This window comes from Pseudonocardia petroleophila (assembly GCF_014235185.1).
Lineage (GTDB): Bacteria > Actinomycetota > Actinomycetes > Mycobacteriales > Pseudonocardiaceae > Pseudonocardia > Pseudonocardia petroleophila.
Map to the genome: position 1 here is coordinate 232956 of NZ_CP060131.1, position 113864 is coordinate 346819.

At 74.6% G+C, this 113864-nt stretch carries 104 protein-coding genes, 5 pseudogenes and 2 other annotated features (2 of these 111 cut by a window edge); of the genes and pseudogenes, 70 read left to right on the forward strand and 39 right to left on the reverse strand.

Annotation, left to right across the window (positions count from 1 at the left end; genetic code table 11):
- On the reverse strand, positions 1–1346 hold the start of the coding sequence (locus tag H6H00_RS01125) for an ATP-binding protein (RefSeq protein ID WP_185719537.1). The gene continues 1405 nt to the left of window position 1, outside the view; only the first 1346 of its 2751 coding nucleotides appear in the window; its start codon is at positions 1344–1346; its stop codon lies off the left edge, out of view.
- A 209-nt stretch (positions 1347–1555) separates the two neighbouring features.
- Here H6H00_RS01125 and H6H00_RS01130 point away from each other — a divergent pair, with 209 nt between their 5' ends.
- The 11 genes from H6H00_RS01130 to H6H00_RS01180 all read left to right on the forward strand — a co-directional run bounded on the left by H6H00_RS01130 (position 1556) and on the right by H6H00_RS01180 (position 8167).
- Complete coding sequence (locus H6H00_RS01130; protein WP_185719538.1) at positions 1556–1876, forward strand: WhiB family transcriptional regulator; 321 nt, start codon at positions 1556–1558, stop codon at positions 1874–1876.
- Positions 1877–1909: 33 nt separating this feature from the next.
- Complete coding sequence (locus tag H6H00_RS01135) at positions 1910–2779, forward strand: helix-turn-helix domain-containing protein (protein ID WP_185719539.1); 870 nt, start codon at positions 1910–1912, stop codon at positions 2777–2779.
- Between the two features lie 26 nt (positions 2780–2805).
- Positions 2806–3705 carry a class A beta-lactamase gene (bla, locus tag H6H00_RS01140; RefSeq protein ID WP_221775752.1) on the forward strand — a complete coding sequence of 300 codons (900 nt, stop codon included), beginning with the start codon at positions 2806–2808 and terminating at the stop codon, positions 3703–3705.
- 30 nt (positions 3706–3735) lie between these two features.
- Positions 3736–4575 carry an alpha/beta fold hydrolase gene (locus H6H00_RS01145; protein WP_185719541.1) on the forward strand — a complete coding sequence of 280 codons (840 nt, stop codon included), beginning with the start codon at positions 3736–3738 and terminating at the stop codon, positions 4573–4575.
- 37 nt (positions 4576–4612) lie between these two features.
- Positions 4613–5065, forward strand: coding sequence for a RidA family protein (locus H6H00_RS01150; protein ID WP_185719542.1), 453 nt, complete (start codon positions 4613–4615; stop codon positions 5063–5065).
- The gene (locus tag H6H00_RS01155; protein WP_185719543.1) at positions 5062–5220 is read left to right on the forward strand and encodes a hypothetical protein; all 159 of its coding nucleotides are present in this window, start codon (positions 5062–5064) and stop codon (positions 5218–5220) included. Before H6H00_RS01150 ends, H6H00_RS01155 begins: the two co-directional genes overlap by 4 nt.
- A 48-nt stretch (positions 5221–5268) precedes the next feature.
- Positions 5269–5493 carry a hypothetical protein gene (locus tag H6H00_RS01160; RefSeq protein WP_185719544.1) on the forward strand — a complete coding sequence of 75 codons (225 nt, stop codon included), beginning with the start codon at positions 5269–5271 and terminating at the stop codon, positions 5491–5493.
- A 39-nt stretch (positions 5494–5532) separates the two neighbouring features.
- Positions 5533–5784: a hypothetical protein gene (locus H6H00_RS01165; RefSeq protein WP_185719545.1), complete on the forward strand. Its 252-nt coding sequence runs from the start codon at positions 5533–5535 to the stop codon at positions 5782–5784.
- A gap of 67 nt (positions 5785–5851) precedes the next feature.
- Positions 5852–6517 (forward strand): RraA family protein, encoded by a 666-nt coding sequence (locus H6H00_RS01170; protein ID WP_185722076.1) that lies wholly within the window; start codon positions 5852–5854, stop codon positions 6515–6517.
- A gap of 232 nt (positions 6518–6749) precedes the next feature.
- A protein-coding gene (locus H6H00_RS01175; RefSeq protein ID WP_255425514.1) for an IS3 family transposase occupies positions 6750–7996 on the forward strand; the annotation gives its coding sequence in 2 pieces (ribosomal slippage) (positions 6750–7032 and positions 7032–7996; 1248 coding nt in all).
- Positions 7031–7159 (forward strand) — a sequence feature (AL1L pseudoknot). (Overlaps the previous gene by 129 nt.)
- Positions 7997–8023: 27 nt before the next feature.
- Positions 8024–8167 carry a hypothetical protein gene (locus tag H6H00_RS01180; RefSeq protein ID WP_185719546.1) on the forward strand — a complete coding sequence of 48 codons (144 nt, stop codon included), beginning with the start codon at positions 8024–8026 and terminating at the stop codon, positions 8165–8167.
- Positions 8168–8219: 52 nt separating this feature from the next.
- Here the strand turns inward: H6H00_RS01180 and H6H00_RS01185 are convergent, their stop codons facing one another.
- Positions 8220–8954: an acetate uptake transporter gene (locus tag H6H00_RS01185; RefSeq protein WP_185719547.1), complete on the reverse strand. Its 735-nt coding sequence runs from the start codon at positions 8952–8954 to the stop codon at positions 8220–8222.
- A gap of 121 nt (positions 8955–9075) precedes the next feature.
- Between H6H00_RS01185 and H6H00_RS01190 the strand changes: the two genes are divergently transcribed.
- From H6H00_RS01190 to H6H00_RS01200, 3 genes are all read left to right on the forward strand, one after another.
- On the forward strand, positions 9076–9741 hold the full coding sequence (locus tag H6H00_RS01190; protein WP_255425515.1) for a response regulator: 666 nt from the start codon (positions 9076–9078) through the stop codon (positions 9739–9741).
- A 273-nt stretch (positions 9742–10014) separates the two neighbouring features.
- The gene (locus tag H6H00_RS01195; protein ID WP_185719549.1) at positions 10015–11181 is read left to right on the forward strand and encodes a sensor histidine kinase; all 1167 of its coding nucleotides are present in this window, start codon (positions 10015–10017) and stop codon (positions 11179–11181) included.
- Complete coding sequence (locus H6H00_RS01200; protein ID WP_185719550.1) at positions 11178–11744, forward strand: GerMN domain-containing protein; 567 nt, start codon at positions 11178–11180, stop codon at positions 11742–11744. Before H6H00_RS01195 ends, H6H00_RS01200 begins: the two co-directional genes overlap by 4 nt.
- Before the next feature lie 62 nt (positions 11745–11806).
- Here the strand turns inward: H6H00_RS01200 and H6H00_RS01205 are convergent, their stop codons facing one another.
- Positions 11807–12307, reverse strand: coding sequence for a hypothetical protein (locus H6H00_RS01205; RefSeq protein ID WP_221775753.1), 501 nt, complete (start codon positions 12305–12307; stop codon positions 11807–11809).
- Between the two features lie 261 nt (positions 12308–12568).
- Here H6H00_RS01205 and H6H00_RS01210 point away from each other — a divergent pair, with 261 nt between their 5' ends.
- From H6H00_RS01210 to H6H00_RS01225, 5 genes and pseudogenes are all read left to right on the forward strand, one after another.
- Positions 12569–13231 carry a permease gene (locus tag H6H00_RS01210; RefSeq protein WP_185719551.1) on the forward strand — a complete coding sequence of 221 codons (663 nt, stop codon included), beginning with the start codon at positions 12569–12571 and terminating at the stop codon, positions 13229–13231.
- Positions 13228–13404: pseudogene (locus tag H6H00_RS32735) on the forward strand (DUF3040 domain-containing protein); the annotation flags it as partial. The gene H6H00_RS01210 and the pseudogene H6H00_RS32735, both read left to right, overlap by 4 nt.
- Positions 13405–13533: 129 nt before the next feature.
- Positions 13534–13875 carry a hypothetical protein gene (locus tag H6H00_RS32075; RefSeq protein ID WP_255425516.1) on the forward strand — a complete coding sequence of 114 codons (342 nt, stop codon included), beginning with the start codon at positions 13534–13536 and terminating at the stop codon, positions 13873–13875.
- A 9-nt stretch (positions 13876–13884) separates the two neighbouring features.
- Complete coding sequence (locus H6H00_RS01220; protein ID WP_185719553.1) at positions 13885–15129, forward strand: molybdopterin-dependent oxidoreductase; 1245 nt, start codon at positions 13885–13887, stop codon at positions 15127–15129.
- The gene (locus tag H6H00_RS01225) at positions 15126–15632 is read left to right on the forward strand and encodes a hypothetical protein (RefSeq protein WP_185719554.1); all 507 of its coding nucleotides are present in this window, start codon (positions 15126–15128) and stop codon (positions 15630–15632) included. Before H6H00_RS01220 ends, H6H00_RS01225 begins: the two co-directional genes overlap by 4 nt.
- Positions 15633–15687: 55 nt before the next feature.
- Here the strand turns inward: H6H00_RS01225 and H6H00_RS01230 are convergent, their stop codons facing one another.
- From H6H00_RS01230 to H6H00_RS01240, 3 genes are all read right to left on the reverse strand, one after another.
- Positions 15688–15933 carry a YrhK family protein gene (locus H6H00_RS01230; protein ID WP_185719555.1) on the reverse strand — a complete coding sequence of 82 codons (246 nt, stop codon included), beginning with the start codon at positions 15931–15933 and terminating at the stop codon, positions 15688–15690.
- Between the two features lie 82 nt (positions 15934–16015).
- The gene (locus tag H6H00_RS01235; protein WP_185719556.1) at positions 16016–17065 is read right to left on the reverse strand and encodes an ion channel; all 1050 of its coding nucleotides are present in this window, start codon (positions 17063–17065) and stop codon (positions 16016–16018) included.
- 44 nt (positions 17066–17109) lie between these two features.
- Positions 17110–17889, reverse strand: a complete 780-nt coding sequence (locus H6H00_RS01240) for an alpha/beta fold hydrolase (RefSeq protein ID WP_185719557.1) — start codon at positions 17887–17889, stop codon at positions 17110–17112.
- Between the two features lie 306 nt (positions 17890–18195).
- Between H6H00_RS01240 and H6H00_RS01245 the strand changes: the two genes are divergently transcribed.
- A complete protein-coding gene (locus H6H00_RS01245) occupies positions 18196–21039 on the forward strand; it encodes a UPF0182 family membrane protein (RefSeq protein ID WP_185719558.1) in 2844 nt (947 codons plus the stop codon).
- 25 nt (positions 21040–21064) lie between these two features.
- Positions 21065–21667: a fasciclin domain-containing protein gene (locus H6H00_RS01250; RefSeq protein ID WP_185719559.1), complete on the forward strand. Its 603-nt coding sequence runs from the start codon at positions 21065–21067 to the stop codon at positions 21665–21667.
- 6 nt (positions 21668–21673) lie between these two features.
- On the opposite strand, the gene H6H00_RS01255 is transcribed toward H6H00_RS01250, so the two are convergent.
- Positions 21674–22090 carry a hypothetical protein gene (locus H6H00_RS01255; protein WP_185719560.1) on the reverse strand — a complete coding sequence of 139 codons (417 nt, stop codon included), beginning with the start codon at positions 22088–22090 and terminating at the stop codon, positions 21674–21676.
- Positions 22091–22194: 104 nt separating this feature from the next.
- Between H6H00_RS01255 and H6H00_RS01260 the strand changes: the two genes are divergently transcribed.
- The 4 genes from H6H00_RS01260 to H6H00_RS01275 all read left to right on the forward strand — a co-directional run bounded on the left by H6H00_RS01260 (position 22195) and on the right by H6H00_RS01275 (position 25542).
- Positions 22195–22794, forward strand: coding sequence for a copper chaperone PCu(A)C domain-containing protein (locus H6H00_RS01260; protein ID WP_185719561.1), 600 nt, complete (start codon positions 22195–22197; stop codon positions 22792–22794).
- A 134-nt stretch (positions 22795–22928) separates the two neighbouring features.
- Complete coding sequence (locus tag H6H00_RS01265) at positions 22929–23393, forward strand: YflT domain-containing protein (RefSeq protein WP_221775754.1); 465 nt, start codon at positions 22929–22931, stop codon at positions 23391–23393.
- Between the two features lie 133 nt (positions 23394–23526).
- The gene (locus H6H00_RS01270) at positions 23527–25089 is read left to right on the forward strand and encodes a molybdopterin-dependent oxidoreductase (protein ID WP_185719562.1); all 1563 of its coding nucleotides are present in this window, start codon (positions 23527–23529) and stop codon (positions 25087–25089) included.
- Between the two features lie 33 nt (positions 25090–25122).
- A complete protein-coding gene (locus tag H6H00_RS01275; protein ID WP_185719563.1) occupies positions 25123–25542 on the forward strand; it encodes a hypothetical protein in 420 nt (139 codons plus the stop codon).
- 4 nt (positions 25543–25546) lie between these two features.
- On the opposite strand, the gene H6H00_RS01280 is transcribed toward H6H00_RS01275, so the two are convergent.
- The 4 genes from H6H00_RS01280 to H6H00_RS01295 all read right to left on the reverse strand — a co-directional run bounded on the left by H6H00_RS01280 (position 25547) and on the right by H6H00_RS01295 (position 30673).
- The gene (locus tag H6H00_RS01280; RefSeq protein ID WP_221775755.1) at positions 25547–28033 is read right to left on the reverse strand and encodes an MMPL family transporter; all 2487 of its coding nucleotides are present in this window, start codon (positions 28031–28033) and stop codon (positions 25547–25549) included.
- The gene (locus tag H6H00_RS01285; RefSeq protein WP_185719564.1) at positions 28026–28664 is read right to left on the reverse strand and encodes a hypothetical protein; all 639 of its coding nucleotides are present in this window, start codon (positions 28662–28664) and stop codon (positions 28026–28028) included. The genes H6H00_RS01280 and H6H00_RS01285 overlap by 8 nt, the downstream gene beginning before the upstream one ends.
- Complete coding sequence (locus H6H00_RS01290) at positions 28661–29167, reverse strand: SPW repeat domain-containing protein (RefSeq protein ID WP_185719565.1); 507 nt, start codon at positions 29165–29167, stop codon at positions 28661–28663. Before H6H00_RS01290 ends, H6H00_RS01285 begins: the two co-directional genes overlap by 4 nt.
- A gap of 150 nt (positions 29168–29317) precedes the next feature.
- Entirely contained in the window at positions 29318–30673 is a 1356-nt protein-coding gene (locus tag H6H00_RS01295; protein ID WP_185719566.1) for a calcium:cation antiporter family protein, read from the reverse strand.
- Between the two features lie 69 nt (positions 30674–30742).
- Between H6H00_RS01295 and H6H00_RS01300 the strand changes: the two genes are divergently transcribed.
- The gene (locus tag H6H00_RS01300) at positions 30743–31939 is read left to right on the forward strand and encodes a cation:proton antiporter (protein ID WP_185719567.1); all 1197 of its coding nucleotides are present in this window, start codon (positions 30743–30745) and stop codon (positions 31937–31939) included.
- Positions 31940–32220: 281 nt separating this feature from the next.
- Here the strand turns inward: H6H00_RS01300 and H6H00_RS32640 are convergent, their stop codons facing one another.
- Entirely contained in the window at positions 32221–34890 is a 2670-nt protein-coding gene (locus tag H6H00_RS32640; protein WP_304633050.1) for an MFS transporter, read from the reverse strand.
- A gap of 41 nt (positions 34891–34931) precedes the next feature.
- On the opposite strand from H6H00_RS32640, the gene H6H00_RS01310 reads away from it, so the two are divergent.
- Positions 34932–35252, forward strand: coding sequence for a hypothetical protein (locus tag H6H00_RS01310; RefSeq protein WP_221775756.1), 321 nt, complete (start codon positions 34932–34934; stop codon positions 35250–35252).
- Here H6H00_RS01310 and H6H00_RS01315 read toward each other — a convergent pair.
- The 10 genes from H6H00_RS01315 to H6H00_RS01360 are packed head-to-tail and all read right to left on the reverse strand — an operon-like array spanning position 35224 to position 45913.
- A complete protein-coding gene (locus H6H00_RS01315) occupies positions 35224–35607 on the reverse strand; it encodes a hypothetical protein (RefSeq protein ID WP_185719568.1) in 384 nt (127 codons plus the stop codon). The two genes, H6H00_RS01310 and H6H00_RS01315, sit on opposite strands and share 29 nt — an antisense overlap.
- Positions 35604–37349: a glycoside hydrolase family 15 protein gene (locus H6H00_RS01320; RefSeq protein ID WP_255425517.1), complete on the reverse strand. Its 1746-nt coding sequence runs from the start codon at positions 37347–37349 to the stop codon at positions 35604–35606. Before H6H00_RS01320 ends, H6H00_RS01315 begins: the two co-directional genes overlap by 4 nt.
- The gene (locus tag H6H00_RS01325; protein WP_185719569.1) at positions 37349–38839 is read right to left on the reverse strand and encodes a molybdopterin-dependent oxidoreductase; all 1491 of its coding nucleotides are present in this window, start codon (positions 38837–38839) and stop codon (positions 37349–37351) included. The genes H6H00_RS01320 and H6H00_RS01325 overlap by 1 nt, the downstream gene beginning before the upstream one ends.
- Positions 38836–40482, reverse strand: a complete 1647-nt coding sequence (locus H6H00_RS01330; protein ID WP_185719570.1) for a GMC family oxidoreductase — start codon at positions 40480–40482, stop codon at positions 38836–38838. The genes H6H00_RS01325 and H6H00_RS01330 overlap by 4 nt, the downstream gene beginning before the upstream one ends.
- Positions 40482–41207, reverse strand: a complete 726-nt coding sequence (locus H6H00_RS01335) for a gluconate 2-dehydrogenase subunit 3 family protein (RefSeq protein ID WP_221775757.1) — start codon at positions 41205–41207, stop codon at positions 40482–40484. The genes H6H00_RS01330 and H6H00_RS01335 overlap by 1 nt, the downstream gene beginning before the upstream one ends.
- Positions 41204–41647 (reverse strand): hypothetical protein, encoded by a 444-nt coding sequence (locus H6H00_RS01340; RefSeq protein WP_185719571.1) that lies wholly within the window; start codon positions 41645–41647, stop codon positions 41204–41206. The genes H6H00_RS01335 and H6H00_RS01340 overlap by 4 nt, the downstream gene beginning before the upstream one ends.
- The gene (locus H6H00_RS01345; RefSeq protein WP_185719572.1) at positions 41647–41985 is read right to left on the reverse strand and encodes a hypothetical protein; all 339 of its coding nucleotides are present in this window, start codon (positions 41983–41985) and stop codon (positions 41647–41649) included. Before H6H00_RS01345 ends, H6H00_RS01340 begins: the two co-directional genes overlap by 1 nt.
- Positions 41982–42983, reverse strand: a complete 1002-nt coding sequence (locus tag H6H00_RS01350) for an SDR family oxidoreductase (protein ID WP_185719573.1) — start codon at positions 42981–42983, stop codon at positions 41982–41984. Before H6H00_RS01350 ends, H6H00_RS01345 begins: the two co-directional genes overlap by 4 nt.
- Complete coding sequence (locus H6H00_RS01355; RefSeq protein ID WP_255425518.1) at positions 42980–44089, reverse strand: enolase C-terminal domain-like protein; 1110 nt, start codon at positions 44087–44089, stop codon at positions 42980–42982. The genes H6H00_RS01350 and H6H00_RS01355 overlap by 4 nt, the downstream gene beginning before the upstream one ends.
- Positions 44090–44119: 30 nt before the next feature.
- Positions 44120–45913 (reverse strand): thiamine pyrophosphate-requiring protein, encoded by a 1794-nt coding sequence (locus H6H00_RS01360; RefSeq protein WP_185719574.1) that lies wholly within the window; start codon positions 45911–45913, stop codon positions 44120–44122.
- Positions 45914–46135: 222 nt separating this feature from the next.
- Between H6H00_RS01360 and H6H00_RS01365 the strand changes: the two genes are divergently transcribed.
- Positions 46136–46576 (forward strand): CBS domain-containing protein, encoded by a 441-nt coding sequence (locus tag H6H00_RS01365; RefSeq protein WP_185719575.1) that lies wholly within the window; start codon positions 46136–46138, stop codon positions 46574–46576.
- A gap of 51 nt (positions 46577–46627) precedes the next feature.
- On the opposite strand, the gene H6H00_RS01370 is transcribed toward H6H00_RS01365, so the two are convergent.
- On the reverse strand, positions 46628–47131 hold the full coding sequence (locus H6H00_RS01370; protein ID WP_255425519.1) for a MarR family winged helix-turn-helix transcriptional regulator: 504 nt from the start codon (positions 47129–47131) through the stop codon (positions 46628–46630).
- 68 nt (positions 47132–47199) lie between these two features.
- On the opposite strand from H6H00_RS01370, the gene H6H00_RS01375 reads away from it, so the two are divergent.
- Entirely contained in the window at positions 47200–48171 is a 972-nt protein-coding gene (locus H6H00_RS01375; protein WP_185719577.1) for an APC family permease, read from the forward strand.
- Between the two features lie 23 nt (positions 48172–48194).
- Here H6H00_RS01375 and H6H00_RS01380 read toward each other — a convergent pair whose 3' ends face one another.
- Both H6H00_RS01380 and H6H00_RS32085 read right to left on the reverse strand, forming a co-directional pair.
- Positions 48195–49355 (reverse strand): DUF2254 domain-containing protein, encoded by a 1161-nt coding sequence (locus H6H00_RS01380; protein ID WP_185719578.1) that lies wholly within the window; start codon positions 49353–49355, stop codon positions 48195–48197.
- Positions 49352–49474 (reverse strand): hypothetical protein, encoded by a 123-nt coding sequence (locus H6H00_RS32085; RefSeq protein WP_255425520.1) that lies wholly within the window; start codon positions 49472–49474, stop codon positions 49352–49354. The genes H6H00_RS01380 and H6H00_RS32085 overlap by 4 nt, the downstream gene beginning before the upstream one ends.
- Before the next feature lie 202 nt (positions 49475–49676).
- Here H6H00_RS32085 and H6H00_RS01385 point away from each other — a divergent pair, with 202 nt between their 5' ends.
- The 7 genes and pseudogenes from H6H00_RS01385 to H6H00_RS32740 all read left to right on the forward strand — a co-directional run.
- Entirely contained in the window at positions 49677–49919 is a 243-nt protein-coding gene (locus H6H00_RS01385) for a hypothetical protein (protein WP_185719579.1), read from the forward strand.
- A 25-nt stretch (positions 49920–49944) separates the two neighbouring features.
- Positions 49945–50349: a YflT domain-containing protein gene (locus tag H6H00_RS01390; RefSeq protein ID WP_221775758.1), complete on the forward strand. Its 405-nt coding sequence runs from the start codon at positions 49945–49947 to the stop codon at positions 50347–50349.
- 97 nt (positions 50350–50446) lie between these two features.
- Positions 50447–51115 carry a fasciclin domain-containing protein gene (locus H6H00_RS01395; protein ID WP_185719580.1) on the forward strand — a complete coding sequence of 223 codons (669 nt, stop codon included), beginning with the start codon at positions 50447–50449 and terminating at the stop codon, positions 51113–51115.
- Positions 51116–51252: 137 nt separating this feature from the next.
- Positions 51253–52766 (forward strand): annotated as a pseudogene (locus H6H00_RS01400) (molybdopterin-dependent oxidoreductase).
- A 252-nt stretch (positions 52767–53018) separates the two neighbouring features.
- Complete coding sequence (locus H6H00_RS01405; RefSeq protein ID WP_185719581.1) at positions 53019–55379, forward strand: molybdopterin oxidoreductase family protein; 2361 nt, start codon at positions 53019–53021, stop codon at positions 55377–55379.
- A complete protein-coding gene (locus tag H6H00_RS01410) occupies positions 55376–55861 on the forward strand; it encodes a hypothetical protein (RefSeq protein WP_185719582.1) in 486 nt (161 codons plus the stop codon). Before H6H00_RS01405 ends, H6H00_RS01410 begins: the two co-directional genes overlap by 4 nt.
- Positions 55862–55885: 24 nt before the next feature.
- Positions 55886–56023: pseudogene (locus H6H00_RS32740) on the forward strand (AI-2E family transporter); the annotation flags it as partial.
- 66 nt (positions 56024–56089) lie between these two features.
- On the opposite strand, the gene H6H00_RS01420 reads toward H6H00_RS32740, so the two are convergent.
- A complete protein-coding gene (locus H6H00_RS01420) occupies positions 56090–57469 on the reverse strand; it encodes a DUF2252 family protein (RefSeq protein WP_185719583.1) in 1380 nt (459 codons plus the stop codon).
- A gap of 136 nt (positions 57470–57605) precedes the next feature.
- Here H6H00_RS01420 and H6H00_RS01425 point away from each other — a divergent pair, with 136 nt between their 5' ends.
- Positions 57606–58508, forward strand: a complete 903-nt coding sequence (locus tag H6H00_RS01425) for a DMT family transporter (RefSeq protein ID WP_255425521.1) — start codon at positions 57606–57608, stop codon at positions 58506–58508.
- 18 nt (positions 58509–58526) lie between these two features.
- On the opposite strand, the gene nrfD is transcribed toward H6H00_RS01425, so the two are convergent.
- The 3 genes from nrfD to fdh are packed head-to-tail and all read right to left on the reverse strand — an operon-like array spanning position 58527 to position 63684.
- Positions 58527–59513, reverse strand: coding sequence for an NrfD/PsrC family molybdoenzyme membrane anchor subunit (gene nrfD, locus H6H00_RS01430; RefSeq protein ID WP_185719585.1), 987 nt, complete (start codon positions 59511–59513; stop codon positions 58527–58529).
- Entirely contained in the window at positions 59510–60448 is a 939-nt protein-coding gene (locus tag H6H00_RS01435) for a 4Fe-4S dicluster domain-containing protein (RefSeq protein ID WP_185719586.1), read from the reverse strand. The genes nrfD and H6H00_RS01435 overlap by 4 nt, the downstream gene beginning before the upstream one ends.
- 2 nt (positions 60449–60450) lie before the next feature.
- Positions 60451–63684 carry a formate dehydrogenase gene (gene fdh / locus H6H00_RS01440; RefSeq protein WP_185722082.1) on the reverse strand — a complete coding sequence of 1078 codons (3234 nt, stop codon included), beginning with the start codon at positions 63682–63684 and terminating at the stop codon, positions 60451–60453.
- A 173-nt stretch (positions 63685–63857) separates the two neighbouring features.
- On the opposite strand from fdh, the gene H6H00_RS01445 reads away from it, so the two are divergent.
- The gene (locus tag H6H00_RS01445) at positions 63858–66014 is read left to right on the forward strand and encodes a transglycosylase domain-containing protein (protein ID WP_255425522.1); all 2157 of its coding nucleotides are present in this window, start codon (positions 63858–63860) and stop codon (positions 66012–66014) included.
- Between the two features lie 346 nt (positions 66015–66360).
- Here the strand turns inward: H6H00_RS01445 and H6H00_RS32745 are convergent, their stop codons facing one another.
- Complete coding sequence (locus tag H6H00_RS32745) at positions 66361–66519, reverse strand: YrhK family protein (protein WP_185719587.1); 159 nt, start codon at positions 66517–66519, stop codon at positions 66361–66363.
- A gap of 510 nt (positions 66520–67029) precedes the next feature.
- Between H6H00_RS32745 and H6H00_RS01455 the strand changes: the two genes are divergently transcribed.
- The 4 genes from H6H00_RS01455 to mgtA all read left to right on the forward strand — a co-directional run bounded on the left by H6H00_RS01455 (position 67030) and on the right by mgtA (position 75158).
- Positions 67030–68376: a heavy metal translocating P-type ATPase gene (locus H6H00_RS01455; RefSeq protein ID WP_255425524.1), complete on the forward strand. Its 1347-nt coding sequence runs from the start codon at positions 67030–67032 to the stop codon at positions 68374–68376.
- Between the two features lie 150 nt (positions 68377–68526).
- Entirely contained in the window at positions 68527–71124 is a 2598-nt protein-coding gene (locus tag H6H00_RS01460; protein WP_221775759.1) for a bifunctional lysylphosphatidylglycerol flippase/synthetase MprF, read from the forward strand.
- On the forward strand, positions 71121–72431 hold the full coding sequence (locus H6H00_RS01465) for an alpha/beta hydrolase (protein WP_185719589.1): 1311 nt from the start codon (positions 71121–71123) through the stop codon (positions 72429–72431). Before H6H00_RS01460 ends, H6H00_RS01465 begins: the two co-directional genes overlap by 4 nt.
- 63 nt (positions 72432–72494) lie before the next feature.
- The gene (mgtA, locus tag H6H00_RS01470; RefSeq protein ID WP_255425525.1) at positions 72495–75158 is read left to right on the forward strand and encodes a magnesium-translocating P-type ATPase; all 2664 of its coding nucleotides are present in this window, start codon (positions 72495–72497) and stop codon (positions 75156–75158) included.
- A 90-nt stretch (positions 75159–75248) separates the two neighbouring features.
- Here the strand turns inward: mgtA and H6H00_RS01475 are convergent, their stop codons facing one another.
- Positions 75249–75506, reverse strand: a complete 258-nt coding sequence (locus tag H6H00_RS01475; protein WP_185719591.1) for a hypothetical protein — start codon at positions 75504–75506, stop codon at positions 75249–75251.
- Between the two features lie 148 nt (positions 75507–75654).
- Here H6H00_RS01475 and H6H00_RS01480 point away from each other — a divergent pair, with 148 nt between their 5' ends.
- From H6H00_RS01480 to H6H00_RS01495, 4 genes and pseudogenes are all read left to right on the forward strand, one after another.
- Positions 75655–75939: a hypothetical protein gene (locus tag H6H00_RS01480; RefSeq protein ID WP_185719592.1), complete on the forward strand. Its 285-nt coding sequence runs from the start codon at positions 75655–75657 to the stop codon at positions 75937–75939.
- A 5-nt stretch (positions 75940–75944) separates the two neighbouring features.
- Entirely contained in the window at positions 75945–76622 is a 678-nt protein-coding gene (locus H6H00_RS01485; protein ID WP_185719593.1) for a nitroreductase family protein, read from the forward strand.
- Between the two features lie 102 nt (positions 76623–76724).
- Positions 76725–76904 (forward strand): annotated as a pseudogene (locus tag H6H00_RS01490) (hypothetical protein); the annotation flags it as partial.
- Positions 76905–77376: 472 nt separating this feature from the next.
- Positions 77377–77826, forward strand: coding sequence for a hypothetical protein (locus tag H6H00_RS01495; RefSeq protein WP_185719594.1), 450 nt, complete (start codon positions 77377–77379; stop codon positions 77824–77826).
- Between the two features lie 322 nt (positions 77827–78148).
- Here H6H00_RS01495 and H6H00_RS01500 read toward each other — a convergent pair.
- A pseudogene (locus H6H00_RS01500) lies at positions 78149–79396 on the reverse strand (IS3 family transposase).
- Positions 78986–79115, reverse strand: a sequence feature (AL1L pseudoknot). (Overlaps the previous pseudogene by 130 nt.)
- Before the next feature lie 381 nt (positions 79397–79777).
- Between H6H00_RS01500 and H6H00_RS01505 the strand changes: the two are divergent.
- On the forward strand, positions 79778–80710 hold the full coding sequence (locus tag H6H00_RS01505) for an alpha/beta fold hydrolase (RefSeq protein ID WP_255425526.1): 933 nt from the start codon (positions 79778–79780) through the stop codon (positions 80708–80710).
- A 3-nt stretch (positions 80711–80713) separates the two neighbouring features.
- On the opposite strand, the gene H6H00_RS01510 is transcribed toward H6H00_RS01505, so the two are convergent.
- Entirely contained in the window at positions 80714–81178 is a 465-nt protein-coding gene (locus tag H6H00_RS01510; protein WP_221775760.1) for an LOG family protein, read from the reverse strand.
- A gap of 138 nt (positions 81179–81316) precedes the next feature.
- On the opposite strand from H6H00_RS01510, the gene H6H00_RS01515 reads away from it, so the two are divergent.
- Both H6H00_RS01515 and H6H00_RS01520 read left to right on the forward strand, forming a co-directional pair.
- Positions 81317–82852 (forward strand): AMP-binding protein, encoded by a 1536-nt coding sequence (locus tag H6H00_RS01515; protein ID WP_185719595.1) that lies wholly within the window; start codon positions 81317–81319, stop codon positions 82850–82852.
- Positions 82849–83430 (forward strand): TetR/AcrR family transcriptional regulator, encoded by a 582-nt coding sequence (locus tag H6H00_RS01520; RefSeq protein ID WP_185719596.1) that lies wholly within the window; start codon positions 82849–82851, stop codon positions 83428–83430. Before H6H00_RS01515 ends, H6H00_RS01520 begins: the two co-directional genes overlap by 4 nt.
- A 7-nt stretch (positions 83431–83437) precedes the next feature.
- Here H6H00_RS01520 and H6H00_RS01525 read toward each other — a convergent pair whose 3' ends face one another.
- Positions 83438–85084, reverse strand: coding sequence for a GTPase family protein (locus tag H6H00_RS01525; protein ID WP_185719597.1), 1647 nt, complete (start codon positions 85082–85084; stop codon positions 83438–83440).
- The gene (locus H6H00_RS01530) at positions 85081–86775 is read right to left on the reverse strand and encodes a dynamin family protein (protein WP_185719598.1); all 1695 of its coding nucleotides are present in this window, start codon (positions 86773–86775) and stop codon (positions 85081–85083) included. The genes H6H00_RS01525 and H6H00_RS01530 overlap by 4 nt, the downstream gene beginning before the upstream one ends.
- 349 nt (positions 86776–87124) lie before the next feature.
- Here H6H00_RS01530 and H6H00_RS01535 point away from each other — a divergent pair, with 349 nt between their 5' ends.
- From H6H00_RS01535 to H6H00_RS01590, 12 genes are all read left to right on the forward strand, one after another.
- Positions 87125–88603, forward strand: coding sequence for an HNH endonuclease signature motif containing protein (locus H6H00_RS01535; RefSeq protein WP_185719599.1), 1479 nt, complete (start codon positions 87125–87127; stop codon positions 88601–88603).
- Complete coding sequence (locus tag H6H00_RS01540) at positions 88596–88952, forward strand: MmcQ/YjbR family DNA-binding protein (RefSeq protein WP_185719600.1); 357 nt, start codon at positions 88596–88598, stop codon at positions 88950–88952. Before H6H00_RS01535 ends, H6H00_RS01540 begins: the two co-directional genes overlap by 8 nt.
- Before the next feature lie 24 nt (positions 88953–88976).
- Positions 88977–89996, forward strand: a complete 1020-nt coding sequence (locus tag H6H00_RS01545; protein WP_221775761.1) for a LacI family DNA-binding transcriptional regulator — start codon at positions 88977–88979, stop codon at positions 89994–89996.
- 100 nt (positions 89997–90096) lie between these two features.
- Positions 90097–91788, forward strand: coding sequence for a ribulokinase (araB, locus tag H6H00_RS01550; protein WP_185719601.1), 1692 nt, complete (start codon positions 90097–90099; stop codon positions 91786–91788).
- Positions 91785–92471, forward strand: coding sequence for an L-ribulose-5-phosphate 4-epimerase (locus H6H00_RS01555; RefSeq protein ID WP_185719602.1), 687 nt, complete (start codon positions 91785–91787; stop codon positions 92469–92471). Before araB ends, H6H00_RS01555 begins: the two co-directional genes overlap by 4 nt.
- Positions 92468–93958, forward strand: a complete 1491-nt coding sequence (gene araA, locus H6H00_RS01560) for an L-arabinose isomerase (protein WP_185719603.1) — start codon at positions 92468–92470, stop codon at positions 93956–93958. Before H6H00_RS01555 ends, araA begins: the two co-directional genes overlap by 4 nt.
- 174 nt (positions 93959–94132) lie before the next feature.
- Complete coding sequence (locus H6H00_RS01565; protein ID WP_185719604.1) at positions 94133–95134, forward strand: ABC transporter substrate-binding protein; 1002 nt, start codon at positions 94133–94135, stop codon at positions 95132–95134.
- Positions 95135–95196: 62 nt separating this feature from the next.
- On the forward strand, positions 95197–96741 hold the full coding sequence (locus H6H00_RS01570) for a sugar ABC transporter ATP-binding protein (protein WP_185719605.1): 1545 nt from the start codon (positions 95197–95199) through the stop codon (positions 96739–96741).
- A gap of 49 nt (positions 96742–96790) precedes the next feature.
- Complete coding sequence (locus H6H00_RS01575) at positions 96791–97840, forward strand: ABC transporter permease (RefSeq protein ID WP_185722087.1); 1050 nt, start codon at positions 96791–96793, stop codon at positions 97838–97840.
- The gene (yjfF, locus tag H6H00_RS01580) at positions 97837–98853 is read left to right on the forward strand and encodes a galactofuranose ABC transporter, permease protein YjfF (protein WP_185719606.1); all 1017 of its coding nucleotides are present in this window, start codon (positions 97837–97839) and stop codon (positions 98851–98853) included. Before H6H00_RS01575 ends, yjfF begins: the two co-directional genes overlap by 4 nt.
- 14 nt (positions 98854–98867) lie before the next feature.
- Complete coding sequence (locus H6H00_RS01585) at positions 98868–99872, forward strand: LacI family DNA-binding transcriptional regulator (RefSeq protein WP_221775762.1); 1005 nt, start codon at positions 98868–98870, stop codon at positions 99870–99872.
- Positions 99869–100864 (forward strand): aldose epimerase family protein, encoded by a 996-nt coding sequence (locus tag H6H00_RS01590; protein ID WP_185719608.1) that lies wholly within the window; start codon positions 99869–99871, stop codon positions 100862–100864. Before H6H00_RS01585 ends, H6H00_RS01590 begins: the two co-directional genes overlap by 4 nt.
- A gap of 13 nt (positions 100865–100877) precedes the next feature.
- Here H6H00_RS01590 and H6H00_RS01595 read toward each other — a convergent pair whose 3' ends face one another.
- The 3 genes from H6H00_RS01595 to H6H00_RS01605 are packed head-to-tail and all read right to left on the reverse strand — an operon-like array spanning position 100878 to position 104016.
- Positions 100878–102071, reverse strand: coding sequence for a glycosyltransferase family 2 protein (locus H6H00_RS01595; RefSeq protein ID WP_185719609.1), 1194 nt, complete (start codon positions 102069–102071; stop codon positions 100878–100880).
- A complete protein-coding gene (locus tag H6H00_RS01600; protein ID WP_185719610.1) occupies positions 102065–102997 on the reverse strand; it encodes a glycosyltransferase family protein in 933 nt (310 codons plus the stop codon). Before H6H00_RS01600 ends, H6H00_RS01595 begins: the two co-directional genes overlap by 7 nt.
- A complete protein-coding gene (locus H6H00_RS01605; protein WP_185719611.1) occupies positions 102994–104016 on the reverse strand; it encodes a glycosyltransferase family protein in 1023 nt (340 codons plus the stop codon). Before H6H00_RS01605 ends, H6H00_RS01600 begins: the two co-directional genes overlap by 4 nt.
- Positions 104017–104070: 54 nt before the next feature.
- Between H6H00_RS01605 and H6H00_RS01610 the strand changes: the two genes are divergently transcribed.
- The 8 genes from H6H00_RS01610 to H6H00_RS01645 all read left to right on the forward strand — a co-directional run bounded on the left by H6H00_RS01610 (position 104071) and on the right by H6H00_RS01645 (position 112782).
- The gene (locus tag H6H00_RS01610) at positions 104071–104964 is read left to right on the forward strand and encodes a WcbI family polysaccharide biosynthesis putative acetyltransferase (protein WP_221775763.1); all 894 of its coding nucleotides are present in this window, start codon (positions 104071–104073) and stop codon (positions 104962–104964) included.
- A 99-nt stretch (positions 104965–105063) separates the two neighbouring features.
- Positions 105064–106128: a glycosyltransferase gene (locus tag H6H00_RS01615; RefSeq protein ID WP_185719613.1), complete on the forward strand. Its 1065-nt coding sequence runs from the start codon at positions 105064–105066 to the stop codon at positions 106126–106128.
- The gene (locus H6H00_RS01620; protein WP_185719614.1) at positions 106125–107105 is read left to right on the forward strand and encodes a glycosyltransferase; all 981 of its coding nucleotides are present in this window, start codon (positions 106125–106127) and stop codon (positions 107103–107105) included. Before H6H00_RS01615 ends, H6H00_RS01620 begins: the two co-directional genes overlap by 4 nt.
- Positions 107102–107938, forward strand: a complete 837-nt coding sequence (locus H6H00_RS01625; protein ID WP_221775764.1) for a glycosyltransferase family 2 protein — start codon at positions 107102–107104, stop codon at positions 107936–107938. The genes H6H00_RS01620 and H6H00_RS01625 overlap by 4 nt, the downstream gene beginning before the upstream one ends.
- A complete protein-coding gene (locus H6H00_RS01630) occupies positions 107935–108984 on the forward strand; it encodes an acyl-CoA dehydrogenase family protein (protein ID WP_255425527.1) in 1050 nt (349 codons plus the stop codon). The genes H6H00_RS01625 and H6H00_RS01630 overlap by 4 nt, the downstream gene beginning before the upstream one ends.
- Positions 108981–110240, forward strand: coding sequence for a bifunctional PIG-L family deacetylase/class I SAM-dependent methyltransferase (locus tag H6H00_RS01635; protein ID WP_185719615.1), 1260 nt, complete (start codon positions 108981–108983; stop codon positions 110238–110240). Before H6H00_RS01630 ends, H6H00_RS01635 begins: the two co-directional genes overlap by 4 nt.
- Positions 110237–110905, forward strand: coding sequence for a glycosyltransferase family 2 protein (locus tag H6H00_RS01640; RefSeq protein WP_185719616.1), 669 nt, complete (start codon positions 110237–110239; stop codon positions 110903–110905). The genes H6H00_RS01635 and H6H00_RS01640 overlap by 4 nt, the downstream gene beginning before the upstream one ends.
- A gap of 50 nt (positions 110906–110955) precedes the next feature.
- Entirely contained in the window at positions 110956–112782 is a 1827-nt protein-coding gene (locus H6H00_RS01645) for a thiamine pyrophosphate-requiring protein (RefSeq protein WP_185719617.1), read from the forward strand.
- Here H6H00_RS01645 and H6H00_RS01650 read toward each other — a convergent pair.
- Positions 112779–113645 (reverse strand): helix-turn-helix transcriptional regulator, encoded by an 867-nt coding sequence (locus tag H6H00_RS01650; protein ID WP_185719618.1) that lies wholly within the window; start codon positions 113643–113645, stop codon positions 112779–112781. The genes H6H00_RS01645 and H6H00_RS01650 overlap by 4 nt on opposite strands.
- A gap of 102 nt (positions 113646–113747) precedes the next feature.
- Between H6H00_RS01650 and H6H00_RS01655 the strand changes: the two genes are divergently transcribed.
- A protein-coding gene (locus H6H00_RS01655) for an SDR family NAD(P)-dependent oxidoreductase (RefSeq protein WP_185719619.1) crosses the window boundary here: on the forward strand, positions 113748–113864 show its 5' portion. It continues 645 nt past the right edge of the window; only the first 117 of its 762 coding nucleotides appear in the window; the start codon lies at positions 113748–113750; its stop codon lies beyond the right edge, outside the window.

The window sequence follows — 113864 nt, forward strand, 5'->3', positions numbered from 1 at the left end:
GCGCGCAGCAGCTCGATCCGCGCGTCCCGCAGCGCGTCCGGCGGGCCGGCCGCGGCGACCGCCAGCAGCTCCAGGGAGGTCTCGGACGCACCGGCGTCGTGCTTGGCGTGCGCCGCCTCCAGCGCCCGGCTCGCGCGGCGCGCGGGATCGGGCGTCAACCCGGCCGCCCGCTGCAGGAACGCCGCCGCCGCGGCCAGCCCGCCGCGGGCGCGCGCGCGGCCGGCCGAACCCTCCAGCTCCGCGGCGGCGTCCTCGTCGGGGCCCGTCAGGGCCTGCGCCCGGTGCCAGGCGCGCCGGTCGGGGTCGACCTGCGGGTCGGTAACGGCGGCCAGGGCGCCGTGCGCCCGGCGCTGGTCGGGAAGGGTCGCGGCCCGGTAGACCGCCGAGCGCACCAGCGGGTGCCGGAACCGCACCCGGGTGCCGAACTCCACCAACCCGGCCGCCTCGGCGGGCGCCGCCGCCTCGCGGGCGACGCCCAGGTGCGCGACCGCGCGCCACAGCAACGCCACATCGCCGGTCGGCTCGGCCGCGGCCGTCACCAGCAGCAGCCGCGTGTCGGGCGGCAGGCTGCCCGCGCGGCGCCCGAAGGCCTCCTCAACCCGGCGCGGGACGCTCGCCACGTCGGGCAGCTCGAACCCGCCCGCCAGCTGCGCCGGCGGTGCTCCCCGGGGCAGCTCCAGCAACGCCAGCGGGTTGCCGCGCGCCTCGGCGACGATCCGGTCGCGTACCACGTCGTCCAACGGCGCGCGGACCGCGGCGGCCAGCAGCGCCCGCGCGTCGGGGTCGGGCAGCCCGACCAACCGCAGGTCGGGAAGTCCGCCGAACGCCGAGACGTCCCGGTCACCGGGGTCGCGCAGTGCGAACACCAGCACCAGCCGCTCGGCCGCCACCCGCCGCGCCACGAACGCGAGCACCTGCGCGGACGCCTGGTCCAGCCACTGCGCGTCGTCCACCAGGCACAGCAGCGGCCCGTCCTCGGCCACCTCGGCCAGCAGGCTCAGCACCGCCAGCCCCACGAGGAACCGGTCGGGTGCAGGCCCGCCACGCGTCCCGAACGCCACTCCGAGCGCAGACTGCTGCGGCTCGGGCAGCGCGGCGGCCCGCTCCAGCAGCGGTGCGCACAGCTGGTGCAGGCCCGCGAAGGCGAACTCCGCCTCGGCCTCCACCCCGGCCACGTCCTCGACCCGGAACCCGGCCGCTGCGGCGGTCTCACGCGCGTGCTGCAGCAGGGCGGTCTTGCCGATTCCGGCCTCCCCGCGAACCAGCAACACGCCGCAGCGTCCCTGCTGGCAGAGGGCGAGCAGGCGCTCGACCGCCTCGTGCTCGACGCGCCGGCCCACCAGCATCGTCCGGTCCTCCCCCTGGCGACCGCATGGGGCCGATTGCGGTGATTGTCACCGATGCGAAGCCCGCGGGCGAGCGCGGGCCGTCGCGACACCGGCGTCTCCGTGCCGTGGTCGGCAACGGAGTCAGGGACTTCCACCGACGCGGCCGGGGCGCCGTCCTCGCGAAGCTTGTACCCGACAGCAGAGCGACCGGGGAGCGAGCAACCGCCATGATCAGCACCGATCCCGTCACCGTCGTCGTGCGCACCGGCCGGGCCGGGCAGTACGCGGACTGGCGGACGACCCCCGAACACGTGCGGTCGTGGCACCGGCGGGCCTTGTGCGGCGGTGTCGTCGGCGAGGTGTTCTTCGCCGCGGACGAGGAGCGCCCACCGATGCGGCAGCACCGCGAGCGGGTCGCGAAGGCGATCTGCGCCGCCTGCCCGGTCCGCCAGCCGTGCGCCCTCTACGCCCTGGTCCACCGGGAGCTGCACGGCGTATGGGGCGGTCTGTCGGAGGCCGACCGCCGACGTCGCCTCGCGCGCCCCTGACCGCCCATCACCGACTTCACGGAGGGATCTGCTGTGGCCTGGAGCACGCGCGAACTCGCCGACCTCGCCGGCACCACCGCGCGAGCGGTACGGCACTACCACGACGTCGGCCTACTGGAGGAGCCGCGACGCCGGGCCAACGGCTACAAGCAGTACGGCGTCACGCACCTCGTCCGGATCGTGCGGATCAAGCGCCTCGCCGACCTCGGGTTCACCCTGCCGCAGATCGCGGAACTGGGCGATGCGGACCAGCACCCCCGGGAAGCGCTCCGCGGGCTCGACGCCCACCTCGCCCGGACCCTCGACCGGCTGCGGGACGTGCGCACCGAGGTTCGGCAGATCCTCCAGGAGGCCGCACCAACCGACCTGCCACCCGCGCTGGCCGCGCGGATCCGGGACGTCGACCTGTCGGCCGCCGACCGCGCCCTGCTGGTCGTGTTGACCAGGGTGCTCGACCTCGCGGTGGTCATCGACTTCGTCGACTCGCTGCGCGACCTCCCGGCCAGCCCGGTGGCGACCGCGTTCGACGAGCTGCCCGCCGACGCTGACGCCGCGACGCGCCACGAGCTCGCGACAACGCTGCTGCCCCGGAGCCGGACACTGCGCATGATGCTCCCCCACCTGCGGAGTGCGACGACCGGCCTGAGCGGCGCCGCGGCCCGGACTCTCGACGAGGCCGTGCGCGACCTCTACAACCCCGCGCAGGCCGACGTCCTGCGCCGGGTCGGACTCCTGCTCCGCTCGCGGCCCGAATCGGCCCAGACTCCGCAGGCCGGTGTCCCGCCGGCGCGAGAGCAGCTCGCACCTGCCACGCCGATCCGGTTGACCGTGCCGCAACGGCACGGTGTGCACTCCGGTGTGATCACTGCAGCGCTCTCGTCGAGCACCACCGGACGGCCATGAACCAGCGACGCATCACCCGACGCAGCATGCTGACCGCCACCCTGGGCGCGGCCCTGACGGGTTGCGGGATCCCCGCGACACCCACGACCTCGCCCGCTCCCGTGGCCGTGCCACCACCGCCCGCCGCTCCGCCGGACGATCTGAACCTCATCGCGCTCGAAGGCCGCTCCGGCGGCCGGCTCGGCGTGCACGTTCTCGACACCGGGACCGGCGCGACCGTGTCGCACCGGGGTCGGGAGCGGTTCCTCATGGCGTCGACCGCGAAGCTGCCCCTCACCGCCGCCGTCCTGGACCGCGCCACCAACGAGCCCGCGCTTCTCGACCGGCTCGTCCGCTACGGCCCCGAGGCGCTGCTCGAGTACGCCCCGGTGACGACGCAGAACGTGGCGACCGGCATGACCGTTGCCGACCTGTGCGACGCCGCCCTCACCGTCAGCGACAACACAGCGGCGAACCTGCTCCTCGACCTCCTCGGCGGGCCGGCCGCCGTGACGACGTTCGTCCGCGGCCTCGGCGACCCGACCACCCGCTTCGACCGCACCGAGCCCGAGCTCAACGTCTCCACCAGCCCGGACGACGAGCGCGACACCACCACCCCGGCCGCCATCGTCGGGATCATCCGGGCAGTGACCCTCAGCGACGGTCTCGCCCCGGCCGGCCGCGACCGGCTCACCGCCTGGCTCGTCGCCAGTACGACCGGCGACGCCACCATCCGCGCCGGGATCCCGGCCGGGTGGGCGGTCGGCGACAAGACCGGGACAGGCGCGCAGGGCGAACGCAACGACGTCGGGATCATCCTGCCCCCGGATCGCGCACCGCTGGTCCTCGCCGTCTTCACCGACCCCGACGACCCGGACTCGACGGCCGGCAACGCCACCATCGCCGAGGCGACCGCGATCGCGGTACGCCTGCTCGTCAGCCAGTAACAGGCAAGCACACCCTCGGAAAGGAAAATCATGGGACACATCACCGTCGGAAACGAGAACAGCACCCCGATCGAGCTCTACTACGAGGACCAGGGAACCGGCCGGCCCGTCCTGCTCATCCACGGCTACCCGCTCAACGGCCACAGCTGGGAACGCCAGACGCGCGAGCTGCTCGCCGCCGGCCACCGCGTCATCACCTACGACCGGCGCGGCTTCGGCCGCTCGTCGAAGGTCGGGTCCGGTTACGACTACGACACCTTCGCCGCCGACCTGAACGTGCTGATGGAGGCGCTCGACCTGCGCAACGTCGTCCTCGTCGGGTTCTCGATGGGCACCGGAGAACTCGCCCGCTACGTCGCCCGGTATGGCCACCAACGGGTCGCGAAGCTCGCCTTCCTCGCCGCGCTAGAGCCCTTCCTCGTCGCCCGGGACGACAACCCCGAGGGCGTACCCCAGAAGGTCTTCGACGACATCGAGGCCGCAGCCAAGGGCGACCGTTACGCCTGGTACGAGCAGTTCTTCTCCAACTTCTACAACCTCGACGAGAACCTCGGCAGCCGCATCGGCCAGGAGGCGGTCGCTGCCAGCTGGAACGTCGCGGTCTCCAGCGCCCCGCTGGCCGCGCACGCCGTGGTCTCCTCGTGGATCGAGGACTTCCGCGCCGACGTCGAGGCCGTCCGCGCAGCAGGCTTGCCGGCCCTGATCCTGCATGGCACCGCCGACCGCATCCTCCCCATCGAAGCCACGGCCCACCGCTTCCGCCAGGCCCTGCCCGAAGCGCAGTACGTGGAGATCGACGGCGCCCCGCACGGGCTGCTGTGGACCCACGCCGACGAGGTCAACGCCGCCCTGCGCGCCTTCCTGGGCTGAGCCAACAGCACCACAGCCGGACGAAAGCGAGACCACTGTGCCCGTACGACTGGTCAACCCCGACAACCACGTCACGATCCCGCTCTACCACCACGTCGCGATCGCGACCGGCAACACCCAGATCCACCTGGCCGGCCACGTCGCCTGGGACGAGAACGGCGAGCTGGTCTCCGACGACCTCGCCGGTCAGGTCGCCCAGATCTACCGCAACGTTGCCAAGGGACTGGCCGCGGCCGGAGCAACCTTCGCCGACGTCGTCCGCTTCACCTGGTACTTCGCCAAGTGGGAGCGCAGCATGTACGACGAGTTCCTGGCCGGCGTGGAGCAGGCCTCAAGTGAGTTCGACCTGCCGCGGCCGCCGCTCGCGGCGATCGGCGTCGACATCCTCTTCGAGGACGGGATCCTGGTCGAGGCCGAGGTCACCGCCGTCGTCGATCGCCCGGACCCGCTCCGCACGGACGTTCACCCCGGCCTGCAGGAGTCGTCGTGACCAGTGCGAACCGTCCCCCGGCCGCCGTTTTCAGCGGCGCCCCGCCCCGCGGCGCCGACCTCGCCGGGCGCGCGCTGCTGACGCTCTGCGCCCTGTCCACGGCGGCCGCCTTCGCCGACGGCGCCACCCGCGCCGCCACGGCTCTCGCCGAGTGAGTCCTGACCGAGTTCTGGCAGACCGCGGCTTACCTCGTCTTCGCCGGCATGTGGGCGTTGCTCGCGGTCCGGCCCCGCTCGCAACGCGGCATGTGGGAGCTCATCGTGCCGCACAAGACGCTGGTCATCGTGCACGCCCTGTACGTGCTCGACCTGCCCGGCGCCGCGCAGACCGCCTGGGTCGACGGCGCACTGGTGGCCGCGACCGTCACGGCCTGGGTGCTGTGCCGCGGCTGGCTCACCTGGCGCCGCCCGCCCACGGTCGGTCCGTAGGAAGCCTGTCACGAGAATCGTCACGAGAGGAGCAGGACCATGACCGTCACCCTGGTGCGTCCGGAGCGGGTCAACCGGCTCGACCTCCATCGTCAGGTCGCCGCTACCCACGGCACCGGCACCGCGTACCTGGCCGGGCAGAAGTCCTGGAACACCGATTGCAACCTCATGGGCCGCGACGACGTCGCCGTGGCGGCAAGAGGTGCTACCTCGCGATCCCGTGCGCGACGCGGCCGGCACGGATCCGGACCGCGCGCTGCTGGTGTTCCTGCCGAGCAGCTAAGGGGTTGACGTCGAGCCCGCCCGGCGAGGATCTGCTCGTTCACAAGCCGACACCGAGGAGAACGGGTTGAATGTGATGGAGAACGATCCGGCCGTGCGGGTCCGGCAGTTGGGCTGCGCATCGCTGGTAGATGCGATGGGGCGCTCTCACCGGCATCGGGCGCATCTGGGTCCGCTGGTCAGCCCGGATCCCACACGGGTGCTGTTCGGACCGGTGGTCACCGTTGCGTTCGTGCCCTACCGCGACGATCTACCCGAGTCGGGATTGGGATTCGGGCCGCTGTTCTACCAGGCGGTGGCCGACGCCCCGCCCGGTGCGGTGCTGGTGCTGTCGGCCGGCGGCTACCCGGACGTCTCGCATGGCGGAGGCACCAAGCTGTCCCGGCTGCACAACCACGGCCTGGCCGGGGTGTTGACCGACGGGCGTCTGCGGGACTTCGGCGAGCTCGCCGGATACGACTTCGCCACCTGGTGCGCAGGCGAGGCCACCCGCTGGGGCGGCGACACCGTGATGCCGTTCGCGGCCAACGTCGCGGTCGAGCTCGGCGGGGTGTTGGTCAGCCCCGGCGACTACGCCTATGCCGACTCCGCCGGTGCGGTGATCATCCCTGCGGGCAGCGTGTCCCGGGTGCTGGACGAGGCCGAGAACATCGAACGCGACGACGCTGCGTTCATCGAGCAGATCCGCGACGAAGACCCCGCCGCGATGCGCCGAGGCACGCAGATCACCGGAGAGACCTGACCACGCACGAACCGGATCCCGTCGAGGCACGAAACGGCGGCCCTGAAAGCCGAGGCGAAGAGGCACGCCGAATGTGGAGGAGACGATGTCCGATGGATCGAGGCGCGTTTCGCACCCCGACGGAGGGCATGCAGGCCGCCGGGCCGCTCGATGGGGTTCTCGCCCGCGTCGGGACTCGGCTGTCTCGCACCGGGTTTGATGGAGACCATCAACCCAGGAGGAGCAAGGAACGATGGCAGCGCCGAGGAAGTACCCCGATGAGCTGCGGGAGCGGGCCATCCGGCTCGTGCTCGACGCCCGGTCCCAGCCGGGTAGCAGCGGCAAGGGCGCGTGCCGACGGATCGGCGAGCAGTTGGGGATCAGCGCGGAGACCTTACGCGGCTGGGTCGCCCGGGCCGAGATCGATCAGGGCATCCGGCCGGGTACGACGACCGATGACGCAGCTCGACTCGCGGAACTGGAAAGAGAGGTCCGCGAGTTGCGGCGGGCCAACGCGATCCTGAAGTCCGCATCGGCTTTCTTCGCGGCGGAGCTCGACCGCCCACAAAGGTAGTCGTCGACTACATCGACAAAAACAGGGACGAGTTCGGAGTCGAGCCGATCTGTGCGGTATTGAAAGATGCCGACGTGCAGATCGCTCCGAGCACCTACTACGCGAACAAGACCCGCCCACCCTCACTGCGGTCGATCACCGATGCGGAAACGCTCACCGAGATCCGGCGAGTACACAAGGAGAACTACGGCGTGTACGGAGTCGTGAAGGTGTGGGCGCAACTCGGCCGCGAGGGCGGGGTCGGTGGTCGACACGCGGCCCGGTGCACGGTCGGCCGGCTGATGAAGACCGCTGGTCTGCGCGGGGTGTCGCGGGTGAAGGCACCGACCACGACTCGTCGCGGACCCGGCCCGGACACCCGGCCTGACCTGGTTGACCGCGAGTTCACAGCGACCGCTCCGAATCAGTTGTGGGTCGCCGACATCACCTACGTCCGAACGTTCTCCGGATGGGTGTACACCTCGTTCGTGCTCGATGTGTTCTCGCGGCGGATCGTGGGCTGGCAGTTGTCCACGAATCTCTACACCGACCTCGCGCTCGACGCGTTGAACATGGGCATCTGGACCCATCAGCACGCCGGGGTCGACGTGTCCGCTCTCATTCACCACTCGGACCGCGGCGTGCAATACACAGCGGTGCGCTATTCGGAACGGCTGGCCGAGGTTGAGGCGGTCGCTTCAGTCGGATCGGTCGGTGATTCCTACGATAACGCGATGGCCGAGGCGTTGAACTCGTTGTTCAAGGCCGAGCTGGTTCGGAACAAGGGGCCGTGGCACGGGATCAACGACCTGGAGATCGCGGTCGCCGAGTACGTCGACTGGTACAACCACCGTCGGCTTCACGGCGAGCTGGGGCTCGTCCCGCCGGTCGAGTACGAGGCACTACACACCACCCAGACCTGCGCCCGGCCGACCGCCGACGCGTGACAACCCAGCCTCCATCAAACCCGGTGCTTGACAGTCCGCACCGGCGGATGGCTGGTCGGGGCGCTCGCCGGGTTCGCACTGGTCGCGGGCTGCGCCGTCGCGCTGGCCCGGTCGCCGCTGCTGCACGAGCGCACCCCGGCGGACCTCGACCGGCGCGGACCGTCCGTCTGATCCGGCCGCGACCCCGCGCACCGGGTGGGCGGGGTGGTGAGCGTACCGGCCGTCACTGGCCGATCTTGACGCCGGGCTCGCCCGCCGCGTACTGGATCGGGTGCCGCGGCGTGGCCCCGGGTGCCTGCGGCGCGCCGCGCTCCCCGACGGGCAGCACGACCCGCTTGAACGTGCCCCGGAGCATCATCGCGCTCGCCGTGTAGAAGGCCAACACGGCCGAGGCGATCAGGACGTAGGCACCGATCGTCTCCGCGACGCCGGCTGCCGCGATCGACCCGACGGCCAGCAGCGTCGCCCCGGCGGCCAGGGTCACGAGCACCGCGGTGAGCGCGGCGTTCTCGGCCATGGCCGCGGCCGCGCCCACCCACGTGATCGCGGCCAGCGCGACGAACCAGAAGCCGAACGCGACGGCCGCCGCCGGGTCGGTCGTGGCGGGCAGCACGTCCAGCGCGATCAGCAGCTGGTAGAGGCCGTAGGCGATCCAGAACGAGCCCCACATGCCGTGCATGGCGGTGGCCAGCCCGTCGCGGGCCCGGTAGGCCCACATGCCGGCCAGCAGCTGGGCGATCCCGCCGAAGGCCAGTGCGAAGGGGAACAGGACGAGCGGGGTGACGGTGTCGTCGCCGTACCAACCCGCGAGGTTGGCCGCCACGATGGACGTGGCCGCCGCGAAGCCGTACAGGCCCAGGATCGAGGGGGCGGCGACGGGCTGCAGGGCGGTCGTGGTGTGGTCGCGCCAGAAGGTGAACTCCCGGTCGTGGCCGTTACCGGTTGCTGCGCTGGTCATGGTCAGCTCCTCTGTTTTGGGACCCAAGGATACATCGCAATCATTGCAGTTACGCACATTTTCGGTGATCGACTGCTTAGAACCGGCGGCCCCGGGGGACACCACTGCTGTGCAACCCTCCGTGCTGCTCATCGAGGACGACCTGCGGATCCGCCGGGTGGTCCAGCTCGGCCTGGCCAAGGACGGTTTCGACGTGGCCGAGGCCCCGACCGGCGAGGACGGCCTGGCGATGCTGGGCGACCGGTCGTTCGACGTCGTGTGCGTGGACGTCATGCTGCCGGGCTGCGACGGGTTCGCGGTGTGCCACGGCGTCCGCCGCGACAGCGACATCCCGATCATCATGGTCACGGCCCGGGCGGACAGCCACGACGTGGTCCGCGGGCTGGAGGCCGGTGCGGACGACTACGTCAGCAAGCCGTTCATGGTGCCGGAGCTCTCCGCCCGCATCCGGGCGCTGCTGCGCCGCGCGCAGGGAGCCCAGGTGCGCCACCGCGTGCGGGCGGGCGACCTGGAGATAGCCCCGCGCGACGGCGTGGTCCTGCGTGGGGGCCGGCCGCTGCACCTGACCCGGACCGAGTTCCGGATCCTCTGCGAGCTCGCCGCCGCTCCCGGTCGGGTCTGCAGCCGCGCGGAGCTGCTGGAGCGCGTCTGGGGGCACGGCTACTTCGGCGACAGCAGGCCGGTCGACGTCCACATCGGACGGCTCCGGCGGCGGATCGAGGCCGACCCCGGACGCCCGGAGATCGTGTTGACGGCACGGGGGCTGGGCTACCGGCTGCAGACGTGAACGCCCCGCGGGCTCGGTGGTGGCCCGAGCGGTGGCGGCCCGCGCGGTGGCGGCCCGAGCGGTGGCGGCCCGAGCGGTGGTGGCGCAGCCTGGTGGGCCGGACCACGGTGGCGTTCGGGGCGGTCGCGCTGGTCCTGGCGGTGACGATGGGCGCGGCGGTGCTCTGGGGGGTGTCGCAGTACCTGCTCGTGCAGCGCCAGGAGCTCACGCTGGGCCCAGACCACGGCCAACGCGCTGCGCCTGGAGCGCGGGCTGAGCGCGGCCGCCGTCCCGGTGCCGGAACTGCTCATCGCGCTGCCGCGGCCCGCCGGGTCGATCTCGCTGCTGTACTACGGCGAGGAGTGGTTCACCACCTCGCTGCTCAGCGGTCCCGAGCAGCTGCCCGCGACGCTGGTGCAGCGCGTCGGCGCCGGGGAGGCCGCGCGGCAGCGCACCGAGGTGAACGGCGACCTCCGGCTCGCCGTCGGGGTGCCGCTCGAAGGCGGGAACGGCGCGTACTTCGAGGTGTTCGCGCTGGAGGACCTCGACCGCAACTTCGAGGCGCTGGCGGTCGCCATGGCCGTCGCCGCGCTGGGCGCCCCGCCGTTCGGGATGCTGCTCGGCCGGTGGGCCACGCGCCGGGCCCTGCGCCCGCTGCGGGCGCTGTCCGCGACGGCGTCGGCCGTGGCCCGCGGGGACCTCGGCGCCCGGATCGACCCCGGCGACGACCCCGATCTCGTCGAGCTCGCCACCTCGTTCAACCGCAACACCGCCGCGCTGCAACGCCGGGTCGCCCGGGACGCGCGGTTCGCCGCGGACGTCAGCCACGAGCTGCGCAGCCCGCTGACCACGATGCTCGGCGCCGTCGACCTGGTGCAGAGCGGGCGCGACCGGCTGCCCCCCGACGCCGCGGAGGGCGTCGACCTCCTGCGCGTGGAGATCGACCGCTTCGAGCGGCTGGTCGCCGACCTGCTGGAGATCTCCCGGCCCGACGACGCGGGCCGCGCCGGCCTGCTGCTCGAGACCGTCCGGCCCGCGGAACTGGTCGAGCGCAGCCTCCCACCGGCCCGGCGCGCCGTCCTGCGCGTGGCGGCCGGGGCCGAGCACGCCGGCGTGGACGCCGACAAGCGCCGGCTGGAACGCGTCGTGGTCAACCTGGTGGAGAACGCCGACCGGCACGGCCGCGGCCTGACCGCGGTCACCGTCGACGTCCGGGACGGCCACGTGCGGATACTCGTCGGCGACGCCGGCCCGGGGGTTCCGGTGGCCGAGCGCGAGCGGATCTTCGAACGGTTCGCCAGGGCGGCGTCGACGCCGCGTACCGCCGGTGGGAGTTCCGGGCTGGGTCTCGCCCTGGTCCGCCGGCACGTCGAGCTCATGGGCGGCACCGTCACCGCGGGGGACAGCCCGCGGGGCGGGGCCCGCTTCACGGTGTGCCTGCCCCTGCGGCGGACGCCGTGAGCAGGCGGGCGGTGGGCAGGCGGGCGGTGGGCAGGCGCAGCGTGCTGTTCGCGCCGCTGCTCGTCCTGCCCGGCTGCGCGGCACGCGCGCAGCGGGAGCCGGTGCCGGTACCCCTGGACATCCCCGCCGGCCGGGTACGACCGGACCCGGACGGGACCGCGGCGGTGCGGATCTACCTCGTCCGGGACCGGCGGCTGGCGCCGGTGATCCGGCGGGCGCGCCCCGCACCGGAGGTCGCACTGGCGCTGCTCGCGGCCGGCCCGACCCCGGGGGAGGCGGCCGCCGGGCTGCGCAGCGCGCTGCCGGACCGACCCACGGCGGTCCGCGTCGCCCGGACGGAGGGGTTGACAACGGTCCTGGAGGTCGACGCGGATGTGATGCTGCTGCCGGAAGGTGACCGGTTGCCTGCCGTCGCGCAGCTGGTGTGGACGGCGACCGAGGCGCTCGGCGTCGACCTCGTGCAGGTGCAGCTCGACGGACGGCCGCTCACCGTGCTGACCGATGCGGGGCCGACCGCCGGGCCGCTGCGGCGCGGCGACCTCGACTCGGTCGCGCCCCGGTAGGGGCGGGAGCGCTCCGGCGCCCCGCCCGCCACCTGCGGAACGTCTCGAGTTCCGGCCGCCTGTCAGCCCGTGGCCGGGAGCAGCTCGATCGTCTCGGCCTGGATGTAGGGCTCGCCGTCGTAGTCGGTGAACAGGCCGTCGTCGAGGTCGGTGCCGGCGAACGCCTCGGCTCCCGGTACGTCGAAGCGCTCCATCACGGTGCCGGTCACCTCGACGGCCGAGTCCTCGGTGATCGCCGCGGCCGGTTCCGCACCCACGATGAGCAGCTCGTCGGCGCCGGTCTGCAGCGTCCCGGCGATGGTGAACGCCTGCGTGGAGATGAGATCGTTCACCTCGGCACTCACGGTGACCGTCTGTCCGACGAACGACATCGGGTCGGCGTAGTCGGGAGTGTCGAACACGCCGGCGTCGTCGACGACGGGCTCCTGCTGGATGTCCGCCACGTCGGCACCGGCCTCGGAGCCTGCGGTGTCGCCGCACGCGGTGAGCAACAGTGCGGACGTCGCCGCGATGCCGGCGAGTGCGGCGCGGCCGGCGAGGCCGCGCGTGCGGGTGGTGAACATGGGTGATCCTCCTGGACGAAGCGGTCCGCCGAGCGGCGGCTGACCTCCGGCTACCCGGGGCGGGGCGGGGACAGCACGATCCGACGGGACCGTCACGCGGTCGTCACGGGAGCCCCGCCGATGCAACGATCGTGTGCACGCGGCCCCCGGTCGCGTCGCCCGGCGCCCGTGACGGTTTCCGTCACGTGCGCCGGATCGGTCATGGAGCGGCCGCGTCACGGGTAGCCGGTGTCGACAGGACACACCGACGAGGAGGCCGTCATGACCGGACCCGACCCCACCACCCGCACGACCGGCCCGCTCGCCACCAACGGCGACACCGGGGCCCCCCGCACGCCCGGACCGGCCCCCGTGGAGACCCCGACCCCGGCCGGCGGCGCGATCGCACCACCGGACGACACCGGCCGCGACCGCGTCCGGTGGGGCCCGATCTGGGCCGGGGCGGTGGTGGTGCTGACCACCTTCATCGTGCTCCAGCTGCTGTTCTTCGCGCTCGGGTGGCTCGACCTCGGCTACGACGCGGGCGGCAGCGCCACGGCCGCGGCGATCGTCAGCGGCGTGCTCGGGCTGATCGCGTTCCTCGTCGGCGGGCTGACCGCGGCGGCGAGCACGATGTGGAGCCGTGCTGGTGACGGGGTCCTGCAGGGGGTGCTCGTCTGGGCGCTGAGCGTGGTGCTCATCCTCGGCCTCACCCTGGTCGGCGGCTCGGCCGCGCTGGGCCCGCTGGCGAACATCCTGGTCCAGACCTCGGCGCCGGCCGGGAACGCCGTCCCGGTCGATCCGGCGCAGGTGGTGGACGCGCTGCGGATGTCGGCGGGCTGGACCGCGCTCGGCCTCGGACTCGGCGCCGGGGCCGCCGCCCTGGGCGGGCTGGCCGGGGCGGGCCTGTGGTCGTCGCGGCGCTCGAACGGCGCGCGGACGTGATCAGCGACCGGGACCGGCGGGCACTCGCCGACATCGAACGGCAGACGCACGCCCTCGACCCCGAGCTGTGCGACCGGCTCCGCGGGCCCGGCCGGGGAGCCGGTCGCGGAGCGCGCCTGCTGGACCGGGCCACCAGCATCCCCGCGATCGCCGACTGGGCACTGGCGCTGGGCGCGGCGCTGCGGCTCGGGATGTCGCTGACGTCGAGCGCGTGGACGCGGAGGAGCAGCGGCCGTGAGGATCGCCGTCACGATCGGTCTCCGCACGGGCGATCAGCGGCGGACGCGCCTACCGTCTTCCGGATGCGGGAGCTGCGGAGCGAGGACCTGCTCGGCGCCACGGCCTGGTACCGGGACGGCTCGCGGATCGGGCCGGTCACGGGAGTCCACGTCGACGCCGACTTCGGGCGGCCGGTGTGGGCGTCGGTCCCGGACCGGCGTCTCGTGCCGCTGTGTCGTGCCGAGCTGACCGCCGACCGGCGCCTCCTGGTCGCGCTGCCCACGCCGGTCGTCGAGACCGCTCCCCCGCTGCCGCCGGGGGTCCAGGAGATCGACCGCGCCTTCGAGGACGCCCTCTACGCCCACTACGCCGCCGCGCTGCTCGGGGTCGCCGGCGGTGGTGTGGGCGGCCGGTCGAGCGGGTAGCACCCGAGCATGACCCACGGGCCCGGCCGGTGGCGCAGCCCGCTGCGCGGACCCTGGTTCACCGCCGTGCTCGGCCTGGTCCTGCTCGTCGCGATGCCGGTGCTGTTCCTGACCGGCCTTCTCTCCTACGCCGCCTACAACCCGGACCTGCCGGGCAACGACCTGACACCCGGGCGCGGGCTGCTGGGCTTCTACCTGTTCGACTGGCCCACCCGGCCGGTCTGGCTCTACCGGCTCAACCAGGGCGTGCACGTGACGCTCGGCATCGCGACGGTCCCGGTGGTGCTGGCCAAGCTGTGGTCGGTGCTCCCGAAGCTGTTCGTCTGGCCGCCCGCGCGCTCCCTCGCCCAGGCGCTGGACCGGGCCAGCCTGTTCCTGCTGGTCGGATCGGTGATCTTCGAGCTCGCCACCGGCATCATGAACATCCAGTACTGGTACGCGTTCCCGGGCTCGTTCTACGCACTGCACCTCTACGGCGCGTGGGTGTTCATCGCCGCGCTCGCCGCGCACGTCGCGCTCCGGCTGCCGCTGATGATCCGGGCGCTGCGCTCGCACAGCCGGCGCGCCGAGCTGCGCACCGGCACCGCGCGGACCCGGCCCGAGCCGCCCGACCTCCACGACCTGGTGGCCCCCGACCCGGGCCCGGCCACGATCTCCCGGCGCGGCGCGCTCGGCCTGGTCGGGGCGGGCTCGGGTGTGCTGCTGGCCCTGACCGCCGGGCAGAGCCTCGGCGGCCCGCTGCGCCACACCGCGCTGCTCGCCCCCCGCGGCCAGGTGCTCGGCGACGGCCCGAACGACTTCCAGATCAACAAGACGGCCGCCTCGGCCGGGATCACCGCGGCCGCGACGGGCCCGGCCTGGCGGCTGGAGCTGCGCGGGCCGGGGGCGCCGGTGCTGCTCGACCGCGCCGAGCTGCTCGCCCTCCCCCAGCACGACGCGCAGCTGCCGATCGCCTGCGTCGAGGGCTGGTCCACGACCGACCAGTCCTGGACCGGGGTGCGGCTCGCCGACCTCGCCGACCTGGCCGGGGCGGGCGACGCGGCCATGGTGCGCGTCGAGTCGGTCGAGCAGGGCGGGGCGTTCGCCGCGGCGAGCCTGCGCCGCAACCAGATCCTCGACCCGGCATCCCTGCTCGCGCTGCGCGTGAACGGGGTGGACCTCTCGCCCGACCACGGGTTCCCGGCCCGGGTGATCGTCCCGGCCAACCCCGGCGTGCACAACACCAAGTGGGTCACCCGGTTGAGCTTCCGATGAGGACCCGCTACGGCGCCGGACCGGTGCACCTGCTCGCCATGGTCGGCTGCTTCGCCCTGGCCGCCTACGCCGGGGTGCGCCTGCTCGACGCCCGTCCGCTCGCCGTCGCCATCTGGTTCACCGCGGCCGTCGTCGCCCACGACCTCGTGCTGTTCCCCCTCTACACGCTGGCCGACCGGTCGGCGCAGGCCGTCCTGCGCCGCCGCGCGCCCGCTCCCACCCTGTGGATCAACCACCTGCGGGTGCCGGTGCTGCTCTCCGGCCTGCTGCTGCTCGTCTGGTTCCCGCTGATCTTCCAGCTCAGCGGCTTCTACACCGCGGTCACCGCCCTGCCCGCCGAGGTCTACCTCGGCCGCTGGCTGCTCGTCACCGGGGTGCTGTTCACCGGCTCGGCGGCGATCCTCGCGGGGCGCCTGCTCCGGGCCCGGCCGGCCCGGGACATCGGCGGACGGGGCCCAACCGGGGCGGGACACGACGTGCGTCGCGGGCGCTCGCCGTCATGATCAGCGCAACTGGGAATCACGCCTGCCGGCCGCTCGACGATCGTGTACGGACCGCTCAGGCGCCGCTCCTCGACGAGTCCCCGAGCTCGCGGCGCTCGTAGGTGATCAGTGCGGATCCGACGTTCCCGACCAGCATGCCCGCCGAGCCGACGATGAACAGCCACACCGCGGCGTGCTGCAGGAGGCCGTCGTAGAGGAACAGGATGCTGCCGACGAAGAACGTCACCCCGCCGAGCACGCCGATCCCCTGGTGCAGCCGCCGGAACTCGGTTGCCACGTGCTGCAGACGCGCTCGGTTCATCGTGCTCCTTCGATCTCCTGCCGCTGACCGCCCGGCCGGCGGACACTCCACGAGTACCACGCAACCGTTGCGAACATGCACATCAGCGGCGCAGGTCGTCAGCACGCCCCATCGCCGCGAGCTCGGAGGGCTCGATGCGTTCCCGCCCGAGGTAGTAGACCGTGGCACCGTCGTCGACCCCGGCGTCCCACGGCGGGCTCACCACCACCCGACCGGCGGTGCGCACGGCGATCAGCGTCGCACCGAACCGGCGGCCGAACCGCGTCTGCAGCTCCCCGAACGTCTGCCCCGCCACCCCGGCCGGGAGCGCCGCGGAATAGGTGTTGCCGCCGGTGCCGCCGGTCATGAGATCGGCGTAGACCTGCGAGATGCCGGGGTCGAGCGCCTCCTCGGTGACCAGGTTCGGCACGTACCACTGCACGCACTGGATCGCCGGGTTGACGTAGCGCAGCTGCTCGCGCCGCGTCATCTCCCGCAGCGCCACCACGATGTGCAGGTCGGGGCGGGTGTGGTCGACGGCCAGCGCGATCGCCAGCGACTCGTTGTCGTCGCGGCCGTCGATGATCACCGTGCGGGCCCGCGCCACGCAGGCCCGGGTCATCACGTCGGTCGACGTCGGGTCGCCGCGCACGAACTGGACCTGCGCCAGCTCGGCCATCGGGTTCTCCGTCACCTCGTCCCACGCGCACAGCACCAGCGGGTGGGCCTGCTCGACGCTGAGCTCGCCGACCATGCGCTCGGTGCGCCCGGCCAGGTAGCCGATGATGACCACGTGCTCGCGGACGTCGAGCTGGGACAGACCCTTCACACGCTTTCCCCTCACGGACTGCAGGAACGACGCCAGCCGGGTGAACAGGATCGTCAGGGTGACGATCCCGCCGACGATGACGAACCCACCGACGGCATGGCCCCACGCGGTCTCGGGGTAGAGGTCCCCGTAGCCGACCGTCGAGGCCGAGACCAGGAACCACCACCAGTAGTTCGCCGGCTCCACGATCGCGTTGGCCGGTTCGGCCAGCCACATCCCGAACCAGCCCACGGCGAAGACCAGCACGGCGACGACGAGCGGGAGCCGCCACCCGTGCAGGGTCGTGTTGACCAGCGTCCAGAGGCGGTGGAGCAGGAACGGCACCGGTCCACGCTAGTGCAGCCGGCCGGAGCCGGAGGCCGGGCCGGTCAGGTGCGGGCGAGCACCAGGTCGAGGGTGTCCTTCGGGGCGTCCCACTGCGGGAAGTGCCCGCACCGGTCGAACCAGTGCAGGTGCGCGTCCGGGAACAGGGCAGCCGCGCGCCTGGCCTGCCCGGGGAACGTCACCCGGTCCCGCCGGCCCCAGCCGAGCGTGACCCTGCCCCGGACCGTCCCGGCCGCGGCACCCTCCTGCCGGGGCCCGCGGACCAGTGCGGTGAACGCCGGGTCGGTGCCGGGCGCGTCGGCCAGGCCGTACAGGTCGGGCAGCACGTCGGCCGGTTTCAGCGCCCAGGGCCGCGGGGAGAGCTGCGCGAGCAGCGCGCTGCGGGTCACCGGGTTGCCGACGAGCGCAGGCAGCATCGGACGCAACCGGCGCAGCAGCCCGATCGAGGCCCCCAGGCTCGTGCGGAACACCGCGACCTCGCGGTCGGGCCAGAAGCCCCCGGGGTCGAGGGCGACCACGTCCCCGCCGATGCCGCGCCGGGCCAGCTCCAGCACGATCCGCCCGCCCATCGACTGCCCGACCAGGTCGACGCCGTCGAGGTCCTGCTCGGCGACGAAACCCGCGACCGCCTCGGTGAGCGTGGCGATCGACAGCTCCCCGGGAGGTAGCGGGGACTCGCCGAAGCCGGGCAGGTCCACCGCGATCACCTCGCGGTGGGCGGCCAGCCCGTCGAACACCGACCCCCATGAGCGCCACGACCCACCGAGTCCGTGCACGAGCAGAAGTGGCTCGCCGCTTCCGCGGCGGACGTGGTGAAGGTTCATGGGTTCGGCGTACCCGGGGGCCGCGAGATCAATCCCGATCCATGATCGCCGTCCGGAACCGGCCCACCGGCTCGAGGAACGGCATGACCGGGCCGTCGCGCGAGGTCCGGCGCATGCGGGGCCTGTACCGGCGACGCGGCAGGCGGTCCCCCGAGGACGGTGATGTGACGACAATCGTCATCCAGCGGCGTCGGAGTCGCGGAACGTCCGTGTTGGCGCAATCGTTGCAAATACGCATCCCGGACGAACCCTCCCCCGACGAACCCTCCCCCGACGAACCCTGCACCTCGACGAACGGAGTCCCACGTGACCGACCGGCCCCCCACCGCGGCCCGCGGCCTCCCGCGCCGGCGCTGGATCGGCATCGCGGTCGCCGGCGCCGTGCTCGTGTCCCTGGCCGGATCGACCGTGCTGGGGACCTACGTCGACTGGCTCTGGTTCGACGCGCTCGACTACCGCGACCTGCTGGTGACGGTGCTGCTGACCCGGGCGGCCCAGTTCCTCGTCGCGGGCGCGCTCGTCGGGGGGCTGCTGGCGGGGACCGTCGCAGTCGCCCTGCGGTTCCGCCCGCCGGTGCTCCCGGCGGACGTCGCCGGCCCGGTCGCCGAGCTGCACACCCTGATCACCCGCAGGCCGTGGGTGATCCGCGCGGCGGTGCCGTCCGCCGTGGGCGTCCTCGCCGGGCTGGCGGCGCAGGGCGACTGGCGCACCACGCAGCTGTTCCTGCACGGCGGCGCCTTCGGCGTCACCGATCCGGAGTTCGGCCTCGACATCGGCTTCCACGTCTTCGACCTGCCCTTCTACCACCTCGTCCTCGGCTGGGCCCTGGTCGCGACCGTCCTGTCCCTGCTCGGCGCGGCTCTCATGCACCTCGCGCTCGGCGGGCTCGTAGCCGGCGGGCGGGGAGTGCGGATGACGCCCGCGGCCACCGCACACCTCGCGGTCCTCGCCGCCACCGTCGTGCTCCTGCTCGCCGCGGAGCTGTTCCTCGACCGCTACGAGCTGCTGTACTCGCAGCGCAACGAGCTGTTCACCGGCGCCACCTACACCGACCTGTACGCGGTGCTGCCCGCCAAGCTCGTGCTCACCGGGATCGCCGTGATCTGCGCGCTCACGTTCCTCGGTGGTGCGCTGCGCCGGGACCTGCGCCTCCCGGTGATCGCCACGGCCCTGCTGGTGGTCTCCTCGGTCCTGGTCGGCGCGGTCTGGCCCGCGCTGCTGCAGCAGTTCTCGGTGAACCCCAACGCCGACCAGCGCGAGGCCCTGTCGATCGGTCGCAACATCGAGGCCACGCGGGCCGCGTACGGCATCACCGACGACCGGGTCTCCTACGTCGACTACTCGGGCACGGGCGAGACGACGCCCGCCCGGCTCGCGGCCGAGTCCGCCACCGTCTCCAACATCCGGCTGCTCGACCCCACGCTGCTCGAGCAGACCTTCACCCAGCTCCAGCAGCGCGAGAACTTCTACGGGTTCCCGGCCGAGCTCGACGTCGACCGCTACCGCATCGACGGCGAGCTGCAGGGCTACGTCGTCGCGCTGCGGGAGCTGGAGACCGCGTCCCTGGCGGGCAACCAGCGCAGCTGGATCAACCAGCACCTGCGCTACACCCACGGCGACGGGTTCGTCGCCGCCCGGGCCGACCGCGTCGACGCCACACCCGGCGGGGTCGCGACGTCGAGCGGCTACCCGGTGTTCACCGTCAGCGACACCACCGGCGACGGCGAGATCCCCGTCGCCCAGCCCCGCGTCTACTACGGCGAGCTGATCGACAGCTACGTCATCGTCGGCGGCGACCCCGGTGACCCGGCGCGCGAGTTCGAGCTGGACGGCACCGAGTTCACCTACGACGGCTCCGGCGGCGTCCCGATCGGCGGCTGGCTGCGGCGGCTGGCCTTCGCCGCCCACTTCGGTGAGCGCAACATCCTGTTCAACGAGGCGGTCGGCGCCGGGTCGACGGTCCTGATGCGCCAGCACCCGCTGGAGCGGGTCGAGGCGGCCGCACCCTGGCTCACCGTCGACGGCGACCCGTACCCGGCGGTGGTCGACGGCCGGATCACCTGGATCGTCGACGGCTACACCACGCTGGACCGCTACCCCTACGCCGAGCAGGCGAGCCTGGGCACGGAGCGGGTCGGCTACGTCCGCGACTCGGTCAAGGCCACCGTCGACGCCTACGACGGCACCGTCACGCTCTACGCGGTCGACCCGGCCGACCCGGTGCTGCAGGCCTGGTCGGCCGCCTTTCCCGGCACCGTCCGGCCCGCCTCGGAGATCAGCGACGAGCTGCGCGCGCACTTCCGCTACCCCCAGGACCTGTTCGACGTCCAGCGCGACCTGATCACCCCTTACCACGTGGACGACCCGCAGCTGTTCTTCTCCACGAGCGACTTCTGGGACGTCCCCGCCGACCCGACGGTGGAGCAGGCCCCGGCGCCGCTCATCCCGACCCCGGCGGAGCCCGGGCCCGGCGAGGTCCCCCGGCAGCCCCCGCACTACGTGCTGGCCGGGCCGCCGGCCGCCGAGGGCCCGGCGCGGTTCCAGCTCACCAGCCCGCTGGTGGGGCTGCGCCGGCAGTTCCTCGCCGCCCACATGTCGGTCAGCTCCGCACCGGCGAGCTACGGCGACATCCGGGTGCTGCGGCTGCCCGGCGACGCCCAGACGCTGGGCCCGCAGCAGGTCCAGACGCGGTTCCGCTCCTCGGCGGAGGTGAGCGAGGAGCGGAACCTGCTGCAGGCCACCGCGACCAACGTGCAGTTCGGCAACCTGCTGACGCTCCCGACGGGCGACGGCACCCTGCTGCACGTCGAGCCCGTCTACGTGGAGCGGACCACCACCGCGGACGACGACTCGTTCCCCCAGCTCAACCGGGTGCTGGTGCTCTACGGCGACCGGGTCGGGTACGCGCCGACGCTCGCCGAGGCGCTCGACGAGGCGGCGGGCGCCGGCGCGGGGACCGTCGCCGAGTCCCCGACGGCGCCCGGCCCGGTCGACCCGACCGCGCGGGCGGCCGCGGCCGACGTCTCGGCCGCGCTGGAACGGCTGCGCGCCGCGAAGGCGGCGGGCGACCTGGCGGCCGAGGGCCAGGCGTTGATCGACCTCGACGACGCGGCACGGCGCTTCACCGCAGCGACGGGCTCACCGGCATGAACGACCCGACGACGAGGAGACCCCGATGACGCAGTCCGGCCGTTCCCGGCTCACCCGGCTCGCCTCGGCGACCGCCCTGGCCGCACTCCTGACCGGCTGCGCAGGCGACACCGTCCCGGCCGACCGGGACGTCGGGCCGGGCGTCTACGGGCCGGTCTGCGCGCGGGTCCCGATCGAGGGAGCGACGTTCCCGGGCACGGTCGCCGACCTGGTCGAGGCGTCGGCGGGGGGAGCGGACCCGCTGCTGTCCACGCTGGCCGGCGGCCTGCGGGTCACCGGGCTCCGCGACGCACTCGCCGATCCCGCGGCCGAGCTCACCGTGTTCGCCCCGACCGACGCCGCGTTCGAGGCGCTCCCCGCCGGCACGGTGCCCCGGTGGCAGCAGACCGACGTGCTCGACGACGTGCTGAGCGGGCACGTCGTCACCGGCCGCTACGACGCGGACGCGCTGGCCACGGTGGAGGCCGTCGGGACGCTCGGCGGGGAGCCGCTCGTCGTCAGCGGCGACCCGGCGTCGCTGGTGATCGGCGAGCGGGCCGGCGCCTCGGTGCTCTGCGGGAACATCCGCGCGACCAACGGGACGGTGTTCGTCGTCGACGAGGTGCTGCGGCCCGAAGGCGTCGGATGACCGCCCTCAGGCCCCGATCTCCTCGATCGTGGCGTCGTAGAGGTAGGCCTCGGTCTCGTACTCCTCGTACATGTCGTACTGCACCGGCGGCACGCCCTCCGACTCGGCGAAGCGGTGGTACTGCCCGACCGTGCCGACCACCCGGACGACCTCGCCCTGCCGCACCTCGGTCGGCGCCGCCGTCTGCACGAGCAGGCTGTCCTCGCCGTACTCCTGCCCGGCGAGCTCGAAGCTGCTCGGGTCCAGGACGTCGGTCACCTCCGCGCTGACGGTGACCCGCTGCCCGAGGTACTCCCCCTCGTAGAAGTTCTGCGGCTCCTGGATCTCCTCGATGGTCACCCCGCTCTCCGGGCCCGCGGTCTCCTGGGTCGAGCAGGCCCCGAGGACGGCGGCGCAGAGAACGGCGACGGTGCCTGCCGTCACGGCGCGCATGGACGGTCGGGGCCGGGGAGTGGAGTTCATGAGTCCGAGTACCACGCAACGGTTGCGAGTATGCACCATCGACGACGATCACAGGAGGAGACCGGATGCTCGGGACGAGGGCCACGCTGCTCGGCGCGGCGTGTGTGTTGGCGCTCAGCGGCTGCGGGGCCGGGCAGGAGGCGGCGACCGCGAACCAGGTGACCGCCTCGGGAGGGTCGGCGGGGTCGGCGGGGTCGCTGATGGTCCGCAACGCGCAGTTCGCCTGGTCCGACCCCGTGCCCGGGGGCCTCGTGTACCCGGCAGGCTCCGACGCGGCGCTGCAGGTCACGATCGTCAACGAGAAGTCCGACGGCCTCGACGACGGCGACCGGCTGGTGGCGGTGTCCAGCCCGGTCGCGGCCGGCGGCCGGATCGTGGGCGACGCCGCCATCCCGGACGGGCAGGTCCTCACCGCGGGCTACGACCAGCCGGTCGCGTCGATCGAGCGGCCCGGCACCAGCTCCGTCGACATCGCGCTGGTGGGTCTGACCACCCCGCTGCGGGCCGGACTGACCTACCCGGTGGTGTTCACCTTCGAGAACGCGGGCGAGGTCCGGCTGGAGGTCGGGGTGGAGAACCCGCAGGTCCTGCCGCCCCGCGCCCGCGACGGCGAGGAGGAGGACCCGTCGTTCCTGGAGACCGGTCCCGACGTCGCACCCCGCTGAGCACCCGGGTGCGCAATCGTTGCGTCGTTGTGACCGGATGGCCCGCCGTCGCGGGTACCCAGGAGGGTGAGCGCACCGAACCGCTCCTCCCGCCCGAGACGCCGACGAGCCCGACCCGACCTCCAGGAGCACTCGTGCAGAACCCCAGCAAGATCGTGGCCTCCTACCCCGACTACGCCGACGCCCAGCGGGTCGTCGACGCGCTGGCCGACCAGCACTTCCCGGTCGGCGGACTGGCGATCGTCGGCGCCAACCTGCAGTCCTTCGAGCAGATCACCGGGCGCCGCGGCCTCGCCCGCGCGGCCGCGTCGGGGCTCACCAGCGGCGCGCTCACCGGCGCCCTGATCGGCTGGCTGCTCGGCCTCTTCAACATCGCCCAACCCCTGGTGTCCTCGCTGGTGATGGCGCTGTTCGGCGTGGTCGTCGGCGGGGTCATCGGGCTGGTACTCGGGCTGGTCGCGCACCTGGCGAGCGGCGGGCGCCGCGACTTCTCCTCGATCTCCTCGGTCCGCGCCGAGCGCTACGACGTGCTGGCCGTCACCGAGATCGCCGACGAGGCCGAGCTCGCCATCCGGGAGCTGAAGCCCGCCAGCAGGTGACGCCGGCCGCGACAGCGGCGACATCCCGACCTCGTGGTCGACACGGTGCTGATGCCCCCAGCCGCCGATCCGATCACGTGCCCGCGCGGGCGGCCCGGTCCGGGCCGTCCGCGCACCCGATCCAGGAGCTGACATGCCCTCCACCCGTCTCGGCGTCGCGCAGTCCGCGTTCGTGGGGTTCCTCGCCGTGGCCATGGCCCTCGCCGCCGGCCACCTCGTCGCCGGCCTGCTGCTGAGCCCGTCCGCCTCGCCGTTCCTCGCCGTCGGCAACGCCGCGATCGACCGCACCCCGACCCCGGTGAAGAACTTCGCCGTGCAGCAGTTCGGCACGAACGACAAGCTCGCCCTGCTGATCGGGATGGCGGTGGTCATCGCGCTCGTCGCGGTGGCCGCCGGGCTCCTGTCGCGGCGCTCGCCCGTCCCCGGCCTCGTGATCGTCGGGCTGCTGGGCGGGCTCGGCCTGCTGGCCGTGGCCGAGCAGGCCGGCACCTCGGGGCCCACGCTGCTGGCCCCGCTCGCCTCCCTCCTGGCCGGGGTCGGGGCCTTCTGGGGACTGCACGCCCTGGCCCGCAGCACGCACCGCGACCCCACCCCGGACCGTCGACGGGGGGTCCCCCGCCGCGAGTTCCTCGTCGCCTCCGGCAGCGTCGCCGCCGGAGCCGCGCTGATGGGCGTGGGCGGCGAGCTGCTGTCGCGCCGCGTCGACGTCGCCGCCTCCCGCGCCGCCGTCGGCCCGCTCGTCCCCGCCGCACCCTCCCCGCCGATCCCGGCCGGGGCCGCCTTCCCCGAGCTGGGCACCCCCACCTTCCTCACCCCGGCCGCCGAGTTCTACCGCGTCGACGTCAACCTCACCGTGCCCCAGCTCCGCGCCGAGGACGCCCGGCTGCGGATCACCGGCCTGGTCGACCGCGAGATCGAGCTCACCTACGACGACGTCCGCGCCCACCGGCTCGTCGAGCGCCCGATCACGATGACCTGCGTGTCCAACTACGTCGGCGGCCCCTACGTCTCCACCGCCGCGTTCATCGGCGTCCCGCTCACCGACCTCCTGCTCGAGGCCGGCGTCCGGCCCGAGGCCACCCAGCTGATCGGGCGCTCCGTCGACGGGTTCACCATCGGCACCCCGCTGCGCCGGGTGCTCCAGGCCGAGGACCGCGCGATGCTCGCCATCGGCATGAACGGCGAGCCGCTGCTGCCCGAGCACGGGTTCCCCATGCGCACCGTCATCCCCGGCCTCTACGGCTACGTCAGCGCGACCAAGTGGGTCACCGAGCTGGAGCTCACGACGTTCGACGTCGACCCCTACTGGGAGCAGCGCGGCTGGGACGGCGACCCCGAGGGCATCGTCACGATCAAGACCTCCTCCCGCATCGACGCGCCCGGCCCGTTCGAGCAGGTCCCCGCCGGCGAGGTGACCTTCGCGGGCATCTCGTGGGCGCAGACGATCGGCATCGAGCGCGTCGAGATCAGCGTCGACGAGGGGCCGTGGGAGGACGCCGAGCTCGGCGTCGCGGTCAACGTGGACACCTGGCGGATGTGGCGCGCCCGGCGCACCCTCGACCCGGGCCTGCACACCGTCACGGTCCGGGCGACCGACCGGTCCGGCTACACCCAGACCGCGGAGCGCGTCGGCCCGATCAACCCGGGCCCCGACGGCTCCACCGGCCTGCACAGCATCACGTTCACGGTGGCGTGACCCACCAGCACGAGGAGACGACGATGGACGACCATGGGTGACTACGACGATCCGGAACTCACCGGCCAGGACCGCAGGCGCAGGCCGCTGCTCGCCGTCGCCGCGGCGGTGCTCGCCCTCGTCGTCGGGCTGGCGGTCGGCTACGTCGTGGGTGGCGGGACGAGCCGGGAGAGCTCGGTGGCCGCGGTGGAGACGGCTCCCCCGAGCGCCCCGCCGACGGCCGACGCCGCACCGGACCCGGACGCCCCCGAGCCGTGCCTGGCCGCCGGGGCGGCCGGGACGCAGGTGCTCCAGGAGCTGGAGGCGGCCGTGCAGGCCATCGGGGCGCTCGACCCGACCGCACTGCGGGAGATCCTCGACCGCCTCCAGCCGCTGCAGCGCGAGCTGGAGAGCTCCGTCGCCGGGTGCGGCAGCCGGGTGGCCCCGTCCACGCCGTCGGGGCCGCCCGGCTGACCCGTCATGATCGCGGCTGTCGCCGGATCACCTGGACGGCCACGAGGAGCCCGGCGGCGGCGATCGCCCAGCGCAGCGCCGGGGGGATGGTGCAGCGCAGCGCCGGGGGGATGTCCCGGCCCGGGGCCCGGGGCCGCTCCCGTCGCGGCGCCGGGGGGTCCGCCCGCCGGGCCGGCCGCCCGGCCGCCGGCGGCGCCGCCGCGACGGGGGTGGGCGCCCGCACCGGACGTTCCGGCTCGCCGTCCGGTGTCCCGGCGGCCGGCCCGGCGAGCCGGCGTCCCGGCCACCCGCTGAACCGGCCGAACAGCGAGATCAGGGCCGGCACCAGCAGCGGGCGCACCACGAACGCGTCGATGAGCACCCCGAGGGCCAGCGCGAGGGCCAGCTGCCGGAACGTCGCGATCGGGATGAGCGCGATGAACCCGAAGCTGGCGGCGAGGGTCAGCCCCGCCGCGGTGATCGCCCGGGTGGACCGGGGGACGGCCACCGCGAGCGCCTCGCGCAGCGGTCGCCTGCGGGCCTCCTCCCACACGTAGCCGACGGAGAAGATGTTGTAGTCCGAGCCGAGGGAGATCAGCAGCACGCCCGCGGCGAACGGCACGTAGAAGATCAGCCCGTCCTGGTCCAGCGGGACCTGGAAGATCCAGGTGGTCAGCCCGAGCGCGGCGCCGACGGCCAGGACGCTGGTGGCCAGCAGGTACAGCGGCGCCACCACCGCCCGCAGGAAGACCACCAGCAGCAGCAGGTCGACGAGCAGGACGGCGACGGCCACCCGGCCCAGGTCCCCGGACGCCGTCTCCACCAGCGGGAGCCCGACGGCCGTGTCCCCGGCGTAGGCCACCTCGGCCCCGGCCAGCCCGGCGGCGGCGAGCAGGGCGGGCATCCGGTCCCGGAGCTCGGCGAGGTGGTTGATCGCCGTGGCGCCGAGCGGGTCGGAGTCGAAGACCAGCAGGATCCGGGCCGCGTCGCCACCCGGGGCCAGGAACAGGCCGAGCTCGCGTTGGAGTGGCTGGTCACCGGGTCCGAGCACGGCCGCCACCCCCGGCGTGCGCCCCAGCGCGGTGCCGAGCGCCTCCAGTTCGGCCCGCTCCGCGGTGATGCCGGGCGCCGACAGGATGACCTCCGTCGGCCCGAGTATCCCGGGGGCGAACCCCGCGGCGGCCGCCTCGGCCGCCACGCGCACCGGGTTCTCCGCGGGCAGCGCCGCGACCGGCGCCACCCCGGACCGCAGGTCGGCCAGCGGGAGGGCCGCCGCGACCAGCAGGGCGACCAGCACGCCGGTCGCCGACGCGGCGACCCAGCGGCGCCCGATCAGGCGCAGGTACCGGCCCGGGACGACCGGCCGCGAGAGCGCCGCCTGCGCCCGCCCGGGCCGGGTGCCCGAGCCCGGGCGGGACGGCCAGAACGCCGCGCCACCCAGGATCGCGAGCAGCGCCGGGACCATGGTGACCGAGACGGCGAGCCCGACCAGCACGGTGATGGCCAGTCCCGGGCCGAACGCCCGGAACAGCGGCGACTCGGCGACGAGCAGCGCGCTGACCCCCGCCGCCACCGTGATGCCGGCGACGAGCACGATCGGCAGGTACACGGCCATCCCCCTGCACACGGCCGCCCGCCCGCTCCTGCCCTGCTCGTACTCGGCCGTCACCCCGGACAGGAAGAAGATCGTGTAGTCGGTGGTGATGCCCAGCAGCAGCGCGACCACGAGCGGCTGGAGCTGGCTGGGCACGGCGAGGTCGGTCAGCTCGCCGAACAGCCCGATCATCCGGTCGGTCACCAGGTAGCCCACGCCTGCGGTGATCAGCGTGACGACCGGTGCCAGCACCGACCCGAAGTTGAGCCCGACGATCAGCGCGATCGCCGCCAGCGTCGCGAGCTCCACCAGCGGCAGCGACTCGGCGATGATCTCGTTCTGCGCGGCCTGGGCCAGGAACGTGCCGGTGGAGCCGACCAGCCCGCCCTCGGGGACCTCAAGCCCCTCCGCGTACTCCCGGGTGATCGCCCCCTGGCCCGCGATGCCGACGGCCGGGTCGATGAACAGGTAGGTCACGATCGTGGTGCCCTGCTCCGCCGCGCCGGGGAACAGGAGCGGCGTGTTGAGCACCGGGTAGGCCAGCAGCAGGTCGTCGTCGGGGCCCCCGCCCTGCACCGCGGTGTCCTGCACCACCTCCGCCGCGGCCAGCAGCGAGTCGGCGAGGAGGTAGGGGTCCAGGCCGCCGGGGTCCCGCTGGACGACCGCGGTCGGGCTGAGCAGCGGCAGGCCGAACCGCTCGACGGCGTCGACCTGCGCCTGGACCGCCGCGCTGGAGCCGCCCAGCAACCCGGCCAGGCCGCCACCGACGGCCGTGAGGCTCGGCAGGAACAGCGTGGCCCCGGCCGTCAGCAGGGCCACGGCCACCAGGACCCACCAGCGCGCGGCCACGACGGCCGCGGTGTAGCGCTCCGCCACGGACCGGCGCAGCCGCCGCACCGCCGCCGGTGGTTCAGCCATGCGTCGGGCCGGGGTCCGGGCCGTCCCAGCCGGGCGGGGGCGTGACCCCGAGCCTGCGCAGCTCCGCGTGCGCCAGCGCCGTGTGGCGGCCGTGCTCCAGGTCGAGCCACGGGCGGGGGCTGATGCGGCACAGCTCGCCGTAGGGCACCCGCCGGACCGCGGCGCGGGCGAGGTGCTCGACGAGCGCCGGGGCGGCGGGCCCGGACAGCATGCGGCGCAACCCGCGCAGCTCGCGGCGCCGGGCCAGGCGCAGCGGCAGCCACAGCGCGAGAGCGGGGAGCAGCCCCAGCAGGCCGATCGTCGTGCCCACCCCGATCGCGACGGCCCGCACCCCGTCCCGCGCCGCGACGGCCTGTACCCGGACGTCGCCCGCGGTCGCGGTGATGTCACCGGCGAGCCGGCCCGCGCTCTCCCCGATGAGCGGGGCGTCCGCGACCAGCCCGATCGCCCGGCCCGTGGAGTCCAACGCCGACGCGGCGTCGAGCAGCCCCCGGTGCAGCTCGGCGAGCCCCCACAGCTGGGTTCCCACCACCAGACCCAGTGCGGCGAACACGGCCACCGCCGACATCGCGACGAGGTCCAGGCGCCGGACCGTGCGCCGGCTCGGCACGAGGGCGAACTCGGAGGTCACGTGCGCGGCTCGGCGGGCCGGCGACGGCTCAGCGCCCGGCTCGCGCACGCCAGCGCGATGACCAGGGCCCCGACCGCGATGTCGTTGACCGTGGCCGCGGTGGCGACGCGGTCGTCGTTGTAGAACAGCAGGAAGGGGGCGGCCACCAACCACGCCCCGAGTACGACGTTGACCAGCCCGACCCCGACGGTGCGGTTCGGGGAGACCATCCGCACCACCGCCACGACCGCGATCGCCGCCCCGACGACCCGGTCGTTCCACCGCGCGTCGAAGCCGCCGCTGATGTCGGGGTAGTCCAGCACGAAGGGCGCCAGCACCAGCCACACCCCCGCCAGGAAGATCAGCGCGCTGAACACCGCGGCGGCGACGCCCTCGTCGCGGGCGTCGGCCAGCAACCCCGCGGCGGCCGGGTCCACCGGGTGCGCCGGGTCGGGAAAGCCGCCGGCCCCACCGGCCGGGTACACGTAGGGCACCTCGCGCGGCTCCTGTCCTGCTTCGTCCATCTCACTCCCCGACCTGTGCCGCCGACCGTGCGGGCGACGTGCCTGCGGGATACCCACTCTTGCGCAGTCGCAACTACCGGCCGGTCGCGTCCCCGCACATGATGCCAGCACAGCCGCAACGGATGTGGCCCCGCACGAGCCGGTCGACGCTCATGCCCGGCCCGCCTCGCGCTCCAGCTCCTCGAACGGGGTGACCAGCCCGTCGCGCACGATCCGGCGGGTCCGGTGGCGGTACCGGAGCAGCTGCCCCGCGGCGAGCAGCCCGTAGAGCGCGGAGAGCACGACGATCACGATCCGGTTGACCTCGGGGCCGAGCGTGATGCTGGCCGTGAACTGCACCGCGAACAGCACGAACAGCGCCGTCGCACCCCTCGCGGTGAGCCCGAGGTTCACCAGCAGGCTCACCGCGAACAGCGACTGGGCCGCGGTGATCAGCAGCTCGAAGCGCTGGTTGGCGTCGAGCGGGAGCCCGGCGGACGTCGTGGCGGACAGCGCGAACACGATCGGGAGCGTGCCCACGAGCAGCGTCCACTGGTTGACCTTGCTCGACAGCAGCGCGCCGAGCGAGTCCGAGGCCTTGAGCCGCAGCGCGTACAGGCAGGCCACGATCAGCTCGGGCGACTCGCTGGCCAGCGGCGCCACCCACTGCACCAGCAGGAACCGGTCGACGCCCAGCGCGCCCCCGGTGGCCACGAGCCCGTTGGCGAAGTGCTCGGCGGTGGCCAGGATGACCAGCCCCGCCACGGCGAACATCGCGACGACCCAGCCCCGTCGGGCCCGCCGGGGCTTGCCCCCGACCCAGGCCGCGGTGCCGGCCAGGTCGGGCTCCTGCGCCGGGGCCTTCGACAGCCGCCAGACGTAGGCGGCGAACAGGGAGACGAAGACGGCCGCGTCGAGGAGGGTGAGGCTGGTGCGCAGCGGCAGCGTCAGCGAGTACAGGGTGGCCAGGCCCAGGAACACCACCTCGGCCGACATCGCCGGCTGGAGGTCGACCTCGCCGCGGTGGGTGGACGCGCTGTCGCCGCCGCCCGCCCGGCGGCTGCGCCACACCCCGATGCTCGCCACCGCCACGACCAGCGGCCACCCGACGCCGACCAGCACCCGGTTGGCCCCGGTCATGTTGGCCAGCGCGAGCGCGCACGGGTCGGCCCCGTCCGGCAGCGGCACGCACATCCCGTTCGCGGCGTACACCTGGCCCGCCTGGAAGGTGAAGACGAAGTCCACCGCGTACTCGGGCAGCACCGCCATCAGGGCGAGCAGCGCGATGGCCAGCCCGGCACTGACGTCCACCTGGGCCGCCTCGGCGGCCCAGGACAGCACGAACGCGGCTCCGATGATCGCGATGCCGAACACCGCGGCGGCGAGCGGGGGCGGGAGGTCCGGGTGCGGCAGGCCCAGGTACTCGGCCGCGCCGAGGTAGGCGCCCGGCAGCGCGAGCGCCACCGCCACCGGGAGCTGCCGGGGGAACCGGCCGGTCGTCGTGGATCCCTCCGCGGTACGGCTCATGTGGGACGATTCCCCCAACATGTGCGTGCGTAACCGCAATTTTTGCGTCAACTTGCAAGGGAGCGCGGCATGGTCCTCGTACTGACCTTCGGCGTGGTGCTGCTGACGACGGTGGCCCTGTCCGGGCTGGCGGCGCGTTCGGTGCTGTCCACGGCGCTGGTGTTCCTGGTGGCCGGGGCGCTGGTGGGGCCCGGTTTCCTGGGCCTCATCGAGGTCTCCCCGAGCGGGACGCTGGTGCGCACGCTCGCCGACCTGGCGCTGTTCACCGTGCTGTTCGTCGACGGCGGGCGGCTGTCGGTGGCGCGGCTGCGCAGCGGGTGGCGGCTCTCGGGCCGGGCGCTCGGGCTCGGCATGCCGCTGGCCCTGGTCCTCGTCGCGCTGGCGACGCACCTGCTGGTCGGCCTGGACTGGACCACCTCGCTGCTGGTGGGGGCGATCCTCGCGCCCACCGACCCGGTGTTCGCCTCGGCGATCGTGAGCCGCAGCGAGGTGCCGGCGCGGCTGCGCACGCTGCTGGGCATCGAGTCCGGCGTCAACGACGGGCTGGCGCTGCCCGCTGTGCTGGTGCTCATCGCGCTGGGTACCGGCGCGGACGCCGGGTTCGGCCCGATCGCCCTGGAGCTGGTGCTGGGCATCGTGCTCGGGGTGGTGCTGCCGCTCGCCGTCACCGCGCTGTTCCGGCTGCCCCTGCTCGGCGCCGAGCCCCGGCTGCAGCCGCTGGGCCCGCTCGCGGTGGCGATCGTGCTGTACGGGCTGTGCAGCCTCACCCACGCCAACGCCTACCTCGCGGCGTTCGCCGCGGGCATCACCCTGGCCACCGTCGCCCCGCAGCCGGTGGAGGCGTTCGCCGAGTTCGGCGAGCTGGTCTCCGAGCTCACCAAGTTCGCCGCGGTGCTGGTCTTCGGTGCGCTGCTCACCCCCGCGTTCTTCGGCGGGCTCGGCGCCGGGGAGTGGGCCGTGGCCCTGCTCTCGCTGCTGGTCGTCCGGCCGGCGTCGATGCTGGTGTCGCTGTGGCGGGCCGACCTGCCCCGCCGGGAGCGCGTCGCGGCCGCGTGGTTCGGGCCCAAGGGGTTCGCCTCGGTCGTCTACGGCCTGCTCGCCGTGCAGTCGGGCATCCCGAACGCGTCGACGGTGTTCGAGGTGGTGGCGCTGACGATCGCGGTGTCGATGGTCGCCCACAGCACGACCGACGTCCCGGTGTCCCGGGCCTTCGACGTCGAGGAGATCGCCGGGCTGCCCGACGACGACGTGCCGGACCGGCGCTGAGGCGCTCCGGGCACAGCCCCACCGTCCGTCCGTGCGGATCGACGTGGTGATCGCCACCAGACGCACCACGCGCCCGCACCCAGGGCCCGGCGTGCGGCCACGAGCGATCACGAGCGGCGCAACGTCGCTCCCCGCCGCCCTTCCCGGTCACGACAGCCCGCGGCGGTCGGCGTCGCCACCGGACGCGGGCCTGTCGGCGGCCGGCACACATCACGCGAAGCGGGTCACCGCCTGCGCCACACCGCCGCGGCCAGGGCGAGGATCATCGCGACGGGCAGCTGTCAGGAGGAGGAGGAGTCCGGGGGCCCGTAGCTGCGGCGGGTGAGCCGCCTGACCCGTCCCTCCTCGACCGCGGTGCCCAGCGCCGAGCCGAACCGGCCGGGGCCCCAGTAGCGGGCGCCGACGATCCGGGCCAGCTCCTTTCGGTCGGCGGGGCCGTGCTCGGCCAACGCGCGTGCCAGCACGTCGACCTCGCGGTCCAGCGCCTCGTGCTCGGCGCGTACTGAGGGCGGCTGCCCGCCGATCCGTGCCGCGCCCAGCGTGGGGCTGGGGCCGAGCCGCAGGCGGCGCACCCCGTCGCGGCCCTCCCGCCGGGCCAACCGGGCCCGGATCCGATCCTCGCGCTCGGCGGCCTCCCGGTTCCGCGCGGCCCGCTCGTCACCGGCGCCCCCCTCCGCGGCGCCCCCCTCCGCGGCGCCCCCGTCAGCGGCGTCCCCGTCAGCGGCGTCCCCCTCAGCGGCGTCCCCCTCAGCGGCGTCCCCGTCAGCGGCGTCCCCCTCACCGTCGGCCGGCTCCCCGGCGGCGGCTTCCCCGTCGCCCGCCGCCCCACCTGGGTCGGGTGCGAGCTCGTCGGCCGCGGCGCGGTGCTCGGCCGCCTGGACCCGCTCCTCGGCCGCGGCCCCGCGCCGCTCCAGCTCGGTGGCCGCGGCCTCGTGCCGGGCGCGGCCGGCGTCGTCGCCCACACCCCGTGCCTCGTGCGTGCCGGCCCGTTCCTCGTGCAGCCGCGCCCAGACCTCGTGCACCTCCGCGCGCGCGGCGGCGACGCGCCGGTCCGGCCCGTCGGTCTCGGCGAGCAGCTGTGCGGCGAAGGCCCGCTGCTCGCGGGCCATGGCCCGCTCCTCGGCGGCGGCGGCCCGGGCCAGGTGCCGGCGGGCGTCGGCGTCACCCTCGGCGGCGAGGGCCGCGATGCGCTCGGCGAGCATCCGGGCCCGCTGCTCGGCCGCCTGGGCCCGCTCGAGGGCGCCCGCGCCTGATCCGTCCCGGGCGGCGGCCAGCTGGTCGTGAGTCGCGGCCTGCTCGTCGAGCTCGTCGGCGCGCAGCTCGTCGATCTCGGCGAGGGTGCGGGCGACGCGGGCCTGGTCGGCAGAGCCGGCGGCCTCCCGCTCGTGCACCTCGGCCCGGTGCTCGGCGGCCCGCGCCCTGGCCCGCTCCGCCTCCTCCCGGCAGTGCTGCGCGGTCCGGCGATGGTCGGGGCCCGCCTGCGTCCCGTTGCCGCCGTCGGTGCCCTGCTCCGCGGTGAGCGGCTGGGCGATCGACTCCAGGCTGGCGCCCTCGGCCTGCACCCCGAACAGCAGCTCGGTGATCCCGCCGACCGCCATCACCGCCGCGCCGATCAGGAACGCCAGCGTGACCAGCCCGCGTTGCTCGGACCCGATCAGCTGCCCGAACAGCAACGGACCCGCGATGCCGCCGACCCCGGTGCCGATCGCGTAGAAGAACGCGATGGCCAGCGCCCGGGTCTCCATCGGGAAGATCTCGCTGACCGTCAGGTACGCCGCGCTGGCCCCGGCCGAGGCCAGGAAGAACGTGACCACGATCAAGGCGATGAGCAGCCACTCGTTGCCGATGTGGAACAGGAACACCGCGGCCAGGGGCAGCGTGGCCGCCGCCGAGCCGAGGTAGGTCCCGGCGATCATCGGTTTGCGCCCGACGGTGTCGAACAGCCGACCCAGCGTCAGCGGCCCCAGCAGGTTGCCCACCGCGTAGATGATCACGAAGACGGGCACGAAGCTCGCCGCCACCCCATAGAACGTCGTGAACAGCGTGCCGAGGTTGAACGTGATCCCGTTGTAGATGAACGCCTGCCCGATGAACAGCGCGAGGCCCAGCACCGCCCGCTTCGGGTAGAGCGTGAACGCGGTATGCCCGATCGTGCGGAAGGGGATGGTGGTGCGCTGCCGCACGGTGAGGGTCTCCCCCGGCTCGTCGAGCGACTCGCCGGTCTCGTACTCGACGTCGCTCTCGATACCGCCGACGATGCGCTCGGCCTCCTCCTCGCGGCCGTGGATGAACAGCCACCGCGGGCTCTCCGGCACGTGCCTGCGCACCAGGAAGATCGTCAGGCCCAGCACGGCGCCGACCCCGAAGGCCAGCCGCCACCCCAGGTCGGCGGGGAAGATCGCCCGGCTGAGGAACAGCAGCGCGAACGCCGCCCCGGCCGCCGAGCCCAGCCAGTAGGTGCCGTTGATCAGCAGGTCCACCCGGCCGCGGACCCGGGCCGGGATCAGCTCGTCGATCGCGGAGTTGATCGCCGCGTACTCCCCCCCGATCCCCGCACCGGTGACGAACCGGGCCAGGAAGAAGAACCACGCCGAGAACGAGAACGCCGTGGCCACGGTGGCCACGATGTACACGCCCAGCGTCAGCATGAACAGCTTCTTGCGGCCGAACCGGTCGGTCAGGTGCCCGAAGAACAGCGCGCCGGCGCAGGCGCCGACGATGTAGATCGCCCCGGCGAGCCCGACCTGGCCCGCCGTGAGGTTCAGCCCGCTGTCGGGTTCGGTGAGCCGGGCGGCCACCGAGCCCACCATCGTCACCTCGAGCCCGTCGAGGACCCAGACCGTGCCGAGCCCGATCAGGACCCGCCAGTGGAACCGGCTCCACGGCAGCCGGTCCAGCCGCGCGGGCACGCGGGTGTGGATGACGCCCGTCTCGATCGTCTGTTCTGCCATCGCTTCGCCTATCTCGTCGCGAGTGCGGGTACCCGTCGGTCGTGACGGGTTGCGGGCTGTGGGGGCACCGGTACCGGTTCCGCGCGGACGGGGCCACGATGCGGTGGGAGTGCGCGCGGGGGTGCGGCGCGGGCGGCAGCAAGGTCTATCCCGACGGCGCCGCCGCCGCGCGCTTCGCCGCGGCGTTCGACCGGGAGGACCGGGCCGACCTCGGCCGGCGCGCGCCGCTGGTCGGCCTGCTCCCGCTGCGCCTGTGGCGCGCGGTGCGGCGGCGCGGCACGCACTGGCTCGGACACGGCCCCGGCCGGCGACCGGCGCGCGGCGCGCAGGAGCTCAGCCACGGTCCCGGCCCCGTCCGGTGAACGCAGCGGTGGCCGCGACGGCGGCGGCGACGGCCAGGCCGAGTGCGGGCAGGCCCACGCGGGCGCGGCCGGCGGCGCGGGCCGGGTCGAGCCGGGCCCGCAGCTCGGTCGCGGTGCCGGCGAGCGCGGCGGTGGCCGAGGCGGTGGCCTCGGCCAGCGCGTCGGTGTCCCCGCGCGCCCGGGCCGTGCGCGCGGCCAGCTCGGCGCGCCGCTGCGCCACCGGCCGCCCGCCCAGCACCTCCCGGCCCCGGGTGTGCGCGGCGACCTCGGCCGGTGACGCGCCCGGCCCGCGGCCGCCCAGCAGCCGCGCGCGGACCCGGGCCAGCAGCACGACCTCCGGTGCTTCCGGGGTCATCGGTCCGACGCCAGCCGCAGCGAGCTCTCCAGCATCAGGGCGTGCACGAACGCCTGCGGGAGGTTGCCGCGCAGCTGGCGCTGGGCCACGTCGTACTCCTCGCTGAACAGGCCCGGCGGCCCGCACGCCGCCCGGTTGCGCTCGAACCAGGTGGCGGCGGCGACGGGGTCGCCCTGCTGGTGCGCGGCCAACGCCATGAGGAAACCGCACAGCCCGAACGCGCCCTCGGCCTCGCCGAGCGGGCGGGCGTCCTGCCGGAACCGGTAGACGTAGCCCTCCTCGGCCAACTCTTCCTGCACGGCGGCCACGGTCGCCACGGAGCGGGCGTCGGCGGCGGGCAGGGCGCCGCGGATCGCGGGCAGCAGCAGCGCGGCGTCGACCCGGGGGTCGTCGGGCGCGCGCTGCCACCGCCCTGAGGGGTGCACGCAGTCGGCCGTGTCGGCCAGGATCGCGTCGGCCAGTGCGCTCCAGCGGGCGGCGTCGCCCGGCGCGGCGCCCGCGCCCGCGATCGCGCGCAGCCCCGCGACGCAGGTCAGCCGGGAGTGGGCCCAGCGCCGGTCGTCGAGCTCCCAGATGCCGGCGTCCGGGTCGCCCCAGCGGGTCTCGATCGCGGCGACGGTGGCTCGCAGCGCCTGACGGTGCTCGGTGTCGAGGCGGTCGTGGCGGGCCGCGGCGGCGAACAGCAGCAGGGCCTCGCCGAACGCGTCGAGCTGGAACTGCGCGTTCACGTGGTTGCCGAGCACGTCGCGCCCGCCGGGGTAGCCGGGCAGGTCGAGAGGGCGCTGGTCGGGGACGGCGCCGCCGGTGACGGTGTAGGCCGGCTTCAGCTCGGGCCCGTCGGCGAGGACCCGCTCGGCGACGAACCGGACGGCGTCGTCGAGCAGCGGGTGCGGCCCGTCGACGGCGACGGCCTGGCCCGCGTAGCACTGGTCGCGGATCCAGACGTAGCGGTAGTCGTAGTCGCGGCCCTGCGCGGCGCGCTCGGGCAGCCCCATCGTGGCCGCGGCGACCATGCCGCCGCCGGAGCCGGTGAGCCCGCGCAGCACCGCGTAGGCGTGCCGGGCGTCGCGCGGGGCGATGCTGGCGTCCAGCGGCGGCACCGCGCCGGCCCACGCGGCCTCGGTGCCCGCCCAGGCGAGGTCCGGGTCCGGCGGCACGCCGCCCAGTGGGGTGTCGGCGATCTCCAGAACCAGGTCACGGTGCCCGCCTTCGGGCAGGTCGCAGGTCAGGAGGAGCCGATCGCCGTCGACGCGGGCATCGGGCGCCCCGGTCCAGCGCATCCGCAGCTCACCGGACCGGGCCTCCCAGCACCCGCCGTCGCCGCGACGCGGCTCGCGCAGGGGCTCGCGGCCGAACCGGGCCGCGGGCGCGCAGACCACCTCGACCCGGGCGTCCCCCGCCACCGCCACGATGCGGCGCAGCACGACCGTCCGGTGCCGGTCGCCGGGGAACGCCAGCGCCTCACGGCACTCCACGATGCCGGTGTCGGTGACCCAGCGGGAGCGCCAGATGAGGGTGCCCGGCTCGTAGTACCCGCCCCAGACGAACCGGCCGGCCGGGGTCACCGCGTATGAGCCGCCGCCGCCGACCAGCGAGGAGAACACCGCGTCGGAGTCCCACCGCGGGGCGCACAGCCAGGCGATGTCGCCGCGGGGGCCGATCAGGGCGCCGCGCTCCCCGTCTGCCAGCAGCGCGTACTCGCGCAGGACGTGAGGTGGGCTGCCCATCAGATCGCCACTCATCAGATCCCCGCCGCGTTCGCGTAGTACATCTGGTCCTCGCGCCAGCCGCCCATGCCCAGGCCGATGTCACCCGGGTCGTCGACGAACTCGATCGCGGTGATCCACTTGACCATCTTGTAGCCCAGCTGGGTCTCCACCCGCAGCCGCACCGGGGCCCCGTGCTCCACCGGCAGCGGGCCACCGTTCATGTCCAGGGCGAGGATCGTCTGGGCGTGCGCGGCCAGGTGCAGGGGCAGCGACTCGTAGAAGAACCCGTAGCGGCCCTCCCCCTCGGTGAGCCCCTTGTCGTCCATGGCGTGGAACACGACGAACTTCGCCTCGGGCGCCACCCCGACCCGCTCGACCACCGCGCGCAGCGGGACCCCGCTCCACTCGGCTACCGCGGTCCAGCCCTGGATGCAGTGGTGCTTCACGACCTGGCCGGCCTGCTCCATCTCGCGCAGCTCGTCGAGCGACAGCGACACCGGCCGCTCGACGAGCCCGCCGACGACCAGCCGGTAGTCGGCGAACCCGTCCGCGGCGGCGCGCTCGTACTCCGGGCCGGTCGGCGGGTAGCCGTTGATCCGGTGATAGGCCGAGATGTCGCGGCGCCGGAAGCGCTGCCGCGACCGGAACGACCGGGACACCGCCCGCTCGAACGGGTCGACGACGACGCCGAGCAGCCGCTGGGTCCGCCGCCGGTAGCGCAGCGAGAACCAGGTGACCACCACGTGGAAGACCACGATGCCGACGAGCCCGGTGATCCCGAGGCCGACGGCGAGCGCGTGGTTCGAGCCGGGCGTGCCCAGCACGATCTTCGTGAACCCCTCGGGCAGGCCGTGCACGACCACCAGGAACACGTGCACCACGGTGAACGCGCCGAACGCGCACAGGCCCAGGAAGTGCAGGCTGCGGGCGCCCTGCTTGCCGCCGAACAACCGCCCGTACCAGGGGAAGCGGGCCAGCAGTGACGGCGACATCGCGGCCCCGGTGGCGATCTGGAACGGCGCCAGCACGAAGACCACCAGGAAGTAGGCGAGCTTCTGGGCCGGCTCGAAGGGCTGCCCGGGGATCTTCTTCGGCAGCCGGAACTGCAGGTACTCCCCCACCGCCCGGATCGAGTCCGGCACGATCGACCAGCTCGTGGGCACCAGGTAGCGCCAGTAGCCGGTGGCGAACACCAGCACCACGTAGACCAGGCCGGTGAGGATCCAGAACTGCACGGTGAGGAAGTGCCAGTGCCGGCCCAGGCCGAGGTTCTTGCGGCCCGGCAGCGCGACCACCGGGTTCCAGGACTCCTCCTCGTCGAGCGAGGTCCAGGTGCGCCGGGAGTCGGCGCCGAAGGTCTTCTTCGAGAACCGGGCCCACTCGCGGCCGGGCGGGCAGCCGTCGTGCCAGTACAGCTTCGGGAACGCCGAGAGCACCTCCAGCCCCGAGCGGGCCAGCAGCAGCAGGAAGAACAGGTTGAGGAAGTGCAGGATCGCGACCCACAGCGGGTAGAACGGCGTCATCGTCCCCCCAACCGCTCCGCGAGCCGCGAGGCCAGCGCCATGATCGTCAACGCCGGGTTGGCGGCGCCCTGGGTGGGGCACACCGAGCCGTCGGCCACGAAGACGTTGGGCACGTCCCAGATGCGGTGGTCGGCGTCCACCACGCTCTCCTCGGGCGAGCGCCCCATCCGCGCGCCGCCGATGAGGTGCGCGAAGCGCTGGATGGTCAGGACGTCCTGGGCGCCCGCGGCCTCCAGGATCCCGCCGATGACGTCGGTGGAGTACGCCATGTTGGCGCGGTCGTTGTCGGAGAGCGAGTAGTCCATGCGGGCCACCGGCTGGCCGTAGCGGTCGACGTCGTCGGCCAGGGTGACCCGGTTGTCCGGGTGGGCGAGCAGCTCGTTGAGCACGCCGATCGTGGCCCAGTGGTTGTAGTCGCGCATGTACTCGCGCAGCGCGCGGCCCCAGTGCCCGTCGGCCAGCACGTGCTCGGCCCAGCCGATCGGCAGCGGCGAGACGGTCTGCACCGAGAACCCGCGGGCGAACCCGCGGCCCGGGTGGGTCTCGTAGAATTGCTCGGAGGAGATCTCCGGCGGCGGCCCCTTGTACATGCGCAGCTCGTCGGGGAACCGGCCCGCGCTCTGGGTGGCGCCCTGCACCATCACGTAGCGGCCCACCTGGTCGGCGTTGTTGCCCAGCCCGTGCGGGTGCCGCCGGCTCGTGGAGGCCAGCAGCAGTCGCGGGGTCTCGATCGAGTACCCGGCGACGGCGACGGCCCGGGCGCGCTGCAGCCGCCGCGCGTCGCCGTCGGCGTAGACCACGCCGCGGGCCCGGCCCGTGTCGTCGTCGATCTCGACGCGCAGCGCCATCGCGTCCGCGCGGATCTCCACGGCGTGCGCGAGCGCGTCGGGCAGGTGCGTGACGTACGGGCTGGCCTTCGCGTTGACCTTGCAGCCCTGCAGGCAGTAGCCGCGGTAGATGCAGTGCGGGCGGTTGCCGAACGTGCCGTTGACGATCCCGACCGGCCCGACCCGCATGTCCACGCCGGCGCGCTGCGCGCCCTCACGCAGCAGCGCCGCCGCGCCGGTGACCGGGTGCGGGGAGAACGGGTAGCGGTGCGGGTGCCCCCACGGCCAGTCCTGCCCGGCCACCGGCAGCTCCAGCTCCACCTGCTCGTAGTGCGGCAGCAGGTCGGCGTAGCCGATCGGCCAGTCGGCGCCCACGCCGTCGTCGGTGAACGTGGTGAAATCGCTCGGGTGGAACCGGGGCGTGTACCCGGCGTAGTGCACCATCGACCCGCCCACGCCGCGCCCGGAGTTGTTCTTGCCCAGCTCCACCGGGTCGGCGCCGCCGATCACCCGCTCCTGGGTCCAGTACAGGGAGTGGCTGCCGGCCTCGTCGGACACCCAGTCGGAGTCGGGATGCCAGAACGGGCCCGCTTCCAGCACCACGATCCGCCAGCCCTTGCGGGCGAGGCGCTGGGCCAGCACCGACCCGCCCGCGCCGGCGCCGACGATCACCAGGTCGACCTCGTCGTCGTCGGCGTAGCGACGCATCGTGGCCTCGCCGGGCAGGTCGCGATCGTGCACGTCGAGCAGGAACCTCGAGTCGTTGTCCCGCGGGCCGACCGAGCCCTTGAGCACACCGCGCCAGAAGGTGCCCATCAGGCGCCCTCGCGTACCGGGTCGACGTCGAGCGCGCCCGGTCTCTCGAACGGCTCCCGGCCGGCCGCGCCCGCCTGCCCCGGCCCGCCCAGGCGCAGGAAGCCGCGCGGGTAGGCCGGGCCGCCGAACCCGATCTCGTTCCACGCCCAGGGGTGGGAGTAGAACGCGGCCAGCGCCGCGCGCATGACGACCGACCAGGCGCGCGGCACGTCCAGCCCGTCCCAGGGGCCACCGACCAACCGCCCCGCGGCCAGCTCGGCGACGACGTGCTCGCGCCGCTCCTCGGTGGTCTCGGCGAACGGGGCGCGGTAGGCCGAGCGGGCGGTGTGGTCGAGCCCGGCCAGCACGCGGCGCCACGTCTCGTCGTCGCGGGGCATGTCGGCGTGCCGGTAGCCGTCCAGGCGCCCGTCGGCGAACTTGGCGTCCACCATCTCGGCGACCGGGACGCGCGGCTCGGCGTCCTGGGCGAGGACCGTGTCGCAGAACGCGCGCAGTGCGGGCTCCTCGTCCCGGGTGAAGAAGCGCAGCGGGCCGGGCGGCTCCAGGCGGGCGAGCACGACGTGGCGGGTGGCGTCGTCCCAGGTGTCGACGGCGTCGAGCACGTCGAAGTCGGGGTAGCGGCCGATCATCTGCGGGGTGGTGCCTCGGCGCTGGCGGGGCAGCCAGCTCGGCGGCGGGGGACGCTGCCCGGGGCGCAGCTTCGGCAGGTGGTCCGGGCTCCTCACCGCTCCCTCCGCAGCACCGAGGCCAGCAGGCCCATCCCGCCGACCATCGCCATCAGCCCCGGCGCGGAGATCGGCGGGCCCATCGGCAGGTTGTAGGACCACAGCCGCCAGCCACCGGGCTTGCGGGCCACGCCGCGGGCGTGGAAGTACTCCCCCAGCAGCCCGTTGGCGGCGTAGAGCCCGGCGGTGACGGGCAGCGCGGTGCGGGCCCACCGCTGCGAGAACACACCACCGATCCCGGCCACCACCAGCGGCGGGGTGAGCAGCACCGGGCTCCACATCCAGCGGTTGCCGAAGCTGCCCTTGTAGTGCTCCAGGTACACCTCGGCCCCGGTGACCACCGCGGAGACGGCGGTCAGCCCGGACAGGGCGCGTTCGAAACGACCGTGCGCGACGTCGTGCAGAAGCTGCTCGGCCGGGTTGCGTCGTGAGAACTTCATCAACTGCTCCCTGTGCTCTTGCGGGCGGTGGCCAGGCAGAACGCGGCGGCGACGGCGGCGTCGAGCAGAGCCGGGCGGCGCCACCGCCGGTCCAGCGCGGCGAGGCCGAGGCAGGTGGCCGCGTGCACCCCGTCGACGGCGGCGGACACGGCCGACACGCCCGGCCCCGGCCGCAGCACCACCAGCCCGGCCTGGGCCAGGTGTCGCGCCCCGAGCACCCGCAGCACGGCCCGCGCGCGGCGGGGCTCGTCGGAACGGGGCCGGGTGGCGAGTACGAACACGGCGTCCGGTGCCGCCAGCAGAACCGCGCCCCAGACGGCGCGGACGGTGGCCGTCATCGGGCCCGAACCTGCGTGGCGACCAGCGCGGTCAGCGCCGCGGCGCCCATCGCGCCGAGCAACCCATGATGGCGCGACGCCCATACCTGGGGGCTGCGGCGGATCGAGCGCTCGTCGAACACGCCGTGGGCGCCGAAGTCCCGCCCGGCCGCGCCGTCGGCGGGCTCCCACAGGTTTGCAGGCTGCTCGGGGTCGCGCGGCTGCCCGGTCTGCTGCGAGGCGTAGCCGGTGCGGCCCAGGTAGCGGTCGAGCAGGCCCGGCGCGATCTTGTTCGCGACGATCGTGCCCACCGTGCTCGCCCCGACCCAGTACTCGCGGCGCCGGGGATGGTCCGCGGCGTACACCACCGCCCCGGCGGCCACCTCGGGCTGGTAGATCGGCGGCACCGGCTGGGCGTGGTGCGGCAGCCGGGACAGCACCCAGGAGAACTGCGGGGTGTTCACCGCCGGCATCTGCACCATCGTCACCGCCACCTTGCTGCCCCGGTGGCGCAGCTCGCACAGCAGCGACTCGTGGACGCCCCGAAGCGCGTGCTTCGCCCCGCAGTAGGCGCTCTGCAGCGGGATCCCGCGGAAGCCCAGCGCCGAGCCGACCTGCACGATCGTGCCGCGGTCCCGCGGCAGCATGCGGTCCAGCGCGGCGCGGGTGCCGTGCACGTAGCCCAGGTAGCTCACCTCGGTGACGCGGCGGAACTCCTCGGGCGCGATCTCGGTGAACGGCGCGAACACCGAGGTGAAGGCGACGTTGACCCACACGTCGATCGGGCCGAGCTCGCTCTCCACCCGCGCGGCGGCCGCCTCGACGGCCGCGTGGTCGGCGGTATCCACCGCGATCGGCAGTGCCGTCCCGCCGGCCCGTTCCACCTCCTTCGCCGCCGCGCGCAGCCCGACCTCGCCGCGGGCGAGCAGGGCGACGCGGGCGCCGCGCGCCCCGAACGCCACCGCGCTGGCCCGGCCGATCCCGCCGCTGGCTCCCGTGACGACCACGACCTGGCTCATGCCGCTCTCCTCATTCGTTGCTCGGTGGGCCGGACCCGGTAGCACTCGGCCACGTCGCGGCGCAGCGTCAGCCCGGTACCGGGCGCACCCGGGTCGGGCGTGACGGTGCCGCCGGTCGGGTCGAGGCAGCCCTCGAAGAACATCTGCTCGATCCGGACGTGGTCGTGGAACCACTCCAGGTGCACCACGTTCGGCGTGGCCGCCGCGACGTGCGCGTGCACATGTGGGGCGCAGTGCCCGGACACCGGCAGGTGGTGGGCGGCCGCGATCTCCGCGGCCGCGCGGAACCCGGTGATGCCGCCGCAGCGCGTCGCGTCGGCCTGCAGGCAGTCCACCGCGCCTGCCTCGCACATCCGGCGGAAATAAGTCGGGTCACCGCCGTACTCGCCCGCGGCGACGTCCGGTCGCACCGCGTCGCGGACCTCACGCAGCCCGGCGAGGTCGTCGGAGGAGACCGGCTCCTCGACCCACGTCACGTCCAGCTCGGCCGCGGCGGCCATGACCCGGATCGCCTGCTTGCGCCCGTAGGCGCCGTTGGCGTCGACGAACAGCTCGACGTCGCGCCCCACCACCTCGCGGGCCTGCGCCATCCGGCGCAGATCGCGCGCGGTGTCCGTGCCCCACGACTCCCCGATCTTGATCTTCACGCGGGGGATGCGCTGCTCGTGGGCCCAGCCGCCGAGCTGTTCGGCCAGCCGGCCGTCGCCGTAGGTGGTGAACCCGCCGCTGCCGTACACCGGCACCTCGGTCCGCACGGTGCCGAGCAGCCGGTGGAGCGGCAGGTCGAGCAGCCGGGCCTTGAGGTCCCACAGCGCGAGGTCGACGGCCGACAGCGCGTAGCCGGCGGCGCCGGTGCGCCCGGCGTTGCGCACGGCCACCACCATCGCCTCGTAGGCGGCGCCGACGTCGAGGGCGTCGCGGCCGAGGACCTGCCCGGCCAGCTGGTCGGTGACGATGCGGGTGCAGGCCGCGGGCCCGTAGGTCCAGCCGGTGCCGCAGGTGCCGCCGGCGCGCACCTGCACCAGCACCATCGTCGTGGCGTCCCAGGCCAGCGTGCCATCGGCTTCGGGCGCGTCGGTGGGCACCGTGAAGGCCGAGGCCTCCACGGACTCCACCGGGGTCGCCCCGCGCACCGCTCAGCCCTCCCGGTGCGGCAGGAACTCCTGCAGCTTGGTCTTCACGCCCTGTTTCAGCACGCCCCAGCGGTCCTCGTCGCCGGCCAGCATCGCCTTGGTCGCGCTGATCATCTGGTCGGTGGTGGCGTGCGGCGGGATCGGGGGCACGTTCGGGTCGCAGCGCACGTCGAGCACGGTGGGGCGGTCCGCGGCCAGCGCCCGGTCCCAGGCCGGCCCGATGTCGTCGGGCTTGTCCACGTGGATGGCCTGCAGGCCCAGGCCCGCCGCGAACCCCGCGTAGTCGACGTCGGGCAGCGACTGCGACTCCACGAACTTGGGCGCCCCGCTCATCGCCCGCATCTCCCAGGTGACCTGGTTGAGGTCGTCGTTGTGCAGCACCGCGACGACCAGCCGCGGGTCGGCCCACCGCTCCCAATAGCGCTTGATCGTGATCAGCTCGGCGAGGCCGTTCATCTGCATCGCGCCGTCGCCGGCGAACACGACGACCGGGCGGTCCGGGCAGGCGAACTTCGCCCCGATCCCGTAGGGCACGCCGGGGCCCATCGTGGCGAGGTTGCCCGACAGCGACCCGCGCATGCTGCCGCGGAAGCGCAGCAGCCGCGCGTACCAGTTGGCCGAGGACCCCGAGTCGGTGGTGACGATCGCGTCGTCGGGCAGCCGGTCGGACAGCTCGGAGAACAGCCGCATCGGGCTGACCGGGTCGGCCTCGACGGCGGCCTCCATCGCCATCGTCTCCCACCAGCGGGCCACGTCGGACTCGATGCCCTCGCGCCAGGACCGGTCGGCCTTGCGCTCCAGCAGGGGGATCAGCGCGCGCAGCGTGGCGGCGGCGTCGCCGACGAGGTTGACCTCGTAGGGGTAGCGCATCCCGATCATCGTCGGGTCGAGGTCGATCTGCACCGCGCGGGCCTGGTCGAACTCGGGAAGGAACTGGGTGTACGGGAAGCTGGACCCGACCGTCAGCAGCGTGTCGCAGCCCATCATCATCTCGTAGCTCGGGCGGGTGCCCAGCAGCCCGATCGACCCGGTCACCCACGCGGGCTCGTCGGAGAGCACGTCCTTGCCCAGCAGCGCCTTGGCCACGCCCGCGCCGAGCAGCTCGGCCACCTGCTCGATCTCGGCGGCCGCGCCGCGGGCACCGGACCCCACCAGCATCGCCACCCGCTCCCCCGCGTTGAGCACCTCCGCCGCGCGGCGCACGGCGGCGTCGTCGGGGGCGGTCTGCGGCCAGTCCACGCCCAGGCTGGAGGGCACCATCTTGAACTCGTGGGTCGGCGCGGAGTACTCGAGCTCCTGCACGTCGGACGGGATGATGATCGCCGTGGGTGCGCGGCGGGCGACCGCGGTGCGGACCGCCCGGTCGAGCACCCCGGGCAGCTGCTCGGGCACGGTGACCATCTGCACGTAGTCGCTCGCCACGTCCTTGAACAGGCTCAGCAGGTCGACCTCCTGCTGGTAGGACCCGCCCATCGCGCTGCGGTTGGTCTGCCCGACGATGGCCACCACCGGCACGTGGTCGAGCTTCGCGTCGTAGAGGCCGTTGAGCAGGTGGATCGCGCCGGGCCCCGAGGTCGCGACGCACACGCCGAGGCGTCCACCGAACTTCGCGTACCCGACGGCCTCGAACGCCGCCATCTCCTCGTGGCGAGCCTGCACGAACCGCGGACCGTCCTCCGCCCGCCCCCACGCGGCCAGCAGGCCGTTGATCCCGTCCCCCGCGTAACCGAAGACGGTCTCCACCCCCCACCCACGCAGCCGGTGCAGCAGGAAATCGGCGACGGTCGGTGCGGCCATCCGGTCCTCCTCGACGATCGGGTCAACGGGTCCTGACTCGCCAAAAGTCATTGCGTTTACGCATACGTTGCCTAAGTACCTGCTTCGGCGCAAGCGGTTCCCCGAAGTTCGAAGCCCCCTATGGCGCAGGTCACAGTATGTGCATGAGTGCTGTAAGTGCGTATGCGCAACGACTATCGTTACGCACACATAAGTGGGGTGTCGTCACAAGGAGGTAGTCCGATGAAGGTCGCCGACGTCCTGAGGAGCAAGGGCCGTGTCGTGGAGACGGTGCAGTCGTGGACCCCGGTGTCCGCGGCGATCCAGCGGCTGGTCGGGCCGCCGGCGATCGGCGCCCTCGTCGTCTCCGACGACGGCCACGGACGCGTCGACGGCATCCTCACCGAACGCGACATCCTCCGTGGCCTGCACCGGGCGGGCCCCGCCATGACCGATCGCGCGGTGGCCGAGTTCATGTCCCGACACGTGCCGACCTGCACGGACGAGGACACCCTCACGCAGGTGATGGCCGAGATGACGCGGTCCCGGCACCGCCACATGCCGGTCACCGACGACGGGGTGCTGTGCGGCCTGATCAGCATCGGCGACGTCGTGCGGCACCGGGTCGACGAGATGCGGATGGAGACCGACGTGCTGCGCGACCTGTATCTCGCCCGCCGCTGAGACGTCCCCTGGGGACCGGGGGCCGCGCGGGGTGGGCCCCGACCGGGCCCGTCAGTCGGCGGTGGTCCAGCCCAGCGACCACACCGCGCCGTCGGGGACCTCACCGGCCGCCGCCGCGAAGGCGCGCAGTACCGGTATCAGCGCGCGGCGCCGGCTCGGCGGCATCCGCCCGAGGATCTCGGCGATCGCGGTACGGCGCTCGCCCATCACCCGGTCGACCAGGGCGCGGCCGTCGGCGGAGAGCTCGAGCACGAGGTTGCGGCGGTCGGTCGGGTCGTCCCGGCGGTCCAGGAATCCGGCGACGACCAGCCTCTCGACCGCCCTGGTCGCGTTGGACGGATGCACGCCGAGACCCGCCGCGACCGCACCCAGGTTCAACCCGCCGCGGCTGCCGACCATGACCAGCACGCGCAGCTGTGGCAATGTGACCAGCTCGTCGACCGCCGCGACCGACTGCGCACTCACCGCCACCAGTACGCGGGTGGCGGCCATCACGACCTCGACCTCGAGGTCGTCGACGCGGCCGGTGACCTCTTGCTCCTCGCGCGTGCTCACGCGCTCAGTGTGCACCCCCGCCGCCCGGAGCGACACCCACCCCCGCAGCATATGCCTATACGCAACGGTTGCGATATACCGACAACCCGCAGCGCAACGTCCCGTTCGCGATCGTCGACTCCATCGCGATCACCGTGGTGATCTACATCCTGCTGCAGGTCGCGTTCCTCACCGCACTGCCCGCCGACGCACTCGCCGGCGGCTGGGCCACTCTCTCAGCCTCGGCGACGGCGAGATCGCCGGACCGCTGGCCGGACTGTCGCTGGTGCTGGGTGCGGTGCGGCTGGCCGTGCTGCTGCGCGTCGGCGCCGTGGTCTCCCCCCGCCGACACCGGCCTGATCTATGCCGGGGGCACCACCCGGCCGGCCTACGCGGGAGCTCGCAACGGCAACGCCCCGCAGGCCCTGACGAGGCTCACCTCCCGCGGCATACCGCGGGTGTCGATCCTGCTGATGTTCGTCGTCGGCTGCCTGTTCTTCCTGCCCTTCCCCGGGTGGCAGCAGTTCATCGGGTTCATCACCTCGGCCTTCGCGATCTCGTTCGGCGCCGGGCCGCTGGTCGTCGGGGCGCTGGGCCGCCAGCTGCCCGACCAGGACCGCCCCTTCCGCGTCCCAGGCGGCGACCTACTGCCCTACCTCGCGTTCCTCGCCTCGGGCCTGCTGGTGTTCTGGGCCGGCTGGGCGATCAACGAGAAGATGCTCATCGCCCTGCTCATCGGCTACGCCGTGTTCGCCGCCTACTCGATCTGCAACCGGGCCGCGATGCCGCCGCTGGAGCTGCGCGCCGCATCGTGGTTCCCGCTCTGGGTCGGCGGCCTCGCCGTGATCAGCTACCTCGGCGACGTCGACTCCGACGCACCCGCCGATCCCGGTCTGCTGCTGAACGGCGGGGACGGCCCGCTCGACCTGATCTGGGGGCCCGTCGCGGTGGCCGCGCTCAGCGCGGCGGTCTACGCCTACGCGATGGCCGTCCGGCTCCCGGCCGATCGGGCGGCGGCGAACATCAGCCGGCTGCCCGCGGACGAGCCGGAACTCCGCTGAGATCGCGGCGACGACCGGACTGTTCACGCGGGCAGCATGCGCGCGCCGCGCTCGACCGCGGCGCGGTGGCAGGGCAGCGCGGCGTCGCGGAGGTCGACCAGCATCGAGTCGAGTCGCCTGCGGGTCTGGGGGTCCTCGCCGCCGTAGTGCACGATCTCCTCGAGCGCCAGGTGCAGCAGCCCGGGGAACGTCGGTGTCTCGGTGATCAGGCGCAGCGTCCCCTCGGCGTCGGCGAACCGCCCCGACGGCGTGGGACGGGTGGCGATCCGGCGCAGCAGGTCGTGCAGGTGGTCGATCGCCTGGGCCGCTGTGGTCGGGTCGTTGAGCGAGGGCGACAGTGCCCGTTCGGCGATGTCGACGAGCTGCCGGAACCTCAACGTCACATCCTGCTCGTGGGTGCGCTCGGTGTCGAAACTCACGTACCGGCCCAGGTCGTGGGAGCAGTGCCCGTGCACGGCGATCAACGGCGCTCCCTCGGGCAGGAAGTCGCCGACCGCCGCGAGCATCGTGGACACCGCATCGCAGCGGGTGGCCCGGTCGACCAGTGCGCGGCGGTCGACCGCGACGATCACCCCGTGCCGTGCCGCGCGGACGATCCGGTCCGGCGCCCCCGCGGGACCGGCCGTCGTCGGCTCCGGCCCTTCGGTCGGGAAGGACGCGTCGAGTGCGGCCCGGGTCGCTCCCGCGATCCGCTCGACGATCTCGGCGATGCGGATCGAGTTGGCGATGTGGTGGATGTAGGCGATGAAGAAGGCGACGCTGGTGAGCACCAGCAGGAACGCCACCGTGATGCCGAGAGCAGGCACCACGGCACCCGACTCCGACGTCCCGCGCACCGCGCGCTGCAGCACCATCGCGTAGGTGAACGTCGCGACGAAGATCCCGAGCGTCCACTGGATCAGCCGGTCGCGCAGGAAGTCGCGCATCACCCGCGAGGTGAACTGGCCGGCTGCGAGCTGCAGCGCCACGATCGTGATCGAGAACACCAGGCCGGTGATCGAGATCATCGCCGAGGTGATCGAGGACAGGAAGCTCCGCGCGCTCTCCGGCCCGCCGGGGAAGACCGACGACTCGGGGACGAGGCCCTCGACCTCGGGCAGCAGCAACGCGAGCGTCAACGCCACCAGCACGCACACGGCCGGGACGAGCCAGAACGTGTTGCGCGACCAGATCAGCACCCTCACCGGGACGCCGCCGGACCGAGGGCGACGACGCCCTCTCGGGCCGTCGCGCCGTTGCCGCCGACCGGCGCCGTCAGGCGCAGGTCACCGATCACGCCGTGGTCCACGATCCGCCCGGGCATCGGGCACCTCCTCAATCGACGACCCCTGTGTATCACTCTTGCCGGACCACAACCGTTGCCGCGCGGGGCCTACACGTGTCGCGCACCGCACGCACATCGGTGAGCCGGCCGGGACGCGAGCAGTCCGCGGGCTAATTGTGCTCTTAGGCAAGCGTTGCGTTCTTGTAACCGAAAGCTCTGCCATGCCGGGTACCAAGGAGTCATGAGCGCTTCGAACGCCCGCGATCCCGAGCGGCTGCAGACCCCCGGCCGCGGACTGGTCCGGGCGAAGTGGGCCGCGGGTGCGGTCTCCCTGGTCGCGCTGGCCGGGATGTTCGTGACCTCGCTGCACCGGGCGCCGAACCCGGCCTTCTCGACACTCACCGCGGCCGCTGCGCTCGCGCTGGCCGTCGCCATGGCGGCCGGGGTGTGGCGCCGCCGACGCCGACCGCCGCACCGCCGATGAACCACACCGATCTCAGGAGCATCTCGTGCAGAACCCCAGCAAGGTCGTCGCCACCTACCGCGACTACGCCGACGCCCAGCGGGCCGTGGATGCGCTGGCCGACCAGCACTTCCCGGTCGGTGGCCTCGCGATCGTCGGCGCCAACCTGCAGTCCTACGAGCAGATCACCGGACGGCGCGGCTTCGCCCGGGCAGCCGGCTCCGGGTTCACCAGCGGCGCCCTCACCGGCGCACTCATCGGCTGGCTGCTCGGCATCTTCAACATCGCCCAGCCACTGGTGTCGGCGCTGGTGATGGCCCTGTTCGGGCTCGTCCTCGGTGGCGTCGTCGGGCTGGTCTCGGCCTGCTCGCCCACCTGGCCACCGGCGGACGCCGGGACTTCTCCTCGGTCTCCTCGGTCCGGGCCGAGCACTACGACGTGCTGGCCGTGACCGAGATCGCCGACGAGGCCGAGTTCGCGATCCGGGAGGTGAAACCCGCCGGTACCTGAACCGATCCGTCCGAACCGCTCGACGAAAGTGAGCCGAAGTGAAGCACCTTCCACGCCTGGCCGCGGTCGGCGCCACCGCCGCGCTGACCATCGCCCTCAGCGGGTGCGGCAACAGCGAGGAACCCGCCGCCGACCCGACCACCCCCGTCCCGAGCAGCAGCCCGAGCGCCACCCCGACCACCGGTGCCGACGAGCAGGGTGTCACCGCGATCTCCGACATCTACGGACCGGCGTGCGCGCAGGTCCCGGCCGAGGGCGAGGGGTCCGCGGAGGGCATGGTCGACGACCCGGTGGCGACCGCCGCGGGCAACAACCCGCTGCTCGGCACGCTGGCCCAGGCCGTCGAGGCGGCCGGGCTGGTCGACACCCTCAACGACCCCGAGGCGTCCTACACCGTGTTCGCCCCGGCCGACGCGGCGTTCGAGGCGCTGCCCGCCGGCACCCTCGACGCTCTGCTCGCCGACCCCCAGGGTCGGCTGACCGAGATCCTCACCTACCACGTCGTCCCGGAGCGCTACGACGCCGAGGGACTCGCCGAGGCGGGCACCGTCACCACCGTGCAGGGCGATCAGCTCGTCGTCTCCGGTGAGGCCACGGATCTCGTGATCGACGAGCAGGAGCAGGCCGCCGTGCTCTGCGGCAACATCCCGACGGCGAACGCCACCGTCTTCGTGATCGACAAGGTGCTGATGCCCCCGGCCCCCTGAGTTGATCACGTGCCCCGCGCGGGCGGCCCGTCGTCGGGCCGCCCGCGCACCCATCGACACCGGAGCCTCCGCTCGACACCGGAGCCTCCGCCCATGCCGTCCCCTGCCTGCGCCCGATCCATGCCGCACCCGTCGGGCTGCTCGCCGTCGCCTCGGCCCTCGCCGCGGGCCACCTCGTCGCCGGGCTGCTGCTGACCCCGTCCGGCTCCCCGTTCCTCGCCGTCGGCAACGCCGCGATCGACCGCACCCCGACCCCGGTGAAGAACTTCGCCGTGCAGCAGTTCGGCACGAACGACAAGCTCGCGCTGCTGGTCGGGATGGCCGCCGTCATCGCGCTCGTTGCCGTCGCCGCCGGGCTCCTGTCGCGGCGCACACCCGTACCCGGCCTCGTGATCGTCGGGCTGCTCGGTGTTCTCGGCCTGCTCGCGGCAGCCGAACAGGCCGCGTCCGCACCCGCCGTCCTGGCCCCGCTCACCTCCCTCGCCGTCGGGCTCGGGCTCTTCCGGGGACTGCACGGGTTCGCCCGCTCCACGCGGCGCGAGCCGGCACCGGACCGGCGCCCACGCGTGCCGCGGCGCGAGTTCATCGTCGCATCCGGGGCGGTCGCGGCCGGGGCCGCGGTGATGGGGGTCGGCGGCGAGCTGCTGTCGCGCCGCGTCGACGTCGCCGCCTCCCGCGCCGCCGTCGGCCCGCTCGTCCCCGCCGCACCCTCCCCGCCGATCCCGGCCGGGGCCGCCTTCCCCGAGCTGGGCACCCCCACCTTCCTCACCCCGGCCGCCGAGTTCTACCGCGTCGACGTCAACCTCACCGTGCCCCAGCTCCGCGCCGAGGACGCCCGGCTGCGGATCACCGGCCTGGTCGACCGCGAGATCGAGCTCACCTACGACGACGTCCGCGCCCACCGGCTCGTCGAGCGCCCGATCACGATGACCTGCGTGTCCAACTACGTCGGCGGCCCCTACGTCTCCACCGCCGCGTTCATCGGCGTCCCGCTCACCGACCTCCTGCTCGAGGCCGGCGTCCGGCCCGAGGCCACCCAGCTGATCGGGCGCTCCGTCGACGGGTTCACCATCGGCACCCCGCTGCGCCGGGTGCTCCAGGCCGAGGACCGCGCGATGCTCGCCATCGGCATGAACGGCGAGCCGCTGCTGCCCGAGCACGGGTTCCCCATGCGCACCGTCATCCCCGGCCTCTACGGCTACGTCAGCGCGACCAAGTGGGTCACCGAGCTGGAGCTCACGACGTTCGACGTCGACCCCTACTGGGAGCAGCGCGGCTGGGACGGCGACCCCGAGGGCATCGTCACGATCAAGACCTCCTCCCGCATCGACGCGCCCGGCCCGTTCGAGCAGGTCCCCGCCGGGGAGGTGACCTTTGCCGGCACCTCGTGGGCGCAGACGATCGGGATCGAGCGCGTCGAGATCAGCATCGACGAGGGGCCTTCGAGGAGACCGAGCTGGGCGCTGAGGTCAACGTGGACACCTGGCGCATGTGGCGGGCCCGCCGCACCCTCGAGCCGGGGCTGCACACCGTGACCGTCCGCGCGACGGACCGGTCCGGCCACACCCAGACCGCGGACCGCGTCGGCCCGATCAACCCGGGCCCCGACGGCTCCACCGGCCCGCACAGCATCACGTTCACGGTGGCCTGACGCGCGGCACAGCTCGGCCCGCCCGCAACCCCGACCGCGCGGGCCGACGGGTACGCGCAATCGTTGAAGTCATCCGGCCGGCCGGGTCCTCCCCCACGTGTCGTGGTGGTCTGGCCACCCGCCCCCGGCAGCGGCAAGGCCGTCGGCCGCTTCGTGATGCAGGGCGCGGCACAGCCCCGAGCGCCACCGCGCCGCGGTCGTTTGCCGTGACGCAATCATGGGCACTGTTTCGGTGAGCACGAGGAGGCACTGATGACCGAACGCGACGCCATCGCCAAGCCCTGGGGAGCCCGAACCCCCTTCCGGCCGGGTGAGCCGTGGCCTGACCGCGTCGACATCCATCTCGCCGGCGGTGTCGACCCGGACGACGTGCAGCGCTGGGTGCGCACGGCGTCGATGCTGCACTCCAACGGCGACGCGATGGACATCGCCGTGGTGGACGGCCGGATCGTCGGCGTCCGCGGCCGGGTGGAAGACCGGGTGAACCACGGCCGGCTGGGCCCGAAGGACCTCTACGGCTGGCAGGCCAACGGTTCACAGGACCGGCTGACCCGGCCGCTGGTGCGCGTCGACGGCGGGCTGGTGGAGACCGACTGGGACACCGCGATGGACCGCGTCGTGACGCGGTCCACGCAACTCCTCGACGAGCGCGGGCCCTCGTCGATCGGCTTCTACACCACCGGCCAGCTCATGGCCGAGGAGTACTACACGCTGGCCGCCATCGGGCACGGCGCCATCGGCACCAACCACATGGACGGCAACACCCGGCTGTGCACGGCCACCGCCGCCGCCGCGCTGAAGGAGACCTTCGCCTGCGACGGGCAACCCGGCTCCTACACCGACGTCGACCACGCCGACGTCATCGCGCTGTTCGGGCACAACATGGCCGAGACCCAGACGGTGCTGTGGATGCGCATCCTGGACCGGCTCGCAGGCCCGCAACCGCCCCGGATCGTCTGCGTCGACCCCCGCGACACCCCGGTGGCGAAGGCGGCCCGCGACAGCGGCGGCGTGCACCTCGCGCCGCTGCCCGGCACCAACGTCGCGCTGATGAACGCGCTGCTGCACGAGATCATCGCCAACGAGTGGGTCGATCCCGACTACCTCGACGCGCACACCGTCGGCTACGCCGAGCTGCGGGCGCAGGTCGAGGGCTGCACCCCGGAGTGGGCGGGCGGGATCTGTCGCCTCGATCCCGCCGAGATCCGCGCGGCCGCGCGCGTGCTCGGGGAGGCGGAGCGGCTGCTCTCCACCGTCCTGCAGGGCTTCTACCAGTCCCACCAGGCGTCCGCCGCCGCCGTGCAGGTCAACAACCTGAACCTGGTGCGCGGCATGCTCGGCAGGCCCGGGTGCGGGATCCTGCAGATGAACGGACAGCCGACCGCGCAGAACACCCGCGAGTGCGGCGCCGACGGCGACATGTCCGGGTTCCGGAACTGGGCCAACGACGCGCACGTGGCCGACCTCGCGCGGCACTGGAACATCGACCCGATGCAGATCCCGCACATGGCCCCGCCCACGCACGCGATGCAGATGATCCGGTACTGCGAGGAGGGCAGCATCGGGATGCTGTGGGTGTCGGGCACCAACCCCGCCGTGTCCCTGCCCGACCTCTCGCGGATCCGGTCGATCTTCTCCCAGGACCGGCTGTTCCTGGTGGTGCAGGACATCTTCCTGTCCGAGACCGCCCAGCTCGCCGACGTGGTCCTGCCCGCCGCCACGTGGGGGGAGAAGACCGGGTGCTTCACCAACGTCGACCGCACCGTCCACCTCTCGGACAAGGCGGTCGAGCCGCCCGGGCAGGCCCGGCCCGATCTCGACATCTTCCTCGACTACGCCCGCCGGATGGACTTCCGCGACCGGGACGGACAGCCGTTCCCGGCGTGGCACGACGCGGAATCCGCCTTCGCCGCGTGGGCCGCCTCCACCGAGGGGCGCCCGTGCGACTACACGGGCCTGTCCCACGAGCGGCTGCGGGCGGCGCCATCCGGCATCCAGTGGCCGTGCAACGCCGAGCATCCCGACGGCACCGAGCGCCTCTACGTCGACGGCCGGTTCTGGAGCGCGCCGGACCACTGCGAGAGCTACGGACGCGACATGGTCACCGGCGCGCCGCTGTCCCCGACCGAGTACCGCGCCCTCAACCCGGACGCGAAGGCCGTGCTCAAGGCGGCCGAGTACCTCCCGCCGCACGAACCGCCCGGCCCCGAGCACCCCTTCGTCCTGATCACCGGGCGGACGATCTACCACTTCCACACCCGCACCAAGACCGGCCGCGCCCCGGAGCTGCAGGCCGCGGCGCCGCGGGTCTGGGTCGAGTGCTCCCCCGCCGACGCCGGGCGCCTCGGGCTCACCGACGGCGACCTCGCCGAGGTGGCGACGCCGCGCGGCACCCTCCACGCCCACGTCCGCATCACCGGGATCCGCGACGGCGTGCTGTTCGTGCCGTTCCACTACGGCTACTGGGACACCCCCGGAGGCTCCGCGCCCGACGGGGGCCCCGGCCGCGCGGCCAACGAGCTGACCGCCACCGACTGGGACCCCGTCTCCAAGCAACCGCTGTTCAAGACGGCGGCCGCGAGCATCACCCCCGTCGAGGGAGGACAGCGATGAGCAAGCTGCCCCTGGTGCTGCGGGAACTGCACCGCTCCGAGACCAGCCTCGCCCGCGACCTGCTCGCCGTGGCCGACCGGCACCAGGTCGACCACGAGATCTTCCACGTCGGCCGCGACATCGCCGCCTGGTCGCAGACCCACGTGCGCCTGCTCTCCGAGATCGGCCACGACCACGGCCTGGAGCTCGACCCCGCGCCCCGCTGGACCGTCCCTGCGCTGTCCTCGCTCACCCGACGGCTCAGCACCGCCACCGTCCACCGACCCGAGTCCGGACTGCTGCTGCTCGCCGACCTGCGCCGGGTGCACCGCAAGGCCGCGGGCGTCTCACTGGACTGGGAACTCCTCGCCCAGTCGGCCCAGGCCATGCGGCAGGGCGAACTGCTCGCCCTCGCGCAGTCCTGCCACCCCCGGACCGTTCGCCAGATGAAGTGGGCGAACGCGCACCTCAAGGCCAGCTCGCCCCAGATCATCGCGTCATGACCGCACCACCGCGCGGTCATCATCGTGCAGCAGGTCGACGGCAACCTGGTGCAGCCGCTGGTGATGGGCCGGGCCACCCGGTTGAGCGCGTTCACCGTCATCGTCGCCGTGACCGCGGGCGCCGCACTGCTCGGCGTGCTCGGGGCCTTCCTCGCGGTCCCGACGGCGGCCTGCCTGGCCCCAGGCCGCCGCCTTCGGCCGCGAACACCGTTCCGATCCCTGATCCCGTCAGCCGGCATCCCAGTACCGGAACGCGCCGTGGCTCTGGTCCTCGCAGAACATCCGGTGGTCGGCGTAGACCCGGCGGGCGGCGAACTCGGCGAACTCCACCACATCGGAGCAGAACAGCTCCGGGGTGATCGAGGACAGGATCCGCGTCTCGGCGCTGCCCTGCATGATCCCGGTCTCCGCATCGGAGCGGGCGTGCGGCTGCGCGAGCGCCTGGCCGCACACGTGGGCGTAGGAGACCATCCCGTCCAGGTCGAGATCGGCCACCGAGATCCCGTCCTTGTACGGGCTGCGCTCCCGGGCCAGGAAACTCCGGCCCTCGATCTCGGCGAACCCGTAGAGCGGGTCACCGTTGACCAGGTGCACCTCGTGCGCGGTGACGATCCGCCGGGCCGACTCCTCGTCACCCTCCACCGTGCTCACGTCGTTGACCGGCACCAGCCCGTGCAGCGCCGAGCGCCGCGCCTTCTTGAACTCCAGCACCACACGACTGCCCGGCTCGGCGTCCCAGCCCTGCAGCAGCACCCAGTACCGGTCCAGCCCGAGACTGCCCGTGCCGCTGCCCTTCTTCCGGGCCACGTCGAGCACCCGGAAGAACGACTTCGGCCGCGCCACCCCACCGAGGTCGTTGTCTTTCACATAGCGGTCGACGACCTTCTGGAACCCGGCCACGTGCGAGGAGTGCGGCACCCGCTTGCGGCTGGGCCGGAACCGCCCGGTCTCCGGGTCGACGTAGCGGGCCAGAAACGCGCTGCGGCCGGTCATCGACCGCTCCAGCAGATCTCGGATGATCTTCGGGCTCGTGTCGTGCCGGAACTGGAACGTGCTGGACCGGTCGTCGATCGAGTAGGCCCGCAGCGCCGTGAGATAACCGTCCACGAACGACCGCACGACGCGGCGCCGGTCGCGCCTGCGCTCACCGTTCTCCGCGGCGGCGATCCAGAAACCCACCGCACCACGCTTCACGTCATAGGAGAACGGGGCGGCCCACGCCTCGTCGAAGTCGTTCACCCCGAAGAACGGCGCCCCGTCGGAGTTCACCATCACCCCGAAGTTCTCGGGATGGACGTCCCCGATGGTGAACACGATCGGCAGCTGACCGTCGGTGCCGGCGTGGTCGCGGTAGTACAGCAGGGCCGTGCCCCGGAAGAAGGTGAAGGCGTCACCCGCCAGGGTGTCGAACTTGAGCTGCGCCCCATCGGGCCGGTTCTCGATCCGCGACCGATGGTCCTCCAGCAACGTCTGCCGGACGTGGATGCGTCGCTCGTGCGCGGTGAGCTGCAGCGGCGGGGTCTCCACGCTGCCCCGGGCCCGACGCTCGGCGTACTCCCGGAACTGCGCCGATCGGTCGTGCCGGACGAACTCCTCGTTGACTGCCATACCCCTACAGTGCCTCACACCGGCGGCGCTTCGCCAATTGTTGTCATGTCACAATCGTTGCGTTTACCCATCCGGTTGCGCCCGGGCCGGGATGGGTAGCCTGTACGGTGACCGGCGGAACGAACAGCGTCATCGCGTGGTGAGCGTCGTCCTGGCGGTGCTGGCCGCGGCGGCCAGTGCGGTGGCCGCAGTGCTGCAGCGCAAGGCCGCCAGCACCGAGTCCCGCCGCCGCGCGGCCGGGCCCGGCCTGCTGCTCGACCTCGCGTGCAAGCCGGTATGGCTGGGCGGGGTCGCCGCCATCGTCGTCGGCTTCGGGCTGCACGCCGCCGCGCTGGCGACCGGCCCGATCATCCTGGTCCAGCCCATCCTGGTCCTGGAGCTCGGCTTCGCCCTGCTGTTCGCGGCCGCGGTGTTCCACAGCAGGCTGCACACGCGGGAGTGGACGGCGATCGCGGGGATGACCGTGGGGCTGGCCCTGCTGCTGTTCTCGCTGCACCCGTCCGGCGGTGACCCCGGCACGGCATCCGCGGCGGCCTGGGCGGTGGGGATCGCGATCACTCTCGCCGTCGCCGGGCTGTTCGGGTGGCGGGCGCACCGCAGCCCGGACAGTCCCCGCACCACGGCCCGCCGCCCCGCCTACCTCGGGATCGCCACCGGGCTCGGGTTCGGACTCACCGCGACCCTGGTCGCCGCGGTCTCCTCCGCACTCACCGACCGCGGGATCACCGGGGTGCTGACGACCTGGCAGACCTACCTACTCGTCGTGCTGGGACCGCTGGTGTTCTTCTCCCTGCAGCGCACCCTGCAGGCCGGCCGGCTCGTGGTGTCCCAGCCCGCGATCACCCTCACCAACCCGGTCGTGGCGTTCGGGTTCGGGGTTGGGATCTTCGGGGAGGACGTACGGACCGGTGCGTGGCTGATCGGGGCGCTCGCCGGGTTCGCGCTGGTCGCGGGCTGCACCGTGGCGCTGGCCCGGTCGCCGCTGCTGCACGACGCCCCGGTCGCGCGCGCCGACCGGGGCGGGCCGCCGTCCGTCTGATCCGGTCGCTCCTGCGCGCTACTCCTCGCGGGCTTCCCGGCGTCGGCGCTGGGCGACCACGGTGTAGCGGGGGTCGCGCGCCGACTGCTGGCCCGCGTGGAAGATCCCGAAACGGGTGCACGCGGAGCCGGCGAGCAGGGCGGCGCCCGCGAGCGCCGATCCCGCGCGACTGCGGCGGCCTGCGACGGCGGCCAGCGCCGCTCCGCCCGCGGTGAGGACACGGGCCGCGGAGCGGTAGGTGCCCGCGCGCCCTTCCCGCATCGGTTCCGCCGAGAGGCCCATCGCCGACTCCATCCGGGCGCTCATCGCGAGATCGAGCACGGCGCCGCCGACGGCCATCCGCCGGGCCGCACCCGCGTGGGCCGTCGGCGTCGCCAGCATCGCCATGCCGCCCGCTGCGGCGGCGGCGCTGCCCACGAACACGAACGGCAGGTCCCGGCGACCGTCGTGCCATGCCGGCGTGGCGGTGTCGGACAGCAGTACCGCGGTGTAGGAGGCGACCGCGGGACCGAGCAGCGCCGCGACCGCCCCCGCGGCCCGGCCCGCGCCGGGCAGGGCCCGCCCGACCGGCCCGTCCGCGACGGCCCGCGGTAGGAGCCGTCCCGCCTCGGCGACCGCGGCCAGCCCGGCCATCGGCCCGTAGGCGGTCAGGATCCAGGTCCCGACGCTCATCGGGGAGGTCACCTTCGCGACGCGCAGCATGTGGTGGAACCGGGCGGGTCTGCCGAGGTCGTGCACCAGCGCGGCGAGGCTGCCCAGGATGGCCACGAGGGCGGTGACCCGGGTCGGGCGGCGCAGGGCGGTGTTGCCGGCCAGGTCGGCCCCGGCCGCCAGCAGCGAGGACGCGCCGGCGAGGCCCCCGAGGAACAGGTACGCCGGGATGTCGGCCGTCCACGGCGAGGCCTTGACGATCGGGCGCCCGTAGTAGGAGGTGAACGTCGCCTCGGGCACCATCGCCCGGTCGCGACGGCGGCTCTTCCGGGTGCCCGGCTGGGTGGCAGTCATCGGCGCGCACCCCCGGCGAACGCGGCGACGGCCCCGGCCAGCAGCGTCGCCGCGGCCAGCGCGGCGCCGCGCCACATCTGCGGCAGGTCCCTGGTGGTCACGACGGGATCCGGTGGTAGCCCGTAGACCTCGGGCTCGTCGAGCAGCAGGAAGAACGCGCCCGTGCCGCCCACCCCGTCGTCGGGGTCGTGGCCGTAGAGCCGGGCGTCCGCGACGCCGGTCCCGTGCAGCGCGGCCACCCGCGCGTCGGCCCGCTCGCGGAGCTCGTCGAGGTCGCCGAACTGGATGGACTGCGTCGGGCAGGCCTTCGCGCAGGCCGGCTCCAGGTCGCACTTGAGCCGGTCGTAGCACAGCGTGCACTTCTGGGCCAGGCCCACCGCGTCGTCGCCGGCGGGGCCTTCGCGGCGCTCGATCACGCCGTACGGGCAGGCGGGAACGCAGTAGCCGCAGCCGTTGCAGATGTCGTCCTGCACGACCACGGTGCCGAACTCGGTGCGGAACAGCGCCCCGGTCGGGCACACGTCCAGGCAGGCCGCGTGGGTGCAGTGCTTGCACACGTCGGACTCCATCAGCCACCGGAACGGCGTGCGCTCCTCGGCGGGGGTGTCCGCTCCTGGCCGGGTCATCGCGGGCATGCCGAGACCGACGGCGGGGGCGCCCGCGGAGTCGTCGTTCGGGGGGGACTCGGGGGGCTTGCCCTCCGAGGGTTGCTCGATGAACGCGACGTGGCGCCAGGTCGAGGCGCCGAGCCCGACGCTGTTGTCGTAGGAGTGGCCCGTGAGCGTCATGCCGTCCTCCGGCACCGCGTTCCACTCCTTGCACGCCACCTCGCAGGCCTTGCAGCCGATGCAGACGCTGGTGTCGGTGAAGAAGCCCTTGCGCGCGGGCGGGTCGACGTAGCCGACCGCCGTGGCCGGATCCTGGTGGTTGCTCATGGTCAGACCTCCGTGCCGGTGGACTCGTCGATGCCGGCGCGGCGCCGGTACCCCTCGACGAACGTGAGCAGTGCCGGGCCGCGGGGGCGGCGGCCGGGCACGATGTCGCAGCTGGCCGCCTTCGTCTCCTGGATGTGCACGTTCGGGTCCAGCGCGATCGACAGCAGCTCGTTGGCCGCGTCGCCGGTGCTCAGGCCGTTGGGTCCCCAGTGGTAGGGCAGCCCGATCTGGTGCATCTCCCGGCCGCCGACCCGCAGCGGGGTCATCCGCTCGGTCACCAGCACCCGCGCCTCGATCGCCGACCGCGCCGACACGACGGTGGCCCAGCCGAGGTGCTCCAGCCCGCGCGCGGCCGCCAGCTCCGGGCCGACCTCGCAGAAGAACTCGGGTTGCAGCTCGGAGAGCAGGTGCAGGAACCGGCTCATCCCGCCCGCGGTGTGATGCTCGGTGAGCCGGTAGGTGGTGAAGACGTACGGGAACACCTCGCTGCCGGGGCGGCTGCCCGACGGCGCGTAGCGGTTGTCACGGCGGGAGTAGGTCTGGCGGGCCGGGTTGGACTGGTGCGGGTAGAGCAGGTTGTCGAACGGCGACTCCTCCGGCTCGTAGTGCGCGGGCAGCGGGCCGTCGGTCAGCCCGGCGGGCGCGTAGAGCCACGCCTTCCCGTCACCCTGCATGATGAACGGCTCGGTGCCCGCGATCGCGTCCTGCGCCGTCGCCCCCTCGGGCGGCAGGTAGTCGGGGCGCTTGTCGGCCTGGAAGTCCGGGACGTCGTGCCCGGTCCAGCTCCCCTGCTCCTCGTCCCACCACACGTAGGCCTTGCGCTCGCTCCACGGCTTCCCGGCGGGGTCGGCGGAGGCCCGGTTGTAGAGGATGCGCCGGTTCGCCGGCCACGCCCATCCCCACTCCGGCGCCACCCAGCTCTGCTCGGAGCCGGGCGTGCGCCGCGCGGCCTGGTTGACCCCGTCGGCGTAGACCCCGGCGTAGATCCAGCACCCGCACCGGGTGGACCCGTCGGCGGCCAGCCCGGTGTAGCCGGGCAGCGGCGCGCCGTCGGCGTCCCAGCCGTTGATCTCGGCCAGCACCGCCTCGGCGTCCGGCTCGGCTCTCGGCCCTTCGGTCGGGTAGTCCCAGGTCAGGTCCAGCAACGGGCGGTCGCGCTCGTCCGTGGACCCGGCCAGCTTCTCGCGGATGATCCGGCCCAGGTGGTAGTAGAACCACAGCTCGCTGCGAGCGTCGCCGGCCGGCTCGACGGCCTGGTGGTGCCACTGCAGCATCCGCTGGGTGTTGGTGAAGCTGCCCTGCTTCTCGGTGTGCGCCGCGGCGGGCAGGAAGAACACCTCGGTGCCGATGTCCTCCGTGCGCAGCTCCCCGGTCTCGATCTCCGGGCCGTCCTTCCACCAGGTGGCGCTCTCGATCATGACGAGGTCGCGCACGACGAGCCAGTCCAGGTTCGCCATGCCCAGGCGCTGCATCTTCGCGTTCGCGGAGCCGACGGCCGGGTTCTCCCCCACCACGAAGTACCCGCCGCCGCCCTCGTCGATCTGGCGCATCACGGTGCTGTAGGTGCCGTGGTCGCCGGTGAGGCGGGGCAGGTAGTCGAAGCAGAAGTCGTTGTCCGCCGTCGCCGCGTCGCCCCACCAGGCCTTGAGCAGGCTCACGGTGTAGGCCTCCATGTTGCCCCAGTAGCCCTTCGTGCCCGCGTCGGCGGCCACGAAGTCGGCCAGCGTCTGGCCCGGGTGGGCGTGCGGCATCGGGATGTAGCCGGGCAGGATGTTGAACAGCGTCGGGATGTCGGTGGAGCCCTGGATGCTGGCGTGCCCGCGCAGCGCCATGATGCCGCCGCCGGGGCGCCCGATGTTGCCCAGCAGTCCCTGCAGGATCGCCGCGGCCCGGATGTACTGCGCGCCGACGCTGTGGTGGGTCCAGCCCACCGCGTAGACGAACGCCGAGGTCCGCTCCCGCCCGGAGTTGCGGGTGAGCGCGTCGGCGACCTGCGCGAACAGCTCCGGCGGGACGCCGCAGATTTCCTGCACCATCTCGGGGGTGTAGCGGGCGAAGTGCCGCTTGAGGATCTGGTAGACGCAGCGCGGGTGCTGGAGCGTGGGGTCCACGGTCGGGCTGCCGGTCAGGCCGGGCCCGCCGCTGCCGTGCGAGTCGCCGTGCGCGGTGCCGGTGCGCTTGGCGTACTGCGCGTCGCGGTGCCCGGCGGCCGCCGACTCCTGAACGCCGTCGTACTGCCAGCTGGCCGGGTCGTAGGTGTGGCCGTCCGGGTCGAAGCCGGAGAACAGCCCGTCGAGGTCCTCGGTGTCGCGGAAGTCCTCCCCGACGATCGTGCCCGCGTTGGTGTAGGCCACCACGTACTCGCGGAAGTCCTTCTCCTCGGTGAGCACGTGGTTGATCAGCGCGCCGAGGAAGGCGATGTCCGAGCCGGCGCGCAGCGGCACGTGCAGGTCCGACACGGCGCTGGTGCGGGTGAACCGGGGGTCGACGTGGACGATCGTGGCGCCGCGCGCCTTGGCCTCCATCACCCACTGGAACCCGACCGGATGGCACTCGGCCATGTTGGAGCCCTGGATCAGGATGCAGTCGGCGTTCTGCAGGTCCTGCTGGAACGTGGTGGCGCCGCCGCGGCCGAACGAGGTCCCCAGACCGGGGACGGTGGAGCTGTGTCAAACACGGGCCTGGTTCTCGATCTGCACGGCCCCCAGCGCCGTGTAGAGCTTCTTCATGAGGTAATTCTCCTCGTTGTCGAGGGTCGCTCCTCCCAGGCTGGCCAGGCCCATCGTGCGCCGGGTCCGGGCACCGTCCTGCTCCCACTGCCAGGTCTCGCGGCGGGTCGCGATGACCCGGTCGGCGATCATGTCCATGGCGGTGCCGAGGTCCAGCTCCTCCCACTCAGTGCCGTGCGGGCGCCGGTACCTGACCTTGTGCTCCCGGCCGGGGTGGGTCACGAGCTCCTTGCTCGCCGAGCCCTTCGGGCACAGCCGCCCGCGCGACACCGGGCTGTCCGGGTCGCCCTCGATCTGGGTGACCCGGCCGTCGGTGACGTAGACCTGCTGCCCGCAGCCCACCGCGCAGAACGGGCAGATGCTCTTCACCACGCGGTCCGCGGACGCGGTGCGAGGGGTCAGCTCCAGCGCGTAACGGGACTGCGCGGCGGGGCCGCGGGCCGACCGGTCCGCGCCGCGCAGCTGGCGCAACAGCGGCCAGTCACCGAGTGTCCGGCTCAGGTCCATGAAGTCCTCCGTGAGGTCGCGATCCCCGCTCGTCGTGTTCACGGTACTCGCAACGGTTGCTGTGACGCATCTTCCGGTTCGGCCGGTCGACCTCACTCGTCGCTGCGACAGAACAACCGTTGCGCCTGGCACACTGCGTGCGACGACACCCGTCGAGTCGGAGGAGGTCCCCGGTGCCCGTTCGACCCTCGCCCGAGGGGCGGCACCGGCTGTGCCCGCCGCCGGCCGTCCGGACGAGACACCTGATCCGCACGGTGACGGCCGCGTCGACACCGGTCGTCACCGTCATCGTCGTCGCCGGCACCCTGCTCGCGGCCCTGCTGGTCATCCCGGCCGCCGCGCTCGCCCGGGTCGCCACGTCACCCCTGTCCGGGATCGGCGCACCGATCGGCCTGCCCGACCCCGCCGACACGCCCCTGGCCACGGTGATCACCGACCGCACCGGCGAGCCGATCGCGCGGCTCTACGACCAGTTCCGCGTCCCGACCGACCCGGACGACATCGCCGACACCATGAAGGCCGCAGTGGTCGCCATCGAGGACCGGCGGTTCTTCTCCCACGGGGGCGTCGACTGGCGGGGTGTCGCCCGTGCCGTCGCGAGCAACCTCGCCACCAGCGGCGCGGCGTTCGACGGGCAGGGTGCCTCGACGATCACCATGCAGTACGTCAAGAACCACCGCCTCTACGCCCTGGCCGACGACCCGGCCGAGCGGGACGCGGCCGTCGCCGACACGCTGGACCGCAAACTCCTCGACGTCACCGTGGCCCTCGCACTGGAGGACCGCCTCACCAAGGACGAGATCCTGGCCCGCTACCTCGACACCGTCTACTTCGGCAACGGCGCCTACGGGGTGGCCGCCGCGGCACGTACCTACTTCGCCACCACCCCCGCCGAGCTCACGCTGCCCCAAGCCGCGCTGCTCGCGGCCGTCGTGAAGGCGCCGTCCGATTTCGACCCGGTGGACGAACCAGCAGCCGCGCTCGCTCGCCGCGACCTGGTCCTCTCGGCGATGGTCGAGGTCGGCTCCATCACCCCGCACCAGGCGGACGCGGCCCGCACCACCGGCCTCGGTGTCGTCGAACCACTGGCCCAGGTCGAGCGGGGGTGTGTGGCCGCTGACCCGGGTACCGGGTTCTTCTGCCGTTACGTGGTGGACCACCTCGAGCGGCGGGGCCTGGACGCGGAAGAGCTGCGCACCGGCGGCTACACGATCCGCACCACGCTGGACCCCCGCGCCCAGCAGGCCGCCGTTCGCGCCGCCGAGCAGCAGGTCCCGCCCGGGACCACCGACGGGATCGCCAACGCCGTGGCCGTCGTCGCGCCGGGCCGCGACGCCCACCGCGTGCTCGCGCTCGCCGCCAACCTCGACCTCGGCCCGGACGCCGCCCGGGGGCAGACGGCCTACGCCCTACCTACCACCGCCGTCCCCTACGGCGCCGGGTCGATCTACAAGATCTTCACCGCGGCTGCCGCGCTGGAGGCCGGGCTCGGTATCCGCAGCGAGGTACCCGCCCCCGAGCGCTACACCTCAGAGGTGTTCACCGACGGGGGGGAGCCCTACACCGTCACCGGCGACGGCGGGGCAGCCGACGACATCACCCTGCAGCGCGCACTGGCCCTGTCACCGAACACCACCTTCGTCGCGCTGCTCGACGAGCTGGGCAGCGTCGACCCCGTGGTGGACATGGCCTACCGGCTCGGTATGCGCGAGAGCCTCGGACTGGCCGCCGACGGCGGGCGCACCGTCGGCGAAGCCGTCCGGGCGCAGGAGCAGGCGTCGTTCACCCTCGGCCCGGTGCCCGCGATCCCGCTGGAGCTGGCGAACGTCGCGGCGACGCTGGTCAGCGGCGGCGTCTGGTGCCCGCCGACGCCGATCGTCGAGGCCACCGACAGGACCGGTGCACCGGTGCCACTCCCGCGAACCCCGTGCGAACAGGCCGTGCCCGAGGCGCTCGCCGACACCCTCGCCGTGGGGCTGTCCGACGACACCACCCTGGGCACCGCCGCCGACGCCGCCGACGCCGCGGGCTGGGACCGCCCGATGATCGGCAAGACCGGCACCACCCAGAACAACCGGTCGGCCGGGTTCGTCGGCGCCACCCCGCAGCTCGCCGCCGCCGTACTGACCTGGTCGAACGCAGACCCACCCCGGCCGGTCTGCGCGGGCGACCCACCGCACCTGTGCACCTCCGGCACCCTCTTCGGAGGCACCGTGCCCGCCGAGACCTGGTTCGCCACCATGTCACCGCTGCACGACGATCTCCCCGTCGCCCCACTGCCCGAACCGGACCCGGCCCTGCTCCACGGCCGCATCGCCGACGCCGGCTGAGAGACCTCCGCCGCCCCGCGTCGGTGTCGTACGTGCGCCGGAGCGGTCACGAGCAGTGCGGTCGCGGGTAGCCGGACTCGACGCGACCCGCCGACGATGCGGCCACCACAACAGGAGCCGATCACGAACCCGCACGGACTACCGCCGGACGGCGCCGCGCGACCGTGTCGGGCGAGGCTCGATCCGGGCCGGTACACCTGCTGGACACCCGCCCGCAGGCTCCGCAGTGACGACCGCCGGGCTCCTGCGCCAGCCCGGTCGGGCCGAGGAGACCGAGCCGGCCGAACGCACTCGCCCCCGGCCGGGAACGCCGCCTACGGCGGCCCGCTGGTCGCGTCGGAACCACTCACGGGCTCCTCCTCGACGTGCCCTCGAGCTCATGGCGCCCGTACGCGATCAGGGCGCTCCCGACGTTGCCGATCAGCATGCCCGCCGAGCCGACGATGAACAGCCACACGGCGGTGAGCTGCAGAAGGCCGTCGTAGAGAAACAGGATGCTGCCCACGAAGAACGCCGTACACGTAGGCCTCGGTCTCGTACTCCTCGTACATGTCGTACTGCACGGGCGGGACCCCCTCCTCCTCGGCGAAGCGGAGGTACTGCCCTACCGTGCCTACCACCCGGACGACCTGTCCTTGCACGACATCGGTCGGCGCGGCCGTCTGCACGAGCAGGCTGTCCTCCCCGTACTCCTGCCCGGCCAGCTCGAAGCTGGTCGGGTCGAGGACGTCGGTCACCTCCGCGCTGACGGAGGATCGGTGATGGTCCGCAATGCGCAGTTCGCCTGGTCCGACCCCGTGCCGGGCGGTGTCGTCTACCCGGTCGGATCCGACGCCGCCCTGCAGGTCACGATCATCAACGAGGAGTCCGCCGGGCTCGACGACGGCGACCGGCTCGTGGCGGTGTCCAGCCCGGTGGCCGGCGACGGTCGGATCCCGCAAGACCGGCACGCTGACGGCGGGCCGGCCGGTCGTGGTGGAGGTCGCCACCGCGCCCCGGGTGGCGGTCGGACGACGTGCTGGCCCTGGCCGCGTCGGCCGACCAGCTCTCCCCGCACGTGCTGGCCGGGGCGGTCGTGGCGGCGGCCCGGGCCCGGGGCCTGCCGCTGACGATGCCCGGGGAGGTCGCCGAGCACCCCGGCCGGGGCGTCCGCGCGCAGGTCGACGGGCGGACCGTGGAGGTCGGGAGGCGCCCGGGACCGGCCCCGGAGGCCGGCTGGGCCCGCACGGTGCTGGGCCGCGCGGTGCTCGACGGCACCGCCGTCTCCTGGGTCACCGTCGACGGCGACGTCGCCGGGGCCGTCCTGCTGCGCGACCCGCTGCGCCGCGACGCCCCGCGCACCCTGCGCCGGCTGCGGGCCGCCGGGTTCCGCAGGCTCGTGCTGCTCACCGGGGACCGTGCCGAGCCGGCCCGCGAGATCGGCACCGTGCTCGGGCTCGACGACGTCCGCGCCGGGCAGTCCCCCGCCGACAAGGTCGCCGCGGTGCGCGCCGAGGGCGAGCGGGACGTCACCGTCATGGTCTGTGACGGCGTCAACGACGCCCCCGCCCTGGCCGCCGCGACCGTCGGCGTGGCGATGGGCGCGCGGGGTGCGACCGCGTCGTCCGAGGCGGCCGACGTCGTCCTCACCGTCGACCGCCTCGACCATCTCGCCGACGCCATGGAGATCGCCCGGCGGGCGCGCCGGATCGCGGTCCAGAGCGCCGCGGTCGGGATGGGACTCTCGCTCGTGGCGATGGGGTTCGCCGCGGCCGGTGTGCTCCCACCGGCGGCGGGGGCGCTGCTGCAGGAGGGCATCGACGTCGCGGTGATCCTCAACGCGCTGCGGGCGCTCGGCCCCGGACACGGCACGACCCACCCGCTGGCGCCGGGAACCGAGCGGCTGCTGCACCGCTTCTCCGCCGAGCACGGCACCCTGTCCGCCGCGCTGCCCCTGCTGCGGGCCGCGGCGAGCCGGCTGGTCACCGACCCGGGACCGGACGCGCTCCACGCCGTCCGCCGCGCCCACGCCGTGCTCGTCGCGGAGATCCTGCCCCACGAGCGGGCCGAGGAGACCGAGCTCTACCCCGCCCTCGCCGCGCCGCTGGGGCCCGAGGCCACCGCCCCGATGAGCCGCGCCCACGCCGAGATCGAGCGCCTCGCCGCGCGCCACGGGACCCACCTGGCCCTCGCCGGCGACGCGGCCCGGCCCGACGGCGCCCGCCCCGACGGCGCCCGGCCCGACGGCGTGCTGCCCTACGACCGGCTCGAGGACGTCCTGGCCATCCTGTACGGCCTGCACACCGTGCTGCGGCTGCACTTCGCCCAGGAGGAGCAGAACTACTTCACCCTGGCCGCGACGGCGCCCGGCGAGATCGGCTGACCGACCGTTCCGTCCGCCCGGTGACGGAGCCGCGCGCGTGGCTCACCCGATGGGAGGGACGACGTGCACCAGGATCGGGGTGCGGGCGGCGGCGCCCAGAGGTGGGTCCCGTCCGGGGGAGGAATGAACTCCGGGGGAGGAATGAACACGGTGCGTGACGACAGGACGGCGGTCGCGACGGGGGCGGCCGTGGATCGGGTGCTCCCCCGCGCCGGGCGGCGGATCCGGCGGGCCGCGTCCGCGCGTCCGGTGACGGTCGCGTTGCTGGTCGCGCTGTGGACGGTCGGGGTGGTGAGCGGATCGATCCTGGCCGGGCCGGCGCCGAACCTGCTCGCGGGTGCCGGGATCGGGCTCGCCCCGGTGGCGGCCGGTCGCTGGTGGGTGGTGGCCACGGCACCGTTCCTGGCTCCGGACCCGGTGGATTACCTGTGGTCGTCGGTCGAGGTGGCCGTGCTGGTAGGGCTGGCCGAGCGGGTGCTGGGCTCGGCCCGGGTGGCGGCGCTGGCGGCGGTGGTCCAGGTGGCGGGCGGCCTGCTGGGTCTGGCGCTGGTGGCGGGGATCGGGATGCTCGGGGGGCGCTGGGCCGCGCAGCTGGAGGGCGCGGTCGCGGTGGGGCCGACACCGTTGGCGCTGGGCTGCGCGCTCGCCGCGACGGCGATGCTGCCGGCGCTGTGGCGTCGCAGGCTGCGGCTGCTGCTGCTCGTGGTGCTGGCAATGCTGGTGCTGTACTCGGGCCTGCTGTCGGACGTGCTGCGACTGTCCGCGGGGGTGGTCGGGCTGGTCGTCGGTGCGATGTGGGCGGCGCGGCGGCGCGCCGCGGCGGCGGCCGGGGACCGGGGCCGGGGCGCGGGGCGGCCGGCGGCGCCGTCGCGGCGGGAGTCGCGGGTGCTGGTGGCACTGGTCGTGGCCGCGTCGGCGATCGGGCCGTTGCTGGCGGTGCTGGCCGAGACGCGGGTGGGGCCGCTGTCGGTGCTGCGGTACGTCTTCGCCTCTCCGCCACCGGACGTGGCGACGGTCGACCAGCTGTGCGGCGACCCGACAGCGGTCGTGGAGTGCGCGCAGCTGCGCGGCCGGTTGCGGCTGTCGGGCGTCGGACCGGCCGTGATGTCGGTGATGCCGGTCCTGCTGCTGCTGGTGGCGGCGGAGGGGCTGCGCCGCGGGCGGCGCGCGGCGTGGATCGCGGCGCTGGGCCTGAACCTGGGCCTGGCCGCACTGGGCCTGCTCCTGGCCGCGGACACCGCGGCGACACCGGTCGAGCAGCGGGTGGTGCTGGGCCCGGGGACGCACCTGCACAGCTGGGTGGAGCTGGGGTTGCCCGCCGTCCAGCCCCTGCTGGTGGCCGTGCTGCTGGTGGTCGCGCGGTCGCGGTTCGGGGTGCGGGCAGCACCGGGGACCTACCGGCGGTGGGTGGGGCGGATCGGGGTCGCCGCGGTCGTGACCGCGGCCGGGTACGTCGGCGGGAGCCTGCTGGTGGCGGGGGACTACGTGCCGCCGCCGTCGCTGCCCGACCTGCTCGTCGACCTGCCCACGCGCTACCTGCCGCCGGGGTACCTGGGTGAGCTGGAGCCGGCGTTCCTGCCCCGGGGTGCGGTGGCGACGCTGCTGTTCGAGTGGACGGGCACGGTGTTCTGGGCCGTCGTGCTGGCGGCCGGGCTGGCGACCTTCGCGCGGGAGGCCCCGCCGCACGAGCGCGGTGACCTCGACCGGTTGCGCGCGCTGTTGGCCGGCACGTCGGGCTCGTCGCTGGCGCACATGACGACCTGGCCGGGGCAGTCCTACCTGTTCGTCGACGACGGGGCCGGTCGCGACGCCGCCGCAGTGGCGTTCCGGGTGCTCGGCGGGGTGGCGCTGACGACGGGCGGCCCGGTCGGGGAGCCGCGCCGGCATCCCGCCGCGGTCGCGGCGTTCGCCGAGGAGTGCGCGCGGCAGGGCTGGACGCCGTGCCTCTACAGCGTCGACGAGACGGTCGCGACGGCCGCGCGCGGGCTGGGCTGGAGCGCTGTGCAGGTGGCCGAGGAGACGGTGGTGCCGCTGGCCGGGCTGGTGTTCACCGGGAAGAGATGGCAGGACGTGCGGACCGCGCTGAACAAGGCCGGCCGGGCCGGGATCACCGCGCGGTGGCTGGCGTGGTCCGACGCGCCGCGCTGGATGACCGAGCAGGTGCGGGCCGTCTCCGAGGAGTGGGTGGCCGACCGGGGGCTGCCGGAGATGGGGTTCACCCTCGGCGGGCTCGACGAGCTGGCCGACCCTGCGGTGCGGCTCATGCTGGCGGTCGACGGCGACCGCACCGTGCACGGCGTGACGAGCTGGATGCCGGTGCACCGCGACGGGGCGCTGGTCGGGTGGACACTGGACTTCATGCGCCGCCGGTCCGAGCGAGGTGGGACGGTGGGGTTCCGCGGGGTGATGGAGTTCCTCATCGCGTCGACGGCGCTGCGCGCGCAGGCCGACGGGGTGGAGTTCCTGTCGCTGTCCGGGGCGCCGCTGGCCCGCCTGGACCGCGGTGCGCAGGTGGACGCGCTGCAGCGGCTGCTCGACGTGGCCGGCCGGTCGCTGGAGCCTGTGTACGGGTTCCGGTCGCTGCTGGCGTTCAAGGCCAAGTTCTCCCCGCGCTACCGGCCGCTGTTCATGGCCTACCCCGACCCGGCCGCGCTGCCCGCGATCGGCGCCGCGATCGGGCGGGCGTACCTGCCCGACGCGGGCCCACGCCAGCTCGCCCGGCTGCTGCGCCACGTGGTCGCGCGGTGAACGTCGCGCGGGTGCTGGACGCCTCGCTGCTCGACGGACCGCTGCCCTGGGTGCTCACCGTCGCGGGTGCGCTCGGTGCGGCGTGGCTGCTCGCCGGCCGCGGGCGGGCGTGGTGGCTGCGCCGCGTCCCGCTGGCCCTGGGGATCGGGGCCGTGGTCGCCGTACTGGTGACGGTGGTGGTCGACCTGGTGTGGCGGCCGTTCCCGGACCCGCTGCCGGTCTCCGCGGTGGTCGCGGTCGGGGTGGTCGCGGCAGCGGTCGGGCTGGCGGTGCTCGGCGGGCGGCGCCGCGGGGTGCGGGGCCGCGCCGGGTCGGTGGTCGCGCTGGTCGCGGTGGTGCTGCTGGCCGCGCAGTCGCTGAACGGGGTGTACCGGGAGTACCCGACGCTTCGCACGGTGCTGGGCCTGCCGCCGGTGGACCAGGTGCCCTTCACCGACGTGGCGCTGCGCGTGCCGCTGATGCCGGCGAAGCCCGGGCGGCCGCTGGACCGGGCGTGGACCGCACCCGCGGACCTCCCGCCGGGCGGGGTGGTGACCGAGGTCGACATCCCCGGCCCGGCGTCGGGGTTCGTGGCCCGCCCGGCGATGCTGTACCTGCCTCCGGCCTACCTGACCAGCCCGCGCGCGGAGCTGCCGGTGCTGGTGCTGATGGCCGGGCAACCGGGTGGGCCCCGGGACTGGCTCGACGGCGGGATGCTCGCCGCGCGGCTGGACCGCTACGCCGCGGCGCACGCCGGGCTCGCGCCGGTGATCGTCGTGGTCGACGACCTCGGCGCCCCGCTGGCCGACCCGCTGTGCGTCGACTCCCCGCTGGGCAACGTGGCCACCTACCTGACCGTCGACGTCCCGGCGTGGGTCCGGTCGACCCTGCAGGTGGTCGACGACCCGCGGGTCTGGGCGGTCGGCGGGTTGTCCAGCGGCGGCACCTGCTCGCTGCAGATGGCGGTGAACCACCCGGAGGTCTACCCGACGTTCGTCGACATCTCGGGCGAGTCCGAGCCGACACTCGGGGACCGGGCCCGGACCGTCGCCACCGTGTTCGGCGGCGACGAGGCCGCGTTCGCCGCGGTGAACCCGCTCGACGTCATGGCGACCCGGCGGTTCCCCGGCACGGCCGGCTTCCTCGTCGGCGGCGCGCAGGACCCCGTCTACCTCCCGCAGGCCCGGCAGGTGCTCGCAGCCTGCCAGGCGGCCGGGATGGACGTCCGGCTGCTGGTCCTGCCCGGCGGGCACACGTTCGAGGTCTGGGGGCCCGGCCTGGAGGCCGCGCTGCCGTGGCTGGGTACCCGCCTCGGGATCACCGGGTGACGCATCGCAATGGGGTCGTTGTGCCCTTCCGACGACCGGCAGGCGGGCTCCAGGGTGGGACCGGTGAGCGTGGTCCCGGAGCGCAGTACCGATCGGGTCCGGGACATCCCGGTCCGCGAGGCCGCGTCCCGCACCGCGGACGACGTGCTCGCGGCCCTCGGGTCCGGACCGGCCGGCCTGGCCCCCGCGGACGTGGCCGCGCGCCGGGCCGCCGTCGGGCCCAACACGGTGCGCGTCCGCCGGGCGCGGGCGCTCGCGGTGCTGGCCCGGCAGCTGCGCAGCGCCCTGCTCGTCCTGCTGCTGGGCACCGCCGTCGTCTCGTTCGCCGTGGGTGAGCGGATCAACGCGGTGGTCATCGGCGTGATACTGGCCGCCGGCGTGGGTATCGGCTTCGCCAACGAGTACCGGGCCGAGCGCACGGCCGAGGCGTTGCACCGCTCGATCCGGCACAGGGCGAGGGTGGTCCGGGACGGATCATCCGCCGACGTCGACGTCGCGGACCTGGTGCCCGGTGACGTCGTCCGGCTGGTCATGGGCGCGGTGGTGCCCGCCGACCTGCGGCTGCTCGAGTCGCGCGGCCTGGAGTGCGACGAGGCCGTACTCACCGGGGAGACCGTCGCCGTCCGGAAGTCCGCCGTACCGACGGCGCCCGGGACGGCGTCGGCCGAACTGGCCTCGTGCGCGTTCATGGGAACGGTGGTCGGCGCCGGAGCCGGCACGGGCGTGGTCGTGACCACCGGGAAGCGCACCGAGTTCGGCCGGATCGCGCTCGGGCTGGCCGAGCGCGAGCCGGAGACGGCGTTCCAGGCCGGCCTGCGCCGGTTCTCGCTGCTGTTGCTGCGGGTGGCCGGCGTGCTGATGGTGATCGTCCTGGCGATCAACGTCATGCTCAACCGGCCGCTGCTGGATGCCGTGCTGTTCTCCCTGGCCATCGGGGTCGGGATCACCCCGCAGCTGCTGCCGGCCGTGGTGAGCACCGGGCTGTCGGTCGGGTCGCGGCGGCTCGCGGCGCGCAAGGTGCTCGTCAAGCGGCTGGTCTGCATCGAGGACCTCGGCGACATGGACGTGCTGGTCACCGACAAGACCGGCACCCTCACCGAGGGGCGGATCACGTTCAGCGCGTCACTGGACCCGTCGGGACACCCGGACCCGGCCGTGCTGGCGCTGGGCCTGCTCGCCACCGAGACCGACGGCTCGGTCGGGTCGAACGCCATGGACGCGGCACTGCAGGCCGTCGCGCCGGCCGGGGACCGCCCGCGGCCGGTGGCGTCGGTCCCCTTCGACCACGAGCGGCGGATGACGTCGGTCCTCGTCGACGCGGACGGCGTGCGGATGCTGGTCGTCAAGGGCGCCCCGGAGTCCGTCCTGGCCCGCTGCCGGGACCTGCCGCCGGGCGCAGAGCAGGCGCTCGACGCGCAGTTCTCCCGCGGGGCGCGGGTCGTGGCCGTGGCCTGGCGCCCGATGCCCGGCCACCAGCGGGTGACCGCGGCCGACGAGCGCGATCTCGACCTGGCCGGGTTCCTCGCCTTCCTCGATTCGCCGAAGGCGGACGCCGCGCAGGCCCTGGCCACGCTCGCCGCCCTCGGGATCGCGGTGAAGGTCGCCACGGGCGACAACCCGCTGGTCGCGCGGCGGGTGTGCGCCGAGCTCGGCCTGGGCTCCGCCCGCGCGCTCACCGGTGCCGATCTCGACACGCTCGACGACGCGGCCCTGCGGGCCGCGATGCGGGAGGTGACGGTCTTCGCGCGGGTCTCGCCCGAGCACAAGGCGCGCCTGGTCCGGCTGATGCGCGCCGACGGGCACGCCGTCGGCTTCCTGGGCGACGGGGTCAACGACGCGCTCGCCCTGCACGCCGCGGACGTCGGCCTCTCGGTGGACACCGCGGCCGACGTGGCCAAGGACGCGGCCGACGTCCTGCTGCTGGAGAAGGACCTCGGCGTGCTCGCCGACGGGGTGGCCGAGGGGCGGCGGATCTTCGCCAACACCATCAAGTACGTGCTGATGGGCACGTCGAGCAACTTCGGCAACATGTTCAGCGCCGCCGCGGCGTCGGCCGTGCTGCCGTTCCTGCCGATGCTGCCCTCGCAGATCCTGCTCAACAACCTGCTCTACGACGCCGGGCAGCTCACCATCCCGACCGACCGCGTCGACGCCGAGCAGCTGCTCCGGCCCTCGCACTGGGACATGCGCATGATCCGGCGCTTCATGCTGATGTTCGGCCCGGTCAGCTCGCTGTTCGACTTCCTCACCTTCGGGATCCTGCTCGGGTTCTTCACCGCCGGGCCGGAGCTCTTCCGGTCGGGCTGGTTCGTGGAGTCGCTCGCCACGCAGACCCTCGTGATCGTCGCCATCCGGACGCGGCGGGTTCCGTTCTTCCGCAGCAGACCCAGCGGTCCGTTGCTGGCCTCGGCGATCGCGGTGGTCGCGGTGGCCGCCGCGGTGCCCTACAGCCCGCTCGCCGGGCTGCTCGGCTTCACGGCGCTGCCCGCGGGCCTGCTGGCCACCATCGTCGGCCTGGTGCTGCTCTACCTGGTGCTGATCGAGGTCGTCAAGAAGGCCTTCTACGCCGAGATCGTCGAACCGACGCACCCGGTGCCGCAGCGGGGCCGGCCGCACCGCGTCGCCCGACGGCTGAGCCGCTTCACCCATGGCGGGCCGGCGCGGTCCCGGCGGGCCGCGGACCGTCGACCGGTGGGTGGTGGACCACCCGCGGGGCGGAGCCGATGAGAACGGCGACGCGCAGCTCACCACGCTCGACGGGCGGTCGGTCGACGCCGCGGTGCTCCAGGCGGCATCGGGCCGGCGCGCTCGCGAGCCCTAACTGACGGGCACCAGCGGGGAGCCCTTCACGGCGGCCACGTCGCGCAGGGCACGGTCGAACGCGACGAACCGGACGGTGTCCCTGTCCGCGGCCCGCACGACCAGCACCGCGGCGGACGGCGAGCTCAGCTCGCCCATCCGGTGCCTGCGCCACACCGCCGCAGGCACGCCGACCCGCAGCGCGCGGGAGCCCGCCCACGCACGATCGAGCCCGGCCAGCACACCTCCGACCCACCGATGCGTCGGATCCGTCACACCAGCGTCTCCGCGCCGTGCAGGACGTCCCGGGGGCGGCGGACCGCGGTCGTCGGGACCTCCGTCCCGGGAAGCACCCGCCGGTCGTAGCCCGCCACGGCGGCGATCGCCCCTGTACGGCCCGGATCCCGGGGCGGACCGTGCCTGCATGGCCGAGCACGGAGTACCCGTCGGACTGCTCGCCGCTGCGGTGGAGCGGGCGCTGTGGGCACCGTCGGTGCACAACACCCAGCCCTGGCGCTGGCGGTTCACCGCCAGCGGGATCGAGCTGCACGCCGACCCGGCCCGGCACCTCACGGCCACCGACCCCGACGGTCGCGATCTCGTCCTGAGCTGCGGCGCGGCGCTGCACCACCTCCGGGTCGCCCTCGCCGCCGCGCACCTGTCGGCACACGTCCACCGCTCCCCGCACCCGAGGACCGCCGGCACCTAGCGACCGTGCAGGTCCACACCGGTCCCGCCGAGTCCGGGCTCGCCGAGCTGAGCCGGGCCATCGAGGAGCGCCGCAGCGACCGCCGTCCGTTCGGCGCCGCGCCGGTCCCCGCGTCGACGATCGCTCGGCTCGTGGCCGGCGTGACGCGGTACGGCGCGACGCTGCACCCGGTGATCGACCCCGGGGCGCGCCGGCGGCTCGACGAGGTGCTGGCCGACGCCGGAGCGCGGCAGCGCTTCGTACCCGGCTACGCCGCGGAGCTGACGATCTGGAGCCACCGCTGGACCGCGGCCCGCGACGGCGTCCCGGCGGCGGCCCGCACCGTCCACGCCACGCACCCGGACCTGCGGGCGTTCCCCCGCGGCGCCCTCGCCGCCGCCCGGCCCCCGCACGACGGTTCCATCCTGCTTGTCCTCACCACCGTCGGCGACGAGGTCCTCGACCACCTGCTCGCCGGCGAGGCGGCCAGCGCGGTCCTCCTCACCGCGACCGACCAGGGGCTGGCTACCACACCGCTGAGCCAGTCACAGGAGGTCCCCGCCACCCGCGCGCGCCTGGCGTCGTCGGTCCTGCACTCACCGGACCATCCCCAGCTGGTGATCCGGGTCGGCCACCCCGGCCCGGACCCGGGAAGGATCGGGCGGACCCCACGCCGCACCCTGGACGCGGTCCTGCTGCACTGATCCGGCCACGGGATCGACCGGCGCCACCCAGTGGGGCCGGCCTGGGACGTTCGGCCCTCCCGACAGGGCTCAACGGCGGCGGCCCGGGCCCGCCGCCGGCCGGTGGCTTCGACCCGCGACGACGAGAGGCAGGCCGAGACCATCTCCGTGTTCCTGCTGGACGACCACGAGACCGTCCGGCGCGGCATCGCCCAGCTGCTGGAGTCCGAGGACGACATCGCGATCGTCGGCGAGGCCGGCGCCGCCGCCCAGGCACTGGCCCGCATCCCCGGCCGCGCGCCGCGTCCTCGGAGGTGTGCACGACGGCCGTCGTGACGAGCGGCAGCCCGGCCGCGCGGGCGAGCTCCGCGCCGGGTCGAGCCGGCCACCGCCCGGGCGGTCGGCCGGCGCGGCGGCCACGACCTCGCGGGCGCGTCCGGCGTCGACCCCGGTCGGCTGCGGGGCCGGGTCGTGGCTGCGGCGCAGCCACCGGGAGCGGCTCACCGCCCGCGCAGCGGTCGCCGGATCGGCGAACGAAGGCGTCCACGCGGCGCCGCCCGCCCGATCCGGACGTGGTCCCGCCACGGCGTCAGGCTGGCCCAGCCGAACGGCGACGACGGGCCGTGCCGGTCGGCCGGCCAGCACGGCGCCGATCCTGTCGAGCGGGTCGCCCAGCGCGGTCTCGGCCGAGATCGCGAGGATGGCGTCGACCGTGGGGTCGGCGAGCAGCGTCTCGATGACGCGGCCGAACACGTCTGCCGAAACGGTGGCCGTGGTGTCGACCGCCGGGGAAAGGGCCGCCGACGAGGCCGGCCGGATCGTCGCCGCCGCCCGGCTCGACGCCGTGGCGCAGCTCGCCGGCGCGGCCGCGCGGATCCGCCGGGAGACCGACCGCGAGCTCGCCGAGACGATCGCGGCGGCCGAGGGGGAGGCGGCGCTGGGGCGCGCGAGCGGACCGGCCCCTGGGTCGAGCGCGTCGTCGCCGTGGTTGCCGACCCCTCGGCGACACCGGCGCGCGGGACCGGGTGTCGTGGGCGCCGGATGGGTCGCCGGGACCGTGCGGGCCCGGGCGATGGCCCGGCGCCGGATCGGGGCCGCCGGGGCGCGCGCCCTGGCCGCGAGCTCCTCGCTCGACGTCGCCCTCGCGGGCCTGGTCGGCTCGCCCTACGGCCACGACGTCCGCGGTGGCATGACGCTCGCGCAGGCGCAGCACGCCTGGCCCTGAAGGTCCAGAAGCAGGTCGGCCTCGACCCGTCGCTCAACATCGTCGTCCTCGGCCGGGACGGGTCCGTGCACCGCTGCTTCCTTCCCCGAGAAGGTCGACTTCGACGACGACGGCACCGGCGACGCACGCCGCCTCTACCCCCCTCGGCCGGTCGGTTCCGGTTGTCCTCGACCCCGACCACGGCTTCGGCGAACCCACCCTCACCACCGGGGCGCGCACAGAGTCGATCGCCGAACTCGTCGCCGCCGGCGAAACAACGCGAACGGGTCGCCACCGTCTACGACATCACTGTCAAGCACCGGGTTTGATGGAGGCTGGGTTGTCACGCGTCGGCGGTCGGCCGGGCGCAGGTCTGGGTGGTGTGTAGTGCCTCGTACTCGACCGGCGGGACGAGCCCCAGCTCGCCGTGAAGCCGACGGTGGTTGTACCAGTCGACGTACTCGGCGACCGCGATCTCCAGGTCGTTGATCCCGTGCCACGGCCCCTTGTTCCGAACCAGCTCGGCCTTGAACAACGAGTTCAACGCCTCGGCCATCGCGTTATCGTAGGAATCACCGACCGATCCGACTGAAGCGACCGCCTCAACCTCGGCCAGCCGTTCCGAATAGCGCACCGCTGTGTATTGCACGCCGCGGTCCGAGTGGTGAATGAGAGCGGACACGTCGACCCCGGCGTGCTGATGGGTCCAGATGCCCATGTTCAACGCGTCGAGCGCGAGGTCGGTGTAGAGATTCGTGGACAACTGCCAGCCCACGATCCGCCGCGAGAACACATCGAGCACGAACGAGGTGTACACCCATCCGGAGAACGTTCGGACGTAGGTGATGTCGGCGACCCACAACTGATTCGGAGCGGTCGCTGTGAACTCGCGGTCAACCAGGTCAGGCCGGGTGTCCGGGCCGGGTCCGCGACGAGTCGTGGTCGGTGCCTTCACCCGCGACACCCCGCGCAGACCAGCGGTCTTCATCAGCCGGCCGACCGTGCACCGGGCCGCGTGTCGACCACCGACCCCGCCCTCGCGGCCGAGTTGCGCCCACACCTTCACGACTCCGTACACGCCGTAGTTCTCCTTGTGTACTCGCCGGATCTCGGTGAGCGTTTCCGCATCGGTGATCGACCGCAGTGAGGGTGGGCGGGTCTTGTTCGCGTAGTAGGTGCTCGGAGCGATCTGCACGTCGGCATCTTTCAATACCGCACAGATCGGCTCGACTCCGAACTCGTCCCTGTTTTTTGTCGATGTAGTCGACGACTACCTTTGTGGGCGGTCGAGCTCCGCCGCGAAGAAAGCCGATGCGGACTTCAGGATCGCGTTGGCCCGCCGCAACTCGCGGACCTCTCTTTCCAGTTCCGCGAGTCGAGCTGCGTCATCGGTCGTCGTACCCGGCCGGATGCCCTGATCGATCTCGGCCCGGGCGACCCAGCCGCGTAAGGTCTCCGCGCTGATCCCCAACTGCTCGCCGATCCGTCGGCACGCGCCCTTGCCGCTGCTACCCGGCTGGGACCGGGCGTCGAGCACGAGCCGGATGGCCCGCTCCCGCAGCTCATCGGGGTACTTCCTCGGCGCTGCCATCGTTCCTTGCTCCTCCTGGGTTGATGGTCTCCATCAAACCCGGTGCGAGACAATCTGGGTGACCAACTGGGTGACAACGTATGCGACCGCCAGCAGACGCCGCTGCCCCTCCTGGTCCGGCTGGTCAAGGCGCCGTCTGCCTGATCCGGGACGAGGAGTCGAACACACCGGACGGTCCGAAGACCGGATCCGCTCGCCTTCGCTATCGTCATTCACATGAACCCCTGCCGTACGCAGGGGTGCAAAGCGTGGGGGTTCAAGTCCCCCCTCGGACACCCACTGAGTTCCCCGGAGCAGGGCGTTCGCCCCCTCCGAGCATCGATCCGCACCCTCGACACGCGGCGACCGGCCGACCCCTCGCGCCCGGGCCCAGGACGGGCCATGATCGCGCGGGCGGCCGCGCTCGCGCGGGCCGCGACACCACGACGCGGAGGTGGCTCGATGGGCACGGTGCAGCAGTTCCGGTTCGACGGTCGGGACGGGGGGTCCGTCGCGGGGTACCGCTGGGAACCCGATGGCGCGCCGCGCGGCGTCGTGCAGCTCACCCACGGCGTCGGCGAGCACCTGCGCCGCTACGACCACCTCGCGCGGACCCTCAACGCCGCCGGCTTCCTGGTGCTGGGCCACGACAGCCGCGGGCACGGCGCGACGATCGCCGCCGGGGCCGAGCCCGGCGTCATCGGCGCCGACGGCTGGCGCCGGACCGTCGAGGACATCGGCGTGCTCGGGGAGCGGGCCCGCGCGGAGTTCCCCGGGCTGCCGCTGGTCCTGCTCGGGCACAGCATGGGCTCGTTCGCCACCCAGCAGTTCCTGGTCGACGGCGGCGACCGGGTCGACGCCGTCGTGCTCAGCGGCACCGGCGCGCTCGACCTGCTCGAACCCGCCCTCGACCTCGACGCCGGCCTCGACCTGTCCGGGTTCAACACCCCGTTCGAGCCCGGCCGCACCGGGTTCGAGTGGCTCTCCCGCGACGAGGCCCAGGTCGACCGCTACGTCGCCGACCCGCTCTGCGGCTTCGGCTACGACGTCGAGGCGCTCAAGGCCGTCTTCGCGGGCGCCCGCACCGCCGCCGATCCCGACCGCGTCGCCGGCATCCGCTCCGACCTGCCGATCCTCGTCACCGTCGGGGACGCCGACCCGGTCAACGCCGGGCTCGCGCTGGTGCACGCCCTCGTCGACCGCTACCGCACCGCCGGCGTCACCGACGTGGAGCTGCACGCCTACCCCGGCGCACGGCACGAGGTGTTCAACGAGACCAACCGCGACGAGGTCGAGGCCGACCTCGTCGCATGGCTGGACCGGGTGCTGGGGTAGGGCTCAGAGCGGGACCACCAGCCGGGCCCGCCCCTGCTCGGCGGCGTAGTTCAGCGTGTACCAGGTGCCGCCGCCGAGCGACTCCTCCCCGCGCGGGAACCCGATCACGAAGCCGGAGTGCTCGACCATCCACCGGTCCCGCGCGTGGTAGGCCGCCTTGCCGAGCAGCGTCGCCCCCATCTCGACGACGCCGGCGAGGCGGTCCTCGCCGCGCAGCCGCTCGACGACCTCCGCCGGTCCGGGGGGCTGGTCGACGGTCCGGCACGGCACCACGACGGTCAGCGCCGACTCCGAGTGCGCCGCCAGCCACTGCAGGGCGGCCGTGTCGACGCCCGACGCCCCGCCCACGTAGAAGTGCGCCGCGGGCCCCGCGAACGGCCGGAGGTAGGCCTCGAACACCTCCGCCAGCCGGTCGTCGGGGGCATCGCCGATGCTGCGGGTGCCGGTGATCGCCACGTTGCGTTCCACTCGGGCGCGCTCCTCGAAGGGTCATGAGTGCTGCGGAGTGCCGAACGTACCGCTCCCGGCCGTCCGGACCGAGGGTTGACGGCCGTCGCGGCCCGGCCCTATAACGATCGTTACATCGGTCGGCGGACGGGGGGCGGCATGGACGGGGACCGGGCGGGGACCGTGGGCGAGGCGCTGGTGCTCGCCGCGGCGCGGCACCCGGACGCGGTGGCGCTGGTCGACGGCGCCGACCCCGCGCGACGGTGGACCTTCGGCGAGCTGGAGGCGGAGAGCCGGCGCGCGGCGCGGGGCCTGCTCGCGCGGTTCGCGCCCGGCGAGCACGTCGCCGTCTGGGCCCCGAACCGCCCGGAGTGGATCGTGCTGCAGTTCGGCGCGGCGCTGGCCGGGCTCGTGCTGGTCACCGTCAACCCCGCGCTGCGCGCCGCCGAGGTCCACGACGTGCTGGAGCGCTCCGACGCGGTGGGCGTGGTCGTCGAGGGCTCCTACCGCGGCACCGACCTCGTCGCGACGGTGGAGTCCGGCCGGGCGCGGCTGCCCGCGCTGCGCGAGGTGTGGTCGTTCGCGCGGTGGGACGAGCTGCTGGCGGGCGACGGCGGCGACCTGCCCGTCGTCGATCCCGGGTCGACCTGCCAGATCCAGTACACGTCCGGGACGACCGGCGCCCCGAAGGGCGCGATGATCACCCACCGCGGGATGGCCCGCAACGGCGCGCTCTACGCCACGACGATCGGGGCGGGCCGCGACGACGTCTGGGTCAACGCGATGCCGCTGTTCCACACGGCCGGGTGCGGCCTGGCGACGCTGGGCGCGGTGCAGACCGGCGGCGCCCAGGTCCTGGTCCCCGGCTTCGACGCCGACCTCGTCCTGGACCTGCTGCAGGGGCAGCGCGGCACGCTCGTGCTCCAGGTGCCGACCATGCTCGTCCGGCTCGCGGAGGCGCAGGCGGCGCGGCCGCGGGACCTGTCGACCTGGCGCCTGACCACGCTCGGCGGGGCCCCGGTGGCCCCGGAGCTGGTGCGCCGCGCGCAGGACGAGCTCGGCGTCGCGGTCGCGATCGGCTTCGGGCAGACCGAGTCGAGCCCGTACATCACCCACACCCTCCCCGACGACCCGCACCCGGCGTGGGAGCGCACCGTCGGGCCGCCGATGGACGGCATCGAGGTCCGCGTCACCGTGCCCGGCACGGCCGAGGAGGCCGCCCCCGGCGAGGTCGGCGAGATCTGCACGCGCAGCGCGTGCGTCATGCGCGGGTACTACCGCGACCCCGACGCCACCGCGGCGGCGATCGACGCCGGGGGCTGGCTGCACACCGGCGACCTGGGCCGGTTCGACGAGCACGGCTACCTGCAGGTCGCCGGGCGCCTCAAGGACATGATCATCCGGGGCGGCGAGAACGTGTACCCGCGCGAGGTCGAGGACGTGCTGCTCGAGCACCCCGCCGTCGACGAGGTCGCGGTGGTCGGCGCGCCCGACCCGGAGTGGGGCGAGACCGTCGCGGCGTTCGTCCGCTCCGAGCGGGGTGTCACCGGGGCCGAGCTCGAGGCGTTCTGCCGGGCCCGGCTGGCGTCGTTCAAGGTCCCGCGGGTGTGGCGCGTCGTCGACGGGTTCCCGCAGACGGCGTCGGGGAAGATCCAGAAGTTCCAGCTGGCCGCGCGGCTCGCCGAGGGCCGGTGAGCGCACCGCGCGGCACCCGGGAGGCCGTGCTGGCCGCCGCGGCCGCCCTGCTGGCCGACCGCGGGGCGGGCGGGTTCTCGGTGCGGGCCGTCGCCGCCGGGGCCGGCTGCTCGACCATCTCGATCTACCACCACTTCGGCAGCAAGCAGGAGCTCCTCGACGCGGTCTACGTCGCCGCGTTCGAGCGGCTCGGCGAGATCCAGGCGCCGCCCGCCGACGCCACCGCCCCCCTCGACGTCGTCTGGTCCATCTCGATGGGCCTGCGGCGGATGGCCCTGGAGAACCCCGCCTCCTACCGCGTCATGTTCTCCCCGGCGCTGCCCGACGTCGTGCCCTCGCGGAGCGCGCGCGACGCCGCCCGCCGCAACTACCACCGCTACCTCGACGCCGTGCGGGCCTGGTCGGCGGACGAGCCGCTCGTCGTCGCGCCCGAGCTGGCGGCGCACATCCTCTGGACGGCGGGCCACGGCCTGCTCATGGCCGAGCTGGCCGGGCTCGCCGCGCCGGGGACCGACGCGACCGCCGCCTTCGAGACCGCGGTCCGCGTCGTGCTGGACGGGCTGCGCAGCCGGGGCTGACGTCCCGTCAGCCCCGGCGCCCGCGGGCGGGGGCCAGCGCGGTGACGGCCTCGCGCAGGTCCCAGTAGGCCTGCAGCTCCGCGGTGACGGGGGTGAGCACGAGCTCGTCGGCGACCTCCGCGACGGCGCGGTCGAGCCGCCGCTGCACCGCCGCCCGGCGCCGCCGCGCCCCGACGCCCGCGAGCAGCCGGGCGAGCCCCGCGAGCACGAGCCCGACCAGCAGCCCGCCCAGCAGCAGCGCGGTCGGCCACGGCACCGCCCCGATCATCGGCGTCGGGGGTTCGGGCAGGCGCAGCAGCGTGAGCGCGTAGAGCCCCGCGAGCCACACCCCGCCCGCGACGGCGAGCACCGCGAGCAGCGTCTGCAGCAGCCCGGCCGCGCGCCACCACCGCGGCGGGCGGTCGAGCCCGAGGTCGGTGGAGGCGACGGCGCGGTCGAGGGCGTCGGGCAGGTCGTCCTCGCGGCTGCGGGCCGCGGCGTGCACCGCGGCGGGCCAGGGGTCCGGCAGGTCGCCGACGGCGGCGTCGGACAGGGCGCGCAGGGCGAGGTCGACGCGCGAGCGCTCCACCGCCGAGGCCTCCGGCAGCGACGTGCGCGGGACCGGGGCGTCCGGATCGGCGGGCCCGGAGCCGGCGCGGTCGAGGTGCAGGCGGCGCAGCGGGTCCGGGCGCAGGCGGCGGACGTAGCGGGTCCACGGCCAGCCGGTCGCGGCCACGGCGCGGTGCACCGACGCGCGCTCGACGGCCGCCCCGACCGCGGGCACCCCCGCCGCGGCGCTCAGCGCGGTGTCGAGGTCGGCGACGGTGCGGTCGTCGAGCTCGGAGCGGACCGGGCCGCCGACCAGGCCGCCGAGGTCGGTGGCGACGGCGTCGAGGTCGGCCGACACCCGGCGCAGCGCGGCGCGGTGGGCCGCGACGGCCCCGGTCAGCACCGCGCGCAGCTCGTCGCGCCCGCCCGGGGCCACCGCCGAGACGCCGAGGACCGGGACGCCGTCGAGCCCGTCGTCGGCGAGGAGGCGGCGGACGTCGGACAGCGCGGCGGTGACCTGCTCGGGCGGGAGGCGGTCGACCTGGTTGAGCACGACGACCATCACCTCGCCGTGCCGGGCCAGCGGCCGCAGGTAGCGGTCGTGCACGGCGGCGTCGGCGTACTTCTGGGGGTCGAGGACCCAGACCAGCACGTCGACGAGCGCGACGAGCCGGTCGACCTCCAGGCGGTGCGCGACGACCGTCGAGTCGTGGTCGGGCAGGTCGAGCAGGACGAGGCCGGGCAGGTCGTCGGAGGCGACGTGGTGGCGGCGCGGGATCTCCAGCCAGTCCAGCAGCGGGCCCGCGCCGTCGGCCCCCCACACCGCGGCGTGGGCCACGCCGGTGGTGGGGCGGCGGACGCCGACGGTGGAGACGTCGGCCCCGGTGAGGGCGTTGAACAGCGAGGACTTGCCGCTCCCCGTCGCCCCGGCGAGCGCGACGACGGTGTGCGCCCCCGACAGCCGCAGCCGCTCCCCCGACCGCCGCGCGAGCCGGCGCGCCGCGTCGAGCCGGGCCTCGTCGACGCGGCCGGTGCCCGCCTCCAGCACGCGGTCGAGCGCGCGCAGCCGGGCGGCGATGCCGGCCTCGGCCGCGCTGCGCTCCTTCTCCACCCGCGTCGGGCTCATCGCGCACGCTCCACGGCCGCGGCCGCGCGTTCCAGCGCCGCGGCGTCGTCGGGATGGGTGGCGTGGCGGTGCAGGAGCGCGGCGAAGCGGTCCTCCTCGCGGCCGAGCAGGGCGGCGACGCGGTCGAGCAGGTCGGCCCGGGCCCTGGCGGCCAGTGCGCGCACGGCCTGGTCGCCGAACACGGCCTCCAGCACCTTCTGCGACAGCACGGTCGTGCCGCCGGCCACGGCGACCTCGATCGGCGGCGCGAGCACCGAGGTCGTCGCGAACACCGCGATCATCACGACGAGCCCGGTCGCGTTCACGCCGTAGGCGGCCGCGCGGGCGGTGGTGCGGCGGTCGGCGCCCTCGCGGCGGACCAGGTCGAGCACTGCGCCCTGCCAGTCGCGGACGGTGCGCTCGGCGTCGTCGCGGAAGCCGGGTGAGACGCGGTCGAGCCGCTCGTCGGACGCCTGCAGCAGCCCGGTGCCCGCGGCCCCCGACCGCCACGACGTCGCAGCGGCCTCCGCCGCGCGCCCGGCCGCGCTGTGCACGAGCAGCGCCACCCCCGACTCCAGCGCGACCGTCAGGTCGCCGCCGGGCGCGGGGCGGCCCATGACCGCGGCGGTGAGGCGGTCGCGCCAGTGCCCGACCTTCGTCTGCAGCGTGCGCAGCAGCTCCCCCGTCCCGACGAACTCCTGCCAGCGGGCCAGCACCTCGCCGCGCAGCAGTGCGCCGTCGCGCATCCCCTCGTCGACCTCCTCGACCGCCGCCGCGTACGCCGTGCGGACGTCGGCGCGCAGCCGCGACGCCGCGTCGGACTGGGCGCGGGCGTGCTGCGCCAGGCCCGCCGCGCGCGGGCGCAGGCTGTCCAGCGCGCCGTCGAGGGTGCGGCGGATGACGGCGGCGCGGCCGGCGGCGTCGCGGGCGAGGTCGTCGAACCAGCGCCGGACCGGGGCGACGACGGCGTCCGGCAGCAGGCCGTCGACCAGCTCGCTCTCCGGGATCACGAACAGCGGCGCGGCGCCGAGGCCGTGCGCGACGAGCATCTCGTGCAGGTGCGCGGCGATCTCCCGCTCGGCCCCGGGCGGGACGCGGTCGAGCAGGACGGCCAGCGCGGTGCCGCGGGCGGCGGCGGTCTCCAGGACGTCCCACGGCACGGCGTCGGCGTAGCGGGCCGCGGTGGTGACGAACAGCCAGAGGTCGGCCGCGGCGAGGAGCTGCCCGGCGAGGCGGCGGTTGGCGGCGACGACCGAGTCGATGTCGGGGGCGTCGAGGAACGCCAGGCCGGGCGCGAGGGCGGTGGACCCGACGAGCTGCAGCGTCGCGTGGTCGGTGCCCGCGCCGGTGGTGCGGGTCAGCTCGGGCAGCACCCGGGTGTCGGCGAACCAGGCCGTGTCGGACGGGTGGCAGACCAGCACCGGGGAGCGGGTCGTCGGGCGCAGGACCCCGGACGGGGTGACCTGGGCCCGGACCAGGCTGTTGACCACCGTCGACTTGCCCGCGCCGGTGGACCCGCCCACGACGGTGAGCAGCGGGGCGTCGAGGCGGTCGAGGCGGGGCAGGACGTAGTCGTCGAGCTGGTGGACGAGATCGACGCGCTCGCGGCGGGCCCGCTCGGCCCCCGGCACGTCCAGGGCGAACCCGGCGCCCGCCGCGGTGTCGCGCAGGGCGCGGAGTGCCGCGACGAGTGATCCCCCGTCGGCCTGCATGTCCCCGCCCCCCGCCCGTGCCGATCCGGCCCGCGGAGCGTACGCGGGTCGGGTGGTGGTGTTCGCGCTCAGGCGCGCGGCGCGGTCCCGTCGTCGTGCTCGCGCCGACGGCTGTTCCGCGGCTCTCGCACGGCGACGGTTGGTCCTGGGTCGGGGCCGGGCAGCCGTCTCCCGACGTGCTGGGGTGCTGTCGGGAGGGGGTGCTGCCGCGCCGCTTCCGGTCCTCGCCGCCTGGCGGCGACTGCGGTCCGGGTCGGCTTGCCACCGGATCCCGGGGTCACGTGTGCTACTGCACCTTTCTTCGGTCGATTCGTCGGTCTGCCCACGTCAGGCCGATAGAATCGAACGCATGTTCCCATCCGTCCTCGATCCCGGTCCATCGCCGGGTTCTTTGTCCGAGGCCGGTCCCTCCGGGACGTTCGGGCTCGAACTCGATCTCACCACTAGCGATCTCAGACTGTTGTCCGATGCCGATCTGATGGATGCCGTGGTGGGTTTCGAGGCAATGGTGTCGTGGGCTGCGGCTCGGCAGTTCGCGGTTCTGGCCGAGTTCTCCCGGCGGGGTGGGGACGGATCCATCCGGCCGGTGACCTCTGCGGTCCCGGCGCGGGAGTGGGCCGGGACCGAGGTGGCCATGGCGCTCACGCTGTCGCCGGGGGCCGGGGAGGTGCGGCTCGCCCAGGCGATCCGGCTCGACGGGGTGCTCCGGCCGACCCGGGACCTGCTGGAAGCCGGCCGGCTCGATGTGTCGCGGGTGCGGTTGATCCTGGACCGGCTCGCCGTGGTCTCCGACCATCACGCTGCCGTGGTGCAGGAGCGGGTGCTGCCTGCGGCACCCGATCAGACGTGGGCGCAGTTGTCCGCGGCGCTGCGCCGGGCGATCCTCGCCGTCGACCCGGACGGGGCCGCGGAACACCATCAGGCGGCGCAGAAGGAACGCCGGGTGGATGTGTTCCCGGGTGAGGACGGGATGGCGACGGTGTGGGCGCGGATGTCGGCGCCGGAGGCGGCGTCGTCGTTCCAGTGGCTGACCCGTCTGGCCCGCGGCATGGGTGTGGAGGACCCGCGGACGCTGGGCCAGCGCCGCGCCGACCTCGCCGCCGCCGCACTCACCGGGAAGCTGATCATCCGCGACCCCGGCGCGACCGACGTCGTGGCCACGGCTCCGGTGACGCCGGGGAAGCCGTTGATCACCGTCGTGGTCCCCCACTCCACGTTGATCGGGGCGGAGGACGAGCCGTGTGAGATCGCCGGGTACGGCCCGATCCCGGCCCATCTGGCCCGGGACGTGGCCGCGGACGCGGTGTGGCGGCGCCTGGTCACCGATCCGCTGACCGGGGCGGTCCTCGACCACGGACGCACCACCTACCGACCACCCGCCGTGCTGGCCGACCACGTCCGGGCCCGGGACCTCACCTGTCGGGCTCCGGGCTGCCGCCGGGCCGCGACCACCTGCGAGTTGGACCACGTGATGCCCTGGCAGGACGAGGGCACCACCAGCGAGGACAACCTGGTCTGTCTGTGCACCGCGCACCACGACCTGAAGGAGCAGCCGGGCTGGCAGGTCACCCTGCACCCGGACCGGTCACTGGAATGGACCACCCCGACCGGACACACCTACCGCACCGAACCCCACGACCACCGGCCCCGACAGGGCCCGCCCCACAGCGCGCGTCGGGCCGCGGCGACGACCCCGGACGGCCGGGAGGAGCCGCGGCGCGGACGACCGACACCACCCCAGCGCCCGCCGCACCCACCGCGGCGCGACACCGGGACATCCGCAGGACCACTGCCCTACCCTGGCGCCGTGCAGGCGCGCGATGGCTGACGCGGAGGACGTCCGACGGCTGGCGCTGGCCCTGGACGGCGTCGAGGAGATCGACAGTGCGGGCTTCGACTTCCGGGTGGGCGGGCGGGGGTTCGTGTGGTCCTACCCGGAGCGGGTGCCGGGCCGGCGCCGGGAGATCCGCACCGACATCGCGGTGCTCTACGTCGGTGACGAGGCGGAGAAGCAGGCCCTGCTGCTCGGCGAGCCCGACCTGTTCTTCACCACCCCGGGCTACGACGGGTTCGCGCTCGTGATGGTCCGGCTGGAACGGGTGGACGTCGCCCGGCTCGAAGAGTTGATCGAGGACGCCTGGCGGATGCGGTCCGAGGGGACCGTCCCCGGCCGATAGCCTGACCCACCGGAGGGCGGGTGCATGGCGAGGCCGAAGCAGGATCGAGAGCCGTCGATGTTCGACGTCGCGCGGGTCGCGGGCGTCTCGCACCAGACCGTCTCGCGGGTGCTCAACGACCACCCCAACGTGCGCGCCGAGACCCGCTCCCGGGTGCAGGCGGCGATCGCGGAGCTGGGCTACCGGCGCAACGACGCCGCCCGCGCGCTGGCCACCGGGAAGTCGCGGGTGCTGGGGGTCGTGGCGCCGCGGTCGACGCTGTTCGGGCCGGTGTCGATGCTGGCCGCGTTCGACGAGCGGGCGGCCGCGGCCGGGTTCAGCGTCAGCATCGGGCAGGTCCGGGCGCTGGACCGGCCCGCGATCGACGAGGCGGTGCAGCGCCACCTGGACCAGCGCGTCGCCGGCCTGGTGGTGCTGGCCCCGGTGATCGCACTGGACGGCGCGCTGGACCACCTGCCCACCGACGTCCCGCACGTCCTCATCAACGGCGACCCGGTCCGCGGCGGCGCGTCGGTGCGGGTCGACCAGGTGGCGGGGGCGCGGCTGGCGACCCGGCACCTGCTCGACGCGGGGCACCGGACGGTGTGGCACGTGTCGGGCCCCGACGACTGGTTCGACGCGGCCGGGCGCGTCGCGGGCTGGGACGCCGAGCTGCGGGCGGCCGGGATCGTGCCGCCGCCCCCGGTCGCGGGTGACTGGAGCGCGGCCTCGGGGTACCGGGCGGGCGAGCTGCTCGGCCGGATGCCGGAGGTCACCGCGATCTTCGCGGCCAACGACGCGATGGCGATGGGCGTGCTGCGGGCGCTGTCGGAGCTGGGGCGGGCGGTGCCGCACGACGTCAGCGTCGTCGGCTTCGACGACGCACCCGAGTCGGGCTACCTCGTCCCGCCCCTGACCACGGTCCGCCAGGACTTCGACGCCGTGGCGCACGAGGCACTGGGCCTGCTGCTGGAGCAGCTGGAGAGCCGCGGCGGGCCGCGCCGGGTCGAGGTGCCGCCGACCCTCGTCGAGCGGTCCAGCGTCGCCCCGCCGCCCGGGGACTGACCCGCCGACGACTCTTGACATTCCCCGTTAGCGCTCACATTGTTAGCGCTCACAGACAGAGTCGTCGGACCCGGGGGCAGCATCCGTGAGCGCAGGACCCATGACCGCAGGACCACCGTCGCCGGAGCGCGCGATCGTCGTCGGTGTCGACTTCGGGACGCTGTCGGGCCGGGCGCTCGTCGTGCGCGCCCACGACGGCGCCGAGCTCGGCTCCGCGGTGCACGCCTACCCGCACGGCTCGGTGGAGCGGACGCTCCCCGCCACCGGCGCGACCCTGCCACCGGACTGGGCGCTGCAGGTCCCGGCCGACTGGATCGAGGTGCTGGCCACCGCGGTGCCCGCCGCGATCGCCGCGGCCGGGGTGGACCCGGCCGACGTCGTCGGGATCGCCACCGACTTCACCGCCTGCACGATCCTGCCGACGCTCACCGACGGCACACCGCTGTGCGAGCTGCCCGACCTGCGCACCGTCCCGCACGCCTACCCCAAGCTGTGGAAGCACCACGCGGCGCAGCCGCACGCCGACCGGATCAACCGGGTCGCCGCCGAGCGCGGGGAGAAGTGGCTGGCGCGCTACGGGGGGCGGATCTCCAGCGAGTGGGAGTTCGCCAAGGCGCTGCAGCTGCTGGAGGAGGCACCCGGGGTCTACGCCCGCACCGAGCGCTGGGTCGAGGCGGCCGACTGGATCGTCTGGCAGCTGTGCGGCACCTACCTGCGCAACTCCTGCACCGCCGGCTACAAGGGGATCCTGCAGGACGGCGCGTACCCCGACCCGGACTTCCTCGCAGAGCTGAACCCGGGGTTCGCCGGCTTCGTCACCGACAAGCTCGACCAGCCCCTCGGCGCGCTCGGCGCGCGTGCGGGCGGGCTCACCGCGCAGGCCGCAGCCTGGACCGGGCTGCCCGAGGGGATCGCGGTCGCCGTCGGCAACGTCGACGCGCACGTCACCGCGCCCGCGGCGGCGTCGGTCGAGCCGGGACAGATGGTCGCGATCATGGGCACCTCGACGTGCCACGTGATGGTCTCCGACCGGCTCGGCGAGGTGCCGGGCATGTGCGGCGTCGTCGACGGCGGGATCGTCGAGGGGCTGTGGGGCTACGAGGCCGGACAGTCCGGCGTCGGCGACATCTTCGGCTGGTTCGTCGACACCTGCGTGCCGCCCGCGTACCACGACCAGGCGGCGGCCCGCGGGATCGGCGTGCACGAGCTGCTCACCGAGCTGGCCGCCGACCTGGCCGTCGGCGAGCACGGGCTCGTCGCGCTGGACTGGCACCTGGGCAACCGGTCGGTCCTCGTCGACCACGACCTGTCCGGGCTCGTCGTCGGCCAGACGCTCGCGACCCGCCCCGAGCACACCTACCGGGCGCTGCTGGAGGCCACCGCGTTCGGCACGCGCACGATCGTCGAGGCGTTCGAGACGGCGGGCGTGCCGGTCGCGGAGCTCGTCGTCGCGGGCGGGCTGCTGCGCAACCGCCTGCTCATGCAGATCTACGCCGACGTGTGCCGGCGCCCGCTGTCGGTGATCGGCTCCGAGCAGGGGCCCGCGCTGGGCTCGGCGATCCACGCCGCCGTCGCCGCCGGCTGCCACCCCGACGTGACCGCCGCCGCCGCCGCGATGGGCCGCGTGCACCGCGCGGTGCACACCCCCGACCCGGCAGCGGCCGCCGTCTACGACGAGCTCTACGCCGAGTACACCGCCCTGCACGACCACTTCGGCCGCGGCGGCTCCGACGTCATGCACCGCCTGCGCGCGCTGCGGACGCGCGTCGTCACCGAGAGGGAGAACCGTTGAAGAACACCGTCGACGCGTTGCGCGAGCAGGTGTGCGCCCTGCACGCCGAGCTCGTCCGCTACGGGCTGGTCGTCTGGACCGCGGGGAACGTCTCGGCCCGCGTCCCCGGCCACGACCTGTTCGTCATCAAGCCCAGCGGCGTCTCCTACGACGACCTGACGCCCGCGTCGATCGTCGTGTGCGACCTCGACGGCGAGCTGGTCGAGGGCGACTGGGCCGGGGGCGACCTGCGCCCGTCCAGCGACACCGCCGCGCACGCCCACGTCTACCGGCACATGGCGCACGTCGGCGGCGTCGTGCACACCCACTCCACGTACGCGAGCGCGTGGGCCGCGCACGGCCGCGCGGTCCCGTGCGCGCTGACCGCCATGGCCGACGAGTTCGGCGGGGAGATCCCGCTCGGCCCGTTCGCCCGCATCGGCGACGACAGCATCGGGCGCGCGGTGGTCGAGACGCTGTCCGGGCACCGCTCCCCCGCGGTGATCATGCGCAACCACGGCGTGTTCAGCATCGGCCGCGACGCGCTGGCGGCGGTCAAGGCCGCCGTGATGTGCGAGGACGTCGCCCGCACCACCCACCACGCCGTCGCGCTCGGGGCGCTGTCACCGCTGCCGCAGGACGACGTCGACGCGCTGTTCGACCGCTACCAGAACGCCTACGGCCAGCAGGGAGCCACCGCATGAGAACCGTCCGCTTCCTCACCGGCAGCCAGGGCCTCTACGGCGAGGACACCCTCGCCCAGGTCGCCGCGCAGAGCCAGGAGATTGTCAAGCTGCTCGACGCGGCCGGCACCGTTCCCGCGTCGGTCGTCTGGCAGCCCGTGCTCACCGACTCCGCGGGGATCGCGCGGGCGATGTCCGACGCCGACACCGACCCGGACTGCATCGGCGTGATCGCCTGGATGCACACCTTCTCCCCCGCGCGCATGTGGATCCACGGGCTCGACGCGCTGCGCAAGCCGCTGCTGCACCTGCACACGCAGGCCAACGAGGCGCTGCCGTGGGCGTCGATCGACATGGACTTCATGAACCTCAACCAGGCCGCGCACGGCGACCGCGAGTTCGGCTACGTGACGGCGCGGATGAACGTCGCCCGCACCGTCGTGGCCGGGCACGCGAGCGACCCGATCGTGCAGAGCCGGGTCGGGTCGTGGGCGCGGGCCGCGCTGGGCTGGCACGAGGTCCGGACGCTGCGCCTGGCCCGCTTCGGCGACACCATGCGCGACGTCGCCGTGACCGAGGGGGACCGCACCGAGGCGCAGTGGCGCTGGGGCGTCACCGTCAACGGCTACGCCGTGACCGACCTCGCCGACGCGGTGCACGCGAGCACCGACTCCGAGGTCGACCGCCTGGTCGCGGAGTACGCCGACCGCTACGACCTGGTGCCCGAGCTGCGCCGCGGCGCGGAGCGGCACGACGCGCTGCGCTACTCCGCGCGGATCGAGCTGGGCCTGCGCGCCAGGCTCGACGAGTGCGGCGCGAAGGCGTTCACGACGAACTTCGAGGACCTCGGCGCGCTGCGCCAGCTGCCGGGGATGGCCGTGCAGCGCCTGATGCAGGACGGCTACGGCTTCGCGGGCGAGGGCGACTGGAAGACCGCGATGCTGCTGCGCACGCTCAAGGTCGCCGCCACCGGGCTGCCCGGCGGCACGTCGTTCATGGAGGACTACACCTACCACCTGGGCCCCGGCACGCCCCGCGTGCTCGGCGCGCACATGCTGGAGGTCTGCCCGACCCTGACGACCGGCACGCCGCGGGTGGAGATCCACCCCCTGGGCATCGGCGGGCGCGAGGACCCGGTGCGGATGGTGTTCGACGCCGACCCGGGCCCGGGCGTCGTCGTCGGGATGTCCGACGTCGGCGACCGCTTCCGGATGGTGCTCAACGAGGTCGACCTCGTCGCCCCCGACGAGCCGCTGCCGAACCTGCCGGTCGCGCGGGCCGTCTGGGAGCCCCAGCCGGACCTGCGCACGTCGGCGGAGACCTGGATCCTCGCCGGCGCGCCCCACCACACGGTGCTCTCGACGGCGCTGGGCACGGCCGAGGTGGCCGAGCTGACCGAGATCGCGCGCACCGAGCTGCTCGTGATCGACGAGGACACGACCCCGCGCCGGTTCCTCCGGGAGATGCGCTGGAACGCCGCCTACCACCGCCTCGCGATCGGGTTCTGACCCGGACGGGGACCGCCGTTGCCGAGTTGTGATGTTAACGCTCACAGCGACCCCCCGAACCCATTGACCGGCCGACTATGTTCGCGCTAACAATGTGACGGGGGCAACACCGCCCGCACCGCACGTCCGCCCGTCCCACACTTCCGTCCGCCCCACACCCCGTAGAGGACCACGATGTCGACGACGACCTCCTTCTCCCGCCGGACAGCGCTGCGCCGATCGGCGGCCGTCCTGCTCCTCGCCGCGAGCCTGGCCGCCTGCGGGTCCGCCCCGTCGGAGGGCGGTGCGGCGGCCGGCGGCGACGACACCATCACGCTGGGCTTCTCCCAGGTCGGCGCGGAGAGCGGCTGGCGCACCGCCAACACCCAGTCCATCCAGGACTCGGCCGCGGCCGCCGGCATCGAGCTCCAGTTCTCCGACGCCCAGCAGAAGCAGGAGAACCAGATCCGCGCGATCCGGTCGTTCATCCAGCAGCGCGTGGACGTCATCGCCTTCTCCCCGGTCGTCGAGACCGGCTGGGACACCGTCCTGCAGGAGGCCAAGCGGGCGCAGATCCCGGTCGTGCTGACCGACCGCTCCGTCGACTCCACCGACACCTCGCTCTACGCCACCTTCCTCGGCTCCGACTTCGTCGAGGAGGGCCGCAAGGCCGGCCAGTGGCTGGTCGACCAGGGCGCCGCCGAGCCCGTGAACGTGGTCGAGCTGCAGGGCACCACCGGTGCCGCGCCGGCGATCGACCGCAAGGAGGGCTTCGCCGAGGCCATCGCCGGCACCCCGAACATCCAGGTCGTGGCCTCGCAGACCGGGGACTTCACCCGCTCCGGCGGACGCCAGGTCATGGAGGCGTTCCTCGTCTCCCAGCCCGACATCGACGTGGTCTACGCCCACAACGACGACATGGCGCTCGGCGCCATCGAGGCCATCGAGGCGGCCGGGCTCGTTCCCGGGCAGGACATCCGGATCATCTCCGTCGACGCGGTCAAGGACGGCATGCAGGCACTGGCCGACGGCCGGATCAACTTCATCGTCGAGTGCAACCCGCTGCTCGGCGACCAGCTGATGGACCTGGTCAAGGCGGTCCACGCCGGCGAGCCGGTGCCGGCCCGCGTCGTCACCGAGGAGACCGTGTTCGACCAGCAGGCCGCGATCGCCGCCCTGCCGAACCGCCTGTACTGATCCCGCTCCCCCGGGGCCGGGCCGCCGCCCGGCCCCGGGGCCGTTCCGCAGGAGGGACGCCGATGTCCGAGCAACCGGTCCGGACCGACCGGACACCCGTGGTCGAGATGCGCGGCACCTCGGTCGTCTTCCCCGGGGTCAGGGCGCTCGACGGCGTCGACCTCACCCTGCGCCCCGGCGAGGTGCACGCCCTGATGGGCGAGAACGGCGCCGGCAAGTCCACGCTGATCAAGGCGCTGACCGGGGTGTACGGCACCGACGGCGGCACGATCATCGTCCGTGGCCGCGCGCAGGAGTTCGCGGGGCCCGCGCAGGCCCAGGCCGCCGGCATCGCGACGGTGTACCAGGAGGTCAACCTCTGCCCGAACCTCTCGGTCGCGGAGAACATCCTGCTCGGCCGCGAGCCGCGCCGCCTCGGCCGCATCGACCGCCGGGCCGTCCGCCGCCGCGCCGAGGAGCTGCTCGCCCACCTCGGCCTCGACGTCGACCCCGGCTCGCTGCTCGGCAGCCACCCGCTCGCGGTGCAGCAGCTCGTCGCGATCGCCCGCTCCGTCGACACCGACCCCGCCGTCCTCGTCCTCGACGAGCCCACCTCCAGCCTCGACGCCGACGAGGTGCGCGAGCTGTTCCGCGTCGTCCGCGGGCTGCGCGACGCGGGCGTCGCGGTCCTGTTCGTCTCGCACTTCCTCGACCAGGTCTACGAGATCGCCGACCGCGCCACGATCCTGCGCAACGGCCGGCTCGTCGGGGAGTACCTCCTCGCCGAGCTCCCCCGCGTGCAGATGGTCGCGAAGATGATCGGGCGCGAGCTGGCGGTGCTCGACGACATCGAGCAGACCGCCGCCGCGTCGACCGTCCCCACGGCCCGGCCCGTCCTGGAGGCCACCGGGCTCGGCCGCACGGGCGCGATCGCGCCGGCCGACCTCACGGTCCGCGAGGGCGAGGTCGTCGGGCTGGCCGGTCTGCTCGGCTCCGGCCGCACCGAGCTGACCCGGCTGCTGTTCGGCGCCGACCGCGCCGACTCCGGCACCGTCGCCGTCGACGGCACCCCGGTCGTGCTGCGCACCCCGCTCGCCGCCATCGACGCCGGCATCGCGCTGTGCTCGGAGGACCGCAAGGGCGAGGGCATCATCGGCGACCTCACGGTCCGCGACAACCTGCTGCTCGCCCTGCAGGCCCGCCGCGGCTGGGCCCGCCCCGTCCCCCGCGCGACCGCCGACGAGCTCGTCACGAGGTGGATGGGCGCACTGGACATCCGCCCGGCCGACCCCGACGCGCTGATCCGCAACCTCTCCGGCGGCAACCAGCAGAAGGTGCTGCTGGCCCGCTGGCTGATCACCGAGCCCCGCCTGCTGCTGCTCGACGAGCCCACCCGCGGCATCGACATCGGCGCGAAGGCCCAGATCCAGAAGCTCGTCGCCGAGCTCGCCGCCGACGGGATGGCGGTGCTGTTCGTCTCCGCCGAGCTGGAGGAGGTGCTGCGCCTGTCCGACCGGGTCGCGGTGCTGCGCGACCGCCACAAGGTCGCCGAGCTGAGTCGCGACGACGCCGACATCGACCGCGTCATGGACCTGATCGCCCGCGGAGGGACCCACCGTGCCGTCTGAGAAGCCGCCGTCTGAGAAGTCGCCGTCCGGCACCCGCCGCCGCGCGCTCCTGCGCTCGCCCCTGCTGTGGCCGCTCCTCGCCCTCGCCGGGCTCCTGCTCTACAACCTCCTGGTCACCCCGGCGTTCTTCGCGCTGCGGGTCCAGGACGGCCACCTGTTCGGCAGCGTGGTCGACGTCCTGCGCAACGGCGCCCCCACCGCGCTCATCGCGCTCGCGATGACCCTGGTGATCGCCACCCGCGGCATCGACCTGTCGGTCGGGGCGTCGGTCGCGATCTCCGGTGCGGTCGCCTGCACCTGGATCGCGGGCTCGCCGGACCCGACCTCGCCCGGCACCGCCGTCGTCGCGGTCCTGCTGGCGGTCGGCCTGTGCCTGGTGCTCGGCACGTTCAACGGCTTCCTCGTGGCCGGGCTCGGCATCCAGCCGATCATCGCGACGCTGGTGCTGATGACCGCGGGCCGCGGGCTCGCCCAGCTGATCACCGACGGCCAGATCGTCACCGTGTCCAACCCGTTCTTCTCCGGCATCGGCGGCGGCTTCCTGCTCGGCCTGCCGATCCCGGTGCTGGTCACCGCGGCGGCGTTCGCCGTGGTCGCGCTCGTCACGCGGCGCACCGCGCTCGGCCTGCTCGTCGAGTCGGTCGGGGTCAACCCGACCGCGAGCCGCCTCGCCGGGATCCGGGCGCGCGGCATCGTCTGGAGCGTCTACGTCCTCGCCGCCGTCTGCGCGGGCGTGGCCGGGTTGATGATCAGCTCGACGGTCAACGCGGCCGACGCCAACAACGCCGGGCTGTGGATCGAGCTCGACGCGATCCTCGCCGTCGTCATCGGCGGCACGCTGCTCACCGGCGGCCGCTACTCGATCACCGGCACGCTGGTCGGCGCGCTCGTCCTGCAGACCCTCACCACCACCGTCTACACGACCGGCATCCGGCCCGAGGTCACGCTCGTGTTCAAGGCGCTGGTGATCATCGCGGTGTGCCTGCTGCAGTCGCCGAAGCTGCGCGGCTCCTCGACCCGGCGGCGCCGCGGAAGTCCTCCGCCCGCGGCGCCGCCGACCCCGCTCGTGACCGAGCCGACCCCTGCGAGCGCCCGATGACCGCCACCACCACCGCCCCCGCTCCGGGGACGACGCGCCGACGCCGCCCCGGGATGCCGTCCGGCCAGACGCTGCCCGTCCTCGTCACGTTCGTGCTGTTCGTGGCGCTGTTCACGGTCGGCTCCCTGCGCTACGACTCGTTCTTCTCCGCGCAGGTGCTGCTCAACCTGTTCGTCGACAACGCCTTCCTCGTCGTGCTCGCCGTCGGCATGACGTTCGTGATCCTCACCGGCGGCATCGACCTCTCCGTCGGGGCCGTGGTGGCCCTGTCGGGCGTGCTCGCGGCCCGGCTGCTCGCCGCGGGCTGGGCGCCGGTGCCGGTCATGCTCACCGTGCTGCTGGTCGGGCTCGCGCTCGGCACGGCGATGGGCGCGGTGATCCAGCACCTCGAGGTGCAGCCGTTCGTCGTCACGCTCGCGGGGATGTTCCTGGCCCGCGGCATGTGCTTCGTGATCAGCGTGGAGTCGATCCCGATCCGCGACCCCCTGTTCACCGCGATCGCGCAGTCGGCGATCACGCTGCCCGGCGACACGTTCGTCAGCCCGTCGGCGCTGCTCGCGGTGGCCGTCGTCGCCGTCGCCGCGTACGTCCTGCACTCCACCCGGTTCGGCCGCAGCGTCTACGCCGTCGGCGGCAACGAGCACTCCGCGATGCTGATGGGCCTCCCGGTCGCCCGCACCAAGGTGGCCGTCTACGCCATCAGCGGCACCTGCTCCGCACTGGCCGGGCTGCTGTTCGGCTTCTACTCGCTGTCGGGCTACAGCCTGGCCGCGGTCGGCACCGAGCTCGACGCCATCGCCGCCGTCGTCATCGGCGGCACGCTGCTCTCCGGCGGCGTCGGGCTGGTCGTCGGGTCGCTGCTCGGGGTGCTGGTGCTGGGCATCATCCAGACCTTCATCTCCTTCGAGGGCACGCTCAGCTCCTGGTGGACGCGCATCGTGATCGGCGTCCTGCTGCTGGTGTTCGTCGTGCTGCAGCGGCTGCTGGTGCGCACCCCGTCGGGCGCTCCGTGAGGGGGCAGCCCGTCATGGCCGATGTCGCCCGCCTCGCCGGGGTGTCGCACCAGACCGTGTCCCGCGTCGTCAACGGGCACCCGCACATCCGCCCGGCCACCCGCAGCCGCGTCGAGGACGCGATCGCCGCGCTGGGCTACCGCCCCAACGGGGTCGCCCGGGCGCTGGCCGTGCGCCGGTCCGGGACGATCGGCGTGGTCAGCACCGACACCGCGCTGCACGGCCCGGCCACCGTGCAGCGCTCGGTCGAGGAGGCCGCGGCCCGCGCCGGGTACGTCGCCACGACCGTCACGATCCGCGAGGCCACGACCGACGAGCTGGGCCGCGCGCTGGACCGGCTGGTCCGCGCCACCGTCGAGGGGATCGTGCTGGTCGCCGGGTCGGACGCCGCGCTGCTGCTGGCCCGCAGCGCCGACTTCCCGGTGCCGCTCGTGGTGGCCCAGGGCGACCTGACGGCGTCGGGCTCGGCCGTGGGCGTCGACCAGCTCCAGGGGGCGCGGGCCGCGACCCGGCACCTGATCGGGCTCGGCCACACCCGCATCGCGCACGTGTCCGGACCGCTGGGCTGGCCCGAGGCCCGCGCCCGCCGGGAGGGCTGGCTCGGTGAGCTCGCCGCCGCCGGGCTCGACCCCGGCCCCGAGCACGAGGGCGACTGGACCCCGGCCGGCGGCCACGCGGCGGGGCTGCTGCTCGCCGCGCAGCCCGACGTCACCGCCGTGTTCGTCGCCAACGACCACATGGCCGTCGGGCTGCTGCGGGCGCTCGTCGAGGCCGGCCGCGGCGTGCCGGGCGACGTCAGCGTCGTCGGCTTCGACGACATCCCCGAGGCCGGCTACCTGCTCCCCCCGCTCACGACGGTGCGCCAGGACTTCGCCACGGTCGGACGGCGCGCGATCGAGGTGCTGCACGGCATGCTCACCGGCGTGCCCGATCCCGGTCCCCGCCTGACCACGCCCGTGCTGGCGCCGCGGGCCAGCACCGCCGCCCCCGGCACCCCGGCCGTGCGGGTGGCGTCGTGATCGAGCTGCGCAGCGACGTCCTCACCGTCGGCGTCGTGCCGCACGGGGCCCGGCTGGCCCGGCTCGTCGCACCGGACCGCGACGGCGTGCCGGGCGAGGTCGTGCTCGGCCTCGCCGAGGACGCCTACCCCGGCGACCGCGCCTACCTCGGCGCCACCGTCGGCCGCTTCGCCAACCGCATCGCGGGCGGCCGGTTCGTCCTCGACGGCCGGGAGCACCGGGTCCCCTGCAACGAGCCGCGGACGGCCCTGCACGGCGGGCCGGTCGGGCTCGACCACGCCGACTTCGCCGCGGGCGAGGTCCGCTCGTCCCCCGGCGGGCAGTGCGTCACGCTGCGCCACCGCCACGGCGGCGACGGCTTCCCCGGCACCCTCGACGTCGCCGTGACCTACACCGCGCGCGGCCCGGAGCTGCACATCGGGATCCTCGCCGTGACCGACGCCGCCACCGTCGTCAACCTGACCAACCACGCCTACTTCCACCTGGGCGGCGGCGGGCCGGTCGGCGGCCACGAGGTGCGGGTGTTCGCCGACCGCTACCTCCCCGTCGACGACGACCTGATCCCGACCGGCGAGCTCGCCCCGGTCGGGGGCACCCCGTTCGACCTGCGCTCCCCCGCCCGGATCGACGCCGGGCTGGCCGCCGACCACCCCCAGCTCGGGGTCGCGGGCGGCTACGACCACACGTTCGTCCTCGACGGGTCCGGGCCGGTCGCGGGCGAGCTGCGGGCCGCCGCGCACGTCCGCGAGCCGGGACGCGGCCGGACCCTCACGGTGTTCACCGACCAGCCGGGCGTGCAGTTCTACTCCGGCAACATGCTCGACGGCACCGTCACGCTGCACGACGGCCGCCGGGCCGGGTACCGCGAGGCGTTCTGCCTGGAGCCCCAGCACTTCCCGGACTCGCCCAACCGACCGGAGTTCCCGTCGACGGTGCTACGGCCCGGGGAGGAGCGCCGCACCCGGATCCTGCTGCGCCTCGGGATGGACTAGGTGTACCCGGCAACTAGGGCGGCCCGAGCTCCAGCTCCACCCGGCCGAAGGCGAACCCGTCGACGTCGGAGCGGGAGGGCCAGCGGCGGGCCCGGCCCAGCGCCCGCGTGCTGTAGGCCGTGGCGGCCACGGTGTCGCCGCGGCGCAGCACCACGGTCGCCAGGTCGCCGTCGACGAGCGCGCGGACCGCGGCGCCCACCGCCCACCGCGGCAGCGGGGCGTCGACGCGCATCCGCACCCGGGCCCGCAGGAGCTGGTCGGGGCTCCACCGCTCCCCGATCTCCATGTCGTGGTGCTCCTGGTCGCGAAGCGACGACGCCACCAGCGCCGCCCCCGGACCCGGCTCGATCGTGACGAGCACGTCCGGCAGCCCGCCGGGCGGACCGCCGCGGCGCGTCCCCGGCTCCGGCACCAGCTCGGCGAGCCGGGCCCGCTCCAGCTCCTTCTCCTGCCGCTTCTCCGGGGTGTCCCCGCCGCGCAGCGCCCAGTCCGGCCCGTCGTGCCAGGCCACCGCGGTGGGCTCGTGCACGAGCACCGCGCCGTTGTTCCAGGCGCGGTAGGCCAGGTCCCAGTCCTCGCCGCCGTAGCCGACGTACCGCTCGTCGAAGCCGCCGAGGTCGTCGAACAGGGAGCGGCGGCACGCCAGCACCGCGCTGATGACGAACCGGAAGGAGGTGCCGTCGGCGTCGAGGAGGTCGCGCGTCTCGACGTAGGCCTTGCGCAGCCACGCCGGTTCCGGCAGCTCGGGCCGGGTGCGCGGGTCGGTCCCCGGCGGCAGGCCGGTCAGGTCGACGTGCCGGCGCCGCCCGACAGCGAGCACGTCGGGACAGCGGGCGACGCGCGCGGTCAGGCGCTCCAGGAACTCCGGCTCGGGCACGGTGTCGGCGTCGAGGAACACCAGCACCTCACCGCCGGTCGCGGCGACGCCGAGGTTGCGCGCGGCGGCGGCACGGAACCCCAGGTCCTCCTGGGTGACCACCCGCACCGGCGGGCCGCCGGTGCGGGGCTCGGGGGGCGGGTCCGAGCCGTCGTCGGCGATCACGACCTCGACCGGCGGCAGCGTCTGGTGGCACAGCGCGTGCCAGGTCCGGGCGAGCTGCTCGGGCTGGTCGTAGTGCGCCACGACGACGCTCACCCGCGGGCGCGGGGCCGGGTGGTCGTCGAGCAGGTCGTAGCGGTTGCCCGGCACGAGCACGTCGGTCAGCACGCGAGGACCCTCCGGTAGAGCGCGGCGTGGGCGGCCCCGGCGGTGCAGCGCGGCGGCGCGGCGAGCCGGGTGCGGGCCGGGTCGGCCAGCGCGTCGGTGACGTCCAGCCTGCCGTAGGTGATCACCGAGCCGGGACGGCGGGTGGCCTGCTCCCGGACGTAGGGGCCGTCGGCGGCGAGCGGGCGGCGGCCGCAGGCCCACCAGGTGGCCAGCGTGCCGCTCGCGCTCACGGTCCGGCCGGGCACGACCGGCACCGTGACGGCGCGGGCCGCCGCGGTGAGGTCGGCGTCGCTCAGCGCGCCGGTGACGACCAGGTCGACGCCGTCCGCGGCGGCCCGTGCCCGCAGCTCCGCCACCAGCGTCCCGTGCCCGGGGGACGCCCCGCCCGCGGCCACCACCCGCGGCCGCGACGGGTGGCGGGCGGCCGCGTCGAGCACGTCGGCGTGTCCCTTGCCGGGGTAGACGAAGCCCAGCACGCCGAGCGTCGGGCGGTCCGCCCAGGCGGGCTCCGCCCCGCCGGGCACCGGGTCCGGCACCGGCAGCCCGACGACCGTCGCGGCCCGCCCGGACAACGCCGCGACCTTGGCCGCCTCGTGCTCGGCGGACACGACGACGGCGTCGCAGGCGGCGACGACCCGCGCGTAGCCCGCGGTGCGGCGGGCGTCGCGGGCCGGGTCGGGGTCGGCGCCGGGCACATCGTGCAGGGTCACCACGAGCGGCCGCGGCGCACCGGCGGCCCAGGAGGTGAACGCGTCGGCGGCGGAGGCGATGTCGGGGCCCCACAGGGCGTCGGTGAACTGGGCGTGCACGAGGTCCGGGGGCCCGGCGGAGCCCACCCCGTGCTCCGCCGCGCGGGCGGCGACGAGTGCCGCGTGCCGCACCACCCCGTGGTCGGGCGGGCCCGGGGCGACCGGACGCACGATCACCGCGCCGCCCCGGCCATGACCGCGGCCGCGTACACCGCGGCGTGCACCCGCGCGATCCCCTCGCGCTGCACGCGCCGCCGCTCGGGGTCGGCCCGCCACGCCGGGCGCTCGTCGTACGCGCGGCGGACCGCGGCCCGCAGCGACGCCGCGTCGAGGCGCCGCTCGTCGTGGCCGTAGAGCAGGCACGGGGCCTGCTCGGCGTAGAACCCGCAGTCGGGGGCGAGCACCGCGGTGCCCAGGTCGTGGCAGGCCTCCAGCCAGCCGGAGTGGGTGCCGAAGCGGTACGGCAGGACCGAGAGGTCCAGGCCGCCGAGGTAGTCCCACAGCTCGTCGTCGGAGAAGGCGGCGTGCACCCGCACGTCGACGCCGGGCAGGGCGGCCGCGACGGCCCGGCCCCGGGCGTCGTCGTGCGCGTCGACCCGCAGGCGGGCCCCGGGCAGGTCCGTCACGGCCTCGGCGAGGGCCCGCGCCACCGGCACCGGATCGGCGTTGGCGCGGACGCTCTTCGCGTGCATCCCCACGACGAACCCGTCGTGGGCCGGGCGGGGCGCCGCGATCCGGCCGGGCTCGACGACGTGCGGGTGCGGCACGACCGTCGCCGCGCGCCCCCAGCGCCGCGCGATCTCCGCCGCGGCCCCCGCGGTGAGGGTGAGCAGCGCGTCCGCGGCAGGGACGAGGACGTCGAGCGCGGCGTCGTGGGCGGCGGGGTCGGCGTGGTGCGGGTTGCGCAGGTCGTGGACGGTGACGACGAGCGCCTTCCCGGCGGCGCGCACCGCGGCGGCGAGCGCGGCGAGGTCGGCCGGGGTGCGGTCGTCGTAGCCGAAGTGGACGTGCAGGACGTCGAAGTCGCCCGCGTGGTCGCGCACCCAGGCCGGGTCGAGCATCGGCGGCGGCCACCACTGCCCGGCCGGGGCGCCGGGGACGGGCGGGTCGGGCAGGCGCACGACGCCGTCGCGGGCCCCGGGGTCGGCGAGGTGCCGCACGTAGACGTGACCTGCGGGTACCGACGCGATGCGCACTCCCCCAGGTGCCCCGCCGCGCCGTCGCCCAACCGCCGGAGCAGCATGCGTCACGTGGATCCCGGACGCCGACGCCATTACGGCGAGTTCTACGACGGCGGCTCCGGCCCCGTCGCGCTGGTGCACGGCAACTGCCAGGCCGAGTCGCTGCGGGTGCTGCTGGCCGGGTCGCCGACCTTCGCCCCGCGGCCGGTGCGGATCCCGCCGGTGCACGAGCTGACCGCCGACGACCTCCCCCACCTGCACGCGCTGCTCGCCCGCACGACGGTGCTGCTGAGCCAGCCCGTCCGCGACGGCTACCGCGACCTGCCGCTGGGCACCGCCGAGATCGCCGCCCACCTGCCCCCGGACGCCCGCGTGCTGCGCTGGCCGGTGGTCCGCTACGCCGGGCTGCACCCGTGGACGGTGATCGTGCGGCACCCGTCCGACATGGCGGCGGTGCCGCCCGTCGTGCCCTACCACGACCTGCGCACGCTCACCGCCGCCGCCGGGCGGCCCCCGGCCCCGGCCCCGACCCCCGCGGCGTTCCGCGCCGCGGCGGACCTGACCGTCGCCGAGCTCGCGCAGCGCGAGCGGGCCACCGACGTCGGGGTGTCCGACCTGCTCCTCGGCCTGGGCGTCGACGCAGCGCACACCCTCAACCACCCCGGCAACCCGGTGCTCATCGCGCTGGCCCGGCGCGTGCAGGCCGCGCTCGGGCTCCCGGCCGACGCCGACGACCCGGGCCGGGCGCTGCTCGGCGGGATCCGGGCCCCGCTCGACGCCGCGGTGCTCGCCGCGCTGGGGCTCGACGCGGCGCCGCGGGAGCACTGGCTCGTCGACGGCGTCCCCGTCGACGACGCGGACGTCCGGGCCGCCCAGCGCGACTGGTACACCGCGCACCCGCAGTGGGTCGCGGCCGGCCTGGAGCGCCACGCCCGGCGGATCTCCCTGCTCGCCGGGGCGTGACCCGGGTCGCAGGCGTGGGTGGGGGGTGGACGGGGTAACCGGGGAGGTCCCCGTCGCCACCCGCACCTCCCGGGAGTCCCTCATGCCCCCGACCCGTCGTTGAGTACGCACCGCATCGCCCTGATCGCCTCCGCCCGGTACCCCATCCGCGAACCGTTCCCCGGTGGCCTGGAGGCCCACACCTGGCAGCTCGCCTCCCGCCTGCGCGAACGCGGCCACGAGGTGACCGTGTTCGGCGGGGCCGGGTCCGATCCCGCGCTCGACGTCCGCGAGATGGCGCCGCTGCCGCCGCTGTCGGCGCACGCGCGCAGCGACGTGAGCATGCCCGCGGAGTGGTTCCTGGCCGAGCACCACGCCTACCTGTCGCTGATGCTCGAGCTGGCCGCCCCGGACGCGCCGTACGACGTCGTGCACAACAACTCGCTGCACTACCTGCCGGTCGCGATGGGCCCGGCGCTCGCCCGACCGGTGCTGACGACGCTGCACACCCCGCCGACGCCGTGGCTGGAGTCGGCGATCCGGCTGCCCCGGACCGTCGCGACGCCCCGGTTCGCCGCGGTCAGCCGCACCACCGCCGAGCAGTGGCGCGGCCTCGTCCCGGACGTCCGCGTGGTGCGCAACGGCGTCGACACCGCGGCCTGGACGCCCGGCCCCGGCGGCGGCACCCCCGTCTGGTCGGGCCGGATCGTGCCGGAGAAGGGCCCGGTGGAGTCCATCCGGGCCGCCCGCGCCGCCGGAACCGGGCTGCGGCTGGCCGGTCCGCGGCCCGACCGCGACTGGTACGACGCCGAGGTCGCCCCGCTGCTCGGGGACGGCATCGAGTGGGTCGGGCACCTCGACCACACCGCGCTCGCCCGGCTCGTCGGGTCGGCGTCGGTGGCCGTCGTGGCCCCGTGCTGGGACGAGCCGTACGGGCTGGTCGTCGCCGAGGCGCTGGCGTGCGGCACGCCGATCGCCGGGTTCGCGCGCGGGGCGCTGCCCGAGCTGCTCGACGACACCTGCGGGGTGCTCGCCGCCCCCGGCGACGTCGACGGGCTGGCCGTCGCGATCCGCTCCGCGGCCCGGCTCGACCGCGCGGCCGTGCGCCGCCGCGCCGAGGGGTTCTGCTCGGTGCGGGCGATGGTGAGCGGCTACGAGGACCTCTACGACGAGCTCGCGGCGTGATCGCCTACTACGTGCACCACCAGGGCAGCGGGCACGTCCGGCGGGCCGCGGCGATCGCGGCGGCGACCCGCACCCCGGTCGTCGGGCTCTCCTCGCGCCCGCGTCCCGACGGCTGGGCCGGTGAGTGGGTCGAGCTGCCCGACGACGCGGGCGGCGCGGTCGAGGACGTCACCGCGGGCGGGGTCCTGCACTGGGCCCCGCGCCGGCACCCCGGCCTGCGGATGCGCATGCGCGCGGTCTCCGAGGTCGTCGCGCGGGCCCGGCTCGTCGTCGTCGACGTGTCGGTGGAGGTCTCGCTGCTCGCGCGGCTGCACGGCGTCCCGGTCGTGGTGCTGGCCCAGCCGGGCGAGCGCACCGACCGCGCCCACCGCCTCGCCTACGACCTCGCCGACCGCCTCCTCGCCCCGTGGCCGGAGCGTCCCTCCGACGGCTGGCCCGCGGCGTGGACGGCGAAGACCGTGCACCTGGGCGCGCTGTCCCGGTTCGACGGCCACCCCGTGCCGCCGCCCGGTGACCCCCGTCGCGTGCTCGTGCTGTGGGGCTCCGGCGGGCTCGACGTGTCCGCCGCCGACCTCGCCGCCGCCGCGGCCGCGACGCCCGACCGGCACTGGGTCGTCGCCGGGCCGCCCGGGAGCGCCGGGCCGCCGAACCTGACCTGGCTCGGCTGGGTCGACGACGTGTGGGCCGAGCTGTCGGGCGCCGGGGTCGTCGTGACCCACGCCGGGCAGAACGCGCTCGCCGAGGTCGCCGCCGCGCGCCGGCCTGCCGTCGTCGTGCCGCAGCGCCGCCCGCACGGCGAGCAGGAGGCGACGGGCCGCGCGCTGGCCCGGGCCGGTGTCGCCGTCACGGCCTGGCCGGATCCGGCGCAGTGGCCCGCGCTGCTGGACCGGGCGGGCGACGGTTCGGCGTGGACCGGGTGGTCGACCGGCGACGGCGCGGCCCGCGCGGCCGCGGTGCTCGACGAGCTGGCGTCGTGAGGACCGGCCGGCCGAGCACCGCCGTCGTCACGATCACCCGCGACCGCGACGCCCACCTGCACCGCCAGCGGGCCGGGCTCGCCGCGGACCCGCCCGACCGGCACGTCGTCGTCGGGATGGGGGCGCGACCGCTGCTGCGCGACGTCCCCGGGGCGCCGCCCGTCACGCCGGTGGAGGTGGCCGTCGGGGGCTCGGGGTTGCCGCTGGCCGCCGCCCGCAACGCCGGGGCGGCCGCCACCGACGCCGACCTGCTCGTCTTCCTCGACGTCGACTGCATCCCCGCACCGGGGATGCTGCGCCGCTACGCCGACGCCGCGCGCCGCGTCGACGGGCCGGCGCTGCTGTGCGGGCCGGTGCACTATCTGCCCCCGCCCCCGGACGGCGGCTACCCGGCGGACGGGCTGGCCGCGCTCGCCCCCGCGCACCCCGCCCGACCGGCCCCGCCGGACGGCGAGATCGTCGCGGAGACCCGGTTCGCGCTGTTCTGGTCGCTGTCCTTCGCCGTCACCCGGGCCACCTGGGACGCGCTCGGCGGCTTCTGCGAGGACTACACCGGCTACGGCGGCGAGGACACCGACTTCGCCTGCGCCGCGCAGGACGCCGGGGCCGGGCTGTTCTGGGTGGGCGGTGCGGCCGCGTTCCACCAGCACCACCCCCCGGCGCGGGAGACGCCCGCCCGGATCGCGGAGATCGTCCGCAACGCCCGGCTGTTCCACCGCCGACGGGGCTGGTGGCCGATGACCGGCTGGCTCGACGACCTGGCCGCCCGCGGCGTCGTCGCCTTCGACCCCGACCGCGGCGTCCTGCACCTCACCCCGGAAGGCCCCCGATGACCGGCACCGCGACCCCCGCCCCCTCGACGCCCGCGCCCGCCCGGCCCCCGGCGACCGGTGCCGCCGCGGGACCTGGGCCCGCCACCCTCCTCGGCCCCCGCCCGACCGGACCCGTCCCCGACCTCGCCGCCGCCGTCCGCGCCCCGCTGCCCCTGCCCGGACGCGGCGACACCGCCGGCCGGTGGCGGGCGCTGGCCGCATGGGGCCGCACCGACCTGGTGCTCGCCCGCCTCGCCGAGGGCCACACCGATGCGCTGGCGATCCTCGCCGAGGCCGGGTGCGCGCCCGTCCCCGGTGCGCTCTACGGGGTGTGGGCGGCGCGCTCCGGGGGCACCGGTGCCGAGCTGCACGACGGCGCGGTGCACGGGACCGTCCGGTTCTGCTCCGGCGCGCACCTCCTGGACCGGGCGCTCGTCGTCGCCGCGGGCGAGGGGGCGGGCGACCGGATCGTCGACGTCGACCTGCGCGACCCCCGCGTCCGGCCCGTCGAGGGCACCTGGAACCCGGCGGGGATGGCGGCCAGCGACAGCGTCGACGTCGAGTTCGCCGGGGTCCCGGCCGAGGTGCCCGTCGGCCCGCCGGGCTTCTACACCGGACGGCCGGGGTTCTGGTGGGGCGGCGGCGGGGTCGCCGCGGTGTGGCTGGGCGGCGCCGCCGGCGTCGTCGACGACGTGCGCGGCGCGGCCGGCACCGACCCGCACCGCCTCGCCCACCTCGGCGCGCTGCACACCGCGCTGGCCGCCACCGACGCCCTGCTCGCCCGCACTGCGCAGGCGATCGACGCCGACCCGGCCGCCGACCACACCACCGCGGTCTGGACGGCCCGCGCCGCCGCCGAGCAGCTCTGCCGCACGGTCGGGGACCGGGCGCCGCGCCTGGCCGGGGCCACCGTGCTGAGCCGCCACGACCGGCTCGGCGCGCGGCTGGCCGACCTGGGCGTCTACGTCCGCCAGCACCACGCCGAGCGCGACCTCGCCGCCCTCGGCGCCCGGGTCGCCGCCACCGACACCGCCGCCACCGACACCGTCAGCGAGGAGGCCCGATGAGGCCCGTCACGCCGCCGTCCGCCTGGCTGCGGGACCCGCCGCCGCGCCCGCTCGACCCGGCCGCGCTCGGTGGCCGCGTCGTCGTGGTCGCCGCCCACCCCGACGACGAGACGCTCGGCGCGGCCGGTCTGATGCGGGCCGTGCACGCCGCGGGCGGGCGGCTCGAGCTCGTCGTCGCCACCGACGGGGAGGCCGCGTTCCCCGACCTCGACGGCCCGGCCCGCACCGCGCTCGCCGCCACCCGCCGCCGCGAGACCGACGACGCGCTCGCCGCGCTGGGCCTGGCGGGCGTCCCGGTGCACCGGCTCGGGATGCCCGACTCCGCCCTCGACGCGGACGCCCTGACCGCGGCCCTGGAGCCGCTGCTGCGCGACGCCGACGCCTGGGTCGCCCCCTGGACCGGCGACCCGCACCCCGACCACGCCGCCGCCGGGCACGCCGCGGCGGCCGCCGCCCCGGTGACCGCCACGGGCTGGGGGTACCCGATCTGGATGTGGGCGTGGCTGCAGGCGGACGACCCGTCGGTCCCGTGGGCGCACGCCCGCGCCCACCACCTCGACGACGCCGCACGCGCGGCGAAGCGGCGGGCCCTGGACTGCTACGCCTCGCAGACCGGCGGCCCCGAGCCCGTCGTGCCGCCGGAGGTGCTGGCCCACTTCGGGACCGGCACGGAGATCCTGTTCCGCACCCCGCGGGCCGGGTCGGCACCCCGCGAACGGTTCGACGCGCTCTACTCCGGCGACGACGGCGACCCCTGGGCGACCCGCAGCAGCTGGTACGAGCGGCGCAAGCGCGCGGTCCTGCTCGCGAGCCTGCCCCGCGAGCGCTACCGGCACGCCGCCGAGCCCGCCTGCGGCACCGGGGCGCTCACCGCCGAGCTGGCCGCGCGCTGCGACCGGCTCGACGTCTCCGACTTCTCCGACGCCGCCGTCGCCTCCGCGCGCGCGGCCGGGGTGTCCGCGATCCGGGCCGCCCTGCCCGACGCGGACGCCCTGCCCGGCGGGCTCGACCTCGCCGTCGTCAGCGAGGTCCTCTACTACCTCGACGACGCCGTGCTGGCCGCCACCGTCGACCGGCTCGCCGACGCGGTCGTCCCCGGCGGCGACGTCGTGATCGCGCACTGGCGCGGCTGGCCCGCCGAGGCCCCGCGCGACGCCGACGCCACCCACCGCGTGCTGCTCGACGACCCGCGGTTCGTCCCGCTCGTCACCCACGTCGACGAGGACTTCCTGCTGCACGTGCTGCGTCGGGCATGACCGGCATCGACGCCGTGGGGGTCGTCGTCCCCGCCCGCGACGAGGAGGACCGGATCGCCGCGTGCCTGCGCAGCGTGCGCGCCGCGCTCCCCCCGGGCGTCGCGACCGCGGTGGCCGTCGTCCTGGACCGCTGCACCGACCGCACCGCCGAGCGCGTCCCCTCCGGCGTCGACGTCCTCACCAACGCCCACCCGTCGAGCGTCGGGGAGCTGCGCGACCGCGGCGTGCGGCACCTGCTGGGCCGCCTGGCCGCCCACCGCCCGGAGCGGACCTGGCTGCTCAGCACGGACGCCGACACCGTCGTCGGCCCGGACTGGGTCGCCGCGCACCTGCGCCACGCCGCAGCGGGCGCGCACGCCGTCGCCGGGCTGGCCGACCTCGACGTGCCGGTCGGCGGCGCCTACGCCCGGATCGTGCACTCCGGCATCCGCGCCGACGGCCACACCCACGTCTACGGGGCCAACCTCGGCGTCCGCGCCGACGCCTACCTCGCGACGGGCGGCTTCCCGGCCGCGGTGCACGGCGAGGACCACGCGCTGGTCGGGCGGCTGCGCGCGGGCGGGTTCCGGGTCGTCACGGCGCTGGACGGGCGGGTCCGCACGAGCGGCCGCACCGTCGGCCGCGCCCCGGGCGGCCTGGCCGACCTGCTCGCCGGGCTGGTGTGAGCCGCGGCGGACCGCGATTGACCGGGGCCCGGGCGGGGCACCTCACCGGTATGCCGACGCCGCAGACCCCCGCCACGGGCGACCAGCCCCGCCGTCCCACCGTCGCCGACCACATCGTCGACCGGCTGGCGTCGTGGGGCGTGCGGCACTACTACGGCTACCCCGGCGACGGCATCAACGGCATGACCTCGGCCCTGCAGCGGCGCGGGGACACGCGGTTCGTGCAGGTGCGCCACGAGGAGACCGCGGGGTTCGCCGCGACCGCGCACGTCAAGTACGGCGGCGGGACGATCGGGGCCGCGCTGGTCACGTCGGGTCCGGGCGCGATCCACCTGCTCAACGGCCTCTACGACGCGAAGCTCGACCACCAGCCGGTCGTCGCGCTCGTCGGCCAGACGGCGCTGACCGCGCAGGGCGGCGGCTACTACCAGGAGGTCGACCTCCTCTCGCTCTACAAGGACGTCGCGGGCTTCCAGGCCCAGCTCGACGACCCCAGCCAGGTCCGCCACCTCGTCGACCGCGCCTGCCGCACCGCGCTCGCGCACCGCACCGTCGCCGTGCTCGTGCTGCCCAACGACGTCCAGGACCTCGACGCCGTGCTCGACCCGCCGCACACGCACGCCCACTACGCCACCTCCAACGCCCCCAGCACCCGCTCGACCGTGCCGCCGGAGGCCGACCTGCGCGCCGCGGCCGAGGTGCTGCGCGGCGGGGAGAAGGTCGCGATGCTCGTCGGGCAGGGCGCGTTCGGTGCCGAGGCCGAGGTGGCGGCGATCGCCGAGCGGCTCGGCGCCGGGGTGGCGACCGCGCTGCTCGGGATGGCCGTGGTCGACCAGCGCGAGCCGTGGGTCACCGGCGCGCTCGGGCTGCTGGGCACCGTCCCCAGCTCGTACCTCATGGCGCACTGCGACCGGCTGCTGATCGTCGGCTCCAACTCGCCCTACACCGAGTTCTACCCGCCGGAGGGGCTCCCGGCGGTGCAGATCGACATCGACGGCGCGCAGCTGGGCCTGCGCTACGCCACCGAGGTCAACCTCACCGGTGACGCCGCCCCGACCCTGCACGCGCTCGACGCCCTGCTCGCCGACCACACCCCGCCGACGGACTGGCGGGCCGACATCGCCGAGCGCACGGCGTCGTGGCGGAGCGGGCAGCTCCGGGTCGCGCAGCAGGACGCCGAGCCGCTCAACCCGCAGCGGACCCTCACCGAGCTCGACGACCGGCTGCCTGCCGACGCGATGGTCGCCGTCGACTGCGGCACCGTGACGGCCTGGTACGCGCGGCACCTGCACGTGCGGCCCGGGATGCTGGCATCGCTGTCGGGCACGCTGCTGTCGATGGGCGGGGCCATGCCCTACGGCATCGGCGCGAAGTTCGCGCACCCCGACCGCCCGGTGTTCGCCCTGCTCGGCGACGGGGCGATGCAGATGAACGGCGTCAACGAGCTGATCACCGTCGCGAAGTACTGGCGCGAGTGGGCCGACCCGCGGTTCGTCGTGCTCGTGCTCAACAACCGCGACCTCGCGTTCGTCAGCTGGGAGCAGCGGGCCTCCGAGGGCACCCCGAAGTTCGACGCCAGCCAGGACGTCCCCGACGTCGACTACGCGGCGTGGGCCCGCACGCTCGGCCTGCAGGGCATCCGGGTCGACGACCCGGCGCAGGTCGGCCCGGCCTGGGACGCCGCGCTGGCCGCCGACCGGCCCGTCGTCATCGACGCGGTGGTGGACCCCGCCGAGCTGATGATCCCGCCGCAGTTCACGCGGGAGCAGGCCGTCAACACGGCGAGCTCGATCATCCGCGGCGACTCCGACTGGCGCGGGATCCTGCGCCGCGGCGTCCCCGCGGCCGTCGCGACGCTGCTCCCGCACCGGTCCTAGCCGGCCGGTGCGGCCGGTGCCCGCGCGGCGTCGTCGCTGCCCCAGCCGGCCAGCAGCGGCAGGACCCGCGCGGTCGGCGAGTCGGGCTCGACGGTGTAGACGACCAGGCGCTGGTCGGGGTCGTGCGGCGGTGACACCGCCTCGATGCCGAACACCAGCGGGCCGGCGGTGGGGTGGGCGATCCGCTTGACGACCGACGTGTGGTCGCGGACGCCGTGGTCGTCCCACCACCGGGCGACGTCGGCGTCGGCGCTGCACAGCTCGGTGACGAGCGCCGCCAGCCTGCGGTCCTCGGGGCGGCGGCCCGCCTCCAGCCGCAGCGCCCCCACCGCGGCGGCGGCGAAGTCCGGCCAGTTGACGATCCGCTCGCGCGCCGACGGGTCGGTGAACAGGTACCGGACGAGGGACGAGCCCGGCTCCAGTGGCCGCCCGAGCACCGCGGGCAGCAGGGCGTTGCGGGCCAGCACCTCGGCGCGGCGGCCGAGCAGGAGCACCGGGAGGTGGTCGAGCGCGGTCATCAGCCGGAGCAGCCCGGGGTCGGCCTGCTGCGGCGCCTCTCCCCCGCCCGCCCGGCGCCGGGTGGCCGGGGCGGCGAGGTCGCGCAGGTGGGCGCGCTCGACATCGTCGAGGCGCAGGGCCCTGGCCAGCGCGTCGAGCACCGAGTCGGTGACGGTCGGCTGCCGGCCCTGCTCCAGGCGGCTGTAGTGGTCGGGGCTCAGCCCGGCGAGCACGGCGAGCTCCTCCTTGCGCAGGCCGGGGACCCGACGCGCGCCGGGGAACGGCGTGATCCCGGCCTGCGCCGGGGTGATCCGGTCGCGCCGGGAGCGCAGGAACTCGCCGAACGCGCTGCGGTCTGGGGGCACCCGACGAGCCTAGGCACGCGAGCCGCGACCGTGCCTGGTCACGCCGTGCCCCGGCGGCGCTCGCCCTGGGCCCGCCGGCCGGCGGTGCGTAGACACGACGACATGACCTCCAGCCTGCAGGGCCGCCACGCCGTCGTCACCGGATCCACCAGCGGCATCGGTGCCGCCATCGCCCGCACGTTCGCCGCCGAGGGGGCCAGCGTCGTCGTCAGCGGCCGC

What these genes read in the sequence shown, in the direction of transcription:
- H6H00_RS01130 (WP_185719538.1), top strand. Translation starts at nt 1,556, where the DNA reads ATGATCAGCACCGATCCCGTCACCGTCGTCGTGCGCACCGGCCGGGCC.
- bla (WP_221775752.1), top strand. Translation starts at nt 2,806, where the DNA reads ATGCTGACCGCCACCCTGGGCGCGGCCCTGACGGGTTGCGGGATCCCC.
- H6H00_RS01145 (WP_185719541.1), top strand. Translation starts at nt 3,736, where the DNA reads ATGGGACACATCACCGTCGGAAACGAGAACAGCACCCCGATCGAGCTC.
- H6H00_RS01160 (WP_185719544.1), top strand. Translation starts at nt 5,269, where the DNA reads ATGTGGGCGTTGCTCGCGGTCCGGCCCCGCTCGCAACGCGGCATGTGG.
- H6H00_RS01165 (WP_185719545.1), top strand. Translation starts at nt 5,533, where the DNA reads ATGACCGTCACCCTGGTGCGTCCGGAGCGGGTCAACCGGCTCGACCTC.
- H6H00_RS01170 (WP_185722076.1), top strand. Translation starts at nt 5,852, where the DNA reads ATGGAGAACGATCCGGCCGTGCGGGTCCGGCAGTTGGGCTGCGCATCG.
- H6H00_RS01185 (WP_185719547.1), bottom strand. Translation starts at nt 8,954, where the DNA reads ATGACCAGCGCAGCAACCGGTAACGGCCACGACCGGGAGTTCACCTTC.
- H6H00_RS01205 (WP_221775753.1), bottom strand. Translation starts at nt 12,307, where the DNA reads ATGTTCACCACCCGCACGCGCGGCCTCGCCGGCCGCGCCGCACTCGCC.
- H6H00_RS01210 (WP_185719551.1), top strand. Translation starts at nt 12,569, where the DNA reads ATGACCGGACCCGACCCCACCACCCGCACGACCGGCCCGCTCGCCACC.
- H6H00_RS32075 (WP_255425516.1), top strand. Translation starts at nt 13,534, where the DNA reads ATGCGGGAGCTGCGGAGCGAGGACCTGCTCGGCGCCACGGCCTGGTAC.
- H6H00_RS01220 (WP_185719553.1), top strand. Translation starts at nt 13,885, where the DNA reads ATGACCCACGGGCCCGGCCGGTGGCGCAGCCCGCTGCGCGGACCCTGG.
- H6H00_RS01225 (WP_185719554.1), top strand. Translation starts at nt 15,126, where the DNA reads ATGAGGACCCGCTACGGCGCCGGACCGGTGCACCTGCTCGCCATGGTC.
- H6H00_RS01230 (WP_185719555.1), bottom strand. Translation starts at nt 15,933, where the DNA reads ATGAACCGAGCGCGTCTGCAGCACGTGGCAACCGAGTTCCGGCGGCTG.
- H6H00_RS01240 (WP_185719557.1), bottom strand. Translation starts at nt 17,889, where the DNA reads ATGAACCTTCACCACGTCCGCCGCGGAAGCGGCGAGCCACTTCTGCTC.
- H6H00_RS01250 (WP_185719559.1), top strand. Translation starts at nt 21,065, where the DNA reads ATGACGCAGTCCGGCCGTTCCCGGCTCACCCGGCTCGCCTCGGCGACC.
- H6H00_RS01260 (WP_185719561.1), top strand. Translation starts at nt 22,195, where the DNA reads ATGCTCGGGACGAGGGCCACGCTGCTCGGCGCGGCGTGTGTGTTGGCG.
- H6H00_RS01270 (WP_185719562.1), top strand. Translation starts at nt 23,527, where the DNA reads ATGCCCTCCACCCGTCTCGGCGTCGCGCAGTCCGCGTTCGTGGGGTTC.
- H6H00_RS01275 (WP_185719563.1), top strand. Translation starts at nt 25,123, where the DNA reads ATGGGTGACTACGACGATCCGGAACTCACCGGCCAGGACCGCAGGCGC.
- H6H00_RS01280 (WP_221775755.1), bottom strand. Translation starts at nt 28,033, where the DNA reads ATGGCTGAACCACCGGCGGCGGTGCGGCGGCTGCGCCGGTCCGTGGCG.
- H6H00_RS01290 (WP_185719565.1), bottom strand. Translation starts at nt 29,167, where the DNA reads ATGGACGAAGCAGGACAGGAGCCGCGCGAGGTGCCCTACGTGTACCCG.
- H6H00_RS01295 (WP_185719566.1), bottom strand. Translation starts at nt 30,673, where the DNA reads ATGAGCCGTACCGCGGAGGGATCCACGACGACCGGCCGGTTCCCCCGG.
- H6H00_RS01300 (WP_185719567.1), top strand. Translation starts at nt 30,743, where the DNA reads ATGGTCCTCGTACTGACCTTCGGCGTGGTGCTGCTGACGACGGTGGCC.
- H6H00_RS32640 (WP_304633050.1), bottom strand. Translation starts at nt 34,890, where the DNA reads ATGGCAGAACAGACGATCGAGACGGGCGTCATCCACACCCGCGTGCCC.
- H6H00_RS01315 (WP_185719568.1), bottom strand. Translation starts at nt 35,607, where the DNA reads ATGACCCCGGAAGCACCGGAGGTCGTGCTGCTGGCCCGGGTCCGCGCG.
- H6H00_RS01320 (WP_255425517.1), bottom strand. Translation starts at nt 37,349, where the DNA reads ATGAGTGGCGATCTGATGGGCAGCCCACCTCACGTCCTGCGCGAGTAC.
- H6H00_RS01325 (WP_185719569.1), bottom strand. Translation starts at nt 38,839, where the DNA reads ATGACGCCGTTCTACCCGCTGTGGGTCGCGATCCTGCACTTCCTCAAC.
- H6H00_RS01330 (WP_185719570.1), bottom strand. Translation starts at nt 40,482, where the DNA reads ATGGGCACCTTCTGGCGCGGTGTGCTCAAGGGCTCGGTCGGCCCGCGG.
- H6H00_RS01340 (WP_185719571.1), bottom strand. Translation starts at nt 41,647, where the DNA reads ATGAAGTTCTCACGACGCAACCCGGCCGAGCAGCTTCTGCACGACGTC.
- H6H00_RS01345 (WP_185719572.1), bottom strand. Translation starts at nt 41,985, where the DNA reads ATGACGGCCACCGTCCGCGCCGTCTGGGGCGCGGTTCTGCTGGCGGCA.
- H6H00_RS01350 (WP_185719573.1), bottom strand. Translation starts at nt 42,983, where the DNA reads ATGAGCCAGGTCGTGGTCGTCACGGGAGCCAGCGGCGGGATCGGCCGG.
- H6H00_RS01360 (WP_185719574.1), bottom strand. Translation starts at nt 45,913, where the DNA reads ATGGCCGCACCGACCGTCGCCGATTTCCTGCTGCACCGGCTGCGTGGG.
- H6H00_RS01365 (WP_185719575.1), top strand. Translation starts at nt 46,136, where the DNA reads ATGAAGGTCGCCGACGTCCTGAGGAGCAAGGGCCGTGTCGTGGAGACG.
- H6H00_RS32085 (WP_255425520.1), bottom strand. Translation starts at nt 49,474, where the DNA reads ATGCCCGGGCGGATCGTGGACCACGGCGTGATCGGTGACCTGCGCCTG.
- H6H00_RS01385 (WP_185719579.1), top strand. Translation starts at nt 49,677, where the DNA reads ATGAGCGCTTCGAACGCCCGCGATCCCGAGCGGCTGCAGACCCCCGGC.
- H6H00_RS01405 (WP_185719581.1), top strand. Translation starts at nt 53,019, where the DNA reads ATGACCGAACGCGACGCCATCGCCAAGCCCTGGGGAGCCCGAACCCCC.
- H6H00_RS01410 (WP_185719582.1), top strand. Translation starts at nt 55,376, where the DNA reads ATGAGCAAGCTGCCCCTGGTGCTGCGGGAACTGCACCGCTCCGAGACC.
- H6H00_RS01420 (WP_185719583.1), bottom strand. Translation starts at nt 57,469, where the DNA reads ATGGCAGTCAACGAGGAGTTCGTCCGGCACGACCGATCGGCGCAGTTC.
- nrfD (WP_185719585.1), bottom strand. Translation starts at nt 59,513, where the DNA reads ATGACTGCCACCCAGCCGGGCACCCGGAAGAGCCGCCGTCGCGACCGG.
- H6H00_RS01435 (WP_185719586.1), bottom strand. Translation starts at nt 60,448, where the DNA reads ATGAGCAACCACCAGGATCCGGCCACGGCGGTCGGCTACGTCGACCCG.
- H6H00_RS01480 (WP_185719592.1), top strand. Translation starts at nt 75,655, where the DNA reads ATGGCCGAGCACGGAGTACCCGTCGGACTGCTCGCCGCTGCGGTGGAG.
- H6H00_RS01505 (WP_255425526.1), top strand. Translation starts at nt 79,778, where the DNA reads ATGATCGCGCGGGCGGCCGCGCTCGCGCGGGCCGCGACACCACGACGC.
- H6H00_RS01515 (WP_185719595.1), top strand. Translation starts at nt 81,317, where the DNA reads ATGGACGGGGACCGGGCGGGGACCGTGGGCGAGGCGCTGGTGCTCGCC.
- H6H00_RS01525 (WP_185719597.1), bottom strand. Translation starts at nt 85,084, where the DNA reads ATGAGCCCGACGCGGGTGGAGAAGGAGCGCAGCGCGGCCGAGGCCGGC.
- H6H00_RS01530 (WP_185719598.1), bottom strand. Translation starts at nt 86,775, where the DNA reads ATGCAGGCCGACGGGGGATCACTCGTCGCGGCACTCCGCGCCCTGCGC.
- H6H00_RS01535 (WP_185719599.1), top strand. Translation starts at nt 87,125, where the DNA reads ATGTTCCCATCCGTCCTCGATCCCGGTCCATCGCCGGGTTCTTTGTCC.
- H6H00_RS01540 (WP_185719600.1), top strand. Translation starts at nt 88,596, where the DNA reads ATGGCTGACGCGGAGGACGTCCGACGGCTGGCGCTGGCCCTGGACGGC.
- H6H00_RS01545 (WP_221775761.1), top strand. Translation starts at nt 88,977, where the DNA reads ATGGCGAGGCCGAAGCAGGATCGAGAGCCGTCGATGTTCGACGTCGCG.
- araB (WP_185719601.1), top strand. Translation starts at nt 90,097, where the DNA reads ATGACCGCAGGACCACCGTCGCCGGAGCGCGCGATCGTCGTCGGTGTC.
- araA (WP_185719603.1), top strand. Translation starts at nt 92,468, where the DNA reads ATGAGAACCGTCCGCTTCCTCACCGGCAGCCAGGGCCTCTACGGCGAG.
- H6H00_RS01565 (WP_185719604.1), top strand. Translation starts at nt 94,133, where the DNA reads ATGTCGACGACGACCTCCTTCTCCCGCCGGACAGCGCTGCGCCGATCG.
- H6H00_RS01570 (WP_185719605.1), top strand. Translation starts at nt 95,197, where the DNA reads ATGTCCGAGCAACCGGTCCGGACCGACCGGACACCCGTGGTCGAGATG.
- yjfF (WP_185719606.1), top strand. Translation starts at nt 97,837, where the DNA reads ATGACCGCCACCACCACCGCCCCCGCTCCGGGGACGACGCGCCGACGC.
- H6H00_RS01585 (WP_221775762.1), top strand. Translation starts at nt 98,868, where the DNA reads ATGGCCGATGTCGCCCGCCTCGCCGGGGTGTCGCACCAGACCGTGTCC.
- H6H00_RS01630 (WP_255425527.1), top strand. Translation starts at nt 107,935, where the DNA reads ATGACCGGCACCGCGACCCCCGCCCCCTCGACGCCCGCGCCCGCCCGG.
- H6H00_RS01635 (WP_185719615.1), top strand. Translation starts at nt 108,981, where the DNA reads ATGAGGCCCGTCACGCCGCCGTCCGCCTGGCTGCGGGACCCGCCGCCG.
- H6H00_RS01640 (WP_185719616.1), top strand. Translation starts at nt 110,237, where the DNA reads ATGACCGGCATCGACGCCGTGGGGGTCGTCGTCCCCGCCCGCGACGAG.
- H6H00_RS01645 (WP_185719617.1), top strand. Translation starts at nt 110,956, where the DNA reads ATGCCGACGCCGCAGACCCCCGCCACGGGCGACCAGCCCCGCCGTCCC.